The sequence below is a fragment of the Pontibacter sp. E15-1 genome, assembly GCF_022601975.1.
Taxonomy (GTDB): domain Bacteria; phylum Bacteroidota; class Bacteroidia; order Cytophagales; family Hymenobacteraceae; genus Pontibacter.
Genome location: NZ_JAKVIR010000010.1, coordinates 1 through 115,343 on the forward strand (window position 1 = coordinate 1; position 115,343 = coordinate 115,343).

94 protein-coding genes are annotated in these 115,343 nt (G+C 54.4%); 60 read left to right on the forward strand and 34 right to left on the reverse strand.

Features of this window, described 5'->3' with window-relative positions; translation table 11 throughout:
* Positions 1-614: 614 nt before the first annotated feature.
* From MKJ04_RS08290 to MKJ04_RS08335, 10 genes are all read left to right on the forward strand, one after another.
* A complete protein-coding gene (locus MKJ04_RS08290) occupies positions 615-2,624 on the forward strand; it encodes a BatA domain-containing protein (protein ID WP_241641124.1) in 2,010 nt (669 codons plus the stop codon).
* 1 nt (position 2,625) lies between these two features.
* A complete protein-coding gene (locus tag MKJ04_RS08295; RefSeq protein WP_241641125.1) occupies positions 2,626-3,897 on the forward strand; it encodes a dihydroorotase in 1,272 nt (423 codons plus the stop codon).
* A 58-nt stretch (positions 3,898-3,955) separates the two neighbouring features.
* Complete coding sequence (locus MKJ04_RS08300; RefSeq protein WP_241641126.1) at positions 3,956-4,465, forward strand: DUF4199 domain-containing protein; 510 nt, start codon at positions 3,956-3,958, stop codon at positions 4,463-4,465.
* Between the two features lie 32 nt (positions 4,466-4,497).
* A complete protein-coding gene (locus MKJ04_RS08305) occupies positions 4,498-5,022 on the forward strand; it encodes a DUF4199 domain-containing protein (RefSeq protein WP_241641127.1) in 525 nt (174 codons plus the stop codon).
* Positions 5,023-5,025: 3 nt separating this feature from the next.
* Positions 5,026-6,000 (forward strand): glycosyltransferase family 2 protein, encoded by a 975-nt coding sequence (locus MKJ04_RS08310; RefSeq protein ID WP_241641128.1) that lies wholly within the window; start codon positions 5,026-5,028, stop codon positions 5,998-6,000.
* Positions 6,000-7,154, forward strand: coding sequence for a glycosyltransferase (locus tag MKJ04_RS08315; protein WP_241641129.1), 1,155 nt, complete (start codon positions 6,000-6,002; stop codon positions 7,152-7,154). Before MKJ04_RS08310 ends, MKJ04_RS08315 begins: the two co-directional genes overlap by 1 nt.
* Before the next feature lie 136 nt (positions 7,155-7,290).
* Complete coding sequence (locus tag MKJ04_RS08320; RefSeq protein WP_241641130.1) at positions 7,291-8,070, forward strand: hypothetical protein; 780 nt, start codon at positions 7,291-7,293, stop codon at positions 8,068-8,070.
* Between the two features lie 66 nt (positions 8,071-8,136).
* A complete protein-coding gene (locus tag MKJ04_RS08325; protein ID WP_241641131.1) occupies positions 8,137-10,911 on the forward strand; it encodes a TonB-dependent receptor in 2,775 nt (924 codons plus the stop codon).
* On the forward strand, positions 10,911-12,086 hold the full coding sequence (locus MKJ04_RS08330) for a DUF4249 domain-containing protein (RefSeq protein WP_241641132.1): 1,176 nt from the start codon (positions 10,911-10,913) through the stop codon (positions 12,084-12,086). Before MKJ04_RS08325 ends, MKJ04_RS08330 begins: the two co-directional genes overlap by 1 nt.
* A 17-nt stretch (positions 12,087-12,103) precedes the next feature.
* Positions 12,104-14,539 carry a hypothetical protein gene (locus tag MKJ04_RS08335; protein ID WP_241641133.1) on the forward strand — a complete coding sequence of 812 codons (2,436 nt, stop codon included), beginning with the start codon at positions 12,104-12,106 and terminating at the stop codon, positions 14,537-14,539.
* A gap of 201 nt (positions 14,540-14,740) precedes the next feature.
* Here the strand turns inward: MKJ04_RS08335 and MKJ04_RS08340 are convergent, their stop codons facing one another.
* Positions 14,741-15,928 (reverse strand): sensor histidine kinase, encoded by a 1,188-nt coding sequence (locus tag MKJ04_RS08340; RefSeq protein WP_241641134.1) that lies wholly within the window; start codon positions 15,926-15,928, stop codon positions 14,741-14,743.
* 362 nt (positions 15,929-16,290) lie between these two features.
* On the reverse strand, positions 16,291-17,643 hold the full coding sequence (gene purB, locus MKJ04_RS08345) for an adenylosuccinate lyase (RefSeq protein WP_241641135.1): 1,353 nt from the start codon (positions 17,641-17,643) through the stop codon (positions 16,291-16,293).
* A 322-nt stretch (positions 17,644-17,965) separates the two neighbouring features.
* Here purB and MKJ04_RS08350 point away from each other — a divergent pair, with 322 nt between their 5' ends.
* Together MKJ04_RS08350 and MKJ04_RS08355 are read left to right on the forward strand one after the other, a co-directional pair.
* On the forward strand, positions 17,966-19,963 hold the full coding sequence (locus MKJ04_RS08350; protein WP_241641136.1) for a biosynthetic peptidoglycan transglycosylase: 1,998 nt from the start codon (positions 17,966-17,968) through the stop codon (positions 19,961-19,963).
* A gap of 92 nt (positions 19,964-20,055) precedes the next feature.
* Entirely contained in the window at positions 20,056-21,108 is a 1,053-nt protein-coding gene (locus tag MKJ04_RS08355) for a bile acid:sodium symporter family protein (RefSeq protein ID WP_241641137.1), read from the forward strand.
* 82 nt (positions 21,109-21,190) lie between these two features.
* Here MKJ04_RS08355 and MKJ04_RS08360 read toward each other — a convergent pair whose 3' ends face one another.
* The 8 genes from MKJ04_RS08360 to hemG form a co-directional block, all read right to left on the reverse strand.
* The gene (locus MKJ04_RS08360; RefSeq protein ID WP_241641138.1) at positions 21,191-21,514 is read right to left on the reverse strand and encodes a DUF3817 domain-containing protein; all 324 of its coding nucleotides are present in this window, start codon (positions 21,512-21,514) and stop codon (positions 21,191-21,193) included.
* Positions 21,515-21,728: 214 nt separating this feature from the next.
* The gene (locus MKJ04_RS08365) at positions 21,729-22,856 is read right to left on the reverse strand and encodes a chorismate mutase (RefSeq protein WP_241641139.1); all 1,128 of its coding nucleotides are present in this window, start codon (positions 22,854-22,856) and stop codon (positions 21,729-21,731) included.
* Positions 22,843-24,033: a pyridoxal phosphate-dependent aminotransferase gene (locus tag MKJ04_RS08370; RefSeq protein ID WP_241641140.1), complete on the reverse strand. Its 1,191-nt coding sequence runs from the start codon at positions 24,031-24,033 to the stop codon at positions 22,843-22,845. The genes MKJ04_RS08365 and MKJ04_RS08370 overlap by 14 nt, the downstream gene beginning before the upstream one ends.
* 4 nt (positions 24,034-24,037) lie before the next feature.
* Entirely contained in the window at positions 24,038-24,919 is an 882-nt protein-coding gene (locus MKJ04_RS08375) for a prephenate dehydratase (protein WP_241641141.1), read from the reverse strand.
* A 505-nt stretch (positions 24,920-25,424) separates the two neighbouring features.
* Positions 25,425-26,528: a chorismate mutase gene (locus MKJ04_RS08380; protein ID WP_241641142.1), complete on the reverse strand. Its 1,104-nt coding sequence runs from the start codon at positions 26,526-26,528 to the stop codon at positions 25,425-25,427.
* Positions 26,529-27,258: 730 nt separating this feature from the next.
* Positions 27,259-28,206, reverse strand: a complete 948-nt coding sequence (locus MKJ04_RS08385; RefSeq protein ID WP_241641143.1) for a TerC family protein — start codon at positions 28,204-28,206, stop codon at positions 27,259-27,261.
* A 292-nt stretch (positions 28,207-28,498) separates the two neighbouring features.
* Positions 28,499-29,233 (reverse strand): polyprenol monophosphomannose synthase, encoded by a 735-nt coding sequence (locus MKJ04_RS08390; RefSeq protein WP_241641144.1) that lies wholly within the window; start codon positions 29,231-29,233, stop codon positions 28,499-28,501.
* A gap of 17 nt (positions 29,234-29,250) precedes the next feature.
* Entirely contained in the window at positions 29,251-30,597 is a 1,347-nt protein-coding gene (hemG, locus tag MKJ04_RS08395) for a protoporphyrinogen oxidase (RefSeq protein WP_241641145.1), read from the reverse strand.
* Between the two features lie 959 nt (positions 30,598-31,556).
* Here hemG and MKJ04_RS08400 point away from each other — a divergent pair.
* Complete coding sequence (locus tag MKJ04_RS08400) at positions 31,557-32,087, forward strand: D-glycero-alpha-D-manno-heptose-1,7-bisphosphate 7-phosphatase (protein ID WP_241641146.1); 531 nt, start codon at positions 31,557-31,559, stop codon at positions 32,085-32,087.
* 289 nt (positions 32,088-32,376) lie between these two features.
* On the opposite strand, the gene MKJ04_RS08405 is transcribed toward MKJ04_RS08400, so the two are convergent.
* The gene (locus MKJ04_RS08405) at positions 32,377-33,771 is read right to left on the reverse strand and encodes an arginine decarboxylase (RefSeq protein ID WP_241641147.1); all 1,395 of its coding nucleotides are present in this window, start codon (positions 33,769-33,771) and stop codon (positions 32,377-32,379) included.
* A 177-nt stretch (positions 33,772-33,948) separates the two neighbouring features.
* Here MKJ04_RS08405 and rocF point away from each other — a divergent pair, with 177 nt between their 5' ends.
* From rocF to MKJ04_RS08430, 5 genes are all read left to right on the forward strand, one after another.
* Positions 33,949-34,920: an arginase gene (gene rocF / locus MKJ04_RS08410; RefSeq protein ID WP_241641148.1), complete on the forward strand. Its 972-nt coding sequence runs from the start codon at positions 33,949-33,951 to the stop codon at positions 34,918-34,920.
* Positions 34,920-36,710 carry an arginine--tRNA ligase gene (gene argS, locus MKJ04_RS08415; RefSeq protein ID WP_241641149.1) on the forward strand — a complete coding sequence of 597 codons (1,791 nt, stop codon included), beginning with the start codon at positions 34,920-34,922 and terminating at the stop codon, positions 36,708-36,710. The genes rocF and argS overlap by 1 nt, the downstream gene beginning before the upstream one ends.
* Positions 36,711-36,974: 264 nt before the next feature.
* Positions 36,975-37,478 (forward strand): glutathione peroxidase, encoded by a 504-nt coding sequence (locus MKJ04_RS08420; protein ID WP_241641150.1) that lies wholly within the window; start codon positions 36,975-36,977, stop codon positions 37,476-37,478.
* A gap of 176 nt (positions 37,479-37,654) precedes the next feature.
* The gene (locus MKJ04_RS08425) at positions 37,655-38,590 is read left to right on the forward strand and encodes a 1,4-dihydroxy-2-naphthoate polyprenyltransferase (protein ID WP_241641151.1); all 936 of its coding nucleotides are present in this window, start codon (positions 37,655-37,657) and stop codon (positions 38,588-38,590) included.
* 223 nt (positions 38,591-38,813) lie between these two features.
* A complete protein-coding gene (locus MKJ04_RS08430; protein WP_241641152.1) occupies positions 38,814-39,602 on the forward strand; it encodes a polysaccharide deacetylase family protein in 789 nt (262 codons plus the stop codon).
* A 400-nt stretch (positions 39,603-40,002) separates the two neighbouring features.
* Here MKJ04_RS08430 and MKJ04_RS08435 read toward each other — a convergent pair whose 3' ends face one another.
* The 3 genes from MKJ04_RS08435 to MKJ04_RS08445 all read right to left on the reverse strand — a co-directional run bounded on the left by MKJ04_RS08435 (position 40,003) and on the right by MKJ04_RS08445 (position 45,069).
* Positions 40,003-42,468, reverse strand: a complete 2,466-nt coding sequence (locus MKJ04_RS08435) for an outer membrane beta-barrel family protein (RefSeq protein WP_241641153.1) — start codon at positions 42,466-42,468, stop codon at positions 40,003-40,005.
* Between the two features lie 290 nt (positions 42,469-42,758).
* Complete coding sequence (gene pncA / locus MKJ04_RS08440; protein ID WP_241641154.1) at positions 42,759-43,370, reverse strand: bifunctional nicotinamidase/pyrazinamidase; 612 nt, start codon at positions 43,368-43,370, stop codon at positions 42,759-42,761.
* 301 nt (positions 43,371-43,671) lie between these two features.
* Complete coding sequence (locus tag MKJ04_RS08445) at positions 43,672-45,069, reverse strand: DEAD/DEAH box helicase (RefSeq protein ID WP_241641155.1); 1,398 nt, start codon at positions 45,067-45,069, stop codon at positions 43,672-43,674.
* Positions 45,070-45,772: 703 nt separating this feature from the next.
* Here MKJ04_RS08445 and MKJ04_RS08450 point away from each other — a divergent pair.
* The 5 genes from MKJ04_RS08450 (at position 45,773) to MKJ04_RS08470 (ending at position 51,639) form a co-directional block, all read left to right on the forward strand.
* Positions 45,773-46,531 carry a YebC/PmpR family DNA-binding transcriptional regulator gene (locus MKJ04_RS08450; protein ID WP_241641156.1) on the forward strand — a complete coding sequence of 253 codons (759 nt, stop codon included), beginning with the start codon at positions 45,773-45,775 and terminating at the stop codon, positions 46,529-46,531.
* A 173-nt stretch (positions 46,532-46,704) separates the two neighbouring features.
* Positions 46,705-47,814, forward strand: coding sequence for a CaiB/BaiF CoA transferase family protein (locus MKJ04_RS08455; protein ID WP_241641157.1), 1,110 nt, complete (start codon positions 46,705-46,707; stop codon positions 47,812-47,814).
* 145 nt (positions 47,815-47,959) lie between these two features.
* Positions 47,960-48,640, forward strand: coding sequence for a hypothetical protein (locus MKJ04_RS08460; protein WP_241641158.1), 681 nt, complete (start codon positions 47,960-47,962; stop codon positions 48,638-48,640).
* Positions 48,641-49,280: 640 nt separating this feature from the next.
* Positions 49,281-50,405 carry a sulfatase-like hydrolase/transferase gene (locus MKJ04_RS08465; RefSeq protein ID WP_241641159.1) on the forward strand — a complete coding sequence of 375 codons (1,125 nt, stop codon included), beginning with the start codon at positions 49,281-49,283 and terminating at the stop codon, positions 50,403-50,405.
* Positions 50,406-50,511: 106 nt separating this feature from the next.
* Positions 50,512-51,639, forward strand: a complete 1,128-nt coding sequence (locus tag MKJ04_RS08470) for a hypothetical protein (RefSeq protein WP_241641160.1) — start codon at positions 50,512-50,514, stop codon at positions 51,637-51,639.
* 108 nt (positions 51,640-51,747) lie between these two features.
* Here MKJ04_RS08470 and MKJ04_RS08475 read toward each other — a convergent pair whose 3' ends face one another.
* The gene (locus tag MKJ04_RS08475) at positions 51,748-53,625 is read right to left on the reverse strand and encodes an ABC-F family ATP-binding cassette domain-containing protein (RefSeq protein ID WP_241641161.1); all 1,878 of its coding nucleotides are present in this window, start codon (positions 53,623-53,625) and stop codon (positions 51,748-51,750) included.
* A gap of 161 nt (positions 53,626-53,786) precedes the next feature.
* Positions 53,787-54,224, reverse strand: coding sequence for an RDD family protein (locus tag MKJ04_RS08480; RefSeq protein WP_241641162.1), 438 nt, complete (start codon positions 54,222-54,224; stop codon positions 53,787-53,789).
* 387 nt (positions 54,225-54,611) lie between these two features.
* Between MKJ04_RS08480 and murI the strand changes: the two genes are divergently transcribed.
* From murI to MKJ04_RS08570, 18 genes are all read left to right on the forward strand, one after another.
* Entirely contained in the window at positions 54,612-55,427 is an 816-nt protein-coding gene (gene murI / locus MKJ04_RS08485) for a glutamate racemase (RefSeq protein WP_241641163.1), read from the forward strand.
* 165 nt (positions 55,428-55,592) lie between these two features.
* Complete coding sequence (locus MKJ04_RS08490) at positions 55,593-56,141, forward strand: hypothetical protein (RefSeq protein WP_241641164.1); 549 nt, start codon at positions 55,593-55,595, stop codon at positions 56,139-56,141.
* A 17-nt stretch (positions 56,142-56,158) separates the two neighbouring features.
* Positions 56,159-57,337 (forward strand): glutathionylspermidine synthase family protein, encoded by a 1,179-nt coding sequence (locus tag MKJ04_RS08495; protein ID WP_241641165.1) that lies wholly within the window; start codon positions 56,159-56,161, stop codon positions 57,335-57,337.
* Between the two features lie 63 nt (positions 57,338-57,400).
* Positions 57,401-58,531, forward strand: a complete 1,131-nt coding sequence (locus MKJ04_RS08500) for a glycerate kinase (protein ID WP_241641166.1) — start codon at positions 57,401-57,403, stop codon at positions 58,529-58,531.
* An 828-nt stretch (positions 58,532-59,359) separates the two neighbouring features.
* Positions 59,360-59,947, forward strand: a complete 588-nt coding sequence (locus MKJ04_RS08505; RefSeq protein ID WP_241641167.1) for a carboxymuconolactone decarboxylase family protein — start codon at positions 59,360-59,362, stop codon at positions 59,945-59,947.
* A 44-nt stretch (positions 59,948-59,991) separates the two neighbouring features.
* Entirely contained in the window at positions 59,992-60,798 is an 807-nt protein-coding gene (locus MKJ04_RS08510) for a hypothetical protein (protein WP_241641168.1), read from the forward strand.
* Positions 60,799-60,817: 19 nt separating this feature from the next.
* Positions 60,818-61,177 (forward strand): response regulator, encoded by a 360-nt coding sequence (locus MKJ04_RS08515; protein ID WP_241641169.1) that lies wholly within the window; start codon positions 60,818-60,820, stop codon positions 61,175-61,177.
* Positions 61,178-61,261: 84 nt separating this feature from the next.
* Complete coding sequence (locus tag MKJ04_RS08520) at positions 61,262-62,086, forward strand: DUF481 domain-containing protein (RefSeq protein ID WP_241641170.1); 825 nt, start codon at positions 61,262-61,264, stop codon at positions 62,084-62,086.
* 51 nt (positions 62,087-62,137) lie between these two features.
* The gene (locus MKJ04_RS08525; RefSeq protein WP_241641171.1) at positions 62,138-63,496 is read left to right on the forward strand and encodes a GntP family permease; all 1,359 of its coding nucleotides are present in this window, start codon (positions 62,138-62,140) and stop codon (positions 63,494-63,496) included.
* A 573-nt stretch (positions 63,497-64,069) separates the two neighbouring features.
* The gene (locus MKJ04_RS08530) at positions 64,070-65,173 is read left to right on the forward strand and encodes a complex I subunit 1/NuoH family protein (RefSeq protein ID WP_241641172.1); all 1,104 of its coding nucleotides are present in this window, start codon (positions 64,070-64,072) and stop codon (positions 65,171-65,173) included.
* 147 nt (positions 65,174-65,320) lie between these two features.
* Complete coding sequence (locus MKJ04_RS08535; protein WP_241641173.1) at positions 65,321-65,932, forward strand: NuoI/complex I 23 kDa subunit family protein; 612 nt, start codon at positions 65,321-65,323, stop codon at positions 65,930-65,932.
* A gap of 186 nt (positions 65,933-66,118) precedes the next feature.
* Positions 66,119-66,631: an NADH-quinone oxidoreductase subunit J gene (locus MKJ04_RS08540; protein ID WP_241641174.1), complete on the forward strand. Its 513-nt coding sequence runs from the start codon at positions 66,119-66,121 to the stop codon at positions 66,629-66,631.
* 2 nt (positions 66,632-66,633) lie between these two features.
* A complete protein-coding gene (gene nuoK, locus MKJ04_RS08545; RefSeq protein WP_241641175.1) occupies positions 66,634-66,948 on the forward strand; it encodes an NADH-quinone oxidoreductase subunit NuoK in 315 nt (104 codons plus the stop codon).
* A 142-nt stretch (positions 66,949-67,090) separates the two neighbouring features.
* A complete protein-coding gene (gene nuoL / locus MKJ04_RS08550; RefSeq protein WP_241641176.1) occupies positions 67,091-69,277 on the forward strand; it encodes an NADH-quinone oxidoreductase subunit L in 2,187 nt (728 codons plus the stop codon).
* 194 nt (positions 69,278-69,471) lie between these two features.
* Complete coding sequence (locus MKJ04_RS08555) at positions 69,472-71,217, forward strand: NuoM family protein (protein ID WP_241641177.1); 1,746 nt, start codon at positions 69,472-69,474, stop codon at positions 71,215-71,217.
* A complete protein-coding gene (locus tag MKJ04_RS08560; protein WP_241641178.1) occupies positions 71,218-72,720 on the forward strand; it encodes an NADH-quinone oxidoreductase subunit N in 1,503 nt (500 codons plus the stop codon). It begins immediately after the preceding gene.
* Positions 72,721-72,733: 13 nt separating this feature from the next.
* Positions 72,734-74,629, forward strand: coding sequence for an amidophosphoribosyltransferase (locus MKJ04_RS08565; RefSeq protein ID WP_241641179.1), 1,896 nt, complete (start codon positions 72,734-72,736; stop codon positions 74,627-74,629).
* Positions 74,630-74,850: 221 nt separating this feature from the next.
* Positions 74,851-76,155: a T9SS type A sorting domain-containing protein gene (locus MKJ04_RS08570; RefSeq protein ID WP_241641180.1), complete on the forward strand. Its 1,305-nt coding sequence runs from the start codon at positions 74,851-74,853 to the stop codon at positions 76,153-76,155.
* A 79-nt stretch (positions 76,156-76,234) separates the two neighbouring features.
* Here the strand turns inward: MKJ04_RS08570 and MKJ04_RS08575 are convergent, their stop codons facing one another.
* From MKJ04_RS08575 to MKJ04_RS08590, 4 genes are all read right to left on the reverse strand, one after another.
* Positions 76,235-76,561 (reverse strand): HesB/IscA family protein, encoded by a 327-nt coding sequence (locus MKJ04_RS08575; RefSeq protein WP_241641181.1) that lies wholly within the window; start codon positions 76,559-76,561, stop codon positions 76,235-76,237.
* Positions 76,562-76,574: 13 nt separating this feature from the next.
* Entirely contained in the window at positions 76,575-76,985 is a 411-nt protein-coding gene (locus tag MKJ04_RS08580) for a hypothetical protein (RefSeq protein ID WP_241641182.1), read from the reverse strand.
* A 13-nt stretch (positions 76,986-76,998) separates the two neighbouring features.
* Positions 76,999-77,412, reverse strand: a complete 414-nt coding sequence (gene iscU / locus MKJ04_RS08585) for a Fe-S cluster assembly scaffold IscU (RefSeq protein WP_241641183.1) — start codon at positions 77,410-77,412, stop codon at positions 76,999-77,001.
* A 105-nt stretch (positions 77,413-77,517) separates the two neighbouring features.
* Positions 77,518-78,732 (reverse strand): IscS subfamily cysteine desulfurase, encoded by a 1,215-nt coding sequence (locus MKJ04_RS08590; RefSeq protein ID WP_241641184.1) that lies wholly within the window; start codon positions 78,730-78,732, stop codon positions 77,518-77,520.
* A gap of 115 nt (positions 78,733-78,847) precedes the next feature.
* On the opposite strand from MKJ04_RS08590, the gene mce reads away from it, so the two are divergent.
* The 3 genes from mce to MKJ04_RS08605 all read left to right on the forward strand — a co-directional run bounded on the left by mce (position 78,848) and on the right by MKJ04_RS08605 (position 81,666).
* Positions 78,848-79,249 (forward strand): methylmalonyl-CoA epimerase, encoded by a 402-nt coding sequence (gene mce, locus MKJ04_RS08595; RefSeq protein WP_241641185.1) that lies wholly within the window; start codon positions 78,848-78,850, stop codon positions 79,247-79,249.
* A 147-nt stretch (positions 79,250-79,396) separates the two neighbouring features.
* Positions 79,397-79,969: an L-threonylcarbamoyladenylate synthase gene (locus MKJ04_RS08600; protein WP_241641186.1), complete on the forward strand. Its 573-nt coding sequence runs from the start codon at positions 79,397-79,399 to the stop codon at positions 79,967-79,969.
* Positions 79,970-80,238: 269 nt separating this feature from the next.
* Complete coding sequence (locus tag MKJ04_RS08605) at positions 80,239-81,666, forward strand: CCA tRNA nucleotidyltransferase (RefSeq protein WP_241641187.1); 1,428 nt, start codon at positions 80,239-80,241, stop codon at positions 81,664-81,666.
* A gap of 142 nt (positions 81,667-81,808) precedes the next feature.
* Here the strand turns inward: MKJ04_RS08605 and MKJ04_RS08610 are convergent, their stop codons facing one another.
* Together MKJ04_RS08610 and MKJ04_RS08615 are read right to left on the reverse strand one after the other, a co-directional pair.
* Complete coding sequence (locus MKJ04_RS08610) at positions 81,809-84,337, reverse strand: PspC domain-containing protein (protein WP_241641188.1); 2,529 nt, start codon at positions 84,335-84,337, stop codon at positions 81,809-81,811.
* Positions 84,334-84,678, reverse strand: coding sequence for a PadR family transcriptional regulator (locus MKJ04_RS08615; RefSeq protein WP_241641189.1), 345 nt, complete (start codon positions 84,676-84,678; stop codon positions 84,334-84,336). The genes MKJ04_RS08610 and MKJ04_RS08615 overlap by 4 nt, the downstream gene beginning before the upstream one ends.
* A gap of 283 nt (positions 84,679-84,961) precedes the next feature.
* Between MKJ04_RS08615 and MKJ04_RS08620 the strand changes: the two genes are divergently transcribed.
* Together MKJ04_RS08620 and MKJ04_RS08625 are read left to right on the forward strand one after the other, a co-directional pair.
* Positions 84,962-86,050, forward strand: coding sequence for a PorV/PorQ family protein (locus MKJ04_RS08620; RefSeq protein WP_241641190.1), 1,089 nt, complete (start codon positions 84,962-84,964; stop codon positions 86,048-86,050).
* Positions 86,051-86,089: 39 nt separating this feature from the next.
* A complete protein-coding gene (locus MKJ04_RS08625) occupies positions 86,090-91,132 on the forward strand; it encodes a C25 family cysteine peptidase (protein ID WP_241641191.1) in 5,043 nt (1,680 codons plus the stop codon).
* A gap of 84 nt (positions 91,133-91,216) precedes the next feature.
* Here MKJ04_RS08625 and MKJ04_RS08630 read toward each other — a convergent pair whose 3' ends face one another.
* The 3 genes from MKJ04_RS08630 to MKJ04_RS08640 all read right to left on the reverse strand — a co-directional run bounded on the left by MKJ04_RS08630 (position 91,217) and on the right by MKJ04_RS08640 (position 94,068).
* Complete coding sequence (locus MKJ04_RS08630) at positions 91,217-91,702, reverse strand: dihydrofolate reductase (protein ID WP_241641192.1); 486 nt, start codon at positions 91,700-91,702, stop codon at positions 91,217-91,219.
* A gap of 171 nt (positions 91,703-91,873) precedes the next feature.
* Entirely contained in the window at positions 91,874-92,800 is a 927-nt protein-coding gene (fmt, locus tag MKJ04_RS08635) for a methionyl-tRNA formyltransferase (RefSeq protein ID WP_241641193.1), read from the reverse strand.
* 2 nt (positions 92,801-92,802) lie between these two features.
* The gene (locus tag MKJ04_RS08640; protein ID WP_241641194.1) at positions 92,803-94,068 is read right to left on the reverse strand and encodes an exo-beta-N-acetylmuramidase NamZ domain-containing protein; all 1,266 of its coding nucleotides are present in this window, start codon (positions 94,066-94,068) and stop codon (positions 92,803-92,805) included.
* Between the two features lie 33 nt (positions 94,069-94,101).
* On the opposite strand from MKJ04_RS08640, the gene MKJ04_RS22860 reads away from it, so the two are divergent.
* Complete coding sequence (locus MKJ04_RS22860; RefSeq protein ID WP_241641195.1) at positions 94,102-95,310, forward strand: ABC transporter permease; 1,209 nt, start codon at positions 94,102-94,104, stop codon at positions 95,308-95,310.
* A gap of 159 nt (positions 95,311-95,469) precedes the next feature.
* Here the strand turns inward: MKJ04_RS22860 and MKJ04_RS08650 are convergent, their stop codons facing one another.
* The 4 genes from MKJ04_RS08650 to MKJ04_RS08665 form a co-directional block, all read right to left on the reverse strand.
* Positions 95,470-95,991: a hypothetical protein gene (locus MKJ04_RS08650; RefSeq protein WP_241641196.1), complete on the reverse strand. Its 522-nt coding sequence runs from the start codon at positions 95,989-95,991 to the stop codon at positions 95,470-95,472.
* Between the two features lie 96 nt (positions 95,992-96,087).
* Positions 96,088-96,924, reverse strand: a complete 837-nt coding sequence (locus tag MKJ04_RS08655) for a mechanosensitive ion channel family protein (protein ID WP_241641197.1) — start codon at positions 96,922-96,924, stop codon at positions 96,088-96,090.
* A 97-nt stretch (positions 96,925-97,021) separates the two neighbouring features.
* Positions 97,022-97,720 (reverse strand): peptidoglycan DD-metalloendopeptidase family protein, encoded by a 699-nt coding sequence (locus MKJ04_RS08660; RefSeq protein WP_241641198.1) that lies wholly within the window; start codon positions 97,718-97,720, stop codon positions 97,022-97,024.
* 51 nt (positions 97,721-97,771) lie between these two features.
* On the reverse strand, positions 97,772-98,332 hold the full coding sequence (locus tag MKJ04_RS08665; protein WP_241641199.1) for an HNH endonuclease: 561 nt from the start codon (positions 98,330-98,332) through the stop codon (positions 97,772-97,774).
* 418 nt (positions 98,333-98,750) lie between these two features.
* Here MKJ04_RS08665 and MKJ04_RS08670 point away from each other — a divergent pair, with 418 nt between their 5' ends.
* Both MKJ04_RS08670 and MKJ04_RS08675 read left to right on the forward strand, forming a co-directional pair.
* A complete protein-coding gene (locus tag MKJ04_RS08670; RefSeq protein WP_241641200.1) occupies positions 98,751-99,839 on the forward strand; it encodes a ferredoxin--NADP reductase in 1,089 nt (362 codons plus the stop codon).
* A gap of 118 nt (positions 99,840-99,957) precedes the next feature.
* Complete coding sequence (locus MKJ04_RS08675) at positions 99,958-101,688, forward strand: M3 family oligoendopeptidase (protein WP_241641201.1); 1,731 nt, start codon at positions 99,958-99,960, stop codon at positions 101,686-101,688.
* Positions 101,689-101,784: 96 nt separating this feature from the next.
* Here MKJ04_RS08675 and paaD read toward each other — a convergent pair whose 3' ends face one another.
* The 5 genes from paaD to MKJ04_RS08700 form a co-directional block, all read right to left on the reverse strand.
* A complete protein-coding gene (gene paaD / locus MKJ04_RS08680) occupies positions 101,785-102,267 on the reverse strand; it encodes a 1,2-phenylacetyl-CoA epoxidase subunit PaaD (protein WP_241641202.1) in 483 nt (160 codons plus the stop codon).
* A 100-nt stretch (positions 102,268-102,367) separates the two neighbouring features.
* Positions 102,368-103,123, reverse strand: a complete 756-nt coding sequence (gene paaC, locus MKJ04_RS08685) for a 1,2-phenylacetyl-CoA epoxidase subunit PaaC (RefSeq protein ID WP_241641203.1) — start codon at positions 103,121-103,123, stop codon at positions 102,368-102,370.
* Positions 103,120-103,758 carry a phenylacetic acid degradation b gene (locus tag MKJ04_RS08690; protein WP_241641204.1) on the reverse strand — a complete coding sequence of 213 codons (639 nt, stop codon included), beginning with the start codon at positions 103,756-103,758 and terminating at the stop codon, positions 103,120-103,122. Before MKJ04_RS08690 ends, paaC begins: the two co-directional genes overlap by 4 nt.
* A gap of 106 nt (positions 103,759-103,864) precedes the next feature.
* The gene (gene paaA / locus MKJ04_RS08695; RefSeq protein WP_241641205.1) at positions 103,865-104,851 is read right to left on the reverse strand and encodes a 1,2-phenylacetyl-CoA epoxidase subunit PaaA; all 987 of its coding nucleotides are present in this window, start codon (positions 104,849-104,851) and stop codon (positions 103,865-103,867) included.
* A gap of 77 nt (positions 104,852-104,928) precedes the next feature.
* On the reverse strand, positions 104,929-105,498 hold the full coding sequence (locus tag MKJ04_RS08700) for a TetR/AcrR family transcriptional regulator (RefSeq protein ID WP_241641206.1): 570 nt from the start codon (positions 105,496-105,498) through the stop codon (positions 104,929-104,931).
* A gap of 281 nt (positions 105,499-105,779) precedes the next feature.
* On the opposite strand from MKJ04_RS08700, the gene MKJ04_RS08705 reads away from it, so the two are divergent.
* The 11 genes from MKJ04_RS08705 (at position 105,780) to MKJ04_RS08755 (ending at position 114,704) form a co-directional block, all read left to right on the forward strand.
* Positions 105,780-106,586 carry an enoyl-CoA hydratase/isomerase family protein gene (locus MKJ04_RS08705; RefSeq protein ID WP_410896816.1) on the forward strand — a complete coding sequence of 269 codons (807 nt, stop codon included), beginning with the start codon at positions 105,780-105,782 and terminating at the stop codon, positions 106,584-106,586.
* A gap of 50 nt (positions 106,587-106,636) precedes the next feature.
* Entirely contained in the window at positions 106,637-107,122 is a 486-nt protein-coding gene (locus tag MKJ04_RS08710; RefSeq protein WP_241641208.1) for a sterol desaturase family protein, read from the forward strand.
* A complete protein-coding gene (locus MKJ04_RS08715) occupies positions 107,103-107,981 on the forward strand; it encodes a MerR family transcriptional regulator (protein ID WP_241641209.1) in 879 nt (292 codons plus the stop codon). Before MKJ04_RS08710 ends, MKJ04_RS08715 begins: the two co-directional genes overlap by 20 nt.
* Positions 107,982-108,210: 229 nt before the next feature.
* Positions 108,211-108,726: an RNA polymerase sigma factor gene (locus tag MKJ04_RS08720; RefSeq protein ID WP_241641210.1), complete on the forward strand. Its 516-nt coding sequence runs from the start codon at positions 108,211-108,213 to the stop codon at positions 108,724-108,726.
* Between the two features lie 41 nt (positions 108,727-108,767).
* On the forward strand, positions 108,768-110,264 hold the full coding sequence (locus MKJ04_RS08725) for a phytoene desaturase family protein (protein ID WP_241641211.1): 1,497 nt from the start codon (positions 108,768-108,770) through the stop codon (positions 110,262-110,264).
* Between the two features lie 25 nt (positions 110,265-110,289).
* A complete protein-coding gene (locus MKJ04_RS08730; RefSeq protein ID WP_241641212.1) occupies positions 110,290-111,123 on the forward strand; it encodes a phytoene/squalene synthase family protein in 834 nt (277 codons plus the stop codon).
* Positions 111,124-111,126: 3 nt separating this feature from the next.
* A complete protein-coding gene (locus MKJ04_RS08735) occupies positions 111,127-111,660 on the forward strand; it encodes a hypothetical protein (protein WP_241641213.1) in 534 nt (177 codons plus the stop codon).
* Positions 111,661-112,359: a lycopene cyclase domain-containing protein gene (locus MKJ04_RS08740; RefSeq protein ID WP_241641214.1), complete on the forward strand. Its 699-nt coding sequence runs from the start codon at positions 111,661-111,663 to the stop codon at positions 112,357-112,359.
* Positions 112,360-112,367: 8 nt separating this feature from the next.
* On the forward strand, positions 112,368-113,255 hold the full coding sequence (locus MKJ04_RS08745) for a 4-hydroxy-3-methylbut-2-enyl diphosphate reductase (protein WP_241641215.1): 888 nt from the start codon (positions 112,368-112,370) through the stop codon (positions 113,253-113,255).
* 36 nt (positions 113,256-113,291) lie between these two features.
* A complete protein-coding gene (locus MKJ04_RS08750; protein ID WP_241641216.1) occupies positions 113,292-113,981 on the forward strand; it encodes a fatty acid desaturase in 690 nt (229 codons plus the stop codon).
* 132 nt (positions 113,982-114,113) lie between these two features.
* On the forward strand, positions 114,114-114,704 hold the full coding sequence (locus MKJ04_RS08755; protein ID WP_241641217.1) for a hypothetical protein: 591 nt from the start codon (positions 114,114-114,116) through the stop codon (positions 114,702-114,704).
* The last annotated feature ends 639 nt before the right edge of the window (positions 114,705-115,343 follow it).

Below are 115,343 nucleotides of genomic sequence, written 5' to 3' on the forward strand. Positions count from 1 at the left end.
GGGAGCGCCGATGGTACTGGGGTCACACCCGGGAGAGTAGGTGGCCGCCAACCCCACCACGGGCGGGGCAGCATCCAACACGGACGCTGCCCCGCCCTTTTTTTGCGCCCTAGGCAAGGCAAGGGGGCGTATCGTTTTCCAAAACGCTCTATGGCGCCCCGAAAGCTTTCGGGGTGCCTTCCCGGGCAATCCATGCCGACCATCGCCCAGCAACGGCGGCACAAACGGACGCTTGCGCCAGTGCATGCGGCCACCAAAAGCACGAGATTCCTAAACGCTGCGGCACACCCTTGCTCTTCCGGCAGGGCAGTCAGGAGAAAGCAAGCCCTTGGTAAAGCTTACTTGGCAGAACGGGGGTATGGAAGCTTGTGGTAAATACTCGAATACGCAAAACCCATTCGATAGTGGTATAAACATCAAAGCCGCAGTCACCAAAGGGAGACTGCGGCTTTGATGTTTAATGGCAACTGTTAGTCGTTGATGAACTTTGGGTTGATCAGGTCCTCTATAAAAAAGTCGTCATCCACTACAGCACAAACAACTGTGCATACTGTTTCAGAGTATAGTATTTCGCCTGTTGTTGCTTTTCGGCGCTTTCCTCTCTAACTTGTCGTATGGCTTTTGTATACCCGACTTTTCTGGCTGCCCTTGCTGCGATCGCAGTGCCGGTAATTTTGCACCTCGTGCAACTAAGACGGGCTAAACGGGTAATCTTCAGCAATGTCCGGTTTATACAGGCCTCCAAAGATCTGACGGCTAGCCAGCGTACCCTGAAGGAACTGCTGATCCTGCTTTGTCGCATCCTGTTTGTCGTGTTTCTGGTGCTTGCCTTTGCGCAGCCCTTTTTGCCAGCCACAAACGCGCTGGCCCCAGCCGATGCGTCAGAGGTTACTATTGTAGTGGATAACTCCTTTAGTATGCAGAACCTGGAAGCTTCGCAGGATATACCGCTGTTGGATATTGCGACGGACAGATCAAAAGATATCCTCTCTCTCTTTCCGGCGGCTACGGCTTTTAAGGTTATTTCCGGGAGCAGTGTGGGACATACTTCCGCAGCACAGGCCACGGAAGCAGAAGCTACTTTGGAGGCGCTTGAATTTTCGGCCCGGGAACTGCCAATTGCGCAAACCCCTGCCGCCAATAAACCTGCACACGTTTTTATCCTCTCCGATTTCCAGAAAAGCACGTTCAAGCCCACACTGCTGCAAGAGTATGACAGTGCCACGCAGGTGCACTTGGTGCCACTCGCAGGTGCAGGCACGTCGAACGTGACGGTTGACTCGGTATACCTGGAAGACGCGTTTATCCGCCCTGCTGCCGATAACGTACTGCATGTGCGCTTGTCTAACACCGGCGATATCGTGCGTGAGGATGTGCCCGTGAAGCTGATCATCAACGACCGCCAGGTGGCCGCGCTCAGCCTGAACTTACCCCCGCAACAGGTGACAGAGGCCATCCTGAATTTCAGGGTGGAGGGAAACGTTGCCCAAATGGCGTATGTGCAGGTAGAGGATTTCCCGGTGGAGTTTGACAACACGTATTATTTTGTGCTTGCTCCGTCAGCCAGCATCACGGTTACGGAAGTGACCAGCGACGCTGCCAACTCTTTGAAGCGCTTATACCAGAGCGAGCCTTTTTTTGCCTTTACTTCCTATAGCCCCAGTAACATCAACTACGCTCAGGCTGAGACTTCTGACATCCTCATTCTCAACGGTGTCGCAGATTTGCCCGCAACGTTGGCGGCTACAGCGGCCAATTTTGTGAAGGCCGGTGGAACCCTTGCCGTCATCCCCCCGGCCCGCGGGAATGCGGCGGGCCATACCGCACTGTTTCAGAACCTGAGTCTGCCTGCCAACTTTACGGGTGCGGCAGCGGGGGCCACGAAGCTTAATTTAATGCCCCCCGACCCTAACAACCCTTTCTTCAGCGGCATATTTTCAGAGTACGACCCCAAGATGCAAATGCCGGCGGCGGTTCGCAGTGTTTCCTGGTCCAGGGCATCTGAGGATGTGCTGAAATACAGAGGCGGCGCTCCGTTCCTGTCGCGGTTTGACAGGGGAGAGGGGCATGTATTCCTGATGGCGGCCTCTGTGGCGCCAGACTATAGCACGCTGGCCAGTCATGCTCTTTTTGTGCCCATCATGTATAAACTGGCGATGGGCAGTTACAAGCAGCAGCAGGAACTCAGCTATACGCTGTCTGGCAACACAATTCAACTGCCCGCATTCCGCAAAGCCCAGAAAGAAGGGGTATACGTGCTTCGGAATGATAGCCTTGCCTACATTCCGGAGCAGCAGGTGCGGGGTGGCAAACTCTTCTTCAACGTGCCTCCGGATATGGATGAGGACGGTTTTTATACCCTGCAACTGCAGGATTCCACCCTCACGAGTCTGGCTTTTAACTATGGCAAGGCGGAGTCTTACCTGGCGCAGTACACTCCGGACGAACTTCGCGCACTGGTTGGCGCAGACCGCAAAAACGTGCACGTGTATGAGCAGGGCGACTCGGTGGGGGTGAAGGATGCGTTTGAAAAACAATTTTTTGGCGTGAAGCTTTGGAAATATTGCCTAATATTGTGTCTGTTTTTCCTGATGGCCGAAATAGCACTTATTAGACTTCTCTAGCATGAAAGTACTTCTCCAAGCAGCAACAATCTACAATCCACAGTCCGAGTATCACCTACAGCAGCAGAACATCCTGTTCGAAGACGGCATCATTACCTATATAGGGCCCGACGCGCAGCAAGCCGATGAAACTGTTGCGGTAGAGGGGATGTGTGTATCGGCGGGCTGGATAGACATGCACGCCTTTGTCGGCGACCCGGGGCTGGAGTACAAGGAAGACCTGGACTCTTTGGCTGCCGCAGCGGCGGCGGGCGGTTTTACCGAGGTGGTCTGCCTGCCTAACGTAGTGCCGGTGGTACAGTCGAAGGGGGCGGTAGGCTATCTCCGCAACCGGTCGCAGCAGTTGCCGGTAACCCTGTTGCCAGCGGCTGCCATAACCGTGGACGCCAAAGGTGCAGACCTGACCGAGATGATTGACTTGCACAAGGCGGGAGCGGTGGCATTTACGGATGGCACAAATCCCTTACAAGGCGCAGACATCGTTCTAAAAGCGCTGCAGTACGTGCAGTTGTTTGATGGCCTGCTGATGAACAAGCCGGAGCATACGCGCCTGACAGAGCACGGGCAAATGCACGAAGGCGAGGCCAGCACACGGCTGGGTATGAAAGGCATCCCGTCGTTGGCAGAGGAGGTGATGGTGACCCGTGACCTGCAACTGCTGGCGTATACCGGTGGCAGGATGCACTTTTCCCTCCTGTCCACAGCGGCGGCGATTGCGGCTGTGCGGCAGGCAAAAGCAGATGGCCTTGCCGTAACCTGCGATGTGGCCAGCTACCAGGCGGCATTTACAGACGAAACCATCGTGCCATTTGACACAAACTACAAAGTAGCGCCTCCATTTAGAAGCGCTGCCGATGCAGCCGCCATAAAGGAAGGCCTGCGGGACGGAACGATCGACGCTCTGGTTTCGGCGCACATGCCGCACGACACCGAGGCGAAGAAACTGGAGTTCGACCTGGCTGATTTTGGGATCACCAACCTGGAGACTGCCTTTGCGGTGGCCCATACCACCCTGGGCGACGTGCTGTCGGTGGAGCAGCTGGTGGAGAAGTTTACCGCTGGCCCGCGCCGCATTCTGCGCTTGCCCGATCCGCGCATTGCTGTGGGAGAGGCGGCCAACCTCACCGTGTTTCACCCGGGTATGGGCTGGTCGCCAACCGAGGCGCGTGCCAAGTCCAAATCCAGGAACAGCCCGTTCTTTGGCAGGGAGCTGAAGGGCACCGTGATCGGCACAATTCATAAAGGGCAGGTAACGCTCCAACTATCTTTTTAATATATTTTACTATCTTGAGGTGGTGTTGCCTAAGCAGCAATAGCGCCTTGTTTGCAACATGCTAAATCAGACGATTATCAGAGTGGGGATACGCTACGGCGTGTTGTGCAGCCTGGCTTGCTTTGCGTTAGTACTGATCCTGTATTTCATGGGGTATAACCCCTTCGGGGATATGGGCCGCCTGACCTACCTGCCAATCCCGGTGTTTATTTTCCTGGCGATCCGGTACTACAAGCTTTTCCATGACGGGAGCGTTGGCTTCGGACGAGGGTTCAGGGTGGGGCTCTCGGTTGCCTTCTATACCGCTCTTACCACGGCCATGCTGGTCTTTGTGTTCGTCTACATTGTGGGGCCGGAAGTGCTGCAGCATCACGTGACCGAGATGAAGGCCCTTCTGGACCAGACACGGGAAGAGCAGGTGAGACTGTTGGGAGAGAAGATGTATGAGGAGGGGTACAAGGCTTTGGATTCGATTACGCCGGGCATGCTGGCAACCGATGATTTTGTGAGGAGGGTTTTCGTAGGGGGGATATTCTCGGTGATTGCAGCGGTTTTTTTCCGAAAGTAGAAACAGTTATACCTATAAACCAACCCAAAACTATGATTGAGACAGAAAAACAACCTTCCGTAGCTTCTGTAGCCCTGAAGTATGGCTTCCTTTTTGGCCTGACCGGCGTCGTGTACCAAGTCATCATCATGGTGGCGGATTTAGGCGATAACCGTTGGATCAGCAGTCTGGCGTACGTCATTCTCATTGTCGGCCTTGTGATGGCCATGAAGAACTATAAGGAACTGAACTATGGCTATATGTCCTACGGGCAGGGCCTCGGCCTCGGCTCGTTGCTGTCTGCCGTGTTCGGTTTCCTGACGGGGCTTTTCACCTGGATGTATACCTCCTTTATCGACACCGAGTACATGGGCCGTATGATGGAGAAGCAACGGGAGCAAATGCTGCTGCAGGGGATGACCGACGAGCAGATTGACGCAGGTATGGCGATGGCACAAAACTTCTCCGGCCCACTGACAATGGTGCTCGGCGGCACGGTAATCACCCTGATCTTTGGCTTTCTCCTCTCCCTTATCATCTCCGCCATCATGAAAAACAGCCGGCCGGAATTTGAATAACACATGCAATACCCCTATGATATCTCGGTAGTGGTTCCCCTCTTCAACGAGGAAGAGTCGCTGCCCGAGCTCGTGCGCTGGATCAAACGCGTGATGCACGCAAACGAGTTCTCGTATGAAGTGATCCTGGTGGACGACGGCAGCACCGACCGTTCCTGGGAAGTGGTATGCGACATCGGGGCCGAGGACAAAACCGTAAAGGGCATCAGCTTTAACCGCAACTACGGCAAGTCCGCCGCCCTGAACGAAGGCTTCCGGCGCTGCGCCGGCGAAGTGGTGATCACCATGGACGCCGACCTGCAGGACAGCCCCGAGGAGATTCCGGCGCTCTACGACATGATCAAAAACCAGAAGTATGACCTGGTGAGCGGCTGGAAGAAAAAACGCTTCGACCCGCTGAGCAAAACCATCCCAACCAAAATATTCAACGCCGCCACCCGCAAACTGTCCGGCATCGAGCTGCACGATTTTAACTGCGGCCTGAAGGCCTACCGGCAACTGGTGGTGAAAAGCATTGAGGTGCACGGCGAGATGCACCGCTACATTCCGGTCATCGCCAAGTGGTATGGCTTCACGCGGATCGGGGAGAAGGCCGTGCAGCACCAGGAACGCAAGTACGGCACCACCAAGTTTGGCCTGGAGCGCTTTGTATTCGGCTTCCTCGACCTGCTGTCCATCACGTTTGTGAGCCGCTTCAAAAAACGCCCGATGCACTTTTTCGGCACCCTCGGCACCATTATGTTCGTGGTGGGTTTGGGTATAACGCTGTGGCTGATCCTGCAGAAAATGTTCGGCTTCTACCAGAATGGCCGCGTGCGCGACATCGTGGACCAGCCGCTGTTCTTCCTGGCGCTGGTGGCGGTTATACTGGGTGTGCAGCTGTTTCTGGCGGGTTTTCTGGCCGAGATGATTAGTATGGCCTCCAGCAAACGCAACGAGTACCTGATCCGGGACAGGGTAGGGGCGCTGAAGAAATAATGGCGGCACGGCGGGTGATCATCGTTGGGCCGGCATACCCCTTGCGCGGCGGCGGCATGGCCACCTTTAACGAGCGCCTGGCCTACGCCTTTCAGGAGGCTGGCGACGCGGTAGAGATCGTCACGTTCAGCCTGCAATATCCTTCCTTCCTTTTTCCGGGCAAAAGCCAGTATTCTGACGAGCCAGCGCCGGAAGGCCTCCGCATCAAAGTCCTGATTAACTCCATCAACCCGCTTAGCTGGCTACAAACGGGCCGGTATATCGCGCGGCAAAAGCCGGACCTGGTCATCTTCCGGTACTGGCTGCCGTTCATGGGTCCTGCCTTCGGCACCATCGCGCGCCTCATCCGCAAAAACAGGCACAGCCGCATCCTGGCCATCACCGACAATGTGGTGCCGCACGAGAAGCGCCCCGGGGATGTTCCCTTCACGCGGTATTTTCTCAGCGCCTGCCACGGCTTCGTCACGCTCTCGCGGTCGGTGCTGCAGGACCTGAAGCAGTTTGCGCCGCAAAAGCCAAGCGTATACCTGCCGCACCCGCTCTACGACAATTTCGGCGACCCGGAGCCCAAAGCCGCCGCCTGTGCCGCGCTGCACCTCGACCCACGCCATACCTATATCCTGTTCTTCGGCTTCATCAGGGCCTACAAGGGCTTAGACCTGCTGCTGCAGGCGATGGCGCAGCCCGCGCTGCAGCAGCGCCCCGACATCAGGCTGCTTGTGGCCGGTGAGTTTTACGAGGATGCCGGACCATACCAGGCGCTCATTGCACAGCTGGGCCTGCACGACCGCCTGGTGCTACACACCGACTTTATACCCAACGCCGCCGTGCGCCACTACTTTTGTGCCGCCAGCCTGGTGGTGCAGCCCTACAAGCACGCCACGCAGAGCGGCGTGACGCAGGTTGCTTATCATTTCGACAAGCCGATGGTGGTGACGAACGTGGGGGGATTGGCCGAACTGGTGCCGGATGGGGAAGTGGGCTATGTGGTAGCCCCAAGCCCGGAGGCGATTGCAGCAGCCATCCTGCGGTTTTTCAATGCAGACCGACAAGAGGATTTTTCCGCCAACATCCGGCAGTTTAAAAAACGCTTTAGCTGGAGCCACTTTGTACGCGCAATCTGGCAACTCTCCGAAGAAACCGGTACACAATAACGTGCCCTTATACCCCTCTGGCTGCGCTGCCTTGCCCGAGCTTGATGTACTGACAATAAACCCATGATATAAGTTGTATATATCTTCCATAAGATATAACTTACTAGGCCTTTGAATCCTGAAAACAAACTTGTGGATGCGACTAAAACAATTTAAGCTGGCTGCTGTAGCAGGCACGGCTTTGCTGCTGAACCTAGTGGCGATTGGTGTGTGCGGCGCACAGAGCCTGCCTGCCGATACGGCCTTTGTGCACAGCGCGGTGCAAAATGCCGAGGCCGTGTACAAGCAGGCGGTCGGGCTTCAGTCGCACCTGTACAACGGCACGGAGTATGTGGATTACAGGAAACCCTACCTGGATGGAGACCAGTTTTTCGTGTCGAAGGACATGGTGCGGGGCGATATCTGGTATGACGGGGCCTGGCATCGGCAGGTGCCCATGCTGTATGACCTGGTGACGGACGAGGTGGTTATGCCGCACAACATCAAGGGCTTGCTGATGAGGCTGATCAACGAAAAAGTGGATACCTTTCACCTGCGCGGGCACACGTTTGTCCGGCTTCAGGCAGATAGCACCGGGCAGGACGAGCTCCGCCCAGGGTTCTATGACTTGCTGTATAACGGCCATGCTGCCAAGCTTTTGGTGCGGAGGACGAAGAACATCCAGGACCGCGCCACCCCGCAGGGTATGGAAGGCGAGTTCAGGGTGAGCGACAAGCTATACATCCTGAAAGACGGGGTATACCACCAGGTGCGCAGCAAGCGCGCTGTCTTTAAGGTGCTGAAAGACGAGAAAAAGCAGCTGCAGCGGCATGCCGCGTCCCAAAAACTAAAATTCAGGAAAGAAAAGGAGCAAGCCATACTGTCTACCGTCAGCTACTACAACAGCCTTTCTGAAAAACAGACCCATGCAGATTAACCGCAGCGCTTGCCATACCTCCTCCTGTTTTCACGCTGCTGCTTTGCTGGCTTTTCCCACCCTCCTATGACCCACTTATACCGCCTCGTTTTTTCTCTTCTTGTGGTGATGTGCTGCCTGATGCAGGCCCGCGGCCAACAAGCCAATCCCCCAGTGGTGACCGGTTCTTTCAACAAGGCTTCCTTAGAGGATTTTGTGCGGGAAGTGGAGGCGCAGACACAGTACCGGGTATACTTCGATGCCGCTGCCACCGATAGCCTCTCCATTACGCTGCAGGTAAAAGACCAGCCCTTGCCCACCGTGCTCAGCCAGGTTTTTCAGGGCACAGCTTTCCATTTCGCCATTGATGATGCCGGGCACCGGGTGTTCGTCACCAGCGGAACGCCGCTAAGCGTGCGCCTGCCGGAGGATTTTTTCGAACGGAAGAAAACGCCGGCAGAGGATGCCCCGCAAATGGCACTGCTGGCGCCGGAGGCACGGAGTGCAAAGAAAGCGGGCTCGGAGCTGAAGCTGTATGAGATCGGCGTGAGGCGGGAGGGAGCCACGGGCAACGCAAACCTGGCCGGGCACCTGCGCGACATCAAAACCGGCGAAGCCATCATCGGTGCCGCCATATACATCGAGTCGCCGCTGATCGGCACCACCTCCGACCAGTATGGCTATTACTCCCTGACCCTGCCGGTGGGCCGCCATGAGCTGAAAGTAAAGGCCATCGGGCTACAAAACACCCGCCGCCAGATCATGCTGTATGCCGACGGAAAACTGGACATCGAGATCGCCGAAGACGTCCGGACGCTGAAGGAGGTATTGGTGGAGGCTGAGAAAGACCGCAACGTGTCGGGCCTGCAGATGGGTATGGAAAAGCTGGATATCCGCACGATCAAGCAGGTGCCCACAGCCTTCGGCGAGACCGATATCCTGCGCGTGGTGCTCACGCTGCCCGGCGTGAAGTCGGTGGGGGAGAGCAGCACCGGCCTGAACGTGCGCGGCGGCAGCACCGACCAGAACCTGATACTCTTCAACGACGCCACCATCTACAATCCCTCGCACCTGTTCGGCTTCTTCTCGGCCTTCAACCCGGACATTCTCAAAACGGTGGAGCTGTATAAAAGCGGCATCCCGGCCAAATATGGCGGGCGTTTGTCGTCGGTGCTGGAGGTGACGAGCCGCGATGGCAACAAAAAGGAAATCTCGGGCTCGGGCGGCATCGGGCTGCTCACCAGCCGGCTTACCCTCGAAGGCCCGATCAAAAAAGACAAAACATCCTTTATGATCGGGGGGCGCAGCACCTACTCCGACTGGCTGCTGAAAGAGCTGCCCAACAAATCCTTCAACGAGAGCTCCGCCTCCTTTTATGACATCAACGGGCACATCAGCCACGAGATAGACGACAAGAACACGCTGTACCTGAACGGCTACCGCAGCAAAGACAAGTTTCAGCTGGGGGCCGACACGCTGTACCAGTTTGCCAACCAGGCGGCAAGCCTCAAGTGGAAGCATATTTTCCAGAACAAGCTGTATGGCGTGCTCACGGGCGTTTACAGCCACTATGATTACGACGTGGCCAGCAAGAAAAACCCCGTAAACGCCTCCAGGCTGACGTTTGGTATAAACCAGGCCAACCTGCAAGCCGACTTCAGCTACTTCCCCGCCTCCAAACATACCGTGGATTTTGGCGCGAGCTCTATTTTATACAACGTGAACCCCGGCACCCAGACGCCGAACAGCCCCGAGTCGCTGGTGATGCCGGACCGGCTGCAGAAGGAGCGCGCCATTGAAAGTGCCCTGTATGTGTCCGATCGGTTTGATGTGAGCCCCCGCTTCTCCGTTGCCGTCGGGCTGCGCTATTCGCTGTTCAACGCGCTGGGGCCGCGCGCCGTGAACGAGTACGCGCCCGGTGCCCCGAAGTCGGAGGGCACGATACAGGACACGGCTGTATACAGCGCAGGCGATGTGTTTGCCACCTACCAGGGGCCGGAGTACCGGCTGTCGGCCAGAATGGGCGTTTCGGACAACTCGTCGGTGAAGGTCAGTTTCAATCGCCTGCGGCAGTACATCCACATGCTCTCCAACACCACGTCTATGTCGCCCACCGATGTATGGAAGCTGAGCGATGCCAACATCAGGCCGCAGGTCGGCGACCAGCTGGCGCTTGGCTACTACCGCAACTTCCGGGCAAACACGATCGAGTTCTCGGTGGAGGGCTACTACAAGTGGATGCGGGACTTCCTGGACTACAAGAGCGGCGCGACGCTGATCATGAACCACCACATCGAGACGGACGTGGCCAGCGCAGAAGGCAAGGCGTATGGCGTGGAGGTGCTGCTCAAGAAATCGACCGGCAAGCTGAACGGCTGGGCCAGTTATACCTATTCGCGCACGCTGGTGCGCGTGGACGACGCCGAAACCGGGGAGAAGATAAACAACGGGGCCTGGTACCCCAGCAATTACGACAAGCCGCATGATTTTACGTTTATCGGCAACTACCGCTTCAGCCAGCGCTTCAGCTCCTCCTTGAATTTTACCTACAGCACCGGCCGGCCGATCACGCTGCCCCTTGCCAAATACACGATGGGCAACAGCCAGCGCATTTACTACTCCGAGCGCAACGCCTACCGCGTGCCCGATTACTACCGCCTGGACTTTGCGCTGAACATAGAGGGCAACCACAAGGTGCAGAAGCTGGCGCACAGCTCCTGGACGCTGGCCGTCTACAACGTGACGGGGCGCAAGAACCCATACTCCATCTACTTTAAGTCGGAGGAGGGCAGCATCAAGGGGTATAAAATGTCCATTTTCGGACAGCCGATCCCGACCATCACCTACAACTTTAAATTCTAATGCAGCTACTTACCCGAACCCTGACCCATACCGTTTGCCTCTGTCTGCTGCTTTTGGCCGGCTGCGTGGAGCCCTATTCGCCGGAGGTGATTGAAGGCCCGAACAATTTCCTGGTGGTGGATGGCACAATCAACGGCAACGGCGTTACCACCGTGCGGCTGTCGCGCACCCAAAACATCTCCGTAACAGGCCCGCCCTATGTAGAGTCGGGAGCCACGCTGCGGCTGGAGGAGGAGCAGGGCGCCCAGTATCCGATGGTGGAGACGGCACCCGGTACCTATACCAATGAAGGCCGCCTCCTGGACCGGAACCGCAAATACCGCCTTTATATCCGGACGGAGAGTGGCCAGGAGTACGCCTCAGAATACGTTACCGTGAAACAAACCCCGCCCATCGACGAGGTAGGCTGGGAGGCGCTGGACAATACGCTGCAGATTTACGTGAACACCCACGACCCTAATAATGACACGCGCTATTACCGCTGGGAGTACGAGGCCACCTGGGCTTTCACGGCGGCCTACGCTACCTATCTGAAGTATGACGATTCCACCGGCACCATCGTCGCCCGGACGCGAGCCGATGAGAATATTTACAACTGCTGGAAAACAGACTACTCCACGTCCCTAAAACTGGGAACCTCCGCCAAACTGAGTTCGGATGTGATCTACAAATACCCGATCCTGGCGCTGCCTTCCGGTTCTGAGGAACTGCGCCTGAAGTACAGCGTGCTGGTGAAACAGTATGCCCTGACGCAGGAGGCCTATGTGTACTGGGAAACGCTCCGGAAAAACACCGAGAGTATCGGCACGCTGTTCGACCCGCTGCCCTCGCAGCTGACGGGCAACGTACACAGCCTCAGCAATGCCGCCGAGCCTGTGATTGGCTATGTGGGTGCCTCGTCGGGGCAGGAAAAACGGATTTTTGTGAGCCATGAGGAGCTTCCGCGCGAATGGAGAACCTTCTACCCGGTCTGCGAGCTTGACTCTGTCTTACCAACGCCGCCTAACGAAACGTTTAAGGATTTGGCTGAGCGATTCAAGGGGGGCTACTATATGCCTGTCGGGGAGATTTACCCGCCAGGGGCTCCGAGCCCGATTGGCTATTTGGGCGCCACCCTGCGCTGCGTTGACTGTCGCCTGCGCGGCACGAATGTGAAGCCTGATTTCTGGGAATAAGGCCACCCCGACCCACCATGAGAAAAACGCTGATGAACATACTCGATCACCTGACCGCCGCACGCAGTGGCCGCCTGCCCGTCCTCCTGTGCCTGCTCCTTTGCCTGGCCGCAACGCGCCCGGCTTTTGCCCAGACAGGGGCCCTTGCCCCGATACAGCAACAGTTTGACGCCTACCGGAAACAGGCCCTGCAGGAGAAGCTGTACCTGCACCTTGACAGGCCCTTTTATGCCTGCGGCGAAACCATGTGGTTCAAAGCCTATACCCTGGACGGCACCCTACACCAGCCGCTGGACCTGAGCAAAGTTGCCTACGTGGAGGTGCTGGACGATACCCGCAAGCCGGTGCTGCAAGCAAAAATCGCCCTGAAGGATGGCGCAGGCAATGGCTCGTTCGTGTTGCCAACCACGCTGGCCTCGGGCAACTACACGGTGCGGGCCTATACCAGCTGGATGAAAAACTTCGATCCGGAGTTTTATTTTCAGGAGCCTGTCACCATCGTCAACTCATTCACTGGCCTTGGCCCTGCCCCTGAGCAGGCACCGACTGCCTACGCCATACAGTTCTTCCCGGAAGGCGGAAACCTGGTGCAGGGCATCCCCGGCAAAGTGGCGTTTCAGGCGGTAAACAAAAAATCGGGCAAAGGCGCAGACTTTACCGGGCGGATTGTGGACGGGGAAGGTATGGAGGTGGCGCAACTGCGGCCACTCAAGTTTGGCATCGGGAACTTTACCTTTACGCCTACTGCCGGCACCACCTATACGGCTATCATCGAGTTTGCTGACAAGCGCGTGCTCCGGCAGCAGTTGCCGCAGGTGTATGCGCAGGGGTATAGCCTCCGCCTCAGGGAGCTGGACCCAAACCAGTTGCAGATCATGGTGAGCGGTCCGCAGACCGGGACGGTATACCTGCTGGGCCATGCCCGGCAAATGGTTGGGGTGGCGGAAAGCGCGGCGCTGCAGCAGAGCACGGCCACGTTCACGGTGGATACGCGCAAACTGCCCGAGGGAATCAACCACTTCACGGTTTTCGACAGTCAACGGCAACCCGTGTGTGAGCGGCTGTACTTCAAACGGCCCACCCAAAAGCTGCTTGTGGAGGCAACAACCGACAAAAAGCAGTATGCCACCCGCCAGCAAGTAACGGCTAGCCTACTGACGCAGGCCTCCCCCGGAACGGCCATACCTGCTAACCTGTCGGTGGCGGTGTATAAACTGGACTCGCTGCAGGCGGCAAGCCCAACGGACATTTATACCTACCTGTGGCTGACCTCTGACCTGAAAGGCACGATCGAACAGCCGTCCTATTATTTCACGGCAAGCGGCCCGGTGGCGGATGAGGCACTGGACAACCTGATGCTGACCCACGGCTGGAGCCGTTTCAGATGGGAGGACGTGCTGCAGGCGCAACAGCCCGCTTATCCCTTCGCTCCGGAGTATGACGGGCACTTTATCAGGGGCAAGGTGACGGACGCTGCCACAGGGGTTAATGTGCGTAACGTGACGGCCTACCTGAGCGCCCCAGGCAAGCATGTGCGGCTCTACAGCTCGGCCAGCGACGCCAACGGGCTGGTTCAGTTTGAGATGAAGGATTTTTACGGGCCAAAGGAGATTGTGGTGCAGTCTGATTTCCAGAAAGACAGCAGCTATACCTTCGAGATCCTCAGCCCTTTTTCTGACAGATATGCCGCGCGCGCGCTGCCGCCTTTCGGGCTGGACGCACACCTGCGCACAGCCCTGACCCAGCGGCATATCGGCTTGCAGGTGGGGTATAGCTACCCAATTTCGCGCAACGTGTTCCGGGTGCCCGCCATCGATAGCACCGCTTTTTACGGCAAAACCGACGCGGCCTATTTGCTGGACGATTATACCCGATTTAAAGTGATGGAGGAGGTGATGCGGGAGTATGTGCCGGGGGTGCAGGTGCGACGGCGCAAGGGCAGGTTTCATTTCAACGTCTTGGATGCCACGCACTCGTCCCTGTTTTATACCGACCCGCTGGTGCTGCTGGACGGCGTCCCTGTTTTTGACATCGACAAGATCATGGCCTTCGACCCGCGCAAGGTTCGGAAGCTGGAGGTGCTCACCCGAAAATACTTCCTGGGCCCGAACATGTATACCGGCCTCGTGAGTTATACCACGTACCAGGGCGACCTGGCTGGGTTTCAGCTGGACCCGCGCGCGCTGTTGCTGGAGTACGAGGGGCTGCAGCTGCAGCGTGAGTTTTACGCACCAACCTACGGCACGCAGGAGCAGCATCAAAGCCGCCTCCCAGATTTACGCAACCTGCTGTACTGGTCTCCTGATGTGCGCACCGGAACGGATGGGAAGAAAACCCTCAGCTTTTATACCTCCGACGAGGCAGGCAGGTATATCCTGGTGGTGCAGGGCCTCACGAAAGACGGCCGGGCAGGCAGCACAACCGTATCCCTGGAAATCAACCACACGCTGTAAAGAAGGTTTTACACAGCCCCTCGCATACCTGCGCGGCCATACCCTATCTCGCTTAACCGACGGATTCGGTAACCAGGTAAAGGTGTATGTGAAAATGCATCTGGCGTATCTGCGGGTTAGGCGAGTTGCGCGTGGCGTAACCTCAAATAGGGCAAACTTCGGAGGCGGTCCGGAGGGAAAAGCGCAAGAGTATACCGCAGCCTACTTTGGCCAGGTAAAGAAGAATGTGGTTTTCTGGCCGGGCTCCGACTGGATCCAGACACGGCCGCCACGGTCTGTCACGATTTTCCGGACAATGGCCAACCCAATGCCCGCCCCCTTGGTTTTGCCAACGTCCCGGAGCAGGCGCTCGAAAAGACCGAATACTTTCTGGTGGTGCTGAGGCGGTATGCCTGGCCCGTCGTCCTTCACACAGAAGGTATAGGTATCTGCGCCTTCTGACATGTCCACCCATACATTGCCCTTTCCGGGTTGGTGGTATTTGAAGGCGTTGGAAATCAGGTTCGCGAAAACCTGCCGCAGGAGGCCCTCCTCCGTGCCGAATACCGGCAGGCGCGGCGCGATGTGTAGCATCATATCCGGAGAGTGGCTGTGTTCCTTCGCTATTCCCCGAATCATCTCCCTGACGGAAACCTCAGTTTTTGGCTGCGCATCCACCGGAATGACGGCATACTGCAGCAGCCCCGCTATCAGGTCTCTCATATCCACGGCCCGGTCCTGGATAAGGCCGAGATTCTCTGTCAGGCTGCTGTAGTCATTCGCGGCAAGGTCTTCCTGCAGCCATTCTACCACGCTGTGGATGTTCATGATCGGCTCTTCCAGGTCGCGGGTGATCACGTGCACGAAATTGTCGAGGTCGGCGTTGGCCTTGCGCAACCGCTCTTTTTCACTTTCCAGCTGCTTTTGCCTCAGGCGAAGTTCCAGGTGGGTGATCGCCTGGCGGGCCAAAACGTCCAGGGCGTTCCGCTGCTCGTCCGATAGCTGCTTCGGCACAGTGTCCATCACGCAGAACGTGCCCACTATGTGGCCCGAGTGGCTGATGAGCGGCGAACTGGCATAAAACCTGATGTGCGGCGGGTTGGTTACAAACGGGTTTCTCCGAAAGCGGCTGTCCGCTAATGTGTCCCTGACCTCGAGCCTGCAGCCCTGTTGCAGGGCATGCTGGCAAAAAGAGTTCATCACAGCAGTCTCCGATATCTCTGTCCCCACCTTCGACTTCAGCCACTGGCGGTCGTTGGCAAGCAGGCTGATGTACGCAATCGGTGAGGCGCAGATATGGGCGGCCAGCACGGTCAGGTCATCGTAGTCTTTCTCAGCAGGTGTGTCCAGAATTTCATAGGCTTCCAGGGTTTTTAACCGTTCCTTTTCCTTTGCATCCAGGGCATCCATTTTTCCTCCTTTCTATCCATAAATAATGTTATAGTTATAAATTAGTGTACGGCGATATATGGAGGGTAGCTGAGTTTCCGGGCGCGGTGGGCTTGGTTTGGCGTGAGTGCCTGGCCGGCAAAAATAAGTGTCAAAAATGGCAGAAAGCCCGGAATGTGGCTGTGCTTTGCCTCAGCGTATATCTGCCCCTACAGGCGTCGTAACACTGGTTTTGAGAAGCTCGGAAGAAAAAAAATGAAGAAAAATTAACTTTCGATGGCATTTGCCAAAAGGCAGGAGCCGTGTCGCACACTGCCACCACCGTCAGCGCAGCCCTGCCAGGTTGGAGCGGGGGCTGCGCCGAAGTTAGCGGTTATCTTGTGTTATAGTAAGTCTACGCCGGTATAATTATAAGGAGAGATTTGCTTCAGCTCGGCCTTGATCTCGTCGCTTACCTGAAGTGTGTCGATAAAGCCGTGAATGCTCTGCTCCGTTATTTTCTCGTTTTTGCGGGTCAGCTCTTTCAGCGCCTCATACGGCTGCGGATACCCTTCGCGGCGCAGCACTGTCTGGATGCCCTCGGCCACCACGGCCCAGTTGGCATCCAGGTGGGCACGCAGGGCCGCCTCGTTCAGCTCCAGCTTCCCGATGCCGCGCTCCAGCGATTTGAGGGCAACTACGATGTGCGCCAAAGGCACCCCCACGTTCCGAAGCACGGTGGAGTCGGTCAGGTCGCGCTGCAGGCGCGAGATCGGCAGCTTGGCCGACAGGTGCTCCAGCATGGCGTTGGCCATACCCAGGTTTCCCTCCGCATTCTCAAAGTCGATGGGGTTCACTTTGTGGGGCATGGCCGACGAGCCCACCTCGCCCGCTTTGATCTTCTGCTTGAAATATCCCATGGAAATATACTGCCATACATCGCGCGAGAAATCCAGCAGGATAGTGTTGAGGCGCTTCAGGCCGTCGAAGTAAGCCGCCAGGTTGTCGTAGTGCTCAATCTGGGTGGTATACTGGCTGCGCTGGAGCCCCAGTGCCTCCTGCACGAAGCGGTTGCCGAAGGCAGGCCAGTTGGTGTTGGGGTAGGCCACGTGGTGCGCGTTGAAATTGCCGGTGGCACCGCCGAACTTGGCCGAGAAAGGCACCTGCTGCAACTGGCCCAGCTGCACCTGCAGGCGCTCGGCAAATACCATAAACTCTTTGCCGAGGCGGGTAGGGGATGCTGGCTGTCCGTGGGTATGCGCCAGCATCGGTATGTCTTTCCACTGCCGGGCCAGGTCGGCCAGCGTCTGGTGCAGGTTCTCGTAAGCGGGTTGCAGTACTGCTTTGTGGGCCTCCAGCAGCGAGAGCGGGATGGCGGTGTTGTTCACATCCTGAGAGGTCAGCCCGAAATGTATAAACTCTTTATGGTCGCTGAGGCCCAGGGCGTCGAACTTGTCTTTCAGGAAATACTCCACGGCCTTCACATCGTGGTTGGTCACCTTCTCTGTTTCCTTAATGCGGAGCGCGTCTTCCTCGGAGAACTGGGTATAAATCTCGCGCAGCTTCGAAAACAGACTGGCGTCCACGCCCTGCAACTGCGGCAGCGGGAGCTCGCACAGCGCGATAAAGTACTCCACCTCTACCAGCACGCGGTAGCGGATTAGTCCGAATTCAGAGAAATAGGCGGCGAGCGCGGAGGCATGGCGGCGGTAACGGCCATCTACCGGCGAAATAGCGGTAAGGGATGTCAGGTTCATACAGCAGAATGTTCTTTAGCCAAAGATACACACGTTTGCCGCAGGATGCCAAAAGGCTGCCCGCTGATTTAACTAAAACGTGACGCCAGAACGGTATGCGCCGGGCAATGGCCTGTGCGGTACGTGTTTAGCTGCGCAGGCAGGGTTGAGGCTGGCACCATGCTTGTGCAGTATAGCCGTATACTATATCTTAAGCCCCATGCTTCCGTAGAACGTGGGGTGCGATTGCTGCGCCGCAACGCCGCGTATATGCCCGGAATAGCTTATATTGTGCGCTGCCGCCCTAGGTATAAAGCATTTTTTTAATTTGTATAAGAATATTTTGGACCATCGTTTAAGAAACAGACTCCTGGCCACCTTTGGCGGTCTCATTGCCTTTTTCCTGCTGCTTGTTGTGCTGCTGTTTGCTTTCCGAAGCAAGGTGCTGCAGTACACGATTGCCAAGGTGGTGGAAAAAGTAGAGAACAAGTACCCCGTCGACTTTACCATCGGGGAGGCCGAGTTTGCCGACTGGAACTCGGTGGTGCTGACGGACATCGCGTTTGTGCCGCACGGCCTGGACACGCTTTTCACCACCGACAGCGTGTATGCCTCGGTGAGTTTCCGCTCCATTTTTGCCGGACGCCTGGTGTTTAAGCGGCTGGAGGTGGACAACACCTACCTCACAGCAGTGAAGAATGGCGACGTGACAAACTTCTCCTTCCTCTTCGGCAAAACCGATTCCACGGCGCAGCCCACAGACACCACGGGCGCAGGGCGCAACTACGGCGCCCTGCTGAACCGCGTGATCGAAACCGCATTCGAGAACGTGCCGGACCAGGTGGATTTTAATAACCTGAACGCCTCCTATCTCTCCACCAACCGCACCATTCAGGTAAAAATGCCCTACCTGCGCGTCAACGACGGCACGATCGAGACTGAGGTATCGGTGCAGACGGACTCGCTGACGAACAACATGCGGGCATACGGTACCATCAACCCCAAAAAATTCCGCTTTGCCGGCCGCCTGTACGCCTACGACGACATGGGCATTCGGATACCCTACATCAAGAAGAAGCTGGATGCCGCCGTGACCTTCGACACCGTTCGCTTTAGCCTGAGCAGCAAGCAGTACCGTAACGAGCAGCTGACCATTAAGGGAAGCGCCAAAGTAAACAACCTGACCCTGAACCACCCCAAGCTGGCCGGCGAGGACGACATAAACGTGCGGGAAAGCGCCGTGGACTATGTGGTGACGCTGGGGCCGAGCCTCTACGTGATCGATAGCCTGACGGAGGTGCGCGTGAACAAGGCCCGGGCAAATATATATGCCGCTTACCAGAACAGGGGATCGAAGATCATCGACCTGAAAGTAAAGACAGAGGAAATGCCCGCCAACGATTTTTTCGGGTCGCTGCCTGCGGGACTGTTCGAAAACCTGGACGGTATAAAAGCGCAGGGAAAGCTGCAGTACGACATGAAGTTCCACGTGAACATGGACAGCCTGAAGCGGGTGGTCTTTAACTCCGACTTGGACGCCTCCCCGGATTTCAAGATACTGGCCTGGGGCAACACCGACATCGAGAAAATCAACCACTCTTTTGTGCACACCGTGTATGAGTATGGCAAGCCGGTCCGCACGTTTGTGGTGGGGCCGTCGAACCCCTTTTACAGCCCCATCAACCAGATTTCGCCATACCTGCGCAATGCTATCCTGACCGCTGAGGACGCCGGGTTCTACAGCCACAACGGATTCCACGAGGAGGCCTTCCGGCAGGCGATTGCCCAGAACCTGGAGAAAGGCGAGTTTGCGCGCGGCGGCAGCACCATCTCGATGCAGCTGGTGAAAAACGTGTTCCTGTCCAGGAAGAAGACGGTGGCCCGGAAAGTGGAAGAGGCGATCATCGTATGGCTTATCGAAAACCAGAACCTCGTTTCCAAAAACCGCCTGTTTGAGGTATACCTCAACATTATTGAGTGGGGCCCGAATGTATACGGCGCGAAAGACGCTTCCCGGTTTTACTTCGGCAAGCAGCCCTCTGAGCTGAACCTGGCCGAGGCGATTTTCCTGACCAGCATTATCCCAAGCCCGAAACGCTACCGCTCTTCCTTCGACAGCTATGGCAACCTGCGCAGCTACAAGGGCGGCTATTACCGGCTGATCGGGGGTATCATGCGCCGCCGGGGCCAGATATCGCAGGAGGAGTATGAGAACCTGTCGCCGAACGTGCGCCTCTACGGCCGCGCCCGCGACCTGATCGTGACAGCCCAGGACACCTCGGCAACAGAGCAGGACACCACGCAGTTTGAGCTGGAGACGATAGACCTGCTCGATTTTTAGCGTTAACCAGATGTATACATGCCACGGCCCCGCATTAACTGCGAGGCCGTTGTGCGTTAGCGCAAACCATACAGACATAACGAGCATCACCCATGAAAAAAGAGCAACCGGCAGTGGATGGCGGTATAGGTTTGATCCCGAGAGCGGGTACCCTGGCCGCCCGGGCAGGGCTGGACTGGTTTCTGCTGGTCCTGGTGGGTATGATCGGGCTGGCGTGGCTGTTTCCGGAGGCAGGTATAGATCGGGAGCCGGTTTCTTTGGGCGATGTGGCGAGCTACGGCGTGTCGGTCATCTTCTTTTTCTACGGCCTGCGCCTGAGCCCCGGGAAGCTGCGCGCCGGGCTGAGCAGCTGGCGCCTGCACCTGGTGGTGCAACTCACCACCTTCGTGCTGTTCCCGCTGCTCATTCTGCCCTTGCGCACCTTTTTTGCGGGAGGAGAGCAGGAGTTGCTTTGGCTGGGCGTGTTTTACCTGGCGGCCCTGCCCTCCACGGTATCGTCGTCGGTGGTGATGGTGTCGATTGCGGGCGGCAACATACCGGCGGCTATCTTCAACGCGAGCATCTCCAGCCTGATCGGCATTTTCCTGACGCCGCTCTGGATGGGCCTTTTCCTGAGCAGCGGCTCCTCCGGCGACTTTGACCTGGCCAGCGTGATGGGCAAACTCGTGGTGCAGGTCCTGCTGCCCGTGGTACTGGGTGTGCTGCTGCACCGCTACTGGGGAGCCTTTGCCGAGCGCAACAAGAAACGCCTGCGCGTTTTCGACCAGCTGATCATTCTGCTCATCGTCTTCACCTCATTCGCAGAGTCGTTTGCCCGCGACATGTTCAGCGGCTACAGCCTGCTTGATCTGGCAATGCTGGGCGGCGCGATGGTTGGCTTGTTCTTTCTGGTGTATGGCCTCACGAGCGGCATCAGCCGGCTGTTGGGCTTTAACCGCGAAGACCGCATCACGGCTGTTTTCTGCGGCTCCAAGAAATCGCTGGTGCATGGCACCGTCATGTCGAAGGTGCTGTTCCCGGATGCCAACGTGGTCGGTATCATCCTGTTGCCGATCATGCTCTACCATGCCCTGCAGCTGATCGCGGCCAGCGTGATAGCCCAGGCATCGGCGCGCAAAGCCGGCTTAGCAGTAGAGGGAGAGTAGGCCTTTTCTTTTTCCGGAGGGTATAAAAAAGCCTGCCGGCTATGTATAACGGGCAGGCTTTCTGATGGAATGCGCGTGAAACTCAGGCTACTTGCTTCTGCCTTTGGGCCGCTTTCTGCTCTTCGGCGTGCAGCAGTTTCTTATCCAGGATAAACGGCCCGAAGGGCAGCAGCGAGGCAACTACGCCGGCAGCCACCTTCAGGAAAGACCAGCGGTGCACCAGCGTTACCTGCAGCAGAGCCACCATGTATAGGATAAACAACACACCGTGCGCCCAGCCTACATACTTCACTACCTCCGGAATACCGAGCATGTACTTGAGCGGCATGCCGATGCCCAGCAGCAGCAGGTAAGAGATTCCTTCGTAGATGCCCACGGTGCGGAGGCGGGAAATGGGAGTTTTCATGAACTGTATTTTTAATGGATGCAGCCTTGCAACAGCGCAAAGGTAGAAAACGTGCCCTTGCCGGCCCAGCAATGCCTAATGTTTTTGCCTGTAGTGGCGTTAAAAGACAAAGCGTTACAACCGATGAGGCTATAACGCTTTGTCTTGACAGTGGGGATCAGGTATAGAGGCTAATCAAACGCCGCGGCTTGGAGGCCCACGAAATCCCTAGGTACTATTTCTCAACGGAATTTTCTGATTTTTTTAAAGCGGGTGCCTCACTTAGCACACCGTTCTGTACCCCGATGGAGTGCTGGTGGATGGCATCGAAGATGGCGCGGACAAAACCCTCATCCACACCGATCTCGCTGGCGAGCCTGGTTCTGTCTTCCATAATCTCCTTCCAGCGGTTTGCCTGAAAAATGTCCAGTGCGTTTGCCCGCTTGTACTCACCGATACGCTTCGACACGTCGGAGCGCAGGAACAGCACGTTGATCAGGTCGTGGTCCAGGCGGTCGATGAGGTTGCGGAGGTCCTGCAGCTGCTCCGGGCTTGCCAGGTGCTCGTGGTCCAAGTCCAGGTTGTTCAGCAGTAGGGTCAGGGCATCAGGGGTTACCTGCTGCGAGGCGTCGCTCAGGGCCACGTCCGGGTTAATGTGCGATTCGATCATCAGACCATCCACGCCCAGGTGCAGGGCCTGCTGGCTTACTGTTTCCAGCAAGTCGCGGCGGCCGGCGATATGGCTCGGGTCGCAGAAAAGCGGAATGCCCGGTGCCAGCGCACGGATCTGCTGGATGGTCTCCCATTTCGGGTGGTTGCGGTATGGCTTGTTATTCGGGGTAGAGAAGCCTCTGTGGATCAGGCCCAGGTCCGTGATGCCCGCCTGGTTCAGACGCTCCAGCGCACCCAGCCATAGCTGAATATCCGGGTTCACCGGGTTTTTCACCAGCACAGGGATGTCCACGCCTCTAAGGGCATCGGCCACTTCCTGCACCGAGAACGGGTTTACCGTGGTGCGCGCGCCTACCCACAGGATATCCACGCCATGCTTCAGCGCCTCTTCCACGTGCTGCGTGTTCGCCACTTCCACGGCAGTAGGCAAGCCAGTTTCCTGCTTCACTGTCTGCAACCACTCCAAACCAACCCTGCCCACTCCCTCGAACAGGCCCGGACGGGTGCGCGGCTTCCAGATACCGGCTCTGAAAATATGTACCCGGTGGTCTTGTATCAGGCCGCGGGCGGTCTGGAGCATTTGCTCCTCGCTCTCGGCGCTGCAGGGGCCACTGATGAGGGTTGGGATAGAACCACCCCGTAATATTTTGGAGTCGGTGGTTATGTTGAGGGTTGAATTACTTGAGCTCATGATGAATGGTTTGTAAGTTATGGTGTTTGATTCTTTTGATGGCTTCTTCTAGTTGGTCTGCTGCTACACAAAGCGATACGCGGAGGTATCGTTCCCCCTGGGTACCAAAAATTTTGCCGGGAGTGATAAAAACGCCCGCTTCATACAGTATTTCGTCGAGGTATGCTTCCACATCGGTGATGGTGTCGGGCACGCGTGCCCACACAAACATACCCACGGTGTCGGGCTGGTAAACGCACTTCAGCTCGTCCAGCAGTTGGTGGGCCAGCACTTTGCGCCCGCCATACACCTCGTTGCGGGCGGCGTGCCACGCGCTGTCGTTTTGGAGGGCCTCCACGGCTGCCTCCTGCACCGGCAGGAACATGCCTGAGTCCATGTTGCTTTTCACGGCAAGGATGGTGGCCAGGTACTCGGGTGCGCCCAGCACCATGCCCACACGCCAGCCCGCCATGTTGTGCGACTTGCTGAGCGAGTTCAGCTCCAGGCAGCATTCTTTTGCGCCCGGAATGCCCAGCAGACTCAGTGGGGCCTGATTGGGCAGCACGAGGCTGTAGGGGTTGTCGTTGATGAGCAGGATCTGGTGTTTCTGTGCAAAGGTCACCAGTCGCTCCAGCATATGGGCAGTCGCCTCGGTGCCGGTAGGCATGTGCGGGTAGTTGATCCAGAGCAGCTTTACGCCGCCTTCCTGCACCAATCGCTCCAACTCCTCTTCCTGCGGCAGCCAGCCGTTTTCCTCGCTCAGGGTATAGCTCACGGGTTCGGCACCCGCCAGGCGCGTGGCCGAGGCGTAGGCCGGATAGCCAGGGTTGGGCACCAGCGCCTTGTCGCCGGGGTTCAGGAACGCCATCGAGATATGCACGATGCCCTCCTTGGAACCCATCAGCGGCAGCACCTCGGCTTCGGTGAGGGGGACGGTATAGGTATGGCCATACCAGTGGGCCATGGCCTGGCGCAACGCCGGAATGCCGGTATACGATTGGTAGCCATGACTCTGGCTGCCAGCGGCTGAGGTATGCAGCGCCTCGACCGTGGCGGCGGAGGGCAGCTGGTCGGGGTTGCCGATGCCCAGGTTGATGATCTTCTTGCCCTGCGCGGCCAACGCCCGTACCTCGGCCAGCTTTCTGGCGAAGTAGTATTCCTGGACGTGTTGCAGCCGCGCTGCTTTCGGTATAATCATGATCTTAGTGCTGTAAGGCGTTTACCTTTTTCTTCGGGTTCGGCTGCGCAGGGTACTTTGTCTTTTGGTAGAGCCCCAGCAGGCGCTGGTACTGCACCAGCGGGGCCAGCTTCGCGATCGTTTCCTGCAGGCTCTCGCTGCACTCACCCTCCATCTCGATCACCATGTAATGGGCATGGCTCCGGGCCGTGGCCGGAAGCGTCTGGATCAGGGCGGTATGCATGTTGTCGCGGCTCAGCTGCGTGAAGATGTCTGCCAGCGACCCGTCGTGGGATACCTGCAGCAGGAGGGTGGCCTTGTTCGCCCCCTCGATGTTCTCCTGCGGCCGCTCCTGGTCCACGACCAGGAAGCGGGTGAAGTTGTCGCGCCGGTCTTCGATGTTCTCGGCCAGCATCTCCAGGCCATACAGGGCGGCAGCCTGCTTGCTGGCGATGGCTGCCACGCCCTCCAGGTGCTGCTCCCGGATCGCCTTGGCGCTGTCGGCTGTGTCGTGGCTCTCCTGCAGTTGCAGGTGTGGCTGCTGCCGCAGGAAGTCCATACACTGGTTGAGGGCCATCGGGTGCGTCACCACCTTGGTCAGGTCCTCGAGGTGCTGGCCTGGCAGGGCCATCAGGTTCTGCTCGATCGGCAGCCACAGCTCGCCCGTCACAAACAGGTCGTGCTGGTGCAGTAGGTTGTAGTTGGGCAGGATGCTGCCCGCGATTGTGTTCTCCACCGCCATCACCGCCAGGTCTGCTTTGCCCTGCTGCAGCACCTCGCACAGTTGCCGGAACGATTGGCACGCCACGCTTTCAACTTCATACTGCGGATAATACTGCTGGGCGGCCACTTCGTGGAACGAGGCAGGCCCTCCCTGAATCGCTACTTTAATTTTCTTCTGTACCATATAAAGAAAAAACCCCGCTTTAGGCGGGGCTTTCTGAGTTTTATACCTTAATGCGCTTACACAATAGCATAACTCTGGAGCCCCGGCGGAGTACCAAAAAAGTAGTAGCTAAAATAAAGTGTGCTGTGCTGCATTCTTATCTTGTTTGAATATCTGGCATAAACGTACTGAAGTAATTCCATAAAGTCAAAATATTTGTTGATTTTATTAACAAATATTTAAAAAACGGTGAAATTAAGCTGTTTCGAGTTTCACACGAACATGCTTTTCCCAACTTTTATACCCAAAACACGCCACAGCGCCTTCGCCCCGACATGGGAGGCAATACTCTCCGGCAGGGCAATGGAGACGCGTAATCTGCCCATCATATATCCGGCCAGAGAGCGGCATGGTTACAAAGATGAGGCTGGTGTTGGTTATATTGAAGAAGCGGCCATAGAGATGCCGAAGCTGTAAAAGCAAGGGCCTTTCCATATATGAATATTTGGAAAGGCCCTTTTACTTTTTACGCCACTGCCGAGGCGCCTAAACCGTTGTTGCGGTTGTTCTGCTGCTGCAACTCCTTCAGCACAGACTCTACCAGCGTTTTGTCGGCTCCGTTTGAGGTAGTGTGCTGCAGCCAGTCGTTCAGCTGCTTCTGCCAGCGCTGGGCCTGCAGGTTTGGCTGCAAATCGCCCATCTGCCGCTGGCTCATCTTGTTAGACATCTCGGTGCGACGCAACAGCAGTTCCAGCAACTCATCGTCAAGGCTCTCAATTTGCTGGCTCAGCTCGTCGAGGTGCTCTACCAGTTCGGTAGTGCCCGCCAACCTTACCTTCGACACCACGGCGTTCACCAACAGGTTCAGTTCCTGCGGCAGCAACTGCTGCTGCGGGCTGCTCAGGGCGGCCGCCGGGTTCATGTGCGACTCAAACAGCAAGCCGTCAATGCCGAGGTCTACGGCCTTCTGACTCACCGGGTACAGCAAGCTGCGGCGGCCCGCTATATGCGCCGCATCGCACAGGATCGGCAACTCGGGGTACATTTCCTTGAGCTGCAGCATGTGCTCCCAGCGCGGGTGGTTGCGGTACGGGTACTGCTCGTCTGTAGCGAAGCCCCTGTTGATTACGCCCACATCCGTGATGTCTGCCTGCTGCAAACGCTCCAGCGCGCCTATCCACAGGTTCAGGTTAGGGTATACCGGGTTGTTCACGAGCACGGGCGTGTTGGTGCCTCGCAGCACGGCGGCTATCTCTTCCATCGCAAACGGGTTTACGGTGGCCCTGCCGCTGATGGTCAGGATGTCCACGTTGTGCTTCAGGGCCATTTCCGCGTGCTGCGCGTTGGCTATCTCGCAGGCCGTCTGTAACCCTGTTTCCCGCTTCACCATTTCCAGCCATTGCAGTCCCTCCGTGCCGACCCCCTTAAAGGAGTCAGGGCGTGTGCGCGACTTCCAGATGCCTGCCCTGAAGACTGAAATACCTTGTATGGCCTTCAGTTGTTGGGCGGTCTTCAGCATCTGTTCTTCGCTTTCTGCACTGCACGGGCCAGCAATCAGCACAAGCGTGCCGTCCGGGTTGCGGAAGCTGCTCTTAGATGCTACATTGATGGTGGTTCTACTTGCTTTCATGGTTACGGTTTTTAAAGATTCACTCTGTGTACTGCTTAAATTTTAAGATTAGTGAAAAGGTATAAACGAGAGAAGCCCCACAATTTAGTTGCGGGGCTTCTCTCTGGTATTTTCGATTGAAAACTATGTGCAACGCACAATCACCGGAGCCCCCGCTGAGGAACCTTAAAGGAATTGGTGAGAATTTGCGCGACTAGTACTTTCATTTCTGTCTCTTATTTCGAATCAAAGTAAATGAAAGATTCTTAGTAATGCAAATAAATTATGGGTTAATTGTTTATTATTTAACATTTATGCTGTTTTGTTTGAAATTTAACAACATAAACAGTTTTATAATACGAATATGATACTTAAAGGTAGTGAAATATGATAAAATTTTATCATAAAGTAGCATTTTAGCTGCAAAAGGTGGCTAGGCAGGGCATCCAGATCCAAATTCTCCCCTGAGGCAGCGGAAGTAGTCCCAATGCTTCACCGCCTGCGGCTTGTTTGCCAGAACTGGAAACGGAGTGAGCAGCAGCTGCCTCACTGACTAAACGATCACGCCGAAACGATTAGTGTGTGCGGTATACCCTATACCTGCTTGCTCCACCAAAAACATCTGCTTCCTGTATCCATCGAATTTAGAGGAATGGGTATGGCACGCGCCTGAGCCCCGAGCCAGCATGGGGCTGGCCGGAGTTGAAAGTAGAAATCACGCCGACCGGCAGGGTATGATTTTGGCTGGTTTTTATTTTTTCACGGGTGGCTCATGCACTTCCTTTTCGGCTACCTTAGGGAACAGGAGCGAGACGATAACCGAAATAGCCAGAATCGCACCCACCACTACCAGGGCATAGCGCATGTCAATCTCCACCAGGTCGCTGAGCAGGAGCTTGGCCCCGATAAACACCAGAATTGCCGATAGCCCGAAGTGCAGGTAATGGAACAGCTGCATGATGCCCGCCAGGGCAAAATAAAGCGCCCGGAGCCCCAGCAGGGCAAACACGTTGGAGGTATACACGATGAAGGGGTCTTTTGAGATCGCCAGGATGGCCGGTATAGAGTCGGCAGCGAACACCACATCCGTGCTCTCCACCATGATTAGCACGAGTAACAGCGGGGTGGCATACAGCTTGCCGTTCTGCTTTGTGAAAAACTTGCCCCCGACGGACGTCGTCGTGAACGGCAGCTTCTGGCTGACCCACACAATAAAAGGGTTCTGCTCCGGGTGCAGCTCATCATCCTCCTTGGTAAAGGCCATCTTGATGCCGGTATATATCAGGAAAGCCCCGAGTATATAGATGATGAAATGGAACTTGGCGATCAGGGCAACCCCCACCAGTATAAACGTCGCCCGCAGCACCAGCGCCCCGATGATTCCCCAGAACAGGATCTTGTGCTGGTACTTGGTGGGCACCTTGAAGAAGTTGAAGATCAGGATGAAGACAAAGAGGTTGTCCACGCTGAGGGACTTCTCGATCAGGTAGGCGGTCAGGAACTCCAGCGCGGGGGCAGGGCCCTTCCAGTAATAGATGAAGGCGTTGAAGCTCAGCGACAAGCCGATCCAGAAAGCGCTCCAGAGCAGGGCCTCCTTTATCTTCACTTCGTGCTCTTTGCGGTGGAACACAAAAAGGTCCAGCCCGAGCAGCAGCAGCACAAATACATTAAATATAACCCAGAAAGAAATATCATTCATAAACAAAAGGCATCAGAGGCAGCGCTGACCGGTATAACTCCAAGCGCTCCTATGTTAAGCCCTAAATTTAACTGGAAAAGCCTACAATTATGCAAGCCGGGAGAAGTATAATTTACAGTTCCGGGTTTTCGTGCGCTGAGCCATCGGTGCGTTATAACCTGGCAATCAAAGGGGTATGGTAGTATAAATGTCCGTATCGGCTGGGTGGCACAGGGGGGTAAAAGCAGATAGGCTTTTAGGCAAAGCGTGGGTTTGCGCCTGGTCCCGAATGCCTTCTGAAGACTGCTGCCTGTTAATAGCGGTCGAAATGGCGGAAGTAGCTGTTTATCTTCATCTGCATCACGCCCAGCACGGCCTCTTTGAAGATGCCCGACGACATTTTGGAGACGCCCTTGGTGCGGTCGGTGAAGATGATGGGCACCTCCTTTATCTTGAAGCCGAACTTATAGGCCAGAAACTTCATCTCAATCTGGAAGGCGTAGCCCACGAAGCGGATCCTGTCGAGCTGTATGGTCTGGAGCACTTTGCGGCGGTAGCACTTGAAACCCGCCGTGGTGTCGGCGATGGGCATGCCCGTGACAAGCCGCACGTAGGCGCTCGCGAAGTACGACATCAGCACCCGGCTCATGGGCCAGTTCACCACGTTCACGCCCTGTATGTAGCGGCTGCCAATGGCCACATCATACCCGTCGATGGCGCAGGCGCGGTACAGTTGCAGCAGGTCGTTGGGGTTGTGGGAGAAGTCGGCGTCCATCTCAAAAATGTACTCATAGGTATGGCGCAACGCGTAGTGGAAGCCGTGGATATAGGCGGTGCCCAGGCCCAGTTTGCCCTGGCGGGTTTCGAGGTAAAGGCGGTTGGGGTAGCTTAACTGCAGGTCGCGCACAATTTCGGCTGTGCCATCCGGCGATCCGTCGTCTATCACCAACAGGTCAAAAGGGTGCGTTAACTCCATCACCCTGTTGATTATGGCCCGAATGTTTTCCCGTTCGTTATAAGTTGGGATTATCACCAACGAATCTTTCATGCCTCAAATATAGGCAATCAGCTAGTGTGGTTCTGTGGGCGCTTTAAATTAATTTTATGCGCCAGCTCTTTGGCATACGCCACGCAGAGCGCCACCGACACCCCCGACTGCCAGTTGGCGGCGATAAAGAGCCCTTCCTGCTCCAGCTCCTTGTCCATCTGGTGGGCGTCTTCTATGTACATGTCGTATTGCGGCAGCGCGTGCGACCAGAGGTGGGCGAACTGAAAGTTGGGCTTCTCGGCGGAGATCAGGTGCAGCTCGGCCAGCTCGGCGTGTACCCGTTCCATGAGGCGTATCCGGTCCATGGTGGCATGCTGCGGGGCGTGGCTTCCGCCAACAAAGGTCGTGAACAGCACCTCGTGCGGGCGGCAGCGACCCTCAAACACCGAACTGCTCCAGATAGAGCCGGAGGCGAAGGCAGCCTCTGCCTGGGGGTGCATCGCCCCAAACCCCTTCAGCTCGCCGGTCACCTCTTTGCGGTTATACACCGAGTGCACCACGGCCATGGGAGGGTAGTTGATATTGTGTAGGGCCGCCGCCATACCCGGGAAAGTATACTGCATCAGGTCCGCCGCCTGATGGGCGGGGAGGGCCAGCACGAGCAAGTCATACTCCTCGGTGTCGTAGTCGCCGGAGGAGGCGCACGAAACCACGTACTTGCCCTGGCTGCGGGTAATCATCTCCACGCGGTGCTCGGTATGGAGTGAGATCAGCTTTTCGGCAATGGCGTTGGGCAGGGTGCGCATCCCGTTGGCAAACGAGAAGGTGCGGTGCCGGACGATGCCCTCCTTCCGCTTTTTGAGGCCGCGCAGCACAGAGCCATACGTCATTTCCAGCGCCTTCAGCTCGGGCAGGGCCTTGTGTACTAGCAGTTCGCCGGGGTTTCCGGTATACAGGCCCGTCAGCAGCGGGCTCACCACACTGGCGGCCACGCCACGGCCAAAGCGACGCTCAAAAAACTGTTCTACCGTTTCGTAGTCGATGTCGGCGGGGGGCACGTCTTTCTCCTGAAGGATGCGGTATTTTGTCTCCCAGGAGAAAAAATTGCTCGACAGCAAGGCGAAGGGCGTGGTGGGAAGCTGTTGGTAGGTGCCGTCGCGGAGCACAAAGCGGTAGTCGTTCTCGGGGTAGGAGTGGATCACCTCGCGCTCGAGTTTCAGCTCGCGCACCAGTTCCTCCAGCTCGGGGGTGCCCTGCAGCGCGTTGGGGCCCAGCTCCAGCAGGTACTCGTGCACCTGCACCGTCCGGATGTTGCCTCCCACCTCGGGGCTTGCCTCAAAAAGGTCGTATGGCACGCCCAGCTTCTGGAGGTAGTAGGCCAACGCCAGCCCTGATATGCCTGCTCCTATGATTGCTACTCTCATCTAATGTATGCTAACGCCTGAACTTGTAAGAGGTATTGTGCAACTGAAAAAGTTTTGGTTTGGCTATATGCTGCTGACCTGCTCCGTTTCAGGTTGCTTTACTTGAAACGCCTGATACCGCTGAAAAGGCCTGCGTATTTTCTTGTGAGTTCAGTTATATATGATATCCTATATTCAAAGATACTCAATATTTGTGCAGATGTTTTTGTTACTTCAAATTAAGATAACCTCTTCCAGTGGGGCATTGCGCTTACAGGTACGTTAGGACTCAAAACAGGGATTTTTATTAGCAAGAAAATAATATATAAATGCTTGGATACTACACAGTAATCCCTTACTTGCATCGTATAATAATGCACTTTCCACACGAATTCTTCTGGTATTCATACTTTACTCTGACCTGTAACTGCAACTAAAGCTACAGCTACCGCACAGGGGCATTCTTGTTTCAGTCTGAATTCGGACAGCTGCTATTTAGGGCTTTACCGCTTCTGTTGCGGCCGTGCGTTGTTGTACGTATACTTCTCAATCTACTTTAAGGCGCGCAACTCCGCTACTGGTGAGGTGGTGGATGTTTCGAACGGGAGATTCGATGCCTTATATTCAGAATACTAATCCGATGAATAGGCTTCTTTAATTACAACACAACCTATAGGAAAACACTTTACGGATTTCTACTGGGCCTACTCAGCCAGGCAGGCTATGCCCAAACGTTAACCTGCAGGCAAGAAGCGGAGTAGGCGCTTGCCCCGCTCAACAAAAGTCTTATACCTACCGGCGTGCTCTACGTCTGGTCCTTTTCCGCTGGCTAAACTAGAGGTGTATACAGGCACTAGCATCACCGATACTGCTAACAGCAATGTGTTTCACCAGGCATACTTCTGCAACCAATATCTCAGCCTGTAGACACACGGCAGATTTATCCCTAATTTAGCGCCTGAACTGATGCAGCTATACCTATGCAAATGCAAAAATGCGTCTTCCTGGATCGCGACGGCGTGCTGAACCGCGAGCGGGGAGATTATACCTATGCCCTGGATGACTTTGACGTGCTGCCCCGTGTGGCCGAGGCCCTGGCGCTGCTGCGGGAGCATGATTACTTACTGATTGTGATCACGAACCAGGGCGGGGTGGCCAAAGGGCGCTACCAGCGGGCCGATGTGCTGGCCTGCCACCAAAAGCTGCAGGCCGTGTGCGGGCACCTGGTCGATGCCCTCTACTACGCGCCGGGCCATCCTGATTACTCCGCCTCGCTGTCGCGGAAGCCGGACAGCCTGATGCTGGAGCGGGCCATGGCAAAGTACAACATCGACCCGGCACTGTCGTGGATGGTGGGCGACTCGGTGCGTGACCTCGAAGCCGCCGCAAAGGTGGGCGTAGCCGGAATATTGGTAGGCAACAAGTACCCGCCGCAAACCCACACGTGGCAGACAGCCGACTTGTGGCAGGCGACCCACCTGATTCTGGAGCAACAAAAAAAGCCGGCTTAACGCTGGCTTTTTTTATATCGGGTTGCTGCCGTGCAGCAGGTGTTAGCTGTTGATGGTTCCGGCTTCGGCCTGTGCAGGCGCGGCGGCTGTTTTCTGCGCTGGCAGCTCTGTTTCGGTAGAACTGTAGGCCGGGCAGTAGGTTTTACAAGAGGCCATGCCTAAAGTTAAGCACAACGACCCCATTAGTATGACTTTCTTCATAATATTTCCTTTAGGAGAGTTTCGTATCAAAATTAATGATTTTATATATAACGCCAAACATACCCGCTAAGTTGTTCTGCTTTAAGAGTTAAATTTCGTAGCCCAGGATTTTCATCATCGACTCCGGCGTTTGCTCCGGCGCAAACTGGCGGGTGCTAATTGCACCGTTTTCGTCGCGGTCTACCAGTATGTGCTGCGGCGAGGGAATGAGGCAATGCTTGATGCCGCCGTAGCCGCTCAACTGCTCCTGGTACGCCCCGGTATGGAAGAAGCCGATGTATAAGGGCTCGTCCTTCGGGATCTTGGGCAGGAACACCTGGAAGGAGTGCATCTCGGAGTTATAGTAGTCCTGGCTGTCGCAGGTCATGCCGCCGAGCTGTATCTTCTGGTACTCCTTGTTCCAGTGGTTCACGGCAAGCAGTGGCCAGCGTTGGTTCAGGGCCCAGGCATCGGGCAGGTTCGTGATAAAGGAACCGTCGATCATATACCAGCGCTCCTTGTCGTTCTGCAGCTTCTCGTCCAGAATGGAGTAGATGTTGGCCGCGCTCTCGCCTACCGTAAAAATGCCAAACTCGGTGAAGATGTTCGGCTCCGGCACGCCCTCCTCGGCGCAGATGCGCTTGATGGTGCGCAGAATCTCCGTAACCATATAGCTGTAGTCGTAATCGGCCTGGATGGACGTTTTGATCGGGAAGCCCCCGCCGATGTCGATCGTGTCCAGCTCCGGGCATACCTTCTTCAGCTCGCAGTACTTGTGCAGGAAGCGGCTCAGCTCCGACCAGTAGTAGGAGGTGTCCTTGATGCCGGTGTTGATGAAGTAATGCAGCATCTTCAGCTCAAAGCGCGGGTCTTCCTTAATCTGCTGCTCGTACAGGTCGATCACGTCGTTGTAGCGCACCCCGAGGCGGGAGGTATAAAACTCAAACTTGGGCTCTTCGTCGGAGGCCAGGCGCATGCCCACCTTCGTCTTCACCTTCACGTGCTCTTTGTAGTACTCTATCTCTCCGATATGGTCGAGTATGGGCATGCAGTTCACAAAGCCCTCGTTTACCAGCTCCGAGATCCACTGGCGGTAGCGCTCGCGCTTAAAGCCGTTGCACACGATGTAAGTGTCTTTGCTGATCTTGCCCTTCTTGTGCAGCGCCCGGATGATTTGCATGTCGTAGCCCGAGGAGGTCTCGATGTGGATGTCGTTCTTCAGGGCCTCCTCCATCACGAAGGAGAAATGCGAGGCCTTGGTGCAGTAGCAGTAGGTATACGTGCCCTTATAGTCGAGCTTCTGGATAGACTCGGCGAACAGGCGCTTGGCCTTCTGAATCTGCGAGCTGATCTTGGGTAGGTATGTTAACTTAAGCGGAGTGCCGTATTCTTTGATGATGTCCATCAGCGGAATGCCGTTGAACTGCAGCTCATCGTTTACAACCTGAAACTCCTCCGTCGGGAAGTCAAAAGTCTGGTGTATGAGGTCGGTGTATTTATCCATTTACGGGAGCGGTGATATAAGAAAAAATGCAATATTGTTCGTTATTTACCATCTTTGCAAAAACTTTGTTCAGATTATATCAAATGCTCGCGGCGATAATCTGATTCAGGGGGCAAGGCAGAGGCAATAAACCGCTCATGCGTTTTATCTGTACATATATAGAGGTAGAGGCAACATATGAAAAAAATTAAACTGATAGAAGTAAGGTCCGAGTTGGGAGCCGGAACACGCGGGGCAAGCATGGGCATCGAGGCCCTGAAGGTAGCCTGCCTCAACAAGGGTTCCGACTATTTCAAGCGCTTTAACTCTGTCAGCGTCCCTGATCTAAACTACACGCTGTTCGACAAAGACATGTTCCCGAACGCGCACCGCATCGACAGCATCCTGACGGTGCAGAAGAACATCGTGAACGCCGTGGAGCAGACCATCGCCATCGACATGTTCCCGCTGGTGCTGGCTGGCGACCACTCCAACGCCCACGGCACCATCGCCGGTATAAAAGCGGCATACCCTGACAAAACACTTGGGGTGATCTGGATCGACGCCCACGCCGACATCCACTCGCCTTATACCTCGCCCTCGGGCAATGTGCACGGCATGCCGCTGGCCATGGCCCTGAACGAGGACAACCTCGACCGCCAGATAAACGAGCCGGCCCCGGAGACGGTCTTTTTCTGGAACTCCCTCAAAAAGCTGGGGTATAACGGCCCGAAACTAAAGCCTGAGCACCTGGTCTACATCGTGGTGCGCGACACCGAGGAGCCGGAGGATTACTTTATACAGAAGCACGGCATCAAGAACTTCACTTACCAGGAGGTAACCCAGAAAGGCGTGCCTCAGGTGGCGAAGGAAGCCCTGGAGCGCCTCAAAGACTGCGATATCCTGTATGTCTCGTTCGACGTGGACAGCCTCGACTCGAAGTTCTCGAAGGGCACGGGCACACCCGTGGAGGTGGGCCTGACGGTGGCGCAGGCCAAGCAGCTGAACTACCTGCTGCTGCAGGACCCGCGCGTGGTGTGTTACGAGATGACCGAGATCAACCCGACGCTGGACACCGAGAACACCATGGCCATGAACGCCTTCGAGATACTGGAGACGGCCACCTCCGCAATTTTACACCGAGAATCTAAAAGCACACCCATACACTAATGCAACTTCAGAACGTCCTTAGCCAAAGCATCAGCCAGGCCCTACAGGCTTTGTTTTCCATTTCCGCCGATGCCGACAAGATAGCCCTCCAGCCCACGCGCAAGGAGTTTGCCGGCACGTATACCTTCGTCACGTTCCCTTATACCAAACAGGCAGGCAAGGGGCCGGAGCAGATAGGGGAGGCCATCGGCGCATACCTGAAAGAAAACACCGCCGCCGTCCGCGACTTTAACGTGGTAAAGGGCTTCCTGAACCTGGAGATAGAGCAGGGGGAATGGCTGCGCCTGTTCCGCAACCTGATGCAGGACGAAAACTACGGCCAGGCCGAGCCGAGCGGGAAAAACGTGATGGTGGAGTACTCCTCGCCCAACACCAACAAGCCGCTGCACCTGGGGCACCTGCGCAACAACTTCCTGGGCTATGCCATGTCCGAGATCCTGAAGGCCAATGGCCACGAGGTGATGAAAGTGAACCTGGTGAATGACCGCGGCATCCATATCTGCAAGTCGATGCTGGCCTACGAGAAGTTTGGGGAGGGCGAGACGCCGGAAAGCAGCGGCATCAAAGGCGACCACCTGGTGGGCAAGTACTACGTGCTGTTCGACAAGGCCTACAAAACGCAGATAGAGGAGCTGGTGGCGCTGGGTATGGACAAAGAGGAGGCTAAGAAAAAGGCCCCGCTCATGCTGGAGGCGCAGGACATGCTGCTGAAGTGGGAGCAGAACGACCCGGCGGTAGTTGCCCTTTGGGAGAAAATGAACAGCTGGGTGTATGCCGGTTTCGAGGAAACCTACCGCAACATCGGCGTCGACTTTGATAAATATTACTACGAGTCGCAGACCTATATGCTGGGCAAAAGCCGCGTGGAGGAAGGCTTGCAGAAAGAAGTGTTCTTTAAAAAGCCGGACGGCTCGGTATGGGTAGACCTCACCGGCGAGGGCCTGGACGAGAAACTGCTGCTCCGCGCCGACGGCACCTCGGTATACATCACCCAGGACCTGGGCACGGCCGAGCTCAAGTACGGCGACTTCCCCTACGACCAATCGGTATACGTGGTGGCCGACGAGCAGAACTACCACTTCCAGGTGCTGCAGGCAGCCCTGAAGAAGCTCGGAAAGCCGTATGCAACCGGCATTTACCACCTCTCTTACGGCATGGTGGACCTGCCCTCAGGCAAGATGAAATCGAGGGAGGGAACCGTGGTAGACGCCGACGAACTGGTGCAGGAGATGGTGGACACGGCGCGCCAGCAAACCGAGGAACTGGGTAAGATAGAGGGCTTCACGCCGGAACAGGCCAATGAACTGTATCATACCCTGGCCATGGGCGCTCTGAAGTACTTCCTGCTGCGAGTAGACCCTAAAAAGCGCATGCTGTTCAATCCGCAGGAGTCTATTGACTTCCGTGGCAACACGGGCCCGTTTATCCAATACTCGCACGCCCGTATCTCGGCCATACTGCGCAAAGCCGCCGAAATGGGTATAACCCTGGATGTCGGCGCGTTTGATACGATGGAGCACCTACACGAAACAGAGCAGGAAGTGATCATCCAACTGGTGAATTACCCGGCGGTGGTGAAGGAGGCCGGTAACCTGTTTGCACCTTCCATTATCGCGAACTATGCCTATGAACTGGCCAAGGCCTATAACCGCTTTTACCAGGAGGTGTCCATCTTTAACGAGACCGACGAACAGGCGCGTGCTTTCCGCATTGCCCTCTCGGCCATGGTGGCCCGCTTTATCCGGCACAGCATGCGCCTGTTGGGTATAGACGTGCCGGAGCGTATGTAAATTGAAGAGGGGGTATGGCTGCTGGTGCGCCTGACGGCTGCTCATACATGAGAATTTGAAAGCGTGCGCCGCTGAAGCAAAATTATCCAGCGGGGGTGCAAACATACCTCCAGCTTGGCTGTTACCGGATTAATTTAATATGCCATCACACTGCAAATGACAAAAAGACTTACATGTTTAAGGAAGGCGGTGGCTATACTAGTCCTGCCGCTTGCTTTTGTGGCTTGCCAGGATGGTGCAAGTAAAACGCTAAACCCAGATGCTATGGCAACAGAAACAACATCAAACCCCAATGCCCAGACCAGCGATTTTTATGGTTTTCAGGTAAAGTCCCTGGATGGCAAGAATGTGGATTTCTCGCAGTACAAAGGCAAGAAAGTGCTGCTGGTAAACACCGCCTCCGAGTGCGGCTTCACGCACCAATACACTGATCTGCAGCAGCTCCACGAAAAATTCGGCAACGAGGTAGTTGTGCTGGGCTTTCCGGCAAACAACTTCGGTGGCCAGGAGCCCGGCAAGAACGAGGAGATCGCGACATTCTGCGAAAAGAACTATGGCGTGACCTTTCCGCTGTTTGAGAAAATCTCGGTGGTAGGTGCTGACAAGCACCCGCTGTACGTATGGCTGCAGCAGAACAGCCCCAGCCAGGAGGAGCCCAACTGGAACTTCTGCAAATACCTGGTGGATGAGGAGGGGCAGGTTGTGGCCTTTTTCCCGTCTAAGGTAGAGCCCATGGGGCAGGAGTTGCTTTCGGCAATCAAGAAATAATACTTAGCTGGATCCGGTCCTGGTTCAACCTGACGCAAGCCTCTCATACATGGCGCAAGCGTCCGCTTGTGCCTTACAAGAATCCTAACAACAGCGGCTTAACCTGCCGCTTGCGCCATAAGGGCCATGAATAGTATAAGTAGGGACTTGCAACAGGAACTCGTATTTTTACAACATTGACGACCTCAGAACACATATCTACCCCGAATCCAGGCCCGGTACAGGTCTGGATTTCGGCTTTTAGGCCGCGCACACTGCCGCTGGCGCTCTCCTGTATTGGTATGGGCGGCTTTATGGCGGCGGCACAGGGCGTTTTCAATGGCACCATTGTCGCGCTCTGCGTGCTCACCACGCTGTTTCTGCAAATCCTCTCGAACCTCGCCAACGACTACGGCGACTCGAAGCACGGGGCCGACAGTGTGCACCGCGAAGGGCCGAAACGTGCCGTGCAAGCTGGCCACATTAAGGCGGCACATATGAAAAAGGGTATGGTCGTATTTAGCCTGCTCTCGCTGGTTTCGGGCTTGCTGCTGCTGTGGGTGGCCTTCGGCGCGGAGGGGCTGCTTTTTTTCGTGGTGTTTCTGGTGCTTGGCCTGGCGGCTATCTGGGCGGCTATTAACTATACCGCCGGCGACAAGCCTTATGGCTACGCGGGGCTGGGCGATCTGTTTGTGTTTGTTTTCTTCGGGCTCGTGGGCGTGCTGGGCACGTACTTTCTGCAGGCGCAGGCACTGGAGGCGGTGGTCATCCTGCCGGCCCTGATTTGCGGTTTCTTCTCCACGGCAGTGCTCAACGTAAACAACATCCGCGATATAAAATCCGATGCGCTGGCCGGAAAGCGCTCTATCCCGGTGCGTTTGGGGCCAAAGCGCGCACGGCTATACCATCTAGCCTTACTACTGGGCGGTGTGCTGAGCGCGGCTGTCTATGTGGCGCTTAACTTTTACAGCGTATGGCAACTGCTGTTTGTGCTGGCGCTTCCGCTGGTGCTGGCAAATGGTATAAACGTACGGCGCAAGCAAACCTCCCAGCAGCTCGACCCATACCTCAAGCAAATGGCTCTGACTACACTGCTGTTTGTATTGCTGTTCGGTATAGGGCAGGTTATATAACTGCAGCCCTGTGCCCCACGCAAAAGCCCCCGCTATATCTGTTGTAGCGGGGGCTTTTGCGTGGGGTGTTAGCGGTAGGTGTATTAAATGTGTTTTTTTGCTGAGATTACGGTGCTCGTGCAGTGGAAATGAATCCGAAAATAGATACCTTAAATGGTTGAACACAGAAGAGGCGGTATGGCCGCCGCCTGTACATCAACAGAAAACTCCTAACAGAAACCCCATGAAGCTATCCCGCCTACTTACGCTTGCATTTTTCCTGTTGAGCTATTCCGCCTTTGCGCAACAATGGAACAAAAAGCAGGCAGCCGTAGTGCTGACCTACGATGATGCCCTGAACACGCACCTCGATCAGGTAGTGCCGGTCCTGGACTCCTTTCATCTGAAAGGCACGTTCTTCCTGACGGCCGCTTCACCCGCGTTCACGAAACGGCTATCGGAATGGAAAAAAGTGGTAGCCAACAAGCACGAGCTGGCGAATCATACCCTGTTCCATCCCTGCAACGGGAGCCAGCCGGGCCGGGGCTTCGTGACACCGGACTATGACCTGGCCACGTATTCTGTGCGCCGTATCACCGATGAGATCAGGATGACAAATGCGGTGCTCCAAGCGCTGGATGGCAAGAAAGAGCGCACATTCGCCTATCCCTGTGGCGACACTACCGTAGACGGCAAGCCATACATGGAGGAACTGAAAGGTGATTTGGTGGCAGCCCGCGGCGTGCATGGCGAACTGGTGCCCCAGGGGCCGACCGATCTATACAATGTGGGTTCTTTTATGATAAACGGGCAGACCGGAGAGGAACTGATCAAGCTGGTGAAGCAGGCCGAGAAAAACAAAAGCATGATCGTGTTCCTGTTCCATGGCGTTGGCGGCGAACATTCCCTAAACGTGTCGCTGGAGGCGCACCGGCAGCTGTTGCAGTATCTCAAAGCCAATGAAAAAACACTCTGGAACCCGACTTTTATAGAGGCCGCCAACTTCATCAGAGCTTCAGGAAATAAGAAGTAGCAGCTGCTTTGCCTTAGATGTGAGCTCCCTGAATCACACGGTCGGCATGCAGCAGCAGCAGCAATTCGGCTTTACGCTTTGAGATTATGCTACATAATACCATTATCGAATGGATTCAGCGTACTGGAGTTTTTTCATTTCGTGAATTTTGAATCTGTGAACACTGGCGCAAGCGTCCGCTTGTGCTTCCATATGATGTGCGTCAGATGGGATGCATTGCACGGGAAGGCACCCCGAAAGCTTTCGGGGCGCCATAGAGCGGATCTATGCGTACCAATCAATTGATAATGGTATAAGTAAGCTTGCTCTTAATCACAGACTGTATCAGGCACCCATCGCTGTTTCCTCCTTTCTTTGCCTGAAACTGAAGAACCCGACGAGAATAACCCTGTATGCAACTCTAGTTAGTATTCCCGCTTCCGCCGCTGTTGTCGCTGCCGCTTTTCAGGTCATCGTTTCTGATGCCGCGCTTCGTGCGCCGGATGTCCTCTTTCAGCTTGCCGAACTTGTAGCTGAAGCCCACATTGACGCGGCGCGTCACGAAGGTATACTTCGAGATCTCATCGAAGTTGGTGCTGGAAACGTCATTGGTGAAGGAGTTATACTTTCGGAAAGGGTTCTGCACCGAAAGATTGAAGCTGGCCTTCTCGTCTTTCAGGAAGCCTTTACTTACCGAAAACCCATTCCAGAACTGGCCGGTGGATTTGCCCTGCAGCATGACCCGCGGGCCGTAATACCCCAGGTTCGCGTTGGCACGCCAGTTTTTCTTGAATTTATAGCTCAGGTTGCTAAACATGTAGCCGTTTACCCCTGTGTTCTCGAAATCGCGCCCCGCAATGTTGCCGCTTAGCTGCACATAGGACAGGGAGCCGTTCAGGTTCACGCTCAGCGCATCAAAAAAGGTGGCATAGCCATGCAGCGACAGGGTAGACGTGGCATTTTTGCCGATGTTGCCAAAGGTAGTGGTCGTGACAGAGTCGGCCGTGTTGAAGAGTGTATAGTTTTGGATGGCATTGTTGGTGAAGGCATGCGTCAGTGTGCTGTTGAGTGAGTTGCCGCCCTTAAACATGCTGTGGCCCATACTGATGACATGGCTGGTGGCCGCCTGCAGGTTCGGGTTGCCGAACGAAATGCTTTTCTCGTTCGTGCGGTTTACATAGGGGTTCAGGAAGTACAAGCTTGGCCGCTCGATGCGCTGGGTGTATGACAGGCGCAGGCTCGACATATTTTTAAAAGTGCGGTTAAGCGACACGTTCGGAATAAGGTTCAGGTAATTCTGCTCTGCCACGGTGCCAGCGTTCTTGAAGTTGGCGTCTACAACCGTTTGCTCCAGGCGGGTGCCCAGCCGCACGCCCCATTTGTCATACCGCAGGCTCGCGGAGGTATAGGCCGCGTAGATATTCTGGCTGTAATCAAACTCATTGCTCAGCTCCGGCACTTCTTTGTAGGTATTGGTTTCGCTATCGTAGTTGCGGTAAAAATAATCGCTGCCATTGTCACGGAGTATGCTTTTTAGGCCTGCCTCCAGCGAGTGCTTTTTAAAGGGATGCACGTAATCGGCCTGGTACGTTTGCTCCAGCGAGCGGCCTTCGTTCTGGGTGCGGGTGCCGGGTATGCCCGCATAGTTGCGGATGTTGATAAACTGGATGTCCGCGTCGGAGTTGTTTTCGTTGTTGCCAATCTTGTAAGAGAGCGTTAGCAACTGGCTTTTGTTGCGCTTGAAGGTATGCTGAAAATCAAGCCCCAGGTCATACCCCTTCCATGCATAGTCCTGGTCGTTGTTGCGGGCGAAGGCACGGCGCAAGGCTCCGCTCGTGCCCGCCTCCTCTACCGTCTGCAAGGCCAGCGATGCGTTGTCGCTGTCGTTCAGCCCAAACTTGGCCGAGAGCAGGTTCAGGGTATCCAGTTCATAGCTGATCTCGCCACTCATGTACTTGTTGTAGCTGTTGCTCTCGGAGCTTCCTTGTTGCAGCAGGGTGCCGGTGGCGGCATCGGTGCGCTCGTAGTACGAGGTGCTTTTGGGGTTTGGCCAATGGCTGGCCCCGCCATACCCCGAAAAACCAAGTTTGCCGGTTTTGGCAGTCAGGTTAACGGAGCCATACTGGTTGCCCACAGACCCGGCCCCCAACGAGAAACTCCCGTTATAGCCGTTTTGCGGCGCATCAGTCGTGATTATGTTGATGATGCCGCCAATGCCCTCTGCATCGTACTTGGCAGGCGGGTCCGTGATAACTTCAATCCGTTTGATGGAACTGGCCGGCATGCTGCGGAGCACGTCTTTGGGGTTGCGGGCAAAAAGCGTGGAGTTCTTGCCATTGACCAGCACCTTAAAGCTGCCGCTGCCATTGAGTTGAATGTTTTCGTCGGAGTCGAGGCTGAGCATAGGCACTTTCCGCATCATGTCCAGGGCGCTCAGCGTCTTAGACTCGGGGTCTACCGCCACATTGTAGCTGATCTTGTCCACATCCTGCGTAATTAGCATTTGCTCGGTGGTCACCTCAACTTCCTGAAGCTGTTTGGCCGCGCCCGCAAGCGCAAGCGTGCCGACGTTCAGGACGGGGCTTTCGGCGTTCAAAACGGGCAGCTCCAATGTGTAAGGTTTATACCCCACGTAGCTGAGGATGAGCTTATACGTGCCCAGTGGCAGGCCGCTGATTTCAAAGCTGCCATTGTCTCGCGAGAAGGTGCTTTTGAGCGGTGCGTCTTTGTCGGGGAGGCTGACGACAACGGTGACGTAGCCAATGGGGGCGGAAGTGGCGGAGTCGGCTACCATGCCTTTTACAGTGCCAGTGGTTTCGGTTGGCGCTTGCGCAACGGCAAGGGCATGGGAGAGCAGGCACAGGGCCATCAGGATAGCTTGTTTCATATAGGTGTGTAGGTTGTAGAACGCGCTAATATCCGGCAACGTGGCAGCCATTTCTGCTCGCCTGCTTTCAGTTTTCAACCTCTATCTCCCTTTTACACATCAGGCAAAACTGCCCGTAACACCCCTAAAAGCTATTTTCCGGAAATCGGGATGACCATAAAGGCCATCCTGCAAAACAAGATAGGAATTTATAACGGAGATAAAATAGCAATCCTAAAATATTTATTGGTTAAACACAAATTAATGTGGGTATTGAATAAAATATTCAGAAAACAGCACTTGGGTTGGCGTTACCTGATCAATTCGTGGCTCTGTATAATATGGCCGCCATGCTGCAGCAAGTCGGTTTTGGCTTTCTCGAAACCTGCTGCGTCAATGGCCTGGGTAGCGTCTTCGATGAGGTATGCCCGGAAGCCTTCCCGCAAAGCATCTTTGGCAGAAAAATACACGCAATAGTCGGCAGCGAGGCCGCAGAGGTATACTTCCGTTACGCCTTTGCCGCGCAGGTAGTCTGCAAGGCCGGTGCTTTTGAGGTGGCCGTTGTCGTAAAAGCCACTGTAGGAGTCAATCTCCGGGTTCATGCCCTTCCGGAAAATGGCCTCGACCTTATTCAGCTCCAGGTCTTCCGAGAACCGGGCTCCGGCTGTGCCCTGCACGCAGTGGTCTGGCCACAGCACCTGCGGCAATCCCTGTAGCTCCACCACCTCATATACCTGCTTGCCGGGGTGCTGCGACGCAAAGCTATTGTGGTTTGCCGGATGCCAGTCCTGCGTGGCCACTACCAGTTCAAACTGCTGTTGCAGTGCATTCACGAGAGGGAATATGGTATCGCCTTCAGGAACGGCAAGTGCACCGCCCGGCAGAAAATCGTTCTGGATGTCAATCAATAAGAGGGCTTTCATATGGCTCAGAAAAAGCTGTACGGGTTATTTCGTTTTCGGAGCGTAAAATAGCTCAAAATAAGCTCCCAGCCTACATATACTGCATCGTATTGCCGATGTTTGATTCTCGTTTTAGCTTGTACTCGACCGATTTAATCACCAGAATTAGTATTTGTTTTTATATGCATAGAAACGGATTTTATGCCTCATTTCTATTTCTTAATTTCTAACTTTTAATTTGGCGAAGCACTACGCTTGATGCATTGGTATAAAACAGAAAGAGCCGCTTCTGGAGCGGCTCTTTCTGTTTGGTAAAGTATGTTTATGAAACGGATTGCTGGTTCTCACCCTGCGACTTTTCGCCGGAGGCGCCATCACGGTTTCTATTCCGGTTGTTGCGGTTGCGCTTTTTAGGGGCGCCTCCTTCGGCCGCTACTGCCGTTGATGCGCCTCCCTCGGAGCGGGGGGTATGATTGGCAGCTTTAATCGGTCTGCTGTTTCCCTCATCGCTGTGCCGTGGCTTGCTGCCTCCGCTGTGGTGCTTGCTCCTGTGCTGCTTGTTGCTGCCGCCTCTGCCTGGCTGGCTGCCGCTTCGGTGCCGCTGGCTCCCGCTGTCATGGCGCTTGCCCGGGTCGTAGGCGGGCCCAGGGCCGAAGTCGTCCGGCAAGGGCAGCTTCGGAAGCTCCCGCTCAATCAGGCGCTCCACCTTCTGCACGCGGTACATGTCCTTCTCATTCACAAAAGTAATGGCCATACCCGTAGAGGCGGCACGTGCGGTGCGGCCCACGCGGTGTACATAGTCCTCTGCGTCCTGCGGCATGTCAAAGTTCACCACGTGGCTCAGGCTGTCGATGTCGATACCCCTGGAGAGGATATCCGTGGCCACCACAATCTGGTACTGCTTGTTTTTGAAGCCCTGCAGTGCCTTTTCGCGTTCGTCCTGCGTCATGTCAGAAGAGATGCCCTCGGCGGTGAAGCCCATCTTCTGGAGCGAGCGCACAATCTGGTTCACATTCGATTTGCGCGACGTGAAGATGATCATGCTTTGCACGTCCAACTGGCGAAGCAAGTGCTCCAGCAGCGGAAGCTTCTGGTTGTCGAAGGTCAGGTAGATGCGCTGGTCTATACCCTCCGCCGGCTTCGAGATCGCCAGGTTAATTTCAGCGGGGTTTTGCAGGATCTGCTGTGAGAGGTCCCGGATCTTGCGGGGCATGGTAGCCGAGAAGAGCAGCGTCTGGCGCTGCTTGGGCAGTTGGTTGATGATCTTCAGGAGATCATCCATAAAGCCCATGTCCAGCATTTTGTCGGCCTCGTCCAGCACCAGGTGGTTCAGCTGGTCCAGTTTCACGTAGCCCATGGCCAGGTGCGACAACAGGCGGCCCGGGGTGGCGATGATAATATCGGCACCGGTGGTAAGCGCGCGCTTCTGCTGGTCCCAGTCGTCGCCTTTGTTGCCGCCATATATGGCGATGGAGGATACCGAGGCGAAATAGCCGAAGCCTTCCACTTGCTCGTCTATCTGCTTGGCCAGTTCCCGGGTTGGGACCAGGATCAGGGTGCTGGTATGTTCGTAGCCTTCGTGTGAGATCCGGTCGATGAGCGGAAGCAGGTAGGCTGCCGTCTTGCCAGTGCCCGTCTGGGCGCAGGCAATCATGTCGTTGCGTTCGAGTATAAGCGGAATCGCCTGTTCCTGCACGGGAGTAGGGTTGTTATAGCCCATAGAATTGATTCCCGTTAATACATCTTCGTGTAGGTTAAAAGAACTAAAGCTCAATGTCTGAATGATTTTGTGTTGATACTGTGGCCCTTAGTGTATGCTTTACACAGAACCTCTGCATGGTAAAGATACTATAAATATGGCTTTAATCCCGCACAGCCCCCCTGAAACATTTTCAGACAAAATTTTCTAAAAAATATGTAATTGTATAATATAAAGTTATATTTGAAACAACTTGTAAATAATACAAATACAATATATAGTGAATTTATGGGGGCCCGGGTAAAAGAGCGGAATAAAGTGTTTTAAGTAAACAACTATATAAATATATAGATATTCTAATTATTTAATACATTAAAAAATTTATATATCCTGCAACATTGCGGCAGTGGCGGCGTAAATACCACCAAACGCAGAAAACAGATCCTGTCTAATTGAATATATTTTATTTTATATATAGTTATGAAAAAAGTTATACAAGAATCACCTAACTTCTTCCTGCTGTTGGGTCTCAACATCCTCAACGCGATCTTCATGTTGCTCCGCTAGTAGCGGCAACAGGGCTTACTATACTCCACAGAAAGGGCAGTCTCGCTACCAAAGCGGGGCTGCCTTTTTGCGTTTCCAGAGAAATTTGTGCTTAACTTGTCGGTGCCACGAGCGGCAACACGATGACACATAGAGCTGAACCGAGCGTATCACAGACATGGCAGGACATAATAAATGGTCGCAGATAAAGCGTAAGAAAGGCGCCTTAGACGCCAAGCGATCCAAAGTATTTACCAAGCTGATCAAGGAGATCACGGTGGCGGCCAAAGTTGGCGGCCCCGACCCCGATGGGAACCCACGGCTGCGGCTGGCCATCCAACTGAGCAAAGCCGCCAACATGCCCAAAGACAATATCGAGCGGGCCATACAGAAAGGCGAAGGCACCGACGGCGACTACAGCGCGGTGACGTACGAGGGGTATGCCTCCAATGGCGTGGCCATATTCATTGAGTGTCTCACCGATAATATAAACCGGACGGTGCAAAACCTGCGCACCATCTTCAACAAGGGCAATGGCAGCCTGGCCACCAACGGCTCCGTTGAGTTTCTCTTCGACCGAAAAGGCGTTTTCGTGGTGAGGCGCAACCCTGACCAAGCCCTGCCCGACGAAGAACTGACCCTGGAGTTGGCTGACGGCGGAGCAGAGGAAGTAGAGATGGAGGAGGAGTACATCACGGTATACTGCGCGATGGAAGATTTTGGGGCGATGCAGAAGAAGCTGGAGGAACTACAACTGGACCTGGAAAGCGCGGAGCTGCAGCGGCTGCCCCATACCACCGTCACGGTGGAAGACCCGGAGGCTGTCCGGAAAATACTCGCACTGCTTGATGCCCTGGAGGATGACGACGACGTGCAGAAAGTTTACCACAACCTCGAACTGAGCGAGGAGGTGATGGACGTGTTACAGGCGCAATGATGCTGCACGAGACTGTCTGGAGAGGGAAGTATACCCTCCGGAACTTTAAAGATAGAAGCAGTTGAAGAGTGGCTGCTTCTAAAACAAAGTATACGGACTGATTGACGGGAACCCACTTTCAAGAATACACCTTGGCAGGCTTACGGCAAACCGGGAACTGAATTCAAAACCTGATGGATATTTTCAAAGACATGCTGGTGCTGGAACTGGCCAGCGTGCTGGCGGGGCCCAGCGTGGGGCAGTTTTTCGCTGAGCTGGGTGCCAGCGTTACCAAGATTGAGAACGCCGCCACGCAGGGGGATGTCACGCGCCGCTGGAAAATAAGCAGCGAAGCCCCTGAAACAGACACGCCCGCTTACTTCTGTGCGGCCAACTGGGGCAAAACCTCCCTGGCCCTGGACCTAGCGAAGCCGCAGGACCTCAGGAGACTCTATGATCTAGTGCAGGAGGCTGATATCCTGATTGCCAGTTACAAGCCCGGCGATGCCGAGAAGCTGCGCGTGGACTATGAGACGTTGCGAAAGCTTAACCCGCGGTTGGTGTACGGTCACATTACCGGCTACGGACCCACCGATGCCCGGGCTGGCTATGATGCCGTGGTGCAGGCCGAGAGCGGGTATATGTACCTGAACGGCGAGCCAGGCAATGGCCCCCTCAAAATGCCCGTTGCACTGATGGATATCCTGGCGGCACATCAGCTGAAAGAGGGCTTGCTTGTGGCCTTGCTGCACCGCGCGCGTACCGGGCAGGGGCAGCTCGTGCAGGTGTCGCTGCTGGATGCGGCGCTGTCGGGGCTGGCGAACCAGGCGACGGCGTTTCTGGTTGCCAGCCACGCGCCGCAGCGCCTGGGCTCAGAGCATCCCAGCATTGTTCCGTACGGTGCCGTGTATACCACCAAAGACGGGAAACAAGTGGTGCTGGCCATTGGCGACGACAGGCAGTTCCAGAGGCTGTGCGCTGTGCTGGCCATACCTGCCCTGGCAGAGGACCCCAGGTATCGCACCAACCACAGCAGGGTGCGGCACCGCGCCGAGGTAAACGAGCAGCTTGCGGCGCGCATCGCCCAACAGGAGCAGGGCGCTTTTCTGCAGGCTCTGCACCTGCAGCACGTGCCAGCCGGGGCCGTGAACACGGTTCCGGAGGCGTTTGGCCTCCCGCAGGCCAAACGAATGCTGTTGCACCATACCGGGGCACAACCGGGGCTTCGGCAGGTGGCCTTCCAGATAGAGGGGCTGGCGTTGGCAAGCATTGCACCCCCGCCGCCGTATACCCAAAAGCCGTGAGGGAGGGGGCCTATACGCACCGCAGAACCGAAAATAGCATTGTTGCCTCCTGCATTTCAGGTTTTAACGGCACGGGGTAAACAAACTTTCGCTTTGAGCGGTAGATATAGACGCATACATACTAATTGCACTGTTGCAACGCACTATGGAAGACAAGTTAGACGACATCATCAACGGGCTGCACCAGAAGTCCAAGACCAAGCAGGCGATATACCGGCACACGTTAGAGACCTTCAACCGGATGAAGGAAATCTCGCAAAAGCTGGTGGCAGAGCTGACAGATAGAATCACCAGGCAGGATGCGGACGTGATTATCGAGTACCGGAATATCGGAGAGCATGAGTTTCAGATCAAATTCTCCGGCGATTTGCTGGTTTTCGTGATGCACTCCAACATCATCACCTTCCCGGACGACTACGAGATCATGCGGAGCGAATACGTAGAGGAGGATTTCAGGCGGAGGTTCTTTGGGCACATCATGGCCTACAACTTTATGGCAGACACCATCAAGTACAACCGTCTCGACGACCCCGGCTATCTGGTGGGGCGCATGCTGGTGAACATCGAAAAGCACTTTTGCATTGAAGGGGTGAAGCAGCTTGACTTGCCGAAAGGGAAGATGAATAACATGCAGGAAAACGCTATAAACGACCGGATGCTGCGCATCATCGTGGAGAGCGCCATGATTGCCGCGGTGAACAACGACCTGATGGGGCAGGATGTGAGCGACATTGAGCGCATCACCCTCAAACAGAAACTAGAGAACTCGCAACTTACCAAGCCCCGCAAACTGGGCTTCCAGATCAGCCACGAGCTCACGCATTAACCCTAAATTCCATACTTGCTTTTGCCGGGGTATAAATACCTGCGCAAAAGGCAGGTATACGGCATTGGTCCTTATTCTCCGGCATGGTATAAACCCGTGCTATTATACCCCCCGGCATCCTTAAGCTACAAAGCCCTACGCAGGAAAACATGCCTGGCTTTAAAAAGGCCCCTACCCAAGGCGCGGGGCAAAAAGCCAGCTGCAAAACCCATCCCCCGGAAATTATACATGTGAATTTCTGCTACCAGGAAAAGTTATACTAATAGCAATTGATCGGTACGCATTGATCCTCTTTATGGCGCCCCGAAAGCTTTCGGGGTGCCTTCCCGTGCAATGCATCCAACCTGCCGCACATCACAATAACAGCACAAGCGGACGCTTGCGCCAGTGATTTTAGCCTCAAATTTCATGAAGTAAAAATACCCCAGTACGCAAAATCCATTCGATAATGGTATTTGATTTTAGGTATAGAGCTGCTGAATTCAGATAATCTATACCTGAGAAACCGGAACAGCCCAAGTTTTTTATCAGCTGTGAATGAGTGCATTAGGTGAATGCGTCTTGTGTTATATATATGGCTTTATTAGCTAAGTCTGCGTATATATAAGGAGAAGCAAATTAAACCTTATAATTATTCAAAATGAGTAGGAAGGTCTCTGGTTCTCTGGCGCACAAAGTTGTATTGCGCCGCCGCATGCTGGTATACTATGCTTTTTTGATCGCAGGTGTGTGGGGTATGATGGTTTCCTGCAGCCTCCCGGCATCTAAAGGCAAGCCGGCCTTGCGCACGCAAAACGTCATTATCGTGGTGATTGACGGCCCCCGATATTCCGAGACGTGGGCCAACACACCCGGCCTCATCCCGAACATGTCAACCGACCTGAAGCCAGAGGGAAGTTTTCTGAGTACCTTCCTCAACGACGGCTATACCTACACCAACTCGGGCCACGCCGCCATTACCACCGGCGTAAACCAGCCGATTGACAATTATGGCGATGAGTACCCGGCAAACCCATCCATCTTCCAGTACTGGCTCAAAGCGTCTGGCAAGCCGAAAACCGCTGCCTGGATCATTTCCAGCAAAGACAAACTCCATATACTTGCCAACACCCAGGACTCGCTGTGGCAGAACCAGTTTATGCCCGCGCTGAACTGTGGCGTAAACGGGCCGGGCACAGGCTACCGTGCGGATTCCCTTACCCTGGAGGCAGTGAAGCAGGTCCTGACCACGCACAAGCCAAACCTGGTGCTGGTGAACTTCATGGAGCCCGATGGCTATGCCCATGCCGGCAACTGGGACTACTATGTGCGGGGCATCTCCCGGGATGACAGGTATATAAAAGAGCTCTGGGATTTTATCAGCAAAGATGAGTTCTACAGAAACAAGACCACGCTCCTGATCACCAACGACCATGGCCGCCATTTAGACAGCGTAGACGGTGGCTGGCAGGAGCATGGAGACAACTGTGAGGGCTGTCAGCACATCAGCCTGCTGGCCTTAGGGCCGGACTTTAACAAAAACGCCGTGATAGAAACCCGCCACACGCTGGTAGACATAGCCCCCACCGTGGCGAAACTGCTCCGGTTCGAAATGGACTCGACAGTAGTCGTGCCCCGGCTTGACACCGTTGCGGTCGCCTTTGCCGTTGACTCTTTGGCTGTTGGCACACAGAAGGATTCCGTGCGCATCGTATCCCAGCTGGATACCACCGTGCTGCAGGGGCGGGTAATCCGGGAGTTGTTTCTGGAGAAGTATCTTCGGTAGCCTATATGGCCAGCTTGCGGCGGCCTGCCCGGATCGTTTTGCTTCAGTTTCTATTCGCCCGGAGGGGTAGAAGGGCTAACCGCCGCACCGTCAGTTTACAAACGCAATGAAACGCAGTTATTGGTTTATACTTAAGCTTTGGCTGGCATTTGGCCTGTCATTTCCGCTTCTGGCGCAGCCAGATGTGAGAGGGGATGGGGCCGTTTTGGCTGTATCCACGGTTGCTCAGGCAGAAAAGGGGGTAATATTTGAGAACCCCTTATACCGCAGCGAGGAGATACTGGAGTTTCAGCTCAACCTCAACTACAAAGACCTGCTGGACGACCGGGGTGAGGACCCGGGCTATCATCAGGGCACCCTCACCTACACCGATGCCACCCGAGGGCCGGTAAGCGTAAACCTGAAGGTAAAGGTAAGGGGGAACCACCGCCGCAACCCGCTTATTTGCCGGTTTCCGCCTTTGCTCCTCAATTTCTCCCGCAAAACTACCTCCCAAACTGTTTTTGAGCACGTGAACAAAGTAAAGCTGGTCACCCATTGCCTGCAGGAAGAATATGTGCTGCGCGAGTATCAGGTGTATAAGCTATACAATGTTTTAACGGACAAAAGCTTTCGGGTGCGGCTCTGCCGGGTGCGGTACGAAGACCTGGAAGGCAAGCGGAAATCAGAAACGAGGTATGCCTTCCTGATAGAGGACGACGACGAAATGGCGCAGCGACACAACGGTGTGATTGTGCCCAAGGCCCTTGCCATCGGGATGCAGGGAACGGACCAGGGCACCATGGCGCAGCTGGCGATATTCCAGTATATGATCGGAAACACAGATTGGTCTGTGCCTTACCGCCATAACATCAAGCTCCTCTCCCTCGACTCGCTGGCGCCTCCGCACCCCGTGCCGTACGACTTCGATTTCAACGGCATGGTCGATCCGCCGTATGCGGTGCCTCCCCCCGAGTTGGGGATCGCAACGGTGCAGCAACGGCTATACCGGGGGTATGACTTTCCGGAACACGTGTACGCGGCCGTTGTCCAGGTATTTAAGGCACGCCGCAGGGAACTGTATGGTGTATATCGGAAACGGCCCTTGCTGAGCAAAAGCAGCCAGAAAAGGGCACTGCGCTTTCTGGATAGCTTTTACAAGACGATCGACGACCCCAAAGATTTTGAGCGGAATATTGTGCGCGTGGGGCGGGAAAACCAGAAAAGCTACGTGACCGTGAAAGGCCTGAAATAGCAACTGCAAGCAAAGGGCCAGAGCGCTTTGCTTGCAGTTGCTATGATTCTAGAAAAGCCATACTCGGGCCGGAAGTGCTGCGGGGTTGGCTGCGGCTAAATCCGTTGGTTACATAATCTCGGCCAGCTCGAGCCAGCGGAATTCTTTTTCCTCCAGGTCCGTGTTGATCCCCTTGAGTTCTTTGGCCCAGGCGGTCAGCTGCTCATGGTCGGTGGTGGTGCCGGCGTTCATGGTGTCAATCAGCTCGGTTTTGCGCTGCTCCAGGCGGGCGATGTCCTTTTCCAGTTGGGTGTATTCTTTCTGCTCGGTATAAGTGGCTTTGCGTTTGGCGTCGCTGGGCTGCTCGGGTTTCTTTTCCGCTACCTGCGGGGCGGATTTTTTGCTTTCCACCTCCTGTTTCTCCTGCTCTTTCTGCCACTCGCGGAAGTCGGTGTAGTTGCCCGGATAATTGCGGATTTTGCCTTCTCCCTCAAACACGAAGATGTGCTCCACCAGCCTGTCCATAAAGTAGCGGTCGTGGCTCACGATCAGCATGCAGCCCCCGAAGTTGAGCAGGAAATCCTCCAGGATGTTCAGCGTGATGATGTCCAGGTCGTTGGTCGGCTCATCAAGGATCAGGAAATTCGGGTTTTTGATGAGTACCCGCAGCAATTGCAGGCGGCGTTTCTCGCCACCGCTCAGCTTGCTCACAAACGTGTACTGCTGTGGCGGCGCAAACTGGAAGTGCTGCAGAAACTGGCTCGCCGTGATCACCTCGCCATTGGCCATCTCCACCACCTCGGCTATCTCCTTCACGATATCAATCACCCGCTGGTCATCTTTAAACGTCAGCTCATCCTGGGTATAATAGCCGAAAACGGTGGTCTGGCCTGCATCAATGGTGCCTGCGTCAGGGGCCAGTTGGCCCGTCAGCATGTTCAGGAACGTGGACTTGCCCGCGCCGTTAGGCCCGATAATGCCGATGCGATCTTTCTTCTTGAACACATACGAAAAATCCTCCACCAAATTTTTGTCTCCGAAGGACTTTGAGATATGCTCCACCTCGATGATTTTGCCGCCCTGCCGGGTGGCTTTCACCGAGAGCTCCAGCTGTGGGGCGGCGGTTTTCTTGGCGGCTTTCTCTTTCAGCTCCTCAAAGGCATCCACGCGGTACTTGGCTTTGGTGCCCCTGGCCTTGGGCATGCGCCTGATCCATTCCAGCTCTTTGCGCATTAGGTTGCGGGCCTTCTCGGTTTCGGCCACGGCGGCTTCCTCGCGGGCCGCCTTTTTCTCCAGAAAGTAGCTGTAGTTGCCTTTATAGGTATACAGCTCGCCGTTGTCGAGCTCGGCAATCTCGTTGGCCACTTTGTCCAGGAAGTAACGGTCGTGGGTCACCATCAGCAGCGTGGTATTCTGCGTCGAGAGCACACCCTCCAGCCACTCGATGGTGTCGAGGTCCAGGTGGTTGGTTGGCTCATCCATGATCAGCATGTCAGGCTCGTCGATGAGCACGCGGGCCATCGCCACGCGTTTGCGCTGCCCTCCGGAGAGGTTCTTTACCACGTCGTCGAGGTTGTTTATACCCAGTTTGGAGAGCACCTGCTTTACCTTCACCTCAAAGTCCCAGGCCTGTAGCTCATCCATGCGCTCCATCACCTCCTGCATTTTCCCGGCGCTGGTATGGGGGTCAGCAATGGCGGCCTCGTAGTCCCGGATCAGGTCCAGGGTTTGGTTCTTGCCCGAAAAGATGTTCTGCTGCACGGTCAGTTCCTCGTCAAACTCGGGGTTCTGGCCCAGGTAGCCGATGCGAACCTCTTTCCGGACGCTTACGCTACCCTCATCAGGGGCGAGGAGCCCGGCCAGTATATTAAGGAGCGTTGTTTTGCCAGAGCCGTTTACGCCCACCAACACGATGCGCTGCCCCTGGCTAATGCCAAAGTTCAGGTTTTTGAAAAGCCAGCGCTCGGCAAAATTTTTAGAGATATTTTCTGCGGATAAGAAATTCATGGGGCAAATTTAGGCATTTATCCGCAGAGGTGGAGGCAAAATAAATCCGGCCTTTCGCAGCAAGCCGCAAGCCGCTAACGATAGATGTATAGCTTGGGTATACCTGTGCGGCCGCCTGTCCGTAGCCAAGTGTAAAAGTCAAGTATGCGTTGAGGTGGATGTTAATCCGTCACGACCACTGTACAGGAGAGGTAGTCGTGCAGGGTTTGCTTGCGGCGGGTAGAAAGCATCAGAAGAAAACCCAGGAACACCGTGGCCACGGAGAGCAGCTTGGCGAAATAGCGCAGGTTAGCCCGGGCAAAGCTGATGCGGCGGCCCCGCAGATCCGTCACCCGGAGGCCCAGGCTGAATTTGCCGACGGAAGCCTGCTTCTGAGACGACTGCAGCACCGTGAAGTACAGCCAGTGCATCACCAGAAAATACGGGTTGATAAACACCAGCTTCACGGTATCCAGCAACTGGCCCAGAAAATCCCCGTTCTGAAAAAGGGTCTCCCAACTCTGGAGTTGCAGGTCAGAATCGCTCAAGCCATATAGCACAAAGGAAAAGGAGAAAACCAGCAGCGTCGAGTCTATCAAAAAGGCAATGAGGCGCGCCATAAGGCTGCCGTACAGCTCAGAGCTTTTGATGGTAGGACTTGGTAGAGTAAACGCTTTTTGCATACCTCTGAAACTATTTATACTGGGAAAATTTGTTTTCTGATACTAGATGAAGGAGTCGTCAGGCAGAACTGGGATACGCGAGGCAATGCACTGCTTGGTGCTACTGAAGGTCGTGTTATTTCTGTTCTAAATTACACATTTTTGTTTAAATCTAATAAAATTTTACATGGAAATAATTTAACGCACCCAAATTGTTTACATGCTATGTTACGGTTTAACTTTTCTGGGCTCAAAATAATTTCTGAGCGGAAACATAAATTAGTAGACACGCAGAAATGATTAGCCAACGTGACTTTCGGCACTTTTTACCTAAATTAGCCCGTGATGACAGAGGACATAAAACAACGGCCGATAGGCATTTTTGACAGCGGAATAGGCGGCCTGACGGTGGCTCAGGCAATCATCAGCTTGCTGCCGAATGAGCGCATTATCTATTTTGGCGACACCGCCCATTTGCCCTACGGCGACAAATCTACTGCGGCCATACAGGCCTATGCCGTTAAAATCTGTGACCTGCTGATTGAGCAGCACTGCAAAGTGATCCTGATTGCCTGCAACTCTGCCTCGGCGGCGGCTTACGAGTTGGTGAAAGAGTATGTGGGCAGCAAGGCGAAGGTGCTGAACGTGATCGACCCGACCGTGCAGCATATCGGCCAGTTATACCCCCGGAAAAAAGTTGGCCTCATCGGCACCAAGCAAACCGTGAACTCCAATGTATACCGCAAAAAAGTGGATGAGCTGGACCTGGGTATAAATCTCCAGTCGCATGCCACGCCACTGCTTGCCGCCATGATCGAGGAGGGCTTTTTCAATGACTCCATCTCTGAGAGCGTGATCCATACCTACCTCTCTGACCCCGACCTGCTGGGCATTGAGGCGCTTATCCTGGGCTGCACCCACTATCCGCTGATCAAAAAACAGATAGAGAACTTTTACGAGGGGGAGGTGGATGTGCTGGACGCCAGTCAGATAGTGGCCCAGCACGTGAAAGCCTACCTGCAGGGGCAGGGCCTCGCCGCTGAAAAGCTGCTGGGCGACCACAAATTCTACGTCTCAGACTTTACCCGCTCGTTCGAGGAGAGCACCCGCATCTTCTTTAAGCGGCAGGTGCACCTGGAGCATTACCCGCTGTGGGAGTAGGGGCGCGCGTGGCGCGCCAATTACGAATTACGAATTACGAATTCCGAGTTTGGGGATATGAGCATAGGATAGTTGGGTTTCCCCAATCCTCATGCCATCCGACGCGACTTCAGGCGTTTCGCCGTAAAAAGCTTACCTTTAAAGTAGACAGAAAGCATACGCATCATGAAAAAAAGATATCTGACCATTGGCGACTTTAAACGCAATGCCTTTATTGTGGCTGCCGCCGCCTGCATGGGCCTGACCAGTTGCAGCAGCAACCCCGACCAGAACGAGTGGAATGCGGAAAGCGAGATGGCTACAACCGACGGCATAATTACCGAGATGACGGAGCAGGGCCCGGACCAGTGGAAAATAACGGATGAACGCACCACCGCGCCCGGCAAGAGCATGGCGATTCTCAAATACAACGATGGCCGCATAGACACCCTGCAGGGGCTGGAGCTGCAAAACCGTTTGCAGGATATGTCCAGAAACGAAGGCAGCTACCGGCAAGGTGGGTATGGCATGAGCAGTGTGCTGTGGTGGAGTGCGCTGGGCTATATGGCCGGACGAAACACCGGGCCGCGGGCGGGCTACTACGCCAACCCCAACCTCATAAACCGCACCGATACCTGGCGCCAGAACGTGCAGACAAGCCGCCAGCGTGCCACGGCACCCGGCTCGGGCCGCAGCGGGTTTTTCAGGGGCCGTAGCGGCGGGGCAGGCGCATAAACCACAATAAGATGGCTATGACAAAAGGAACTGTTCGCCTCGAAGCCCATACCGGTGACGTGGAAACCGCCGTGCGCGGCCTCGGCTGGGAATGGTGCGTGGAAGACGGCTGCGCCAACTATGTGCCGGGCGAGGCAGTGGTGGTAACAGAGAAAGAGGCCGATGCCTTGCTGGATGCCGCCGACACGCTGTATGATATGCTGGTGCAGGCCGTGCCCGACGACCTGCCGGATGCTTTCCTGCAGGTGCTGTGCATCCCCGAAAACCTGTGGCCGATCGTGCGGCAGTCGTGGCACGACGACCGGCACTGGCACCTATACGGTCGCTTTGATCTGGTGCAAACGCCGGAAGGGCCTAAGCTGCTGGAGTTTAATGCTGATACCGCCACGTCCATACCTGAAACCGCGGTGGTGCAGTGGGCAAGCCTGGCCGCTGCTGGCAAGAACGAGGCGAACCAGTGTTCGGGCCTGTATGAGGCCCTGGTGGCACAGTTTAAAGCCTGGCGCATGCTCAACGACGACCTGACGCCCGCCCTGCTGCTGACTTATATCGGAGAGAGTGCCGAAGACGAATCGAACTGCGCTGTGCTGGCGCAGGCAGCCCGCGAGGCCGGTTTCGACGCGCACCTTTGCCCGGTGGAGGAAATGACCGTTTCGACGGAGGGCGAAGAAAAGGGCGTTTGGGCACAGGTAGGGGCAGAGCAGTGGCAGCAGTTTCCATTTCTGTTTAAGTTGCTGCCCTGGGAGCAGATTGCCTGGGAAGAACCGGAACTGCTCGACAGCCTCACACTTCTTTCCCGAGCCCGCAACGTTGTGATCGCAAACCCCGCGTATAGCCTGCTTTTCCAGAGCAAGGGCATGCTGGCGTGGCTCTGGAAAGCCTATCCATACCACCCTTTGCTGTTAGAAACCGATCTGGAGCCGATCAGCGGCAAATATATCCGAAAGCCCTACTTTGGCCGCGAGGGGCAAAGCGTGGAGGTGATAGACAAGGTATCCATCACAAAAATGGCGGGCGAGTACGACGCGCAAAAGCAGGTATACCAGCGCTGGTGCGACTTGCCCGAAGATACCAAAGGCTATACCTACCAGGCGGGTGTGTTCTGGGCAGGGGAGGGCTGCGCCATCGGTTTCCGCAGAGAGAAAGGCATTATCACCAACCTATCGCAGTTTGTGCCGCATCTGGTGGAGGGTTGATCCGTACTATACTGATTTCTCCTTAACCGAAACGTATCAGATTTTTTCACAAAACCCACTCCCATGAAAATCGTCGTCGCTCCGGATTCCTTTAAAGGCAGCCTGTCGGCCAAAGAGGTGGGGCTGACTATCCAGGAGGCCTTTCTGCGGGAAATTCCTGGAGCTGAGGTGGTGGTGGTGCCGATGGCAGATGGCGGAGAAGGGACACTGGACGCCCTGCTGTTTGCCACCAATGGAGAGAAGATAAGCGCAGTAGTCACAGGCCCCTTGGGCGAACAGGTAACAACGGTCTATGGCATTTTGGGCGATGGGAAAACGGCTGTGATCGAAATGGCGCAAGTGGCAGGCTTGCCTATGGTGCCAGACAGCAAACGGAACCCCTCACAGACGACTACTTATGGCGTGGGCGAATTGATTTTGGCCGCGTTGGAGAAAGGCATCCGCTCCTTTATAATCGGGTTAGGCGGGAGCGCTACCAACGACGGTGGCCTCGGCATGCTTCAGGCTTTGGGCGCCACTTTCCTGGATAAGGCGGGGAGCCCTGTAAAACCTGTTGGGGCCGCTTTGCAGGAAATCGCCTCGGTTGATTTTACCGATACCTATCCAGCCTTAAAAGAAAGCAAATTCACGGTGGCCAGCGACGTGGAAAATCCTCTGTGCGGAGAAAATGGCGCTACATTCGTTTTCGGTCCGCAGAAAGGCGCAACGGTAACGCAGTTGCAGCAGTTGGACGATGGTATGGCGAAGTATGCCCGGCTCGTGGAAGCGCAGTTAGGTATAAAAATGCAATCCGTCCCGGGAGCGGGCGCAGCGGGCGGTCTTGGCTTCGGGTTTCTGGTGCTGGGCGCTGAGATACAGTCTGGTGCGCAGGTCGTGGCCGAAGCAACCTGTTTGGAAGCGCAGATAAGGCAGGCAGACTGGGTAATCACCGGGGAGGGCCAGAGCGATTTCCAGACCCTGTATGGAAAAGCTCCTTTCTATGTCGCGCAGCTAGCCAAAAGATACGGCGTGGGCACGATCCTGATTTCTGGAGGCCTGGGCCCGGGGCACGAGCAACTGTTGGATCATTTCGTGAGCTGTCACGCTGTTGTCAATTCCCCGATGCCGCTGCAGCAGGCAATAGACCAGGCGCAGCCGCTGTTGTTTTCATGCGCCCGTAACATTGCGCGCATTGTCAGGGCAGGCGTTTCGTAATAGCTGTTCCATACCTATCATAGTGTCTCAGGTTCAGCAAAAGAGCCATACAGTCCACAAAAGTCCCCCTTGGGGGTAGGGGCCCTCGAAGAAGAAGGGGGCAGGGGGATGAAAGGCGGCCGGAAGAACCTTTCCTGCTCTTGCATGATGTGAAACAGCTGCTATAATATCTTACTTCTGATTGTCCGCAGGGAGTGTCATCCCCCTAACCCCCTTCAAAGGGTAGGGCCGTTAAGTTCTAACGAAAATTGTCCCCTTGAGGGGACCGCAGGGGTGTAAAGCCAGCAAAAATAACCTTTCGCAAAGAGCAAACACCCCTCTAACTCCCCTCAAGGGGAGAATCGTTTTTCTGCTATATTAAATCTTTACGTGAAGACATGGTGCAAATTCTTAGAACTTAACGGCCCTACCTTCAAAGGGGGGCGGAAGTGGGCACTGCGTAACAGCAGGTATAACTCAGGTTCTTAAAACAAGCTGACATTTCGTTTCTAAAAGCGAGATTTAACAAGGTCTTCTAGCTACTCTTCTGAACAACTCCTGGTTTAACCGAAAAAACCGCCCATACTCTACACCCTAGCAACAGATCGTTCTCACCGGCTGATGGCATCATTCGGAAATCGATCTGGCCTACATAAGTTCTGCCTGCTATTCGATCTGTATAAGGTGCAACAGCCATACCCTTTTCAACTAGGCGTATTCATTCTAAAATAGGATTTATCCAATAATATTTTAATATTTAATTTTTTATATATAAATTGCATTGATTTTAAGAAATCATGTATATCTTTATCTAAAATTTTACAACACAACCCTTAATACACCCTTACTATGAGTGCAATAGCTATAGAGCAACTTACCCGTTTCCGGACGGTAAGTTACGAAGAGGCAACGCCCGAGGTAAAAGCCATTTATGAAGAAACAATGCAGAGCCTGCAGTTGCCTTTTGTGCTGAACTGGTTTAAGTGCCAGGGCGGAAACGAGACACTGCTGCGCGGCAACTGGGCCAAACTGCGCTCCACCCTGCTGGAGGGACAGGTGCCAAACGTCCTGAAGCAATTGATTATCTACAACGTGTCCAAGGAAAGAGGCTGCGATTACTGCGCCCATGCCCACGGCATCTTTGCAGACAGTATGAGCAGAATGATCAGCGACGACGAGAACTTCCGGGCTACCGAAGACCTCAACTCCCCGATACTCCCCCAAAGCTACAAAGTCGCCATCCGGGTGGCTACCAAGGCGGCGCTGCGGACAGCGACCGTGACGGACCGTGATTTTGATGAGCTGCAGCAGGAAGGCTTCTCTGAAGACGAGATCCAGGAACTGATGGCCCAGTCGGATCTGGTGAACATGCTCAACACGATTGCCACGGTATCCGGCATCAAGCTGGACAACGAGCTGCTGGAGCCCGAGTTTTAATAGATTTGTATCAGGAGGCGCAATAATCCGGAGGGGAAGAAGGGGTGAAGGATAGTCAGATTTACAGAGTCACGTATGAGGCGTTTTCACGCTTCTCCACCGTCCTGATGCGCTGCCGGTCATTCGAGGAGATAGGGGACGCCCTGCGGGTGAACCTGAAATACCTCCTCAATTTCCATGTGTTCAGAGTCAGCTTTAACTGGGAAGACTACTTTATACATATCACGGTGAGTGCGGCCGGCTCCAGCGTTCAGGTGCGGGAGCAGCACGACTACCTGCCGCATGAGCAGCAACTGCTGGAAAAAGGAAGGCCCTTGCTCTGGACAGACTTATCTGTGCTCGGGCTCCCGGCAGAATTTCGTTTAGCGGAAGCGGAGCAGGGGCAGCTTTGGGGGTGGGCCTTCAATAGGGAGAAATGCCAAATCCTCCTTTCAGTGCTGGCGGGCAACAGCAAAGACTTCTCGGGGCGCGATGTCACGTTTGTGAAGCTGATCGCCGAAAACCTGGAGTCGAAACTGCTGGAGCTGTGCCTGTTTCAGGTGCTGGACAAGAAGAACGAGGTGATCTCGTCAATCAACGAAAACCAGCAGCGGGTGATCAAGTTGCGCACCCAGCAGATTGCCGAGAAAAACGAGCGGCTCATGGAAATCTCCATTCTCAACGCGCACCAGGTGCGGGAGCCGCTGAGCCGCATCCTCGGCCTGATCAACATGATTGACCATGGCAGCTCGCCGGAGGTAATCCAGGAGAAAATAATGCCCCGGCTGAGGCGGTCTTCCGAGGACCTGGACGAGGCCTTGCAGGAAGTGATCACCAAGGCCACCTCAGAACTTATTGAATTGAAAGCGTAATCCATAAATCTTAGAAGGAATGAAGAAAATTATGTTGGTGGATGATATGGAAATTACCAATTTCATCACGGGGAGCCTGATACAAATGATCGACCCCGCCTACGCGGTGCACGACTATACCGAGCCGATGGAAGCCCTTTCCGAAGTAGCTACGGTTCAACCCGACATCATCTTCCTGGACCTGAACATGCCGGAGATGGACGGCTGGGGGTTTCTGGATGAGATGCAGCAGCAGGGCCTGGGGCAGAAGGTGTATATCCTGACGTCCTCAACCAGCGAACTGGACCGGCAGCGCGCGAAACAGTATGCCAACGTGGCGGGCTATCTTGTGAAGCCGATGGAGAAGGATGAGCTGGCCGGGATTCTGCTGATGGCGTAACCCAGTGCGCTAGCGGCAGGCACGTTCTCAGAGTTTATTTGCCTTATCTTTCGTTCCACTGGCCTTTTATTCTATTTTTGAGGTATGGGAAAATCTACCTGCCTCTGTTTTCTGAAGCTGCTCCTGTGCTGCTTCTGTTATGGGCATTCCGCGTATGCGCAGCAGCCAGCTGCCGCTAACGCCCCCGCGCAAGCCGATTCACTTACCCAAGCCAACACGGACACGCTGCCGCAGGAGCGCTTTCTGCTGCTGGATAGCTTGGACTACCGCTTTTTCGGCGACGGCAACTTTACCCAAGGCAACGTGAGCCGGAGCCTGCTGGTAACGCGGGCAGAGATAATCCTGAGCGGCCCTGTGCTGTCCATCGCCACAAACCCCCGTTTTAGCTACGGCAAGCAGAATGGTGTGTTGGCCGAGCGCGATACCTACGTGGACCTGTTCGTGGATGTGTTCAAGAAAAAGAAAACCTATGTTTTCGGCCTGGCTACGATGGAGATCAGTCACCTGCGGGGCATTGATTTGCGGCAACTGGCCGGGGCAGGTATAGGCTACCGCCTGCTGCAGACCGAGCGCAACACCCTGACGCTGACGAACGCCATTATCCACGAGTCCACCGACTTCAGCGAGCGGCCCACGCTGGTCACGCAGCGGAACTCGCTGCGCATCAAAGGCAGCCATGCGTTTCTGGAGAGGAAGATGCGCTTTAAGCACATCACCTTTGTGCAGCCGTCGCTGTCAGACTTCTCGAACCTGCGCTGGAACACGCTCCTTTCCCTGGAGCTGCCGCTGGCAAAATGGGTTGCCATCCGCGCTAGTTTCACCAACTCTTACGAGAGCGAAGTAGAGGCCTCGCGCAAAAACAACGACTCAAACATTACCTTCGGCGTCTCGCTGGGTAACCTCCTATAATTTCCGCACGACAAACACGCACGGGCTGCCGTGCTTTTAACTGCTAACCGCATGATACAAGGTCCTGTGCTTTTTCTGATTCTGCTGGCTGGGGTTGGCTTCATCGTGCTGGCAACGGCCAAATTCAAGCTGCACCCGTTTTTCGGTTTGCTGATCGCGGCCTTTGGGGTAGGTATAGCGGCGGGCCTGCCGCTGCAGGATGTGGTGAAAGCTATAAATGATGGCTTTGGCGGCCTGATGAGCTATATCGGCATCGTGATCGTGGCGGGCACCGTGATCGGGAAGATACTGGAGAGGTCGGGGGCTGCGCTGCGCATGGCCGAGGTGGTGCTGCGCGTGGTGGGGGAGAAGCGGCCGCAGTTGGCCATGTCGCTGATCGGCGCCATTGTCAGCATCCCCGTTTTCTGCGACTCGGCCTACGTGATCCTGTCCAGCCTGAAGAAATCGCTGGCGCAACGCGCGAAGGTTCCGCTGGCCTCCATGTCCATCGCTTTGGCTACAGGCTTGTACGCCACCCATACCCTTGTGCCGCCCACGCCCGGCCCCATCGCGGCGGCAGGCAACATCGGGGCCAGCGGCTACCTGGGCACCATCATCCTGATCGGTTTGGTGGTGGCCATACCCGTGATGGCAGTGGGGTATGTATGGGCCGTTAAAGTTGCCTCCACCATCAAAATCGAGGGAGAAGAAATTATTGGGTTGAGCTATGAGGAAGTTGTGCGGGAGTTCGGGGAGCTGCCTTCCACGCTCAAGTCGTTCATACCTATCTTTCTGCCCATTCTGCTGATCGGCGTTGGGTCGGTGGTGAGTTACCTGAAATATACCGGGGGTATGGCCAACTTCTTGCTTTTTCTGGGCACGCCGGTGGTGGCCCTGCTCATCGGGGTGTTTGCCGCTTTCCCGCTGCTGCCCCGCTGGAACGAGGAAACGCTGACCGGCTGGCTCGGGGACGGGCTGAAAGACGCCGCCATCATCCTCTTGCTGACGGGCGCTGGCGGGGCTTTCGGCTCCGTGATAAAAGCCACAGCGGTTGCAGACGTCATCAAAGGCTTTGCCGCAGGCGGCAATTTGAACGGTGCCTACATTCTGCTGATCTCTTTTGCTGTGGCAGCGGCTCTTAAAACGGCCCAGGGCTCCTCTACAGCCGCATTAGTGATCACCTCGGCACTAGTGGCTCCCATGCTGGCTGAGGCAGGTATCGTTGGTGCGGTGCCCCTGGCACTTGTCGTGATGTCCATCGGGGCAGGGGCCATGGCCGTCAGCCACGTCAATGATAGCTATTTTTGGGTGGTGACGCAGTTCAGCGGCATGAAAGTAACCGACGCTTACAAAGCCCATACTATGGCCACGCTGGTGCAGGGCATCACCGCCATTGCTGTTACCTTGTTGTTGTGGTTTGTTCTGGTTTGAGAAAAAGACCCTATCCGCTTGCCCGAAAAATCAGGCTAAAATTGACTCCCAAGTGAGCTCAATTTGATTTCGGGTTATACCTATTTATGGCAGTTTTATGTCAGTGCTGTTTTGATTTTACCTTTCTGGCGCAAGTTTTCAAACTTGTGACTTTCTATAACGTCGAGTTTGTAACTCGACTGGGGCGGAGCCCCAACAGCCGGGCGAAAAGAACCACCCCGCCTGCGGCACCCCTCCTTGAAAAAAGGAGGGGAGTGCAAAGCTGCTTATGCGTGGCTAGCTGAGAGGTTTTATGTATCGAGTTGGCTTATCATCACACGCGGAAGGATATATAAAAGATTACCAAGAGTATAGCCAGATGGTGATACCCACGTTCCCGTTTAGCGAGGCGGACTTGGATTCCACTCTGGCTTTCATCAAACTTTACGACCGGCCAGCAACCGCCTATCCTGCTATGCCTGAAGCGGTGGCAATTCGAGAGCCTTTTTCCAAAACATCAATTACACCGGGTAATCGTTAGCAGATTCCCATATTATGCCCTAACTTCGCTTTCTTAAATCAACCAGAACGCCTATGCTTGCTTTCCTGCTGACACTTATGCTCTTACTGAGTGTGGTAATCGTGCTGGCGTACGCGGAGCGAAAGGTAGCTGCCTTTATGCAGGACCGTCTGGGTCCAACCGAGGCCGGGCCGTATGGCTCGCTGCAGGCGGTGCTCGACGTGCTGAAGCTGCTCCAGAAGGAAGACATTGTGCCGGCGCAGGCCGATAAAAGTCTGTTCAAGCTGGCCCCAATCCTCATCTTTGCCGCAGTTTTCGCCGGTTTTGCCGTTATCCCTTTCACCCCCGACGTAGTGCCTGCGGGCATTGGTATCGGGGTGTTTTACCTGCTGGCCATTGTGTCATTGGATGTGGTCGGGCTGCTGATGGCTGGCTGGGGCTCTAACAATAAATACGCGATGCTTGGTGCCATGCGCTCGGTGGCGCAGATCGTGTCGTATGAGATTCCGGCGGGCCTGGCCATTCTGTCAGCCGTCATGATCTGCCAGTCGCTCGATTTTCAGGAGATAAGTTACCAGCAAGGCGTACTGTTGCATGCCTTTCCGGGCATGGAGTATGAGACGAACTGGCTGTTTGGTATACAGGCACTCGGAATAGACACGACAACGATCGGCGGCATCACGACCTGGAACATTTTCCGGGCACCAATGCTGCTGGTGGCCTTTATCATATACTTTATCGCCTCGCTGGCAGAAAGCAACCGCGCCCCGTTTGATATACCGGAGGCGGAATCGGAACTGGTGGCGGGTTTCCACGTGGAATACTCGGGCTTTCGTTTCGCGGTGCTGTTTCTGGCGGAGTATAGCATGATGGTGCTGGTGAGCCTGGTGGCGGTTGTCCTTTTTCTCGGCAGCTGGAACACACCGCTCCCCAACATCGGCGCGGCACAGCTGGCCAACTGGACCACCGGCTCCGTCGGCGCGCTTTCCGGAAACCTATGGGCGGCTTTCTGGTTGCTTTCCAAGACTTTTGTGCTGTTGTTTGTGCAGCTCTGGGCCCGCTGGACGTATCCGCGCCTGCGCGTGGACCAACTCATGCACCTGTGTTGGAAAGTGCTGACGCCTCTGGCCCTGGCCGTGGTACTGGCAGCTGGCATCTGGCGCCTGTTAATGATTTGATAGGTAGTTAGGAAGCTGAAAATCTGAAGAGTTTAGTAGTTAGCAAGTTGAAATTTAGAGTGTTAAAAGTGAATAATGGTTCACGATTTTTTTAAATGTTCTTCATTCCAAAACGCGCTGACTTTTTAATCCTCTAACCTGAAAACGTTGGAAAAAGAAGCATATAAACATAAAACCGGATTCTGGCAGGGCGTGAAGTCGCTGATGAGCGGCGCGCGCCTGACGCTGCGCCACTTCGCCAACGCGGGCAAGCGCCGCAAGCCGGTATACGTGTCGGACGACAGCTATTTTAAGCAGCCTGATGGGCTGGCCACGCTCACGTACCCGTACGAGGCGCTGCCCGTGCCCGACAATGGCCGCTACCGCCTGCACAACGAGATGGAGGACTGCATTGTGTGCGACTTGTGCGCCAAGATTTGTCCGGTTAACTGCATCACTATCGAGTCGGTGAAGGCGACCGAGGATATAGGTGTAACCTCCGATGGTACGAAGAAAAGGCTTTACGGCCCTGTATTCGACATCGACATGGCCAAGTGCTGCTACTGCGGCCTGTGCACCACCGTGTGCCCCACCGACTGCCTGACGATGACGCCGGTATATGATTTCGCTGAAGTAGACATCAAGAACATGATCTACCACTTCACCGACCTCTCGCCGGAGCAGGCCCAGGAAAAGCAGCGTCTCTTCGAGAAACAGCAAGAGGAAATGGCCGCCGCCAAAGCCGCAGCGCTGGCAGCCAGAAAGCAACAGCAAGGCTAACCCACACCTGCAGACGACCTCACAGTGTCTGCAAGACCTGTGAGTGTCAAAAAAGCAAAGCGTTTACCAAAAGGCAAAGCCGTTGCAATAAACCTGAAGGCTCGCCAGCCTTCAGCGATGGCGAGGCCACCAAGGTAACCTATATAAGGAAGCGCACATTGATCAATGTTAAAGGATAACTGAAAAATGATCTTCTACATTTTCGCCATACTGGCAGTACTTTCCGGGGTATACATGGTGCTGACGCGGAACCTGCTGTACGCGGGCTTCTCACTGCTCGTCACGCTGCTGAGCTTGGCGGGTATCTACGTGCTGCTGTTCGCCGATTTTATAGCGGCTACCCAACTGATGGTGTATGTGGGCGGGGTGCTGGTGCTCATTCTGTTCGGCATCATGCTCAGCAGCCGCGTGCACGACAAGTCGGTGGTGTCGGAGAACACCAACAAGGTATGGGGCACGGTCATCACGTTTCTGGTGCTCGTGGGCATGTTCCATACCATCCTGAATGCGAACCTGGGCGCACTGCCCTGGCTGCAAACCGCCGACACAGCCGTGCTGGGGCAGCAGAAAAGCACCGTGCAGGCCATCGGCATCAAGCTGATGACCGACTTTGTGGTGCCTTTCGAAGTTGCCTCGCTGCTGCTGCTGATCGCCCTGATGGGGGCCGCCTACATTGCCACTGATAAACAGAAAGTATAAAAATGGAACAGGTTCCGTTAGAGCATATCTTACTTTTGAGCGCCGCGCTGTTTAGCCTGGGCATCCTGGCCGTGATCACGAAAAGACACGCGGTGCTCGTGCTGATGGGCATTGAGCTGGTCTTTAACGCGGCTAACCTCAACCTCGTCGCTTTCAGCCGGTATGACGCCTCGCTGATGCAAGGGCAAATGTTCGCGCTTTTCGTGATTGTGGTGGCTGCCGCCGAGGCCGCGGTGGCGCTGGCGATTGTGCTGCGGGTATACCAGTACTTCAGGACTGCAAACATAAACGAGGTGGTGAGCAAGGTAAACCGGTAGCCGGTATACCGGCTGGCAAGGCAAATGCCGCCGGGCCAGGACAATCGCAGCCGATCAGTATAAATAAATTAAGCTTTCTAGTTAACTTTGACCGCTGTTTGCTGGCGTAGCCACGCAGCAGCCGAAACCGAAACAGATCAAATTGGAGCTATCCGAACTATTACAGCCGCTGGCAGCCACCTCCCAAACCGCAACCGCGCTGGCTGTGCTGTTGCTGCCGCTCCTGAGCTTTGTGGGCTTGTCGCTGTTTGGGGAGCGCCTGCCGCGCCGCGGCGATTGGCTGGGCATCGGGGTAGCCGCTTTGTCGGTGGCGCTGTCGGGGTGGCTTTTTGCGCAGACCTGGAACAACGCCGCCTTTCACAGCCGCATTGTCTGGTTTCGCCTGCCTTCCCTGGGTGGCGCTTTTACCGATTTTACCGCGGGCGTGCTGCTCGACAACCTCACGGTGCTGATGCTGGTGATCGTGACCTTTATCTCGCTGCTGGTGCAACTGTTCTCGGTTGGCTACATGCATGCCGACAAGGGGTATAGCCGCTATTTTGCCTATCTGGGCCTGTTTACTTTCAGTATGATCGGGATTGTGCTGGTCGATAACCTGCTGTTGCTGTTTATGTTCTGGGAGCTGGTGGGCTTTTCCTCTTACCTCCTCATCGGGTTCTGGTTTGAGCGGCCCGCCGCCATCGCGGCCAGCAAAAAGGCTTTTCTGGTGAACAGGATCGGGGACATGGGCCTGCTCCTGGGCCTCTTCGCATTCTATACCTACTTCCGCACCTTCGATCTGGAGGCGCTGCGCGCGCTAATCGGCACGGGCAACTGGACGGAGGAGGGCTTCGTGCTGACCTACGCGCTAAACGGGCAGCCGTGGCTCGTGGAGATGCCGACGGTGCTGCTGACCTTCGCTGGCCTCGGCCTTTTTATGGGCTGTGTGGGCAAGTCGGCGCAGTTTCCGCTGCAGGTATGGCTCCCCGACGCCATGCAGGGGCCCACGCCGGTGTCTGCGCTGATCCATGCCGCTACCATGGTGGCGGCCGGGGTTTACCTGCTGGCCCGCTGCTACGCTTTTTTCACGGTGGATGCCCTCACGGTGATGGCCGTTGTCGGGGCGATTACTGCGCTGGTGGGAGCCGTGGCGGCGCTCACGCAGTATGACATCAAGGCGGTGCTGGCCTTCTCCACCATCTCCCAGCTGGGCTATATGGTGATGGGTATGGGCACCGGATCGCACGACGCGTCGCTCTTCCACCTGACCACACACGCGTTTTTTAAGGCGGCACTGTTCCTGAATGCCGGCATCATCATCCATGCCATGCACAGAGGGCTGCACCATACCCACCAACCCGACAGCGTTGACCCGCAGGACATCCGGAACATGGGCGGGCTGCGCAAAGCCATGCCGCTCACGTTTTATACCTATCTGCTGGCCGCTGCCGCGCTGGTGGGCTTGCCCCTTTTCTCCGGCTTCCTGTCGAAAGACGCAATCCTGTCGGGCAGTTGGGCCTGGGCGCAGGCGATGAGCGCCAACGGCAACGGCCTGTACTACATTGTCCCGGTGATCGGGTTTGCGGTGGTGCTGCTCACGGCTTTTTACATGGGCAGGCACATGTGGTTCATGTTCTTCGGCAGTTTCAGGCTTCCGTTCGATGTGCGGGAACTGCGGGTGTCGGTGGGGCAGGAGGTGGAGCGCGTGATGGCGCTGCCTGTTGTGCTGCTGGCGGTGCTGTCGCTGGGCGTTTTCTTCTCCCTGAACCCGTTTAGCTTTAGCAACAGCTGGGTGCTGCAGGGCATCAGCCTGCCACAGCTCGCTGCCGATGGCACGCAACTGGCGGCTGACTTGCTGCGCGCCGTGGCCCTGCAGGACGAGGCCAACCATACGGTGCACCTGGTTATCGGGCTGCTGTCGGCTGCGCTGGGTGTGGCCGGTATCGGGTTGGCCATTGGCCGGTATAAAAGCAAACCGTCTGGAGCGCTGCTGCAGGAGCAGCCGCAAAGCGCCTTCGCCCGACTCTCTTTCAACCATTTTTACCTCGATCCCCTGTATGCCAAAGTCTTTGTACAGCCAACCGTGTTCCTCTCGCGGGGGCTGTACCGGCTGGACAAGCGGGTGATTGACTTCACGCTGGACTACGGGAGCAAGTGGCTGGTGGTGCTGGCAAAAATCGTGGGCGGCTTCGATAAATTTATCGTGGATGGGGGGGTATGGCTGCTGTCGGCGCTGCCCCGGCTCTTTGGCCGTATCGGGCGGGGGCTGCAAAACGGAAAGGTACAGTCGTACTACGCCTACTCCCTCTTCGGATTTATTTTGATTATACTATACATCATCGTGTTTTGATGTTAAGTTTGCGGTCTGGTTTCAGGGAGAGGTACCTGTATGGTTTTGAGGGTGAGGAGAGTTCAGAAGGGGAAGTTATAGTGTAGGATTGTTCGGCGCGCAAGATGGAAGACTTAGGAAGATGCAGGGAGCAATCCATTTAACAATTTAGCGATCAACAATAAAAAACTAACAATCAACCACACAAACAGTTGATGGATTTTATACTCAGTAGTCTCATTTTTACACCCTTGCTGGCGGCACTCATTGTGCTGCTGCTGCCTGCGCACCTGCAAAAGCCCATGAAGGCGGTGGCGCTGTTGGGGGCACTGGTGCAGATGGGACTGGCTGTTCTCCTTTATTCCCGCTTCGACGGAGGTGCCTTTGCCAACGGGCAGCAGGGCTACCAGTTTGTGGAGAAGCTCTCCTGGATCGGGTTCTCGCTCGGCAACCTGGGGCGCTTTCAGATCGATTACTTTGTCGGGGTAGATGGCATCAGCATCAGCATGGTGCTGCTCACGGGCATTATCGGCGTTATCGGCGTCATCTCCTCCTGGACGGTCACGCAAAACGTGAAGGGCTATTTCCTGCTCTACCTCCTGCTGCTCACCAGCGTGATGGGCTGTTTTCTCGCGCTCGATTTCTTCCTGTTTTACCTCTTTTTCGAGTTTATGCTGCTGCCCATGTACTTCCTGATCGGGATATGGGGAGGGCCAAACCGCGAGTACGCTTCCATTAAGTTTTTTATTTATACCCTCGTGGGGTCGCTTTTTATCCTGATCGTGATGATCGGCCTTTATACCTCGGTGGTAGACCCGGGGGCCACGGCATTGCAGCTTGGGCTGGCAAAGGCGGGCGTAGACGCCTCGCCGGAAGCGTTGCGCCAGGTGCAGCAAATGCTCCAGCAAAACGCCATTGAGAGTCAGGACCTGGTGCATACCTTCAGCATTCCGGCGATGATGGAGGCAGCCAATTTCCTGCCCGACAGTTTACTGCATGTGTTGTCGGGGGTGCGGCTCTGGAACCTGCCGGTGCGCTTTATCGCGTTCCTGCTGCTCTTTGCCGGTTTCGCCATCAAGGTGCCGGTTGTGCCCGTGCACACGTGGCTGCCCGACGCGCACGTGGAGGCACCCACCCCGATCTCGGTGTTGCTGGCTGCCATCCTGCTGAAAGTGGGCGGCTACGGCCTGATCCGAATCGTGTACCCTATCTTCCCGGACGGCGCGGCGTATTTCTCGGTGCTGGTGGGTGGCCTGGGCGTGCTGTCCATCCTATATGGGGCCCTGAACGCGCTGGCCATGAACGACCTGAAAAAGCTGATTGCCTACTCGTCGGTGTCGCACATGGGTTTTGTGCTGCTGGGCCTGGCCTCGCTCACCACCGAAGGCGTGAACGGGGCGGTATACATGATGTTCAGCCACGGCATCATCTCCGCCATGCTCTTCCTGGTGGTTGGTGTGATCTATGACCGCACGCACGACCGCGTGATCCAGAATTTCCGGGGCCTGGCCACCGTCATGCCAGCCTATACCACCTTTGTCGTGATCGCGTTCTTCGCCTCGCTTGGCTTGCCCGGCTTCTCCGGTTTTATATCCGAGTTGCTGGTGCTGGTAGGGGGCTTCAGTGCACCAGAGGCCACGGGCATGCTGCCGCGCTGGCTCACGGTGGTAGCCGTATTCGGGCTATTGCTGGCGGCAGCCTATTACCTGTGGGCGCTGCAGCGCATGTTCTTTGGCAAGTTCTGGATTTTTCCGGGGCTGCGCGAGCAGGCCAACCTGTCTGACCTGAACCTTCGGGAATACCTGATGCTGGTGCCCCTGGCCCTGCTGGCGTTGCTGTTTGGCATCTTCCCGCACCTGCTGCTCGACAAGACCGGTATGGCGGTGAACGGTTTCACGGAACTGATGCTGCTGAATGGGCAGGAGCAGCTCAACATGGTTTTATCCTCCATCCTACGCTAAGTGAACGATCAGGCAGCATACCTCTCCCAAACCATCGACGCCATTGTGTCGGGCACAGGTGCCCTGCTGCCCGAGTTGCTGCTGGCCTGTTTTTTCCTGCTGCTCGTTACCCTCGATCTCTTTAAATCACCTGCCATCAAGCGCCTGCTCCCGTGGCTGACCCTCTCCGGGCTTTTTGCCGCGCTGGCCGTTCAGGTTGTGGGCGGATACGATGTTGGGCATGCGGCTTTCCTAAACCTGCTGCTCTCTGACGGCCTGGCGCGGTATGCGGGTATACTGTTCAGTGCGGCCGGTATCTTCACGGTGCTGCTGTCGCTGCAGAACAAGCAGCTGGAGCATCTGACGCAGGGGAAAGGCGAATACTATGCCCTGATTCTTATGTTGGTGCTCGGCTTGAACCTGATGGCCAAGTCGGTGAACCTGCTGATGGTCTTTATGGCCATCGAGACCGTTTCCATCGCCTCCTACATCCTTACCCTCACCCTGAAGGAAGAAAAGCGCGCGGTGGAGGCCGGTCTGAAATACGTGCTCTACGGCGCGCTCTCGGCGGGCGTCATGCTGTACGGCATGTCGTTTTTCTATGGGATCACGGGCTCGCTGCACTATACCTCCGACGCCTTCGGGATGGCGCTGCTGCAGGCCGACGGGCAATTGCTGACGGTGGCGGCGGTGCTGGTTTTCGCCGGGTTTTTCTTTAAGATCGCGGCGGCACCGTTCCATTTCTGGGCACCGGATGTATACCAGGGAGCGCCCATGCCGGTGGTGGCGCTGTTTTCTACAGGGCCTAAAATGGCGGGCATCATTGTCATTCTCCGGTTCGTGGCCAACTTCGCAGACCCGCTGGCATACCCCGACGTGCAGCTTTTTCTGGGCATTTCCGCCCTTGCCACCCTGCTCATCGGAAATTTCACGGCGCTCTGGCAGAAGACACCCCGCAGGCTGCTGGCCTACTCGTCGGTGTCGCATGCGGGCTTTTTGCTGGTGGGCCTGTTGGCTTTCGGCACCCCTTACCAATTGAGCGTCCTGTTCTATCTCACGGTGCTGCTGTTCATGAACTTCGGCGTTTTCCTGTTTCTGCAACTGTCAGAGGATACGTTCGGGGTGCAGGAACTGGAGGATTTCGGGGGGATGGGGCGCGCGCACCCCTACGTTGGCATCATGGCGCTGCTCTTCCTGCTTTCGCTCACCGGTTTGCCTCCGCTGGCGGGTTTTATGGGCAAGCTCCTGATTTTCAGCAATGTTTGGGAGGCCTATACCCTGAGCCAGAATGCCCTGTTGCTTTGGTTATTGGCGGCAGGTGTTTTGCTGACGGGCGTTGCCCTCTTCTATTATATCAGGATACCCTTTCACCTTTTCTTCAAAGGGAATTTTAAAGCGCAGAATTTAGTTATTCCACTATCGTACAAATTGCTGTTAGCACTGTTTGCCCTGCCGCTGCTTGTCTTGTTCTTCAAACCAGACCTGTTGCTTGCCTGGATAGAACTACTGCTTCAGATACCATAATTTAATAGCCCCCATGAGCGACGCTATAAAGCACGAATGCGGTATTGCCTTAATCAGGCTCCGAAAACCAATTGAATATTACGTGGAGAAGTATGGCACTCCAATGTATGGTATCAACAAGCTTTACCTGTTGATGCAGAAACAACACAACCGGGGCCAGGACGGTGCCGGTGTGGCGAGCATCAAAATCAACGCCCTGCCCGGCATCGAGTACATCAGCCGCTTCCGCTCCGTTAAGACCCGTGCCATCGACAGCATTTTCGGCAAGATCGGCAAGGAGTATAAAACCCTGAAGGAAGACCACCCCGAGCGGGCCGACGACACGGAGTGGGTATGGGAGAACATGCCTTTCCTGGGGGATGTGTACCTGGGGCACCTGCGCTACGGCACGCACGGCGGAAACACCGTGGACAACTGCCACCCGATGGTGCGCGAGAACAACTGGCGCAGCCGCAGCCTGGCAGTGGCCGGTAACTTTAACATGACCAACGTGGATGAGCAGTTCCAGAAACTGCTTGAACTGGGCCAGCATCCGAAGCAGAAAACCGACACAATTACGGTGCTCGAGAAAATCGGCCATTTTCTGGATGAGGAGAACCAGCTGAAGTTTGACGAGTATAAAAAGGGCGATTATACCAACAAGGAGATCACGCGGCTGATTGAGGAGAACCTCGACCTGCAACGCGTGCTGCGCCGTGCCTCCCGCGACTTCGACGGCGGCTACTCTATGGTGGGCCTGACGGGGTATGGCGCCTCTTTCGTGCTCCGCGACCCGAACGGCATCCGCCCGGCCTATTACTACATGGACGACGAGGTAGTAGTGGTGGCCTCTGAGAAGCCCGCCATCAAGACAGCCTTCGACATTGACTACAGCGAGATTAAGGAGATTAACCCCGGCTATGCCCTGATTGTGGACAAAGCCGGAAACCCGAAGCATATCCAGGTGACCGAGCCGCGCGAGAAACTCTCCTGCAGCTTCGAGCGGATCTATTTCTCCAGAGGCAACGACCCGGAAATTTACAACGAGCGGAAGAACATGGGCAAGCTGCTCTGCCCGCAAATTCTGGACGCCATCAATTACGACCTCAAAAACACGGTGTTCTCTTACATCCCCAACACAGCCGAGACCTCCTGGCTGGGGATGATGAAAGGCATTGAGAGCCACCTGCGCGATTACCGCAAAAAAGCCATCCTGAACCAGAACCTGACCGAGGAGCAACTGGACGATATCCTGCAGTTTAAGCCCCGCGCCGAGAAGCTGGTGATCAAGGACGTGAAGCTACGCACTTTCATCTCCGACAACGACAGCCGCGACGATCTGGTGACGCACGTGTATGACACCACGTATGAGGTGGTGAAAAAGGGCATCGATACCCTGGTCGTGCTGGACGACTCGATTGTGCGCGGCACCACGCTGGAGAAGAGCATCATCAAGATGCTGGATAAGCTGGAGCCCAAGAAGATCATCATCGTGTCGTGCGCGCCGCAGATCCGGTACCCCGATTGCTACGGCATCGATATGTCGCGCATGAAAGAGTTTGTGGCCTTTAGGGCGTTAATGGCTCTCCTGAAAGATCGTAACCTGTACTTTAAGGCAGAGGAGGTATACGAGAAGTGCGCTGCGTTTGCGGGCACGCCCGCTTTCAAGGAGTCGAACTACGTGCAGGAACTGTACGATATGTTCACTGCGGATGAGCTTTCGGCCAAGGTATCTGAAATTGTGAAGGCCCCGGATGTGAATGCCGAAGTGCAGGTGATTTACCAGCGCATCGAGGACCTGCACCTTGCCTGCCCGAACCACAAAGGTGACTGGTACTTTACCGGAAACTATCCTACCCCCGGCGGTACGGGCGTTGTGAACCGTGCTTTCATGAACTTTATGGAGAATAAGCTGGCCAGGGCCTATTAGAGCATACCTATTAAAAGTGAATTTTTCTAGAGCGCCTGCTCTGACACATGTCAGGGCAGGCGCTTTTTTTTGTGCGAAATAGTGATAAAAATGATCTCAGTAAAATTGTTTTATTTATTTGAACTATAAAAAGTTTTGTCAGGTTTAGACTCTATAAATTATTGATAAAGTTAAAAATAACTTCAAAATCATATCTTTTATACCTAAGCCAAATTGCACTAATGAACAAACTTTTTACGCGGGTGAGCCATGTAGGTATGGCTTTGTGCCTGAATGCAGCACTATTTTCTCAGGCTTCACTGGCCCAGGTGAGTATGGAGAAAACCAAGACCAGTTACGCACAGAATTTCGATGCGTTGCCTGCCACAAAAGACGGGGTATGGGAGAACGGAACCTCCACTTATCTGGACGGTTGGTATGTGCAGCGCACCAAGTCAACCAACAGCATTGCCATCAGTCCCGGTAATGTCGTCGCGGGAAACCTATACAGCTTTGGCGCAACTGGCTCTTCTGAGCGTGCGTTAGGCGCGCAAAGCTCTCTGAACGCCGGGGAATTTGCCTGGGGCTTGCTGTTGCAGAACAACACGGGAGGCACCATCAATTTTATCACGGTGAGTTTTTATGGCGAGCAGTGGCGCATTTCCAACAAGACTGCCGGCGAGCACAGAACCTCTTTCTATTATGCTGTCAGCAGCGACAAAGCCTCTTTCAAGCTTTCTCCCAAGTCAGACGACGGCTGGATCCCATACCCGGATCTGGATTTCAAAAGCCCGCATTTTTATACGGAAGGGAAGGCCCTGGATGGCAATGCGGCTGCAAACCGCAAATTTCTGTCGGCTGTTCTGGCCGTGAATATCCCCAACGGGCATTATATGATGCTGCGCTGGAAAGACTGGGATGATTTGGAGGCAGACCATGGGCTGGCGATTGATGACTTCGCCATGACCTGGAGTGTGGAGGAAGCTGATGCGCCAGCTGTGGTGCTGCCTGTGGAATTGGCACGTTTCACTGCCTATAACAGAGGCGCCGCCGTGGTGCTGGAGTGGCTCACAGCATCTGAAAAGAACAACGATCACTTCCTGATTGAGCGCAGTACAAACGGGCAGACCTTTGATGGAATAGCGAAAGTAGCTGGCAAAGGCACCACCAGCCAGGAAACTTCCTACTCCTTTTCGGATATGCAGCCTCTGGATGGAACAACCTATTACAGGCTGAAGCAGGTGGATGGCGACAGTAGCTATACCTATTCGCGGGTGGTGGCCGTGGAGCGGGCAGCAGGCGTAGCAATTACCAAAGTATACCCCACGGTTACTTCTGATTATCTGCAGATAGATCTGGCACAACCGGATGGTATGAAAGAGATGCTTGTGCTGGATATGGTGGGGAAAAGGCTGATCCGGCAACCGCTCAATTCCGCCATACTGCAAGCTACGGTAGATGTCCGGAATTTAGACTCAGGAACGTATGTGCTGGTATTGCTGGATGAACAAGGAAAAAGAAAGACAACGCGCTTTTTGAAAAGGTAAACGCGCTATATATACACCAAAAAGGAAGGCCATGCTATTTAGCGTGGCCTTCCTTTTTAGAAATTGTCTGGTATAAAACTTATACCGAGAAGCTGTCGCCGCAGCCGCAGGTGCGGGTAGCGTTTGGGTTGTTGAAGTAAAAGCCTTTACCGTTCAGGCCGTCAGAGAAATCGAGCTCTGTGCCAGCCAGGTATAAAAAGCTTTTCATGTCCACTACCACTTTCACACCTTTGTCCTCAAACTCCTGATCCATGGGTTTCACCTCGTCATCGAAGTCCAGGTTATAGGAAAGGCCTGAGCAGCCACCACCGGCAACAGAAGCGCGCAAGCGGAATGTGTCGTCCAGCGCAGCATCCTGCTTCAGCTTTATTACCTTTTCTTTTGCTTTATCTGAAACTGTGATCATAACATCTGTGATTTTAGGAGACTGGGTTCAGCACCACACTAAACACAGTGATGGTGTTGACGTCTCGGCCATAGTATAATTTATCGAGTGCCTCATACATATTGCGTGCCCTAAAGTAAGAGGTGTTCAGCTCCTTGTTGTCGCGCGATATCCATTGCACGGTATAGGAGCTCTCCTCGTCGCGGTAATTCTGCACGTATGCCAGCATTTTGCGCAGGGCTTCTACCCGGTCGTAGCCGATCTCTGAATGAAACAGGAACGATTGGTGGTGACGCGGATTTACCGTGATCAGGTCGAGGCGCTCTTTGTTGTCAATATGCCTGAATTCAAAAAGCAGACTGTTGCCGCTTATTCCTAAGTGGCTTTCAATCTGCTTTTGAATGCGTGCACTCTCAACGTGCACATCGGTGTTGTTTGACTCCATTGAGTCTACTGTCTTAGTGGTGCGATTTCGGCATTTCCAAAGCAGGAAGGCCGTTCTTTACTCTATAGTCGTTGATAGCAGATTTGATAGCATCCTCAGCCAGAACAGAGCAGTGAATTTTTACCGGCGGCAGAGCCAGCTCTTCCACAATGGCCATGTTGTCAATAGTCAGGGCCTCGTCCACAGACTTGCCCTTCAGCCACTCTGTAGCCAAAGAAGAAGATGCGATAGCAGAGCCGCAACCAAATGTCTTGAACTTAGCGTCTGTGATGATCTGGTTCTCGTCTACCTCGATCTGGAGGCGCATTACGTCGCCACACTCAGGGGCGCCAACAAGGCCAGTACCCACACTTGCTTTAGATTTATCAAGCGTGCCCACGTTACGCGGGTTGCTGTAATGATCAATTACTTTATCTGAATAAGCCATAGCTGTATTTTAATTACGAATTACAAATTATGAATTTACAATTATGAATTAGAAACTACGAAGTCGGCTTTACCAGCACAATTCGTAATTTCTAATTCGTAATTATTAATGTTCCGACCACTCGATAGAGTTCAGGTCGATGCCCTCTTTGAACATCTCCCATAGCGGGGATAGTTCACGAAGCTTGGCAACAGCCTCTTTTACGTGACCGATGGCGTAATCAATCTCTTCGTCTGTAGTGAAGCGGCTGAGGCCGAAACGCAGGGAAGAGTGCGCCAGGTCATCGCTCAGGCCCAATGCCTTTAGTACGTAAGATGGCTCTAAAGAGGCTGATGTACAGGCAGATCCAGAGGAAACGGCCAGGTCTTTCACGCCCATCATCAAGCCTTCACCTTCTACATAGGTAAACGAGATATTGGATACGTGCGGCAGACGGTGCTCAACAGAGCCGTTTACATAAGACTCTTCAATTGTCGTCAGTTCTTTCTCCAGGCGGTCGCGCATGGCGGAGATACGGGCCGTGTCTGAGGCCATGTCCTGCTTTGCCAGCTCGGCAGCTTTGCCAAGACCAACAATACCCGGTACGTTGAGTGTGCCGGAGCGCATGCCGCGCTCGTGGCCACCGCCATCCATTTGGGCAGTTACCTTTACACGTGGGTTCTTACGACGCACATACAAAGCGCCTACACCTTTCGGGCCGTACATTTTGTGTGCCGAGAAAGCCATCAGGTCAATGCCATCCGCTTCAACGTCCACCGGAATTTTACCTACCGCCTGCGTAGCATCTGTAAAAAACAGGACGCCATGCTTCTTAGCGATAGCAGATATGTCACGAATTGGCTGAATCACACCCATCTCGTTATTGGCATACATGATCGAGATAAGGATCGTCTTGTCCGTGATCGCATCCTCTAGTTCTTTCAGGTCAATCAGGCCTTCTCTGTTCACCTGCAGGTAAGTTACCTTCCCGCCGATTTTCTCAATGTGCTTGCAAGTGTCCAGTACCGCTTTGTGCTCAGTGGTAACCGTAATGATATGGTCGCCTTTCGAAGCATACATTTCGTACACCCCTTTAATTGCCAGGTTGTCTGACTCTGTGGCACCAGAGGTAAAGATAATCTCTTTTGGAGAACAGTTGATCAGCGCGGAGATCTGCTCACGGGCATAATCTACGGCTTCTTCAGCCTGCCAGCCAAACGCGTGGTTGCGAGAAGCTGCGTTACCGAACATGTTTGTCATGTAAGGCAGCATAGCGTCAAGCACACGCGGGTCTAATGGCGTAGTGGCATTGTTGTCCAGGTATATAGGTAGTGTAAGCATAGCACTGTTTTATCTATTTATAGTCTGTTTTGTAAACAGTTGAAAGAAATTATTAGTTTTGAATGCAACGCAAAATTAATAAAAAAACCTTACTTAGACTAATTACAAATTGAAAATGCGCAACGTAGAACATATAGGCATCGCCGTGAAAAATTTCAGCGAGGCAAACGCCCTATATTTTAAACTTCTGGGGGTAGAACCATATAAGGCAGAGTTTGTTCCTTCGGAGAACGTAAACACCTCTTTCTTCAAAGTTGGCGACACAAAGATTGAGCTGCTGGAGGGAACCTCCGAGGACAGCGCCATCACAAAATTCATCCAGAAGCGGGGAGAGGGCATCCATCACATCGCCTTTGAGGTGGAGGATATACTCCAGGAGATGGAGCGCCTGAAGCAGGAAGGGTTTACGCTGCTAAGCGAAGCGCCAAAAAAAGGCGCAGATAACAAGCTGGTGTGTTTCGTGCACCCCAAGAGCGCCAACGGTGTGCTGATAGAACTGACGCAGGAGATTAAATAGATTGTTAGTTGTTGATGGTTAATTGTTTTGTGGTTTAGAATGACTCGTATTCCGTAATATTCTGAAACAAGTATAGCGAACAGGTAATTTTGACTATCAACTGACTACTAACAATCACCTATTAATAACTTTCAATCAACAATTAGAATGAAACAGCTCATAAATGCAGTGCAGGCGGCAGAAGAGGAAGTACTGCTGGGCAACGTGATTTTATACCCCACCGATACTGTTTGGGGCATTGGCTGTGATGCGGAGAACATAGCGGCAGTGCAAAAAATCGTGAAGCTAAAGGAACGCAACCCATCCAAAGCCATGATTCTGCTGGTGGCCGACCAGCAAATGCTGCTGCATTACGTGCAGGCGCTGCCAGCCGATTTTGAACATGTGGCCGAAGAGCAGGAACGCCCCACTACCTATGTTTTCTCTAACCCGAAAAATCTGCCGAAGGAGTTGCTGGCAGAAGACGGCACCGTAGCCATTCGTGTAACCAAAGACCCGTTCTGCCACCGCCTCATCCGGCAGATAAGCAGGCCTTTGGTGTCCACCTCTGCCAATATCAGCGGAGAGCCCGCGCCAAAATCGTTCGCAGACGTATCCGAGGAAATAAAGACGCGGGTGGATTATATAGTGAACTGGCGACAGGAGGACGCGATGGATGCACAGCCTTCCCGCATCGTCAAAATCAACCCGGATGGAGGCCAGCAAGTGCTGCGCGATTAGGTGTGCAGGGTCTGATGCTGTTCTGCCATACCGGGTATAGCAGGTGGCATAGACACCTTAAAGGGAGCTTATCCATACCTGCATCATACCTAACGCGACTAGACTATACATACCCAATGCCCGTTCAAGACCCTTTCTGCACGATTGAAAGCCCTGTATAGAGCCGTTGGTTTGTAATTCGGGACTTGTAATTCGTAATTGAAAAGGTATTCCCTTAATTTTACACCTCAGGCTGCGCCACGGCTGCCTGAGGTTTTTTTATTTTAAAGATGGATAAAGCAGAACTCCCGGAGCACCCTATATTTAATGTGATAGCTGAAGCAGCAGCCGAACTGGGCACCGACGCCTATGTGATCGGTGGGTTTGTGCGCGACCTCGTGCTCAAGCGCCCCTCCAAGGATATAGACATTGTGTGCGTGGGTGATGGCATTGCCCTTGCGGCGATGGTGGCCCAGAAACTGCCACATCGGCCTAAAGTGGCCATCTTTAAAAACTTCGGGACGGCCATGCTGCGCGCCGATGAGTGGGAGGTGGAGTTTGTGGGCGCCCGCAAGGAGTCGTACCGGGAGCACTCGCGCAAGCCGGAGGTGGAGCAGGGCACGCTCGACGACGACCTGAAGCGGCGCGACTTTACTATCAACGCGCTGGGCATCAGCCTGAACAAGCAGAATTACGGTGGGCTGATTGACGAGTTTGGCGGAGTAAAGGACATGAAGCGCAAGATTATCCGAACGCCCCTGGAGCCGGGCATCACCTTTTCGGACGACCCGCTGCGCATGATGCGCGCCATTCGATTCGCCTCACAGCTTGGCTTCGACATCGACCCGGATACCTTCGACGCCATCACGGAAAACAAGGAGCGCATCAAAATCGTGTCGCAGGAGCGCATCACCGACGAACTGAACAAGATCATCCTTTCCCCAACCCCGAGCTACGGCTTTAAGCTGCTGTTTGTGTCGGGGCTGCTGCAGCTTGTCTTCCCGAAAATGACGGAGCTGCAGGGCGTGGAGACCATAAACGGAAACTCGCACAAAGACAACTTTTACCATACCCTGCAGGTGCTCGACAATGTGGCACAGGTGTCGGATGACCTTTGGCTGCGCTGGGCGGCCATCATGCACGACATTGCCAAGCCCGACACCAAGCGCTACTCGCCCAAGGTAGGATGGACGTTTCATGGCCACGAGGACCGGGGCGCGCGCATGGTGCCCAAGCTGTTTAAAGACCTGAAGCTGCCTTTAAATGAGCATATGAAACTGGTGCAGAAACTCGTGCGACTGCATCTGCGTCCCATTGCGCTGGTAAAGGACACGGTAACCGACTCCGCCATCCGGAGGCTTCTGTTTGAGGCCGGGGATGACGTGGATGCCCTGATGGCACTTTGCCGCGCCGACATCACCTCCAAAAACGACAACAAGGTAAAACGCTACCTGCAGAATTTCGACAAGGTAGAGAAACGGCTAGTTGAGGTGGAGGAAAGCGATAAAATGCGCAATTTTCAACCTGTTATTACTGGCGAGGTGATTATGGAGACCTTCGATCTGAAGCCCTCCAAAACCGTGGGCGAGCTAAAAGAGGTGCTGACAGAGGCGATACTGGAAGGGAAAGTGCGAAATGAGTTTGACGAAGCCTTCGCCTACCTTTTGGAAAAAGGCAAGGAAATGGGGCTTCGCCAAGGGCACTCATCAAACAACTAAAACAAACCTCATTTAGAAGGGAAACGCAAGCATTAGCAATTTAGTATATTAGTTTTATTTTGTACTAGTGGCGGGTATAGGTATGGCGGGCTTTTAGTTGGCTATTGCCCGCCATATAGTATAGTGTAAGGGTGCAGTGTCTTTAGCGTCGTTTAACGCTGCTCGGGCCGCTGCTGTCGATGACAGTGTCGGAGGGGTTGCCTTTGTAGGTGATGCGGCTGGCCCCGGAGGCCTGGGCGCGAAGCTTGGTGGTGGCGTATACCTCCGCCACGCTGGCACCTGTCACGTCGGCATCCACCGAGGTGGCCTTCAGATCCTCGGCATCCACCATGCCGGCGCCTGTGGCATCCAGCTCAAAGTTCTCGGCCTGGCCTCTAAACTCGCTGATGCACGCTCCGGAGATGTCTACCTTCAGGTTGCGCACGTTCAGGTCGGCGATGGACTTGATGGCCCCGGAAAAGTTGAGGCGCAGCTCGTCGGATTGGATGGTGCCAATGTCGGCCTTGATGGCGCCGCTCAGCTCAATTTGGCGGAAATCGGGAGCCACGATCTGGATCAACACTGGGTTGTGCTCGAACAGATTAATGTCTTTTTCGGTGTAGCCGATGCGCAACTCCTGCCCCAGCTTCTCCACTTTCGTGCGGCGCAAGCCTTTGTCATCGCTCCGCACGCGCACGCTGTAGCTATTGCCCTGCAAAAGTTGCACATGGTATGGCCCACTCACGTTTACCTCACTGAAGTTGTCAAAGTCGAAGGATTTGCTGTTTTTGCTGTATTCGTCGTCATCTAGCAACACGCTGCCACGCAAAACGTTTTCCCTCAGGTCCATGCGGAGGCTGTTTTCGTCGGGTTCGTCTGTGTCCAGGGTGTCGGTGGCGCAGGTAAGGCACTCGAGCTGGTTGCCGTTTGCCTGCCAGGTGTTGCGCACAATCTTATCGGTGCTGTAGTTCTGGGCAAACGAGGCGCTCGGCAGCAAGTAGGTGAATCCGCGCGTCAGGCGCAGCGGCTTGTTCTGCGGCAGCACGATGGTAATACTCAGCTCCTGATGGCGAAACTTGGCGTCTCTCTTAAACTCGTAGTTGTTATCGAAGCGCAGCACAGAGTCCTGCTGTAGCACCCGGTACGAGATCATGCGGGCATTTTGCTTGGCCTCATCCTCTGTGCGGCCCTTTGCCTCGGCGCGCTGAATGATCTCCACGTTGCTGCCGCTGTGGCCCCGCACATCAAAGTAAACCCGATATTCGCCTCGGTTGGTATCATATGAATCCAGGGTATTGGTATCATATGCATCCAGGGTAAGGGTGCTGTATGGAGCCACCGGTATGGTTTTGGAGGTGATCACTTCGCCGGTGCGGCGGAAGTTCGTGGTATGCATGCCGATGGTGGCGGCCATCGTAAACAAACTCACCAGCCATACCCCAAACATCGACCAGCCTAGTATCGGGCGCAGGAAGATGCGCTTCACGAGCAGGCTCACTGCCAGTATGATCAGTAACAGAAGCGGAATCATCCCTACAAAAAAACCTGCCACCAGTCCGAGCCTGGGAAAGCCCCCGAGAAGCACGGAGGCCGGAAAATCACCTAAAACAAGATATTGAGACTCATCAACTAAACCAAGGGCAACAAAAAGTGTGGAGAACAGGGCGATGGTCAACCCGATGGATACCACCAGCAGGATAACGCCCGCGCCAATCCGGATCGCCGTAATCAGGAAAGCCAGCAATGGCCCCAGGGCAGTGCCAAGCCAGCTGAAGAGCTGGGAGATCAGGCGGATAGGCAGCAGGATAACTTTTGCCAACGGTGTTTCCTCCCCGTTGCTGTCCTTCATGTTCAGGTTGTCTTTCAGGGTCTTCTCTATACCCACCAGTGTCACGGGGTCGCCCTGCATCTGCATGCGCTCCGTCAGGGTAACGGCTTCGGGCATTGACACCCAAAGCACGATATAGGCGATCACGCCAAAGCCGCCGAGAAAGATCGACACCAGAAACAGGATGCGCACCACAGACACGTCGACACCGAAGTATTTGGCGATACCGCTCGCCACACCGGCCAGTTTCTTGTCTTCCGGGTCGCGGAACAGCTTTTTGGCGTTCGTCTCGGGCAGCTGGGCGTTCTCGGGCATGGCAATCCAGAGCACCACATACAGCACAACGCCCATTGCGGCGGAAATACCTGCCGAGATGATGCCCAGCAGCACAAACAGCACGAAGAACAGCCTGATCCAGAGCGGGTCGACGTTCAGGTAATTGGCCAGGCCAGCCGACACGCCCGCGACCACCTTGCGGTTAACGTCGCGGAATAGCCTGCGAGGGCCGGCGGAGGAAGTATCGGAAGTGGTATAGGTATCGTGCGGCGCGGAGGCGCGCGGCCCGGCTTGCGGGTTGGGGATTTCCTCTTCCATAGCACCCAGCACCTCAAAATCCGAAACACTGCCCATGCGCGCCGTCAGGTACTCCACGTCTTCCTTGGAGATAACCTGCTTGCCCGGAGAGAGCCGCGCGGAGAAAATCTCGGCGATGCGCGCCTCGATGTCCTCTACGATTTCCTCGTGTCCTTCATAAGTAGAAAAATAGGTTCTGATGGAGGCAAGGTATCTGCTGAGCTGCTCATAGCCATCCTCTTCGATATGGAAGATGATGCCTTGCAAGTTGATGCTTATGTTCTTTTTCATAATTGCTGCGCTTTCTTGTTTTGGATAATGTAATCAGTGGAGGCAACTAGGTCGGACCAGGTTAGGCGGAGCTGCTCTAAGAACTCGCGTCCGGTATCGGTAAGGGTATAGTATTTGCGTGGCGGCCCCGAGGTCGACTCTACCCAGTTGTAGTCGAGAAGCAACGCGTTTTTGAGGCGGGTGAGCAAAGGGTAGAGCGTACCCTCCACAACGATCATCCTGGCCGCTGTCAGCTCTTCCAACATATCGGACGCATATACTTCACCACGAGAGATAATCTCCAGGATGCAGAACTCCAGAATTCCCTTCCGCATCTGCACTTGTGTGTTTTCTACTTTCATGATGATTCCGTTATAATGTTGAGGCAAATATATAATAAGGTACTATGTAACGCAAGGTACTGTATAAAAATAATTACGCTTGTTTGCCATATTAGTTGGCTTGGTCTGGGTTTATCTTTATTTATCAGTATTTTTGAATATAAATTTATTGCCTTGCACGACAACTAAAATGCCTAATGCTGTGTTGCTGCGGTAATTAAGGGCTGTCAGCATGGTTTTGAGCGATATCAAAAGAGTACATTTTTATTTTTTTCGGATGCAATCCCCTAAACGCTTTTATAAGATGAGATTTGCCTTTATGGCCGCGCTAATGCTTTTGGTCTGGTCGGCGGCCACGGCGCAGGTGGCCACACCTAAGTACAGCAATGAGTTCCTGAACATTGGCGTGGGAGGGCGGGCGCTGGGTATGGGCAATGTGCAGGCGGCCATTACCAACGATGCCACCGCCGGCTACTGGAACCCGGCAGGCTTGCTGCGGCTCCAGAACAAGTATAATGTCAGTCTCATGCACTCGGAGCTTTTCGCGGGCATCGCCAAAAACGACTTCGCCAGCTTTGCCATGCCCCTCGATACCAACAGCGCCCTGGCGGTTTCCGTCATCCGGCTGGGTGTGGACGATATTGCGGACACGCGCCGCCTGCAGAACGAGTATGGCTATATCCAGTACGACAGCATCCGGTTCTTTTCAGTGGCCGATTATGCCATGCTGTTGTCTTATGCCCGCCGCAGCAACCTGGTGCGTGGCCTGACGCTGGGAGCCAGTGCCAAAATCATCTACCGCAATGTGGGCGAGTTTGCCAATGCCTATGGCTTCGGCGTGGACGCGGGGGCGCAGCTGCAGCGCGGCAACTGGCAGTTTGGCCTGATGGCCAAGGACATTACCACCACCTTTACCGCCTGGACGCACAACGTGGAGGCCCTCGAAGAGGCCTACCGGCAAACCGGGAACGACCTGCCGGAGAACACCGCAGAGCTTACGTTGCCGCGCGTGGTGCTGGGCCTCGGGCGAACGTTTGATGTTACCGACAAACTCTCTGCCCTACTGGCCGCTGACCTCGACTTTACCTTCGACGGCAAACGAAACGTGTGGCTGAAGTCTGACGTGGTGTCCATGGATCCGCATGTGGGCCTGGAACTGGCTTATGCCAGTACCGTTTTCGTGCGGGGCGGCATCAACAACTACCAGGAAACCACAAGCTTTGATGGAAGCACCGCCAAGCGGCTGCAGCCTAACTTCGGCGTGGGTATAAAAACGGCTGGCCTTAGCCTGGATCTGGCCTTGTCCAGGGTAAACAATAGCGAGAGCAATGCGGTGGGCGGCACCAACACCTCCTCTGTGATTGTCTCTCTGGCATATTCATTCGATAAATAACAACAGCTTCGCGAAAGCCCCTTAGAATTACAATAGTATATGATGAAGCGACTTTTACTTGCCTTTTCTTTGCTCCTGTCCGTTTTTGCGGCGGGCAGTGCGCAGGCGCAGGAACTGTACGGAAACGAATGGATTGATTACTCCAAAACCTATTACAAGATCAGCGTTGTCAACACAGGCATGCACCGCCTCAGCTACGGGTTTCTGGACAGTCTGGGGCTGCGCAGCGTGAACCCCCAGCACTTGCAGCTTTTCCGCAGAGGCAAAGAGGTGGCTGTATACGTGGCCGGAGAGGCCGATGGCAGGCTGGATGGCCAGGACTACGTGGAGTTTTACGGAGAGCGCAACGACGGAGCTTTAGATAGGGAGTTGTACAAAAACCCCGACCACCAGATACACCAGCTCTACAGCCTGTATACCGACACCGCTGCCTATTTCCTGACGGTGAACGCAGCCGGCGGCAAGCGCATGCGCGAGTCTAACCCAGCAGTTACCGGGCGCACACCGGAGCCATACCACCTGCAGAAGGCGGTATACGTAAACGCCGACCGCTTTAACTTTGGGAAGTTATATGATGCAAATAATAACCTGACACGGATGCCATGGATGGATACTGGAGAGGGTTATTTTTCACACTACTCCATTAACCCCAGGAACTATGAAATCACTGGCATCCTCAATGTAGAGCAGAGCGGCCCCAAGCCTTTCTTAGAATACGCAACAGTAGGTGCCGATCAGGAATTTCATAAGCTGAATGTAAATGTGCTTGCGCCTACAGGCTCGAGAAACATCGGCTATTTTGAGTATGACTTTTCTGCTTTTGCCCGGGATCGAAAGAAAGTAGAGTTCTCTGATATCACTGCGCAGGGTAAGTTTATCCTTCAACTTGTTCCTGTTAAGGCGGCCTCCGGCAACAATAGGGTGAGTTTTACTTACGGTGTGCTGACCTATCCACAGAAGCCGACGTTTGTTGGCGCGGCCATGTCCATTTTCACGGATTCAACAAGAGGAGCCAGCCCATACTATAAACTTGCTGGCACGCCAGCCACTGCTGTCGCCTACGATATCACGGACCCATACGTTCCGGTTCGGGTGGAAGGGGGCACCGATGGTATAGGAAAGGGGTTTGTGGTTGAAGTTCAGGATGGCCGAACTCATAAATTGTTTATCTCGGATAGTACCAGGCCTTTCAAACCTGCAAAGGTAGGTAGAGGCGGAGTAAGGTTTAGATCTATTGATCCCAATGTATATAATTATATTGTCTTGACTAACAAACGCTTGATGAAGGTAGTAAGCGGCAGCCAACTGCCAGCGCCGCAAGCGTACGCTGCCTATCGTGCGTCGGCTGCGGGAGGAGGGTATGACACAGTGCTATTCAGCATGGAGCAGGTGGTAAACCTGTTTCACTATGGGGAATTCTCTTCCAATGCCATCCGCCGGATGGTGCGGTATATGGGGACTTCTACCCGGGCTCCGCAGCTGTTCATAATTGGAAAAGGAGTAAGGTACGCTGATCAAGATTACTATTTTACACATTATCCAGGGAAATTCAGTTATTATCAAGTTGGAGCGCGACACCCGAAGGTATATGAACTAGACCTTGTGCCAACAGGGATAGTGCCCTCATCCGATATTGTTTTCTCTGCCGATTTCAGGAACAACTCCTATGTCCCCAGAGTACCTACAGGGAGACTTTCCGTCACGAAGCCAGAGGAGATCATGGCTTACCTGAATAAGGTGAAAGAGTATGAGGCGGCGGGCGAGGGAGAAGCCTGGCGCAAAAACGTGTTGCAGTTGGGCGGCGGCAAAACCACCAGCGAAATCAACCAGATATCAAATTACCTGAAAGATTATACCCGTATTGCGGAAGGGCCTTTGGTTGGCGCCCATGTGGTAGAGAAGTACAGGCAGAATGTGAGTGAGGTTGTGGAGACAATTAACGTGTCTGAGCAAATCAACAAAGGCATCTCGTTGCTTACCTTCTTTGGGCATAGCTCACCGGGCACCACTGACCTGGACATCGGTTATGTCTCAAGCGCTGTCAACAATTACAATAATAAAGGGAAATACCCCCTGATGCTGATGAATGGATGCAATGCCGGAAACGCCTTTGTGCCCAATTATATCTCTTTCGGGGAAGACTGGCTGAAGACACCCGACAAAGGCGCAGTTTCACTGATCGCGCACGTGGACGTGGGGTATCCGAATTACCTAAACCTGTACTCGAACTATTTTTATAATGTTGCCTTTCAGGAGCCGCAGTTTTACGGCACCACACTGGGTGAAGTGCAGAAGGAGACCATCCGGCGCGTGACACAGGTAACAACCAGCGACCTAGCCACGGCGATGGTTTTGGAAATGGCACTCCAGGGCGACCCGGCCCTGAAGCCATATAACCCAAGCAAGCCAGACTATGTGCTGAAAGAAAGCGGCTTTGAGCTGACAGGGTTGGACGGAAGCCTGGTGACAGCCTCGGCAGACTCCTTCAAGATAAGCTTCGATGTCGATAATCTGGGCAAAGCCATCACCGACCCAATTTATATTACGGTGAAAAGAAAGCTGGCAGACAACACTGTGCTGCTGCAGGACAGTATGCAGGTTGATGCGATTATAAAGGGGAGGAGAGTGACGTTGAAGGTGCCAAACAAAGGCGTTACCGCCTTGGGGATGAACACTTTTGAGATCACACTGGACGGGCCCAACGCAGTGGAGGAGCTGAATGAAGACAACAATACCGTTAGCTTCCAGCACTTCTTCCCGATAAGCGGCCTGGCCACGGTATACCCTGCCAACTATAGCATTGTGGGCGCAGCCAACGTGAAACTGGCTGTGCAGGCCACCGTGCTGCGCGACAACCAGAACTTCTATTTTGAACTTGACACCACCAGTGCCTTCAATAGCCCGCTCCGCCGGTCTCAGACGGTGGCCAACACCATACTTCCCGTGTGGGAAACAACGCTGCCCGTCACTTCTGTTGATAGCGTGGTGTATTACTGGCGCGCCCGTTTTACCGAGTACGAAGCCGGGGAAGACACCATCTGGACGTCAAGCTCTTTCAGGCATGTTTCCGGCGCGAAGGGAGGATGGTCCCAAAGTCATTATGCGCAGCTGCAAAGCGTGAAAACAACGGGCTTAGACTCACTGTCTGCCCAAAACAGAAATTGGCAATTCTCCCCGATCAACACGCATCTCAGCATCAAAACGGTGGGCGGGAATACCCGGTTTGCAGACTCACCTTACGGCCTGTTCCTGAATGAGGTCCAACAGTTGTGGGGGCCTTGCGGCAACCCGACTGGCAGTGCCCTTTCCCGCATCTACCTGGTCGTTTTTGATAAATATTCCCTTGAGCCTGTTACGACATTGCCCGGCATAAGCTTTTGTACAGATATCCCGTTTTTGTTTGATACCGGAGACTTGTCCAAAGCGGCAAACGTCACGAAGCTAAAAAACTTTTTAGGGGCTGTGCCTGACGGATACCATGTGGCTGCCATCAGTATAAACAAGGTGCCCTTCAGCACTTTTCCGAGCGATGTGAAGGCCGCGTTCCGAAGCATTGGCTCTGCCTTGATCGATAACCTGGTAACGGGGGCTCCTTTTGGCATCGTGGGGCGCAAAGGCGCGGCTGTGGGAACTGTGGAAGAGAAAACAGCCGCTGTGGACGACCCCACGCCGGTTGCCTCCCAGAGCATTTCCATGGATGTTACGCTTAACTCTACCAGGGCTGCCGGTACGCTGACTTCTGTGGCCATAGGACCTGCGCTCCAGTGGGGAACGCTATACCACAACATCGAGAAGTACAAGGGTGGGGACGATCGGTATAAACTGGGCGTAATCGGCATTGACACACTGGGCAAAGAAACGCTGCTGCTCCCTGACGTTGATAAAAAGGCCATGGACCTTGCCGCTATCGATGCAAGCGTATACCCTAATCTGAGGCTTTCTGCTTTTGTGTCGGACTCTACGGCGCGATCGGCCCCTCAATTAAAAGAGTGGTTTGTGTACTACGAAGGCGTGCCCGAGGGTGTCGTGCGGCCAGACCTTGTGAACGTGAACAGTGAAATACTGACGGCGCAGGCCGCGAGAGGAAATATCTCGCTACCCATGGCTTTCCAAAACATCTCGCAGACAGCCTTCCGCGACTCAGTGGTGGTGGAGGTAAACGTTACGGGTGATGGCATTCAGCCAACAGTGACGCGGTTCAAGATTAAGGCAGTGGAAGCCAATGAAACGGTCATGTTTACCTACGATATGCCTACGCTAGCGCTGGACGGTAATTACAAGGTCAGCCTATACGTGAACCCGAGGGTGCAGCCGGAGCAGCATTACTTTAATAACATATACGAGGTAGGGTTTAGCGTGAAGTCGAAGCTGCACCCGGTTATGGATGTGGCGTTTGATGGGGTGCACATCCTGGACGGCGACCTGATTTCGCCGAGCCCGCTGATAAGCGTGACGGTGAAAGACGAGAACCAGAATGTTTTTCTACAGGATCCTGCGTCCATGTCGCTGATCCTGATCACGCCAGAAGGGCAGGAGCAGGAAGTGTCGCTGCTCAACAATCCGCAGGAGGTAAGCTATACCGTGGCCACAGCACAAAACGATTTCAGGCTGGAGTATAAACCCACGAAACTGCTGGATGGCAAGTATGCCATGGAGGTGCGCGCGCGCGATGCGTCTGGCAAGGCTTCGGGCATATCGCCCTACCGAATCGGCTTTGAGGTGGTGAGCGAGGCGAGCGTCACGAACTTTTACCCGTTCCCGAATCCATTCTCCACCAAAACCAACTTCATCTTCACGCTAACCGGCAGCACTGTTCCGGAGCACATGAAAATCCAGGTACTGACCGTGACCGGCAAAGTGGTGAAGGAAATAATGAAGGAGGAACTTGGCCCGCTGCGCATTGGCAACAACAAGACGGAGTATGCCTGGGATGGCACCGACACGTATGGCGACAGGCTGGCGAACGGCGTATACCTATACCGCGTGGTGATGAGCAAAATCGACGAGGAAATGAAGCACCGCAACACCTTCGGCGATAAAGCCTTCAAGAACGGGTATGGCAAGCTATACATCCTGCGGTAACAAACCCATCTCTGGATAAAAAGGAAGGGGCAGCCGTCGTGGCTGCCCCTTCCTTTTTATCCAGAGATGAACCTGAGCCCGGTTTTATTTTCGACGGAGCTTGAGGAAAGTATAGCTGAACTTGTTTTTGTCATCCGGCGCATGGTGCTCTTCCTCCACGGTTTCCCATACGGCCTCATCCAACTCCGGGAAAAATACATCGCCCTCAAAGGTATGATGCACCCGCGTCAGGTAAATCGTGTCGGTAAGTGGCAGTGCCTGCCGGAAAATCTCCCCTCCGCCGATAATACACACTTCCTCGTCCAGCTGTTTTGCCTGTGTGAGGCCCTCCTGTAGGGAGTGCGCCACCAGACATCCCTCCGCTGCGAAATCCGGCTGCGAGGTGACGATGATAGAGGTGCGGCCGGGCAGGGGCTGGCCAATCGACTCGTAGGTTTTGCGGCCCATCACCATCGGGTGCCCCATCGTGATTTGCTTAAAATGCCGCAGGTCGGCTGGGAGGTGCCAAATCAGCCCATTGTCTTTCCCGATGACATTGTTCTCGGCAGCGGCTACAACGATTGCTATCATATGAATGGTTATCTGGTTGAATGGTTGGATGGTTAAATGGTGATTTAAGGCCGGTATAGCTGGTGGTTGCGGTGCCTGCTTGTGGTATAAAAGCGGTATATATGAAATCTATATAGCCAATTTCAGTTAGCAACTACAAATCAGTTATGTAGCCATCAGGCAATTTAACAATTAAAGAAATTTGTACCCCCTTAGCAAGTCCTGCACCGGCATCCGTTTCTTGCCTTCCATCTGCAGGTCATGCAGGGCCAGGGCACCGGCAGCGGTCTGCACGTGCAGGAACGTTTTGTTGTCCGTCTGGATCTGGCCGGGTGCCAGGGCATAGGCCGTGTTCTCCAGCACCTCCGCTTTGAAAATCTTGAAGGTTTTACCGTTAAGGCGCGTCCAGGCGGCAGGGTATGGGCTGAGGCCCCGGATAAAGTCGCGCACCTGATGGGCTGGCTGGTTCCAGTTGATCTCGCAGGTGTCTTTAAAGATCTTTGGCGCATGCCTGGTTTCGGTGGATGTAACCTGCGGCTGTGGCTGCACCTCGTTGCGTTCGATGGCCTGCACCGTGCGCAGAGCCAATTCTGCTCCGGTATACTTCAGCTTCTCATACATCGTCCCAAAGTCATCTTCTTCCAAAATCGGCACGCGCTCCTGGAAAATCAGGTCGCCGGTATCGATCTCGTGCTTGAGGAAAAAGGAGGTGACGCCAGTCTCATTTTCGCCGTTGATGATGGCCCAGTTGATGGGGGCCGCCCCGCGGTATTGCGGCAGCAGCGAACCGTGTATGTTGAAAGAGCCCAACTCCGGCATCGCCCATACCACTTCGGGCAGCATCCGGAAAGCCACGATGATTTGCAGGTTGGCTTTATACCCGCGCAGCTCGTCCAGGAAAGCCTCTGATTTCAGGTTGGTGGGTTGCAGCACCGGGATGTTTTGCGCCATGGCGTACTCCTTCACCGGCGATTGCTGCAGCTTTTGGCCACGGCCTGCGGGCTTGTCCGGGGCCGTGATGACTGCCACCACGTTATACTGATGCTCGACAAGTGTTTGCAGGGTAGGCACGGCAAAGTCGGGCGTGCCCATAAACACGATGCGTAAGTCTTGTTTCATGGTTAATTCTTTTCGGGGTATAGCAGATACTGCTTACGGAGGTTCTTGTAATCCGAAAGGGCAGGCTCCCAACTGGCGCGGATCTCAGCCTCTGACTTGCCTGCCTTAATCTGCTCACGCAGCTGAGCGGTACCCGCCAGCTTCTCGAAAAAGCTGTTGAAGAACTTGTCTTGCTCGGTTGATTGCTTATACATCTTCAGCAGGTATGCCAGCGTGAAGGGCTGTGCCTTAGCGGGTGCTGTCAGGTTCATGCCATAGCATACCTGCCCTTTGTAGGGAGGATTCGTGGCGCCGGGGGTACTTTCCGGGGTAAAGGAATACCCCTTGTCGGTGTAGTAGGGGCTTCCGATCACCTGAAAAGGCGTGGGCGTTCCGCGCCCCACGCTCACGTTGGTGCCCTCAAACAAACAAAGCGAGGGGTATAGCGTAATCGCCTGCGCGTTTGGGAGATTCGGGGATGGCTTTACCGGGAGGATATAAGCCGTGTTGTGGGTATAATTTGCGACGGGCACCACCGTCAGGTCTGCCTGCCGCTGGCCCTCCAGCCACTTCTCGCCGTTTATCATCTCCGCCAGCTCGCCCACTGTCAGGCCGTGCACGATCGGGATGGGGTGCATGCCCACAAACGACTGGTGCGCTTTCTCCAGCACCGGTCCGTCCACGTAATGCCCGTTGGGGTTTGGGCGGTCCAGCACCAGTATGGGCTTCTTGTTCTCGGCGGCGGCCTCCATCACGTAATGCATCGTGCTGATATAGGTATAAAAGCGCACGCCCACATCCTGAATGTCGAACACGAGCACATCCAGGTTCTTCAGCTGCTCTGCCGACGGTTTCTTGTTTTTGCCGTACAGCGACACGATAGGCAACCCGGTGCGGATATCTTTGGCGTCTTTCACGTGGGCGCCGGCGTCAGCCTCGCCCCGAAACCCGTGTTCCGGTGCAAAAATCGTGACCACGTCCACGCCCCGGCTCAATAAGGTATCCACTAAATGCGTTTGGCCTACCACTGAGGTCTGGTTGACGATCAGGCCCACGCGCTTGCCTTTCAGTTGTGGGAGGTATAGCTCAACTTGCTCGGCCCCAGTCTGTAATGGCTTTGCCTTTTGCGCGGCAATCGGTTCAGGCTTGGGGGTTTCCAAAACCTGAACTGGCTGTGTGGCAGTGTGGGGAGCTTGCTTTGGGGCGCAGTTGCCGAGGGCAAGCAAAATGGAGGTGAAGAGTAGAAGCATGGGCTGTGTCATAGTCATGAGGCAGAAGTCAAAATTCATACCTATCTTTAAGGCTGTTAAGAAACAAGGCGAGTGAATATCTCCAGATACATATCCGATAAAATCTCAGAAGTGCAGGCCGGCTCGTTTACCTCGTCGGTTACAAAAATAGCAATAATCAGCATAGCTGCGGGCATTGCGATCATGATCGTTTCATTTGCCATTCTGGATGGCTTCCGCGATGAGATCAGGCAGAAGATTTTTTCGTTTGGCGCGCACCTGCAGGTGAGCCGCTATGACACCAACAACTCCTACGAGGGTGCGCCGATCAGCATGAACATTGGCGTGACCGATTCTATCCCCGGCATCCAGAAAATTCAGGCCTTTGCCCGCAAGACTGCCATCATCAAAACCGAAGACGAGGTGCTGGGCGTGGTGCTGAAAGGCGTGGGGCAGGACTACGACATGAGCGCAATGAAGCAGAACCTGCTGGCGGGCGGGCTTGTCTCGTATTCCGACACGGCATCATCCAAAGAAGTGCTCATCAGCCAGAGTGTGGCCAATAAGCTGCACCTGGGGGTTGGCGACGAGGCGATTTTCTACTTTATCCAGAACCCGCCGCGCGCCCGGAAGCTGCAGGTGAAAGGCATTTTCAACACAGGGCTGGAGGAGTTTGACGAAGTGTTCGTGATCGGGGATTTGAAACTGGTGCGCGAGCTCAACAACTGGCCCGACACGCTGGTGGGCGGTGTGGAGATTGTGCTGAAGGATTTTGACCAGATTGACCAGACGGCAGACCAGGTGTTCGACCAGATGCACTACGACCTGCAACTCGAAAAGATAACGGACCGGCACGCGCAGCTGTTCGACTGGCTGAAGCTGCTCCGCAAAAACGTAGTCATCTTCCTGGTGCTCATTATTTTCGTGGCCTCGTTTAACATGGTGTCTACGGTGTTTATCATGATCATCGAGCGCATCAACATGATCGGTGTGCTGAAGGCCGTAGGTGCGACCGACGCGCAGATCAGGGAAGTGTTTTACTTCCGCGGCCTCAAACTCACGATCAAGGGCCTGATCTGGGGCAACGTGCTGGGCCTGGGCTTTTGCGCTATCCAGTATTACTTTAAAATCATACCCCTCGACCCGGAGAACTATTACATGGACCGCGTGCCGATCAGCTGGAACCCAGGCATCATCATTGGGCTGAACGCCATCACGCTGCTGCTCACCATGCTGGCCATCCTCATACCTGCCGCCATGGTTTCCCGCATCAAACCCGTCAAGGCGATCAAGTTTGATTAGGTGAAGAATTGTTCAATTGCTGCATTGTTGAATTGTTAGTTGGTGGGGGCAGTAACTGAAAGGAGCGGGTGTATTATATATACAAGTGCAGCAAGGCCTTTATATAATTTTTTATATATAATGGTCTCGTAGAGGCTAAGGCGAGATGTCAGCCGAAGCCTATGCTTGGTTACCTGAACGTAATTCTTTAGTCACTCCTAATAAGATATTACTCTCGCTTGTAAAGTGCAGACTTACTGTGTCTCCAATTTCAAACCTGCTATATTCTTCTGCTTCTACACATACCCTTTGACTGTCTATAACTAAAAAGTATTCAACTAGCTTTGGTTGCGAATTAGAGTCAGCAGCAGGGTTACCATGCCAACCCCAGTTAGTGTTAGTAGTTTTGTCTGTTATCTGTCCTGAGTATATTCTTTTTGAATCACTATTTAAGTCCTTACGATAGTGCTTAACAGCAAAGTATAAAAAGGCTGTAAAACCAGACACAACAGCTAAGAGCAAAAGAGTAATTGCTGTACCTTTTCCGATTGGCAGATTGTCATATTTTTGTATGGCAATAATACAGGCAGAGGTTACTATAGCCACAATAATTCCTATAGCTAAATAGCTTATAAAAACTTGTTTCATTTCAAGCTTTACTCTACTCTTGTCAGCGTTATTTAGCTTTTCTACTTCTATCATTTTTATGACAGGTGACTTTTGAGTTTGAGCAGCTTCTCATAAGCGGCCTGAAGAAGCAGATATGCCGGGATAGTTTAAGGCAAGCAGGAAAGTCGCTTATGCTTTGGCCGCGTGCTGTACCGTAACCATTTCACGCTTCTGGATAGGGGCCGGGGCTTTTATGCCCTGCTCAGCAAAGGCTATTTTCACACGCTCGTTCATCTCCCAGTTCAGCGGCCAGAAATCCTCTTTTTTCGCCCATAGGCGCATGCTCAGGGTAAGGGAGTACTCCGTGAATTCCGTTACGGCAATCACCGGCGCCGGGTCTGGCAAAATGCGCGGGTCGTCCTGAATTAGATCCTGCAATAACTGCTTCACGGCGGCCAGGTTGTTTTCCGGGCTGATGACCAGCTTGAGTTCCATGCGGCGGGTAGGCTCTACGGAGTAATTGACCACCACACTCGACGCCAGCGGGCCGTTGGGCATATAGATCACCTGATTGTTGCCGGTTTTGATCACCGTGTTGAAGATGTTGATGATGTGCACCGTGCCTGCCTGCCCCTGGGCCTCAATAAAATCACCTACCCGGAAGGGTTTGATCGTGAGGATGAGCACGCCACCGGCAAAGTTGGAAAGGCTGCCCTGCAGCGCCAAACCGATGGCTAAACCAGCCGAACCGAGCACCGCGATAAACGAGGTCATCTCGAGGCCCATCTGCGCCACTACCAGCACAATCAGCAGGACCCAAAGCGCCACATTGATGATACTGCTCAAAAATGGCCGCAACGACGGGTCCACGTTTTTGCGCAGCATCAGGTTTTGCAGCAGCCTGCTCACGCGCTTGATCACCCAGGTACCCAGTACCAGAATGACAGCAGCCACCAAAAGCCGCAGGCCATATACCATGGCAAAGTTCAAAACCAGTTCGCGGATTGAGTCGATGTCGAGCACCATATTCAGTTATACTTATGAGGTTAAAAACAAAAGGCGCTGCTTGAATCGGCAGCGCCCTAGAAGGCAATTTTACTTAAAATCGGGGCGAATTGCAAGGCTACGCCAGGTGGCGGCATTGCAGGATCAGGTTGGGGTTGGGGCAAAGCCCCTGGTAGGCAGCTCGTTCTGAAGTGGTGGCTACGCCGGGGAAATCTCCGCTCCTGCCTTCCATCGAGGCCATCACCTGAAAGTGCAGGTGCGCCGGCCAGTTGCCGTTTTCGGGGTATGGGCCGACCTCGGCCACCTTCGCGCCTTTAGCAAACGGTTGCCCCGCTCTGAGTCCTGCTAACGAAGCGCGGGTCAGGTGGCCATATAGGGTATAAAAAACAACACCCTCCAGCTCATGTTGCAGAATGATGGTAGGGCCATAGTCGCCGAAGTTGTCATTGTCCCGGAAAGAGTGCACGGTGGCATCCAGCGGCGCGAAAACGGCTGTGCCTGCCTCCACCCATACATCCACGCCCAGGTGCAGGTTGCGGCTTTCGGCGGCCACGTCAAAGTGCTGGCTGCGGCGGTATATAAACCGGTCTTCGAGGTAGCCGCCCACACCGATAGTCGCTTGCTTGGACCGGAGCATCTGCTGCACGGCCGCATCGAAGGCAGCGGTATTCTGCAAATCAGTTTGCTGCAGCAGGGTATTGGCAGCCGTGAAATCCAGGGCGCACACGTGGTCTGCGTTCAGGTCGGCGGCCAGCACGGGAGCAAAAGCATGCTGGTGCTTTTGCAGTAAAGCGGGTAAGTTAAGTGATGAAGTCATGAAGCTTGCACGAGGCTCGGGTATAAAGCCTCGTGCAAGTATAAGCAGAAATTAGCTGACGACCTCTTCCTCTACCAGTTTAGAGAGCGTTTTCAGGCTCTTGGTTTTCCCGAAAAGCTCCTCTGATTTCTTGCTGTAGGCCGCAGCGGCCTCCTGCAGCGTGTCGAAGGTGCCCAGGTTGATGCGTTGCTTGTTAAAGTGGATGATGGCACGGTACTTCTGTGCCTCCTTGTGCACGCCGCGCACGCCCAGCTTGTTCTCTGTTTTGGCCGTGTTACGGACTATTTTGCAGAGCGGAGCCCATTCTAAGTTATCCAGCCGACAGTCCAGCTTGTTGCCGTTCTTGAAATGAACGTAGAGCCGCAGGTCGCTTTCAGGCTTTTGGAGGAGTTGCTCCCCGATCATTTTGTGCAGGTAGATTGTCTCGTTGCGGTATTTCCCGTTTTTGAGAGGCCAGTTTTTCTGGAAGAAGGCATAGCCGTTGGAGTGGATGCGCAGGTGCTTCAGAAAATCAATCTGTTGCAGGTACACGTTTTTTTGAATGTATTCGTAGGTTTTGTCGTCTACGACTACCGTTTTCTCACTGTTTTTGAGAGTAAGTTTGTACAGCATTTTGTTTTCATTAATGTGGATTAGGTAAGCGTAAGGTCAGCGTAGCCCGGGTGGGGCAGAAGGCGTGCCGTAAAGTTGCAGTTTTTTTTATATTTAACACAACTAATATACATTAAAATTATCAATCTTTTTATATATAATTTCCTGTATTAGCAGTTTCTATACGCAGCTTTCACAGAACAGTCCAGATTATCGTAACTTTCGCACCGAAAAGCGGTTTTCAATTAGAAGTATGTTTAAATTTAGTTTTTGGAGGAGAAAGATGTTCAGAAAGGGTTTTGACGAGGCGTTTTGGGAGCCATACAATAGTAGTATGGGGAATAAAAATGTTGTTCAGGGCTCATGAAGGGCGTTTTGCAATCCAAAGGATGAAGTTTAAACATGCGCTAAAAGCATTACGATCAAACAAAGCACACATATGAGTAGCCCTTACCTCAACCTGAAGGTTGTCGCAATCAAAAGAGAAACACCGGATGCCATCTCTATTCACTTCGAGCATCCCGAAAAACAGAACATTTCTTTCAAGCCCGGCCAGTTTCTGACCCTGATCCTGAACATTGAAGGCAAAGAGTACCGCCGGTCGTATTCCCTGAGCAGCAGCCCGAGGGAAGCCCCGCGCCTGGCCGTCACGGTGAAGCGCGTGGACGGAGGGCTGGTATCCAACTACCTGGTAGATAAACTGCAGGTAGGCCAGGAGGTGAAGGTGATGGAGCCTCTCGGCAACTTCTGCCTGACCTGCGCCCCGACGAGCCAGCGCCAGATCATCCTGTTTGGGGCGGGCAGCGGCATTACGCCCCTCATGTCGATGCTGAAGACAGCGCTGCACGAGGAGCCGGACAGCACCGTGACACTGCTGTATGGCAACCGCGACGAAGACACAGTGATCTTTAAAGAGCAGCTGCAGGAACTTCAGGCCGCAAACCCGGACCGCCTGCAGGTGGAGTATGTATACAGCCAGCCCAAATACGACTGCGACCACCGGGGCCGCATGAACCAGAGCCTGATCATCAGGATTTTGGAGCGCCTGCAACTTGCTAAACCCGAAAACGCCGTGTACTATATGTGCGGCCCCGATGGCATGATGGCCGAAGTGCGCCATGCGCTGGATGTGCTTCATGTGCCCGCAGAGCGCATTTTCAGGGAGAGCTTTGTGAGCAGTGCGACAGCCGAAGCCGAGGCGGCGCAGCCAAAGCATGGAGACGTCGCCGCGTCGGAGGATGACGGGGAAATCAGGACGCAAACCGTGACGATTATCTATGAGGGTGCGGAATACGCTGTGGAGGTGGAGCCCGACCAAACCATACTGGAGGCGGCCCTCGACCAGGACATCGACCTGCCTTACTCATGCCAGGCAGGGCTGTGCACAGCCTGCAGGGGCAAGTGCTTGAGCGGAAAAGTACACCTGGATGAGCGGGAGGGGCTTTCGGACGCGGAGATGGAGGAAGGCTATGTGCTGAACTGCGTGGGCCACCCGCTCACTGCCAATGTGGTGATCGAAATCGGATAAAACCCGTTTAACTGTACGTACACGCAGCGCCCGACTAATTATCAGACTCTGGCGCTGCTTTCTTTTGCACTTTCATGAGAAGTGTCTACATTGTACTACTAAAATCCACATTGCGATAATGACAGTTCAAACAACAAATTTAACTATACCTGAACGGAAGCCGAGGTTATACCTTGCTGACGATTTTAAAGTAGACTCCTGGGAAACCTTAAAGCCATATTTCGAAGAGCTTAAGACGCGCGACATTGCCAGTGTGCCAGACCTTGAAAAGTGGATGCAAGACCGAAGCGAGCTGGAAAGCGTGCTTTCTGAGGACTTGGGGTGGCGCTATATCCGGATGACCTGCGACACCCAGAACGAGGAAACCACGCAGGCTTTCCAATATTTCGTTTCCGAGATCGAGCCCCAGATAGCCCCATACGACCACGAGCTGAACCTCAAGCTGATGCACTCGCCCTACATGAGCGGGCTGGACCAGGATAAGTACAGGATATATCTTAGGGGAGTGGAGCGCGCACTAGAAATTTTCAGGGAAGACAATATCCCGATCCAGACCGAGATCAGCACCAAGCAACAGCAGTATGCCGCCATCTCTGGGGCCATGACCGTAACACTGGACGGAGAGGAGATGACCCTGCAGCGCGCCGCCGACCGCTTGAAGCGGACAGACCGCACCGTGCGCGAGGAGGCCTGGCGCTCCGTTCAGGACCGCCGCTACCAGGACCGCGAGAAATTGGACAGTCTTTTTGACGAGTTGCTGCAACTCCGCAATCAGATAGCCACCAACGCGGACTTCGACAACTTCCGCGATTACATGTTTGCCGCCCTGGGCCGGTTCGACTATACCCCGCAGGATTGCTTCGATTTTCATCAATCCATCGAAGAAACCATCGTGCCGCTGCTCACCAACCTGGATGTGGAGCGAAAAGAGAAGCTGGGCCTTGACAACCTCCGTCCCTGGGACCTGGACGTAGACCCAAGCGGGGATAAGCCTCTGGAGCCTTTTAAAACCGGGGAAGAGTTGCTGGAGAAAACGGTGCAGGTGTTTTATGCCCTGGATACCTATCTGGGCGATTGCCTGGCCACCATGCGCGAAATGGGCCACCTGGACCTTGAGTCGCGGAAGGGGAAGGCGCCAGGGGGGTATAACTACCCGCTGGATGAGATTGGGGTGCCCTTTATCTTTATGAACGCTACCTCGAGCCTGCGCGACGTGATCACGATGCTGCACGAAGGTGGGCACGCGGTACACTCCTTCCTGACGCGCGAAATGAGCCTGAATGCAGCAAAGCACCCGCCGTCTGAAGTGGCAGAGTTGGCGTCGATGTCGATGGAGCTGATCTCGATGGACCATTGGGACACGTTTTTTGAGGACGAGGACGAGCTGCGCCGCGCCAAGCGCACGCATCTTGAAAGCGTGCTGGAGACATTCCCGTGGGTTGCCACCGTGGATAAGTTTCAGCATTGGATTTATGAGCATCCGAACCAAACCACGGAAGAGCGTCATCAGGAATGGGTGCGCATCTTCAACACGTTCAACCACAAGCTGGTAAACTGGGATGGCTTGGAGCAATACAAGCCCTTTGTCTGGCAAAAGCAGCTGCACCTATACGAGGTACCGTTCTACTATATTGAGTATGCCATGGCGCAGCTCGGGGCGATCGCGGTATGGAAGAATTACAAAGAGAACCCTGCGGAAGGCCTGGCGGCGTACAAGCGCGCACTAAGTCTGGGGTATACCGTATCCATTGGGGAGGTATATGAGGCCGCAGGCATTAAGTTCGATTTCAGCACGGCATACATCAGCAGCCTGGTAGATTTTGTGCAGGCAGAGATGGAGAAGCTCTAAATCACTCTATACACATAACATTAAAAGCAGCGGCCTTGCCCTATTCATAGGGCAAGGCCGCTGCTTTTATACCTGATAGCCAGGGTATAGGTATCGCTATAAGGGCTTAAACTGCTCAAACATCTGGCGGCAGTCGTTGCAGTAGTGCATGGAGCGGCAGAGGGTGGGGCCAAAGGGGGTGCGCATAGACGTGTTCCCACTGTTGCAGTAGGGGCATGTGGCATACTCCAGTATGTCCAGATCCAGAATCAGATCATACGTTGGGGGCGGGGCCAGGCCGAAATCCTTGAGCGCCTTGCGGCCCTTTTCCGAAATCTTGTTGCTGTCCCAGGGGTTGTCAAAAGTCATGGTAACGGTATAGTGCTTGATGCCATGCTTCTCGAGCGTGCGCTCCACATCCTTTTTCATATAGTCCATGGCGGGGCAACCGGCGAAGGTGGGCGTCATGCGCACGGTCACGTGGTCCTCCTCCGAAATCTCAACCCCCGTAATCACACCCAGGTCTACCAGGGAGAGGACGGGTATCTCCGGGTCTTTCACCTCTTCCAACAGTGTCAGGATATGTTCCTTGGTCAGCATTCTATTGTGTTTATCGTTATTGGTTGCTCGTTATTCGCGTTTTATGGAAGTATAAAGTCCTGTTGTTTGCAGCGATCATCAAAAAGCGATCAATGAAATTCTACCATTCCGCCGCAGGATCAATCTTGAACACCTCCGCCATCTCGTCGAGGAGCGGCTGCAGGTGGTGGGTATGGCTGCCGGTGCGCCCGCCTGTTATCGGGGTGATACTCTCTAAGTCAGGCAATTGCAGTTCGGTTTTCTCTAACACAGCACGTATCCGTTGCTGCCAGGCAGCTTTTACCGCCTCCTCGCCACGATAGATGCTGGCATCGATGAGATCCTGCTCATACGCAGAAGGCTCAAACATGCCCAACGCATAGGGCAGCGCCTCGTTCAGCGAGGTTTGCAGGCGGGCAATGGCCTCCTCTGTGGAGCTTCCCAGGTTCCTGATCCAGGTGTTGGCGTGCAGCACATGGTACTTCACCTCGCCCTTCAGCTTGGTGGCAACCTTGGCGATCGGCTCGTAACTGGACTGGCTCAGCATCTCGAAACGGATAATCTCGGCGTTGTCGTACAGGAAATGGCGGATCAGGCTGAAATCATACTCCCCGTTGGGCAACTCCACCAACTGGCTGTTATGAAACTGGTTGGCGTTGCGCGTAAAAGCAACAGTGTCCGGGTCGGCTTCACCCAGCTCGTGCAGCAGGGTATAAAACGCAAGGCTATGGCCGATCTTGTCCTGAGCCATGGAAGAAAAGGCAATGTCCTCTTCCAGAATCGGCCCGAAGCCCGTCCACTCAGAGTTTCGGTGCCCCAGGATCAGGAGGTCGTCGGCTAGTTTGTACAGCAGGTCTTTTATCGCTTGCTCGTTCATTGGGCAGGGGTGTTGGTTTGTTGTTCCTTAAACTTCGTGATCTTGTCCATCACTTTGTAGGCAGTGGCCTCGCGGTACTTCTTCTCCGGCACCGTCAGCCACATGTCCTTGTCCTCTTCCGCAGACTGCAGCACATGCCCTGACCTGACCACCCATACATTCACGATCGGGCCTTTCTCACCGAAGGCCTTCTTCGCCTCCTGCACCGCACCCTGGTAGGAGGTGGCCATTACCCGGCCTGCGTGCGTATGGGCTTTCCCCCGCTTTTTCAGGTGGAAGATCTCGTAAGGCTCCGGCTGGCCGCTTTGCTCCGTGGGCGTTTCCAGACGGAGCGTGTCATACACATTCTCCCCGTCCCCAACGTAGGGCGTCACCTGGATATGGGCCGTGCGGGCAACCCAAAGGCCCACGCAGGCAGCACGGCGGCTGTACTGTTCTTTGGCGAAGAGAAACGCGACATCCTCGTTGGGCGCGTGCACAGGGCCTACATAGGTATACGCGGCACTTTCTTTCTTCTGATGGAATACCTCGTAGGTCTCAAACTGGTCCAGCGCAGGCTTGGGAGCCATTAAAGGCACCTCGCCATCAGGCAGGTTCAGTCGGGTTACTCTGGGGTCTAAAGAGGTTAAGCTCATGATTTCTTAATTATGAATTAAAAATTAGAAATTAGAAATGGGTGTTAAAATTATACTTTCACTCCAGATGAATTTCTAATCCATAACTTCTAATTTTTAATTGCTGCTAGGCGAGTGGTTTCACGTATTTTGCTTTCGGGTGGAGGAGGGCTTTGCGCACCCAGGCTCCGCGCTCTTCGGCGGAGCGGCGTACGGCAAGGCGCTCGGCGTTGCAGGGGCCATCGCCGTTGATCACGCGCTTAAACTCCTCCCAATCCGGCTCCGTGAACTCCCACTTGCCTGTCTCGGCGTTCTTTTTCAGGTTGGGGTCTGGCACAGTCAAGCCGAGTTCCCATATCTTGGGCACATACATATCAAGGAACTGCTGGCGGCAATCGTCGTTTGTGGCCATCTTCACTTTCCAGCGCATGAGCGTCTCGGTGTGCGTGCTCATCTTGTCCGAAGGGCCGAAGAAGGTCATGATCGGGGGCCACCAGCGGCTAAGGGCCGCCTGTATCATCTCGCGCTGTTTCGGGGAGCCTGTTGCCAGGTGCACCACCGCGTCGTGGCCATACTTGAGGTGGAAGGCCTCCTCCGCGCAGATGCGCTCCAGGGCACGGGAGTATGGGCCGTAGCTGCCACGCGCGTTCGCCATCTGGTTCACAATCGCGCCGGCGTCAATCAGCCAGGAGATCACGTTGGAGTCGGCCCAGGTTAAGGCCGGGTAGTTAAAAACGTTAGAGTACTTGGATTTGCCGTTGATGAGGTCCGTCAGCATTTGCTCCCGCGACTTGCCGAGGGTTTCGGCGGCGCTGTAGAGCAGCTGTGCGTGGCCCACCTCGTCCTGCACCTTCGCCATTTGCGCCATCTTGCGTCGGAAGCCCGGCGCACGCGTAATCCAGGTGCCCTCGGGCAGCGAGCCGATAATCTCGGAGTGGGCGTGCTGCTCAATCATCCGGATCAGCTGCTTGCGGTATAGCGCGGGCATCCAGTCATTCGGCTCTATCTTCTCGCCGCGTGCGATGCGGGCCTCAAACTCAGCCATTTTCGCAGGGTCTTCAGCCTGCAGGTCATCTAATTTGGTGGCCTCGAAAATGTTTCCTCCTCCGTACATAGTATCTTTTGTTTTAAAGTTCAGTATGATTTAAAACCGGGAGCATTTTACAACCCGGTGTATCAGTTTTGTGTGTATTACGCTTTGGCGCTCAGCCCGTTCAGCAGCATGGCCGACAGGTTTTCGGCGATCTCGGCTGGCTTCATCTTACCGTCGGGCTTATACCAGGTATGAATCCAGTTGAGGCCCGACAGGATGGTGAGGGCAGCGAATTTCTCATCGGGCACCTGAAACTCCCCGTTTTCCACCCCCGCCTTAATCAGCTGCCTGAAGTGTGCCTCGTAGCGGTCGCGCAGGGCCAGAAACTGGCTGTGGAACGGTTCGCTCAGGTGGCGCCACTCATGCAGGAAAACGGCCGAAGCCTCTGTGTTATGGGTCAGGACCAGCACGTGGGCCGTAATGGCGTTTTTAAGTTTCTCCGTCGCCGTGGCCCCTGTGGCCTCGGCGCCTTCCAGCGCGTCAAAAAACTCGTCTGCCATCCGGAAGCAAACCCGCTGCAGAATCTCCTCCTTCGACTTGATGTGGGAGTAGATGCTGGCAGCTTCTATACCCAGGGCGTTGGCCAGGTCGCGCATGGAGGTGGCCGAAAAGCCCTTTGTTTTGAAAAGTGCCGTAGCCGTATGCTCAATTTGTTTTTTTCTGCTCACTGGCGCGTCCATATGTTTCTAACAAATATATGCAACCTAACGTTCGTTAGCAAGTGCCTTTTCTCAAACGCCTTCTTTTTGTAAAAGTTGAACGATAGGGTGTTACTGTTCCCGGCGATCAGGCTGGCCCAAAGGCTGGTTCGTTTTTTGTGTGACCGTTTGCAGCGCGAACGGCGCCGGAGCAGCTTGCGGCAGGCCCGGGCAATTTGCTCAGGTTTGCATATCTGCTAAACCTTGCCTACATTTTTGAGCTATACCCAAGTATAAAGAACAACACTATGATGAACACTTCCAACACACTAGATGCACAGACGAAGGCTTTTGTACACTATGAGGTCATTGACCGCGTGGGTTATGTTACGCTGGCCCGCGCGGAGAAGCGAAACGCCCTGAACCACGAGGTGGTGTCGGAGCTGAAGCGCGCCTTTGCCACTGCCGAGGACGACGAGGCATGCAAGGTGGTGGTGCTGCGGGCAGAGGGAAAGGTGTTCTGCGCCGGCGCTGACCTGGAGTATATCCAGCAGCTGCAGCAAAACGACTACCACGAAAACCTGCTGGACTCCACGCACCTGATGGAGCTGTTCCGGCTAATCTATACCCTGAAAAAGGTGGTGATCGCCCAGGTGCACGGGCATGCCATTGCGGGTGGCTGCGGCCTTGCCGCCATCTGCGATTTTGGGTTTACGGTGCCTGAGGCAAAGTTCGGCTATACTGAGGTCAAGATCGGCTTCATTCCGGCTATCGTAAAGGTGTTTCTGCTGCGCAAGATCGGGGAGGCCCGGGCAAAGCAGCTGTTGCTCACCGGCGACCTGATCCCGGCGGCGGAGGCGGAGCGGTATGGCCTGGTGAACTACGTGGTGCCCAAGGCAGAACTGGAAGAGCGGGTGTTTGCCTTTGCCCGGAAGCTGTGCACCGAAAACTCCCGCCAGTCGATGGAGGTGACCAAGGAGATGATCGCGCGGGTGCAGGGTATGGGGCTGGAGGAAGGCCTGCAGTACGCCGCCGAAATGAACGCTGTGGCCCGAAGCAGCGAAGACTGCCAGCGCGGCATTGCCGCCTTCCTGAACAAAGAGCCGCTGACGTGGTAAAATCTGTTTAATATTTTTAAACTATTCGTTAAACTTGCTGTTTGTTGGATATGCTGGTAGGTATCGGAATCATGCTACTGACGTTTGTCGTGATGGAAGGCGTGGCGTGGGTCATGCACAAGTATGTGCTGCACGGGTTTCTGTGGTTTCTGCACAGGTCGCACCACACGCCCCACGACCATGCCTTTGAGCTGAACGACCTGTTTTTTGCCTACTACGGTACGCTGGCGATGCTGTTTTTCGTATTCGGCAGCGACCCTATAGACTACAGGTTCTGGATTGGCGCGGGCATCACGCTGTATGGCGTAGCTTACTTCCTGATTCATGACGTATTTATACATCGCCGGCTCAGGTTGTTCGGTGGCACGTCTAATGTTTACCTCAAAGCCTTAAACATGGCGCACAAAGTGCATCACAAAACCAGGGGCAAGCACGACGCGCAGTCTTTTGGGATGCTTTGGGTGGCGCCACGATACTTTAAAGCAGCATACGGAATAGTTAAAAAACAGCAAAAACGTGGCGCAATATACAATTAAAGAACTCGAGCACCTTTCCGGGATCAAGGCCCATACCATTCGGATATGGGAGCAGCGCTATAGCATTCTGAACCCCAAGCGCACGGACACCAACATCCGGTATTACGACGAGGCGGACCTGAAGTCGTTGCTCAATATTTCGCTGCTGAACGAGCGGGGCTACAAAATCTCCAAGATCGCTCAGATGGACCCTAGGCAGATTCTTAAAATGGTGACGCAGCTCTGTGACTCGCCTTGCGCGTGTTCGCACCATGTGAGCGCGCTGGTCTCGGCGATGGTGGATATGGATGAGGAGAAATTCGAGAAACAGCTTTCCACTGCCACGCTTCAGCTGGGCCTCCACGATGTGATGGAGGAAATCATCAGCCCTTTCCTCTATAAAATCGGCATCCTGTGGCAGACCAACAATATCAGTCCGGCGCATGAGCACTTCGTCAGCAACCTGATCCGTCAGAAGCTGATCGTGGCCATAGACGGCCAAACCATACGGCGCAAAGAAAACGCGCCCACCTACATCCTCTACCTGCCGGAAGGCGAACTGCACGAACTGGCCCTGCTGTACCTGAACTACGTGCTGAGGGCAAACGGGCAACACGTGGTATACCTTGGGCAGAACCTGCCCTTCAAGGACCTGGAGCTGACGTATGAGCAATTCCAGGCGAAGTACATTTGCACCGTGCTCACGTCGGTGCCAGAGCGCGACCAGGTGCAGGGCTACCTGAACCAGCTGTCTAAGCGCTTTCCGCATACCACCATTTATGTGTATGGCTTTCAGGCGCAGCATGATTTTATAGCGCTGCCAGCTAACATGAAGAGAATTAACTGTATGCGCACGTTTTCGGAAGAATTAAAAGCGTAGTTCCCCACTGTCTCAATCCAGCGAAAGGCTTCTGTCGTTTATTTGCAAACGGAAGAAGCCTTTTTATATGCCGATGTTGTTCGCCCCGAAAACAGGTACGTACACGGGATTAAAGTTGGCGTTTGTCGAGTTTGTTTAATGGTTTAGGAAATTAAACTAAACAAAATCAGTTTTATATCTGAATAAGTCGTATATTTGTTTATGTTTTAACCATTAAAGTATAAACATAATGACTTCAATCGAATTCAACCACCTCGTACAGAATATAGCACCCTCCTTGCGCCCCGTAGCCATGAACCTGACGCGCGATGCCGATGACGCCAAGGATTTGGTGCAGGAGACCATGCTAAAGGCATTTACCAATCGTGACAAGTTTAAGTCTGGCACCAACCTGAAGGCCTGGCTGTACACGATCATGCGCAACACGTTCATCAACAACTACAACAAGATCACGAAGCGCAGCAGCAACATCGACAGCGCCGAGTACCTGCAGTACCTGAACACGGACGAAAGCTACATCACCCAGAACAAAGGGACGGCTACTTTCGTCATGAACGATATCAACAAGGCGATCGAGAACCTCAGCGAGGAGCACCGCACGCCTTTCATGATGTATTATGTGGGGTATAAATACCTTGAGATTGCCGACAAGCTGCAGATTCCGATCGGAACCGTGAAGAACCGCATCCACATTGCCCGAAAAGAGCTGAAGCAGGCGCTGAAGGTTTACGACAGAGACAGATAACCCACGACATTCCAAAAAAAAGCAAACCCATACCTCCCTGCATGGCCCCAACCAGCGTAATTGTTATCGGATCTGGATTCTCAGGTCTTTCTGCCGCAACATGTCTCGCGGATCAGGGTTATGCAGTAACGGTACTGGAAAAAAACAGCGGTCCTGGCGGGCGGGCACGGAAATTCTCCGCCGAGGGCTATACCTTCGACATGGGGCCAAGCTGGTACTGGATGCCCGACGTTTTTGACGCGTACTTCCAGCGTTTCGGCAAAAAAACCACTGATTACTATACCCTCCGGCGGCTGGACCCATCCTATACCGTGGTGTTCGGCCAAAACGATTTTATGCCCATTCCGGCTGCCATGCCTGAGATTCGCCGCCTTTTTGAGCGCCTGGAGAAAGGCAGCGCCCACCAACTAGACAAATTCCTGGAACAGGCTGCCTACAAGTATGAAGTGGGCATCAACCAACTGGTATACAAGCCGGGCCGCTCGCTCACCGAGTTTATGAGTCCCCGCCTGCTGCTCGATGTCCTGCGCATGGATGTCTTCCAGTCGATCCACAAGCATATCCGCAAGTTCTTCCGAAACGAGAAGATCATCAAGCTGATGGAATTCCCGATCCTGTTTCTGGGAGCCTTGCCCGAAAACACACCCGCCCTTTACAGCCTCATGAACTATGCCGACATCAGCCTGGGCACGTGGTACCCCATGGGCGGGATGCACAAGATAGTAGAGGGTATGGTGCGGCTGGCGGAGGAGAAGGGGGTGACGTTTCTGTATGATCAGGACGTGAAGGCGATTGACGTTGAGCAGGGGGTTGCAACGCAGGTGGTTACGGCCACAGGCACCTTTCCGGCCGATGTTGTGGTGGCCAGTGCCGATTACCACCATGTGGAAAAGGAGTTGCTGCCCAAAGCCTTTCAAAGCTACTCCGACGATTACTGGGAAAAGCGCGTGATGGCCCCCTCGTCTCTGCTGTTTTACTTAGGTATAAACAAACGCCTGAAAAACCTTCAGCACCACAATCTGTTTTTTGACGAGGACTTCGGGCCACATGCCCACGAAATTTATACCGACCCCAAGTGGCCCACCAAGCCGCTTTTCTATGTTTCGGCCCCCTCCGTCACCGATGCTTCTGTGGCGCCGGAAGGTTGCGAGAACCTGTTTGTGCTCATACCGGTGGCCCCGGGCCTGAAAGACACGCCAGAGGTGCGCGAAAAATACTATACGTTGGTGATGGATCGGCTGGAGAAGCTCACAGAACAGGATGTCCGGGGCTCCGTTATATATAAACGGAGCTATGCGCACAACGACTTCATCAGTGATTACAACGCGTTTAAGGGAAACGCCTATGGGCTTGCCAACACCCTGATGCAAACGGCCTTGCTGAAACCCAGCCTGAAAAGCCGAAAGGTATCCAACCTGTTTTATACCGGCCAGCTGACGGTTCCGGGGCCGGGCGTGCCGCCCTCGCTTATCTCGGGGCAGGTGGTGGCCAAGGAAATAACAAAAGAGTATGCGCCCCTGGCATCCTTAAAAGTATAATCGATCTCACCTACCTCGCCTAACCATGGAGCTTTTCAAACAAACTTGTCTGCAGTGTAGCAAAGTTATCACGCAAGCCTACAGCACTTCCTTTACGCTGGGCATCAAAACACTCGATAAGAAGTTCCACATGCCAATCTACGCCATTTATGGCTTTGTGCGCTGCGCCGATGAGATTGTGGACACCTTCCATGAGTATGACAAGCGCCAACTCCTGGCCGATTTCGAAAAGCAGACCTACCAGGCCATTGACTCCGGCATCAGCCTGAACCCCGTGCTGCACGCATTCCAGTGCGTGGCGAATGAGTACAAAATCGACAAAGCCTATATCGCCGCTTTCCTCAAAAGCATGGCGATGGACCTGGACGACCATACGTATGACTGCTCCCTCTACAAAGAGTACATCTATGGCTCGGCGGAGGTGGTGGGGCTAATGTGCCTGAAAGTATTTTGCGAGGGAGACGGGGAGATGTTCGAGCGCCTGAAGAAGTCTGCCTGCAGCCTTGGGGCTGCCTTTCAGAAAGTAAACTTCCTCCGCGACATGCGAAGCGACTACAAGGATAGGGGGCGGGTGTACTTCCCGAAAGTGGAGTATATGAACTTTACCAACGCCTGCAAGGTTGAGATTGAGAAAGATATCCTGCAAGATTTTGAGGATGCCTATACCGGAATCATGGCGCTGCCTGCCTCCGCGCGCATGGGCGTCTACTTAGCTTACGTGTATTACCTCAAACTTTTCCGGAAGATTCAGAATCTGCCGGCAACCCATATCCTAAAAGAGCGCGTAAGAGTACCTGACAATACAAAGCTGGCACTACTGCTCGGCTCGTATCTCAAGTACCGATTTAACGCAATCTAATTCATGCCTAAATATTTTATTTGCCTGTTTCTGTTCCTGTTTATGTGCAGCAGCGTGTGGGCCGACAGTACCCGCTACAATGTGTCGCAGTTGCGCCTGCAGTACCTGCAAGCCAGCAAAGAGGAGGCCGTGGCGAAGGCATTCCACACCAAGATGAGTGCCTATACCGCTGGCGATCCGCTGGTGTTGGCCTATAAGGCGGTTTCGGAGGCGGTGATGGCCAAGTATGTCTGGAACCCCTACAGCAAGCTGAAGCAGATCAGGGCCGCCCTCGCCATATTCGATAGCGCCGTGGAAAAGGACAAGGTAAACCCTGAGATCCGTTTCCTCCGCTTTACGGTAGAGCACTACGTGCCGCGTTACCTAAACCTGAGCGAGCATGTGGAAGAGGACAAGAAGATGGTGATCAGCAGCCTGCAAGCTTACCCGAATGCTCAGATGTCGAAGCCTCTGGCGCGCACTATCCGGGATTTCCTGCTCACGAAAGACCACTGCACGGAAGCCGAGAAGGAGATTCTGCGCAATATTTCCATCTAAATGTACATCTACCTTTACCTGCACATCTTCACAATCTCCTTTCCCTTGCTGCTGTCCTTCGACAGGAAAGTAGCGTTCTACAAAAACTGGCCGGCCTTGTTCCCGGCCATTTTAGTGACTGCGCTTGTGTTTATGGTATGGGATGCCTGGTTCACCAGTCTGGGCGTGTGGGGATTCAACGAGAAGTACCTGATTGGCATTTACCTCTTCAACCTGCCCCTGGAGGAAGTCCTTTTTTTTGTGACGGTGCCCTACGCCTGCGTGTTTATATATGACGTGCTGAACGCCTACATACCCAGGGACCTGCTGCGCCCTTACGCTAAGGGTATCGCGCTTACTCTGATGGGGGGCTTGCTGCTCTTCGCTGTTTTTAACTTGCCGCGGCTTTATACCTCTATCACGTTTTTCGGGCTGGTGGTGATGCATCTGGTGCATCTGCGCTATTTCGGAACACAGTACCTGGGGCGTTTTTACCTGATGTACCTGGTGCACCTGGTGCCTTTCCTGCTCGTGAACGGGGTGCTGACGTATCTCCCGATAGTATGGTATAACAACGACTACAACCTCGGCCACCGCATCGTGTCCATACCTGTGGAGGACACCATGTACTCGATGCTGATGCTGATGCTAACTATTTCAGTATATGAGCGTTTGCGGCAACGAAAAAGGGCAAAACAATATGCGCCGTTAGCTGTATAGTATGGTATATGCAAAGCCTTCGCGTAACCATCGATACTGATTCTGGATTCTGCTTTGGAGTGGTGTACGCCATCCAGATGGCAGAGGACTTGCTGGATGAGCAAGGGTACCTGTATTGCCTGGGCGATATTGTGCACAACGACGAGGAGGTGGAGCGGCTGCAGAAGCGGGGCCTGCGCATCATCGACCATGCCCAGATGGCCGGGCTGCGGGAAGAGGCCGTGCTGATCCGGGCGCATGGCGAGCCCCCCGAAACGTATAAGCTGGCACTGCGCAACAACCTTACCCTGATCGACGCCTCCTGCCCGGTGGTGCTCAAGCTTCAGAACCGCATCAAAACCAGTTTCGATAAGAAGGAGAAGATTTACATCTATGGCAAGCACGGCCACGCCGAGGTTATGGGCCTGCTCGGGCAGACAGGCAATGAGGCTGTCGTGTTTGAGAGCATGACAGAGCTGCTGCAGCACGAGTTGCCCGATAACATCACCCTTTACAGCCAGACAACAAAAAGCACGGACAGTTTTTACCGCATCAAGCAGGAGCTGGAGGACCGGGGCTACGAAGTGAACGCCAACGACACCATATGCCGCCAGGTGTCGAACCGCGATAAAGTCCTGCGAAAGTTCGCAGAGAAGTTCGACAAGGTTATCTTTGTGTCGGGCACCAAATCCTCGAACGGGAAAGTGTTGTATAACGTCTGCAAGGAGACCAATCCGGCTACCTATTTCATCTCAAAAGTAGAAGAGATACAAACTGCCTGGTTTGAGGAGGGCGACAGCGTCGGGATCTGCGGCGCGACCTCAACCCCCATGTGGTTGATGGAGACTGTTCGGGATGCTTTGGAGGAGATCTCTCTGACGCAAAAGAAAGCACAAGGCCCGTTTTCGGCGGAGTAGGCAGAACACATCAAAGGTTCAGGCGGGTATAAACTGATGGCGACAAAAAAGCAAAGCGATTTCAGGGGAGTGGCAATTGCGGCGGTGATTATCGTTGGGTGGGCCGGGCTGCTGGCCTGGCTGTTGCAACGGCCTGTTTCATTTTCCTCCCCGCTGACCTACCTTTTCGTGTTGCTGCAAACCCACCTTTATACGGGCCTGTTTATCACGGCCCACGATGCCATGCACGGGGTTGTCGCGCCTGGGCACCGCCGGCTGAACAAGGGGATCGGAACGGTGGCGGCGTTTCTTTTTGCCTATAACTGGTATCCGCGCCTGCTGCCCCGGCACCACCAGCATCACCGCCACGTGGCCACCGAGCAGGATCCCGACTATCACGGTGGGGCTTTCTGGCCCTGGTATGTGAGTTTCCTCAGGCAGTACATCACTTGGTGGCAGTTGGTGCTCATGGCCCTGACGTTCAATCTGCTGAAGGCCTTCTTTCCGTTGGAAAACGTAGTGCTTTTTTGGATGCTTCCGGCTGTGCTGGCTACGTTTCAGCTATTTTACTTTGGCACCTACCTGCCCCATCGGGGCGAGCACGCCGAAGACAACCCACACAAATCCAGCACGCAAGCCAAGAACCATGTATGGGCCTTTGTGAGCTGCTATTTCTTTGGCTACCATTACGAGCATCACGACAAACCCTATCTGCCTTGGTGGAAACTGCACACGGCTAAAAGCTGACGCGAGACCCTTTTAAGAGGAATTCCAGAAAATGTGATAATATATGCAACTATAACTATATAGCTGGCGTACTATCATAAGCTTCCTGCAACGTGCGGTATCAGCTGTTGTCTTACATTTAACTTCTCTTGTATGAAATTGCCATTATCAGGTGTTTTTTTGGTGCTTATCTTATTGTTTGCCCCGCTCATGACCCCAACTGTGCAGGCGCAGGGAAAATTCGGTGGGCGAAAGATTGCTTCCTCATTAAAGGCAGGGGTCAATTTTGTCTGGCTCTCTGAGTTTGACAGCCAGGGGATCATGTTCACGAACAGATACCATCATTACGTGAGCGACAGGCTCGGTTTGGGGTTGCATGCCGGCCTGCTCTCAAGCGCCCGCTACGACGACGTGAAAAATATTTATACCATAAAGAACACCTACCTCGTCGGAGGGGCGGAGGCGAGCTTTGATATTCTGCAAAATGAGTCGGTGGCGTTTCGCATCGGTGCCGGCCCCATGGCCCGCCGCCGCTCGGAGCTTACCACAGATGAGGGCGTGGGGGGCACGCAGGATGGATCCCTGACGCACGTCAGAACGACAGATATCGGAGCGAACGCCTTCATAGAGAATGACTTCGGTATCCTGCGCAACGGCGTGGCTGGCGGCAGGATCGAGTACATGTATTATACCCAAGGCACACAGGTGCTGTCTATTGGAGTGCATCTTGGGTTCCAGTTTTAAAAAGTAGCCTGACCCGGATTTCGATTTACGCAAAATATCTTACTCCCCCATACTCCCTGACAAAGGTGGTATGGGGGAGTTTTTTTTGACTCTTGTGCGACCAGTGAACCTCTCTTGAAAACCTCTTTTCCTGCCTCATACGCAGGGCCCTTTCTCTACCATGAAGTAAACTGCACCACTGCCTGAAGCACATTCGCTAAACCGCTTTTTGTTATACCTGCCTCTGCTACGCTGCACGCATGCTTTCTCTTTCCATACCTCTACCTGCAGTGTACCGCTTTGACCACTTGCGGAAGTAAGTGCAGCGCGCCAACCCAGGCATGCCTATATCAAAAACACCATGACTTTGCTGGGTATACCGGTATGTGTGTTTTTCAATCGATTGACTATAAGTTATTTATTGGGTTTCAAGGTAAGGCCTGGCAATGGGTCGGCGCCTGGTGTTAGCCAGGATGCCTTCAGGGATGGGCGGTAGGACGGTATGGATCGACCGGTCTGAGTTTCTCCACAATTTCCCCGAAGCGTCATTTTCTTCCACTTCGCCCCACTTTTGGCAAGAATGCTTTTTGGTTAAATTGATTCTTTATGAGGAGGGTATAAATCGCTGTGATACAACGCGTTGCTATATGGCCTCTCGTA

Coding starts and splice junctions, on each gene's coding strand:
- MKJ04_RS08665 (WP_241641199.1), bottom strand. CDS start 98,332: ATGCTGTACAAACTTACTCTCAAAAACAGTGAGAAAACGGTAGTCGTA.
- MKJ04_RS08735 (WP_241641213.1), top strand. CDS start 111,127: ATGCCTAAATATTTTATTTGCCTGTTTCTGTTCCTGTTTATGTGCAGC.
- MKJ04_RS08570 (WP_241641180.1), top strand. CDS start 74,851: ATGAACAAACTTTTTACGCGGGTGAGCCATGTAGGTATGGCTTTGTGC.
- MKJ04_RS08740 (WP_241641214.1), top strand. CDS start 111,661: ATGTACATCTACCTTTACCTGCACATCTTCACAATCTCCTTTCCCTTG.
- MKJ04_RS08475 (WP_241641161.1), bottom strand. CDS start 53,625: ATGAATTTCTTATCCGCAGAAAATATCTCTAAAAATTTTGCCGAGCGC.
- MKJ04_RS08590 (WP_241641184.1), bottom strand. CDS start 78,732: ATGCTTACACTACCTATATACCTGGACAACAATGCCACTACGCCATTA.
- MKJ04_RS08710 (WP_241641208.1), top strand. CDS start 106,637: ATGCTGGTAGGTATCGGAATCATGCTACTGACGTTTGTCGTGATGGAA.
- MKJ04_RS08300 (WP_241641126.1), top strand. CDS start 3,956: ATGCTAAATCAGACGATTATCAGAGTGGGGATACGCTACGGCGTGTTG.
- MKJ04_RS08565 (WP_241641179.1), top strand. CDS start 72,734: ATGAGCGACGCTATAAAGCACGAATGCGGTATTGCCTTAATCAGGCTC.
- MKJ04_RS08320 (WP_241641130.1), top strand. CDS start 7,291: ATGCGACTAAAACAATTTAAGCTGGCTGCTGTAGCAGGCACGGCTTTG.
- MKJ04_RS08435 (WP_241641153.1), bottom strand. CDS start 42,468: ATGAAACAAGCTATCCTGATGGCCCTGTGCCTGCTCTCCCATGCCCTT.
- MKJ04_RS08330 (WP_241641132.1), top strand. CDS start 10,911: ATGCAGCTACTTACCCGAACCCTGACCCATACCGTTTGCCTCTGTCTG.
- paaD (WP_241641202.1), bottom strand. CDS start 102,267: ATGCTGACCAAGGAACATATCCTGACACTGTTGGAAGAGGTGAAAGAC.
- MKJ04_RS08555 (WP_241641177.1), top strand. CDS start 69,472: ATGGATTTTATACTCAGTAGTCTCATTTTTACACCCTTGCTGGCGGCA.
- MKJ04_RS08370 (WP_241641140.1), bottom strand. CDS start 24,033: ATGATTATACCGAAAGCAGCGCGGCTGCAACACGTCCAGGAATACTAC.
- pncA (WP_241641154.1), bottom strand. CDS start 43,370: ATGAAAGCCCTCTTATTGATTGACATCCAGAACGATTTTCTGCCGGGC.
- MKJ04_RS08650 (WP_241641196.1), bottom strand. CDS start 95,991: ATGATAGAAGTAGAAAAGCTAAATAACGCTGACAAGAGTAGAGTAAAG.
- MKJ04_RS08290 (WP_241641124.1), top strand. CDS start 615: ATGGCTTTTGTATACCCGACTTTTCTGGCTGCCCTTGCTGCGATCGCA.
- MKJ04_RS08455 (WP_241641157.1), top strand. CDS start 46,705: ATGGATATTTTCAAAGACATGCTGGTGCTGGAACTGGCCAGCGTGCTG.
- MKJ04_RS08365 (WP_241641139.1), bottom strand. CDS start 22,856: ATGAGCTCAAGTAATTCAACCCTCAACATAACCACCGACTCCAAAATA.
- MKJ04_RS08600 (WP_241641186.1), top strand. CDS start 79,397: ATGAAACAGCTCATAAATGCAGTGCAGGCGGCAGAAGAGGAAGTACTG.
- hemG (WP_241641145.1), bottom strand. CDS start 30,597: ATGAGAGTAGCAATCATAGGAGCAGGCATATCAGGGCTGGCGTTGGCC.
- MKJ04_RS08310 (WP_241641128.1), top strand. CDS start 5,026: ATGCAATACCCCTATGATATCTCGGTAGTGGTTCCCCTCTTCAACGAG.
- MKJ04_RS08495 (WP_241641165.1), top strand. CDS start 56,159: ATGACAAAAGGAACTGTTCGCCTCGAAGCCCATACCGGTGACGTGGAA.
- MKJ04_RS08450 (WP_241641156.1), top strand. CDS start 45,773: ATGGCAGGACATAATAAATGGTCGCAGATAAAGCGTAAGAAAGGCGCC.
- MKJ04_RS08470 (WP_241641160.1), top strand. CDS start 50,512: ATGAAACGCAGTTATTGGTTTATACTTAAGCTTTGGCTGGCATTTGGC.
- MKJ04_RS08305 (WP_241641127.1), top strand. CDS start 4,498: ATGATTGAGACAGAAAAACAACCTTCCGTAGCTTCTGTAGCCCTGAAG.
- iscU (WP_241641183.1), bottom strand. CDS start 77,412: ATGGCTTATTCAGATAAAGTAATTGATCATTACAGCAACCCGCGTAAC.
- MKJ04_RS08385 (WP_241641143.1), bottom strand. CDS start 28,206: ATGAATGATATTTCTTTCTGGGTTATATTTAATGTATTTGTGCTGCTG.
- MKJ04_RS08360 (WP_241641138.1), bottom strand. CDS start 21,514: ATGAAAACTCCCATTTCCCGCCTCCGCACCGTGGGCATCTACGAAGGA.
- MKJ04_RS08355 (WP_241641137.1), top strand. CDS start 20,056: ATGAAAAAAGAGCAACCGGCAGTGGATGGCGGTATAGGTTTGATCCCG.
- MKJ04_RS08430 (WP_241641152.1), top strand. CDS start 38,814: ATGAAGCTATCCCGCCTACTTACGCTTGCATTTTTCCTGTTGAGCTAT.
- MKJ04_RS08460 (WP_241641158.1), top strand. CDS start 47,960: ATGGAAGACAAGTTAGACGACATCATCAACGGGCTGCACCAGAAGTCC.
- MKJ04_RS08295 (WP_241641125.1), top strand. CDS start 2,626: ATGAAAGTACTTCTCCAAGCAGCAACAATCTACAATCCACAGTCCGAG.
- MKJ04_RS08530 (WP_241641172.1), top strand. CDS start 64,070: ATGCTTGCTTTCCTGCTGACACTTATGCTCTTACTGAGTGTGGTAATC.
- MKJ04_RS08575 (WP_241641181.1), bottom strand. CDS start 76,561: ATGATCACAGTTTCAGATAAAGCAAAAGAAAAGGTAATAAAGCTGAAG.
- MKJ04_RS08640 (WP_241641194.1), bottom strand. CDS start 94,068: ATGAATTTTGACTTCTGCCTCATGACTATGACACAGCCCATGCTTCTA.
- MKJ04_RS08390 (WP_241641144.1), bottom strand. CDS start 29,233: ATGAAAGATTCGTTGGTGATAATCCCAACTTATAACGAACGGGAAAAC.
- MKJ04_RS08625 (WP_241641191.1), top strand. CDS start 86,090: ATGATGAAGCGACTTTTACTTGCCTTTTCTTTGCTCCTGTCCGTTTTT.
- rocF (WP_241641148.1), top strand. CDS start 33,949: ATGAAAAAAATTAAACTGATAGAAGTAAGGTCCGAGTTGGGAGCCGGA.
- MKJ04_RS08730 (WP_241641212.1), top strand. CDS start 110,290: ATGGAGCTTTTCAAACAAACTTGTCTGCAGTGTAGCAAAGTTATCACG.
- mce (WP_241641185.1), top strand. CDS start 78,848: ATGCGCAACGTAGAACATATAGGCATCGCCGTGAAAAATTTCAGCGAG.
- MKJ04_RS08445 (WP_241641155.1), bottom strand. CDS start 45,069: ATGGGCTATAACAACCCTACTCCCGTGCAGGAACAGGCGATTCCGCTT.
- MKJ04_RS08745 (WP_241641215.1), top strand. CDS start 112,368: ATGCAAAGCCTTCGCGTAACCATCGATACTGATTCTGGATTCTGCTTT.
- MKJ04_RS08720 (WP_241641210.1), top strand. CDS start 108,211: ATGACTTCAATCGAATTCAACCACCTCGTACAGAATATAGCACCCTCC.
- MKJ04_RS08690 (WP_241641204.1), bottom strand. CDS start 103,758: ATGAGCTTAACCTCTTTAGACCCCAGAGTAACCCGACTGAACCTGCCT.
- MKJ04_RS08340 (WP_241641134.1), bottom strand. CDS start 15,928: ATGGATGCCCTGGATGCAAAGGAAAAGGAACGGTTAAAAACCCTGGAA.
- MKJ04_RS08525 (WP_241641171.1), top strand. CDS start 62,138: ATGATACAAGGTCCTGTGCTTTTTCTGATTCTGCTGGCTGGGGTTGGC.
- MKJ04_RS08375 (WP_241641141.1), bottom strand. CDS start 24,919: ATGGTACAGAAGAAAATTAAAGTAGCGATTCAGGGAGGGCCTGCCTCG.
- MKJ04_RS08660 (WP_241641198.1), bottom strand. CDS start 97,720: ATGACTTCATCACTTAACTTACCCGCTTTACTGCAAAAGCACCAGCAT.
- paaC (WP_241641203.1), bottom strand. CDS start 103,123: ATGAACGAGCAAGCGATAAAAGACCTGCTGTACAAACTAGCCGACGAC.
- MKJ04_RS08655 (WP_241641197.1), bottom strand. CDS start 96,924: ATGGTGCTCGACATCGACTCAATCCGCGAACTGGTTTTGAACTTTGCC.
- MKJ04_RS08670 (WP_241641200.1), top strand. CDS start 98,751: ATGAGTAGCCCTTACCTCAACCTGAAGGTTGTCGCAATCAAAAGAGAA.
- purB (WP_241641135.1), bottom strand. CDS start 17,643: ATGAACCTGACATCCCTTACCGCTATTTCGCCGGTAGATGGCCGTTAC.
- MKJ04_RS08610 (WP_241641188.1), bottom strand. CDS start 84,337: ATGAAAAAGAACATAAGCATCAACTTGCAAGGCATCATCTTCCATATC.
- MKJ04_RS08505 (WP_241641167.1), top strand. CDS start 59,360: ATGAGTGCAATAGCTATAGAGCAACTTACCCGTTTCCGGACGGTAAGT.
- MKJ04_RS08480 (WP_241641162.1), bottom strand. CDS start 54,224: ATGGCGCGCCTCATTGCCTTTTTGATAGACTCGACGCTGCTGGTTTTC.
- MKJ04_RS08400 (WP_241641146.1), top strand. CDS start 31,557: ATGCAAATGCAAAAATGCGTCTTCCTGGATCGCGACGGCGTGCTGAAC.
- MKJ04_RS08500 (WP_241641166.1), top strand. CDS start 57,401: ATGAAAATCGTCGTCGCTCCGGATTCCTTTAAAGGCAGCCTGTCGGCC.
- MKJ04_RS08520 (WP_241641170.1), top strand. CDS start 61,262: ATGGGAAAATCTACCTGCCTCTGTTTTCTGAAGCTGCTCCTGTGCTGC.
- MKJ04_RS08750 (WP_241641216.1), top strand. CDS start 113,292: ATGGCGACAAAAAAGCAAAGCGATTTCAGGGGAGTGGCAATTGCGGCG.
- argS (WP_241641149.1), top strand. CDS start 34,920: ATGCAACTTCAGAACGTCCTTAGCCAAAGCATCAGCCAGGCCCTACAG.
- MKJ04_RS08490 (WP_241641164.1), top strand. CDS start 55,593: ATGAAAAAAAGATATCTGACCATTGGCGACTTTAAACGCAATGCCTTT.
- MKJ04_RS08405 (WP_241641147.1), bottom strand. CDS start 33,771: ATGGATAAATACACCGACCTCATACACCAGACTTTTGACTTCCCGACG.
- MKJ04_RS08675 (WP_241641201.1), top strand. CDS start 99,958: ATGACAGTTCAAACAACAAATTTAACTATACCTGAACGGAAGCCGAGG.
- MKJ04_RS08630 (WP_241641192.1), bottom strand. CDS start 91,702: ATGATAGCAATCGTTGTAGCCGCTGCCGAGAACAATGTCATCGGGAAA.
- MKJ04_RS08420 (WP_241641150.1), top strand. CDS start 36,975: ATGGCAACAGAAACAACATCAAACCCCAATGCCCAGACCAGCGATTTT.
- MKJ04_RS08325 (WP_241641131.1), top strand. CDS start 8,137: ATGACCCACTTATACCGCCTCGTTTTTTCTCTTCTTGTGGTGATGTGC.
- MKJ04_RS08755 (WP_241641217.1), top strand. CDS start 114,114: ATGAAATTGCCATTATCAGGTGTTTTTTTGGTGCTTATCTTATTGTTT.
- MKJ04_RS08515 (WP_241641169.1), top strand. CDS start 60,818: ATGAAGAAAATTATGTTGGTGGATGATATGGAAATTACCAATTTCATC.
- fmt (WP_241641193.1), bottom strand. CDS start 92,800: ATGAAACAAGACTTACGCATCGTGTTTATGGGCACGCCCGACTTTGCC.
- nuoK (WP_241641175.1), top strand. CDS start 66,634: ATGGAACAGGTTCCGTTAGAGCATATCTTACTTTTGAGCGCCGCGCTG.
- MKJ04_RS08620 (WP_241641190.1), top strand. CDS start 84,962: ATGAGATTTGCCTTTATGGCCGCGCTAATGCTTTTGGTCTGGTCGGCG.
- MKJ04_RS08705 (WP_410896816.1), top strand. CDS start 105,780: ATGAACACTTCCAACACACTAGATGCACAGACGAAGGCTTTTGTACAC.
- MKJ04_RS08380 (WP_241641142.1), bottom strand. CDS start 26,528: ATGAAAGCAAGTAGAACCACCATCAATGTAGCATCTAAGAGCAGCTTC.
- paaA (WP_241641205.1), bottom strand. CDS start 104,851: ATGTACGGAGGAGGAAACATTTTCGAGGCCACCAAATTAGATGACCTG.
- MKJ04_RS08465 (WP_241641159.1), top strand. CDS start 49,281: ATGAGTAGGAAGGTCTCTGGTTCTCTGGCGCACAAAGTTGTATTGCGC.
- MKJ04_RS08540 (WP_241641174.1), top strand. CDS start 66,119: ATGATCTTCTACATTTTCGCCATACTGGCAGTACTTTCCGGGGTATAC.
- MKJ04_RS08335 (WP_241641133.1), top strand. CDS start 12,104: ATGAGAAAAACGCTGATGAACATACTCGATCACCTGACCGCCGCACGC.
- MKJ04_RS08580 (WP_241641182.1), bottom strand. CDS start 76,985: ATGGAGTCAAACAACACCGATGTGCACGTTGAGAGTGCACGCATTCAA.
- MKJ04_RS08605 (WP_241641187.1), top strand. CDS start 80,239: ATGGATAAAGCAGAACTCCCGGAGCACCCTATATTTAATGTGATAGCT.
- MKJ04_RS08615 (WP_241641189.1), bottom strand. CDS start 84,678: ATGAAAGTAGAAAACACACAAGTGCAGATGCGGAAGGGAATTCTGGAG.
- MKJ04_RS08315 (WP_241641129.1), top strand. CDS start 6,000: ATGGCGGCACGGCGGGTGATCATCGTTGGGCCGGCATACCCCTTGCGC.
- MKJ04_RS08725 (WP_241641211.1), top strand. CDS start 108,768: ATGGCCCCAACCAGCGTAATTGTTATCGGATCTGGATTCTCAGGTCTT.
- murI (WP_241641163.1), top strand. CDS start 54,612: ATGACAGAGGACATAAAACAACGGCCGATAGGCATTTTTGACAGCGGA.